Annotated in this window: 107 protein-coding genes, 3 tRNA genes, 1 other RNA gene and 1 pseudogene (2 of these 112 running past the window's edge); 65 read left to right on the forward strand and 47 right to left on the reverse strand. The window is 69.0% G+C overall.

The window, feature by feature from the left end; translation table 11 throughout:
- The 3 genes and pseudogenes from uppS to DMH01_RS25185 all read left to right on the forward strand — a co-directional run.
- Window positions 1-488, forward strand: a pseudogene (gene uppS, locus DMH01_RS25175) (polyprenyl diphosphate synthase); it begins 269 nt to the left of the window's first position.
- 72 nt (window positions 489-560) lie between these two features.
- Window positions 561-2,555: a DUF2339 domain-containing protein gene (locus DMH01_RS25180; RefSeq protein ID WP_125679668.1), complete on the forward strand. Its 1,995-nt coding sequence runs from the start codon at window positions 561-563 to the stop codon at window positions 2,553-2,555.
- Window positions 2,556-2,598: 43 nt separating this feature from the next.
- Window positions 2,599-3,000: a TIGR03667 family PPOX class F420-dependent oxidoreductase gene (locus DMH01_RS25185; protein WP_125679669.1), complete on the forward strand. Its 402-nt coding sequence runs from the start codon at window positions 2,599-2,601 to the stop codon at window positions 2,998-3,000.
- Here the strand turns inward: DMH01_RS25185 and DMH01_RS25190 are convergent.
- Window positions 2,997-3,548 (reverse strand): superoxide dismutase family protein, encoded by a 552-nt coding sequence (locus DMH01_RS25190; RefSeq protein WP_125679670.1) that lies wholly within the window; start codon window positions 3,546-3,548, stop codon window positions 2,997-2,999. The two genes, DMH01_RS25185 and DMH01_RS25190, sit on opposite strands and share 4 nt — an antisense overlap.
- A gap of 83 nt (window positions 3,549-3,631) precedes the next feature.
- Here DMH01_RS25190 and DMH01_RS25195 point away from each other — a divergent pair, with 83 nt between their 5' ends.
- Entirely contained in the window at window positions 3,632-4,594 is a 963-nt protein-coding gene (locus DMH01_RS25195) for a DMT family transporter (RefSeq protein WP_125679671.1), read from the forward strand.
- Entirely contained in the window at window positions 4,539-5,003 is a 465-nt protein-coding gene (locus DMH01_RS25200; protein WP_125679672.1) for a DUF6328 family protein, read from the forward strand. Before DMH01_RS25195 ends, DMH01_RS25200 begins: the two co-directional genes overlap by 56 nt.
- On the opposite strand, the gene DMH01_RS25205 is transcribed toward DMH01_RS25200, so the two are convergent.
- Window positions 5,004-5,531 (reverse strand): hypothetical protein, encoded by a 528-nt coding sequence (locus DMH01_RS25205; protein WP_125679673.1) that lies wholly within the window; start codon window positions 5,529-5,531, stop codon window positions 5,004-5,006.
- Between the two features lie 77 nt (window positions 5,532-5,608).
- On the opposite strand from DMH01_RS25205, the gene DMH01_RS25210 reads away from it, so the two are divergent.
- Complete coding sequence (locus DMH01_RS25210) at window positions 5,609-7,423, forward strand: LamG-like jellyroll fold domain-containing protein (RefSeq protein WP_125679674.1); 1,815 nt, start codon at window positions 5,609-5,611, stop codon at window positions 7,421-7,423.
- Window positions 7,424-7,597: 174 nt separating this feature from the next.
- The gene (gene helR, locus DMH01_RS25215; protein ID WP_305016647.1) at window positions 7,598-9,802 is read left to right on the forward strand and encodes an RNA polymerase recycling motor ATPase HelR; all 2,205 of its coding nucleotides are present in this window, start codon (window positions 7,598-7,600) and stop codon (window positions 9,800-9,802) included.
- A gap of 70 nt (window positions 9,803-9,872) precedes the next feature.
- Here helR and DMH01_RS25220 read toward each other — a convergent pair whose 3' ends face one another.
- From DMH01_RS25220 to DMH01_RS25240, 6 genes are all read right to left on the reverse strand, one after another.
- Entirely contained in the window at window positions 9,873-10,367 is a 495-nt protein-coding gene (locus tag DMH01_RS25220; protein ID WP_034314503.1) for an Lrp/AsnC family transcriptional regulator, read from the reverse strand.
- A 168-nt stretch (window positions 10,368-10,535) separates the two neighbouring features.
- Window positions 10,536-11,879: a diaminopimelate decarboxylase gene (gene lysA / locus DMH01_RS25225; RefSeq protein ID WP_125679676.1), complete on the reverse strand. Its 1,344-nt coding sequence runs from the start codon at window positions 11,877-11,879 to the stop codon at window positions 10,536-10,538.
- A 367-nt stretch (window positions 11,880-12,246) separates the two neighbouring features.
- Window positions 12,247-12,405 carry a DUF6307 family protein gene (locus tag DMH01_RS43075; protein WP_167373519.1) on the reverse strand — a complete coding sequence of 53 codons (159 nt, stop codon included), beginning with the start codon at window positions 12,403-12,405 and terminating at the stop codon, window positions 12,247-12,249.
- Between the two features lie 9 nt (window positions 12,406-12,414).
- The gene (locus DMH01_RS25230; protein WP_125679677.1) at window positions 12,415-12,594 is read right to left on the reverse strand and encodes an RGCVC family protein; all 180 of its coding nucleotides are present in this window, start codon (window positions 12,592-12,594) and stop codon (window positions 12,415-12,417) included.
- Window positions 12,591-13,616: an acyl-CoA desaturase gene (locus tag DMH01_RS25235; RefSeq protein ID WP_125679678.1), complete on the reverse strand. Its 1,026-nt coding sequence runs from the start codon at window positions 13,614-13,616 to the stop codon at window positions 12,591-12,593. The genes DMH01_RS25230 and DMH01_RS25235 overlap by 4 nt, the downstream gene beginning before the upstream one ends.
- A 434-nt stretch (window positions 13,617-14,050) precedes the next feature.
- Window positions 14,051-14,974 carry a dihydrodipicolinate synthase family protein gene (locus DMH01_RS25240; RefSeq protein ID WP_125679679.1) on the reverse strand — a complete coding sequence of 308 codons (924 nt, stop codon included), beginning with the start codon at window positions 14,972-14,974 and terminating at the stop codon, window positions 14,051-14,053.
- Window positions 14,975-15,126: 152 nt separating this feature from the next.
- On the opposite strand from DMH01_RS25240, the gene DMH01_RS25245 reads away from it, so the two are divergent.
- Window positions 15,127-15,480, forward strand: a complete 354-nt coding sequence (locus DMH01_RS25245; RefSeq protein ID WP_125679680.1) for a hypothetical protein — start codon at window positions 15,127-15,129, stop codon at window positions 15,478-15,480.
- 5 nt (window positions 15,481-15,485) lie between these two features.
- Here DMH01_RS25245 and DMH01_RS25250 read toward each other — a convergent pair whose 3' ends face one another.
- Both DMH01_RS25250 and DMH01_RS25255 read right to left on the reverse strand, forming a co-directional pair.
- Window positions 15,486-15,956, reverse strand: a complete 471-nt coding sequence (locus tag DMH01_RS25250; protein ID WP_125679681.1) for a heme-degrading domain-containing protein — start codon at window positions 15,954-15,956, stop codon at window positions 15,486-15,488.
- Between the two features lie 33 nt (window positions 15,957-15,989).
- Window positions 15,990-17,219, reverse strand: a complete 1,230-nt coding sequence (locus DMH01_RS25255) for a M20 family metallopeptidase (protein WP_125679682.1) — start codon at window positions 17,217-17,219, stop codon at window positions 15,990-15,992.
- Window positions 17,220-17,295: 76 nt separating this feature from the next.
- On the opposite strand from DMH01_RS25255, the gene DMH01_RS25260 reads away from it, so the two are divergent.
- The 3 genes from DMH01_RS25260 (at window position 17,296) to DMH01_RS25270 (ending at window position 18,547) form a co-directional block, all read left to right on the forward strand.
- Window positions 17,296-17,778, forward strand: coding sequence for a tRNA adenosine deaminase-associated protein (locus tag DMH01_RS25260; protein ID WP_199745611.1), 483 nt, complete (start codon window positions 17,296-17,298; stop codon window positions 17,776-17,778).
- Between the two features lie 23 nt (window positions 17,779-17,801).
- Entirely contained in the window at window positions 17,802-18,254 is a 453-nt protein-coding gene (locus DMH01_RS25265) for a nucleoside deaminase (RefSeq protein WP_125679868.1), read from the forward strand.
- Between the two features lie 86 nt (window positions 18,255-18,340).
- Window positions 18,341-18,547 carry a CsbD family protein gene (locus DMH01_RS25270; protein WP_007035155.1) on the forward strand — a complete coding sequence of 69 codons (207 nt, stop codon included), beginning with the start codon at window positions 18,341-18,343 and terminating at the stop codon, window positions 18,545-18,547.
- 47 nt (window positions 18,548-18,594) lie between these two features.
- Here DMH01_RS25270 and DMH01_RS25275 read toward each other — a convergent pair.
- Together DMH01_RS25275 and DMH01_RS25280 are read right to left on the reverse strand one after the other, a co-directional pair.
- Window positions 18,595-18,682 (reverse strand) — tRNA-Ser (locus DMH01_RS25275).
- Between the two features lie 42 nt (window positions 18,683-18,724).
- Complete coding sequence (locus DMH01_RS25280; protein WP_125679684.1) at window positions 18,725-19,270, reverse strand: DUF305 domain-containing protein; 546 nt, start codon at window positions 19,268-19,270, stop codon at window positions 18,725-18,727.
- Between the two features lie 95 nt (window positions 19,271-19,365).
- On the opposite strand from DMH01_RS25280, the gene DMH01_RS25285 reads away from it, so the two are divergent.
- On the forward strand, window positions 19,366-19,812 hold the full coding sequence (locus DMH01_RS25285) for a limonene-1,2-epoxide hydrolase family protein (protein ID WP_199745612.1): 447 nt from the start codon (window positions 19,366-19,368) through the stop codon (window positions 19,810-19,812).
- 170 nt (window positions 19,813-19,982) lie between these two features.
- Here the strand turns inward: DMH01_RS25285 and DMH01_RS43080 are convergent, their stop codons facing one another.
- Together DMH01_RS43080 and DMH01_RS25290 are read right to left on the reverse strand one after the other, a co-directional pair.
- Window positions 19,983-20,153 carry a hypothetical protein gene (locus tag DMH01_RS43080; RefSeq protein ID WP_199745613.1) on the reverse strand — a complete coding sequence of 57 codons (171 nt, stop codon included), beginning with the start codon at window positions 20,151-20,153 and terminating at the stop codon, window positions 19,983-19,985.
- A 127-nt stretch (window positions 20,154-20,280) separates the two neighbouring features.
- Window positions 20,281-21,609: a BNR-4 repeat-containing protein gene (locus DMH01_RS25290; RefSeq protein WP_125679685.1), complete on the reverse strand. Its 1,329-nt coding sequence runs from the start codon at window positions 21,607-21,609 to the stop codon at window positions 20,281-20,283.
- Between the two features lie 173 nt (window positions 21,610-21,782).
- On the opposite strand from DMH01_RS25290, the gene DMH01_RS25295 reads away from it, so the two are divergent.
- Entirely contained in the window at window positions 21,783-24,260 is a 2,478-nt protein-coding gene (locus tag DMH01_RS25295) for an endonuclease/exonuclease/phosphatase family protein (RefSeq protein ID WP_125679686.1), read from the forward strand.
- A 181-nt stretch (window positions 24,261-24,441) separates the two neighbouring features.
- Here the strand turns inward: DMH01_RS25295 and DMH01_RS25300 are convergent, their stop codons facing one another.
- The 6 genes from DMH01_RS25300 to DMH01_RS25325 form a co-directional block, all read right to left on the reverse strand.
- Entirely contained in the window at window positions 24,442-24,813 is a 372-nt protein-coding gene (locus tag DMH01_RS25300; RefSeq protein WP_125679687.1) for a hypothetical protein, read from the reverse strand.
- The gene (locus tag DMH01_RS25305; RefSeq protein WP_125679688.1) at window positions 24,806-27,547 is read right to left on the reverse strand and encodes an FtsK/SpoIIIE domain-containing protein; all 2,742 of its coding nucleotides are present in this window, start codon (window positions 27,545-27,547) and stop codon (window positions 24,806-24,808) included. Before DMH01_RS25305 ends, DMH01_RS25300 begins: the two co-directional genes overlap by 8 nt.
- Before the next feature lie 15 nt (window positions 27,548-27,562).
- Entirely contained in the window at window positions 27,563-27,808 is a 246-nt protein-coding gene (locus DMH01_RS25310) for a hypothetical protein (RefSeq protein WP_016337967.1), read from the reverse strand.
- 1 nt (window position 27,809) lies between these two features.
- Window positions 27,810-28,070 (reverse strand): hypothetical protein, encoded by a 261-nt coding sequence (locus tag DMH01_RS25315; protein ID WP_005167132.1) that lies wholly within the window; start codon window positions 28,068-28,070, stop codon window positions 27,810-27,812.
- A gap of 140 nt (window positions 28,071-28,210) precedes the next feature.
- Window positions 28,211-28,295: transfer RNA gene (locus DMH01_RS25320), tRNA-Ser, on the reverse strand.
- A 72-nt stretch (window positions 28,296-28,367) separates the two neighbouring features.
- Complete coding sequence (locus DMH01_RS25325) at window positions 28,368-29,114, reverse strand: PP2C family serine/threonine-protein phosphatase (protein ID WP_125679689.1); 747 nt, start codon at window positions 29,112-29,114, stop codon at window positions 28,368-28,370.
- A 77-nt stretch (window positions 29,115-29,191) separates the two neighbouring features.
- Between DMH01_RS25325 and DMH01_RS25330 the strand changes: the two genes are divergently transcribed.
- The 4 genes from DMH01_RS25330 (at window position 29,192) to DMH01_RS25345 (ending at window position 35,661) form a co-directional block, all read left to right on the forward strand.
- A complete protein-coding gene (locus tag DMH01_RS25330) occupies window positions 29,192-30,844 on the forward strand; it encodes an N-6 DNA methylase (RefSeq protein ID WP_125679690.1) in 1,653 nt (550 codons plus the stop codon).
- Window positions 30,845-31,729: a serine/threonine-protein kinase gene (locus tag DMH01_RS25335; protein WP_125679691.1), complete on the forward strand. Its 885-nt coding sequence runs from the start codon at window positions 30,845-30,847 to the stop codon at window positions 31,727-31,729.
- A gap of 93 nt (window positions 31,730-31,822) precedes the next feature.
- Complete coding sequence (locus DMH01_RS25340) at window positions 31,823-32,482, forward strand: L,D-transpeptidase (RefSeq protein ID WP_125679692.1); 660 nt, start codon at window positions 31,823-31,825, stop codon at window positions 32,480-32,482.
- A 356-nt stretch (window positions 32,483-32,838) separates the two neighbouring features.
- Entirely contained in the window at window positions 32,839-35,661 is a 2,823-nt protein-coding gene (locus DMH01_RS25345; protein WP_125679693.1) for a PQQ-dependent sugar dehydrogenase, read from the forward strand.
- A gap of 210 nt (window positions 35,662-35,871) precedes the next feature.
- Here the strand turns inward: DMH01_RS25345 and DMH01_RS25350 are convergent, their stop codons facing one another.
- Complete coding sequence (locus DMH01_RS25350) at window positions 35,872-37,395, reverse strand: 3-hydroxyacyl-CoA dehydrogenase (protein WP_125679694.1); 1,524 nt, start codon at window positions 37,393-37,395, stop codon at window positions 35,872-35,874.
- Window positions 37,396-37,563: 168 nt separating this feature from the next.
- Between DMH01_RS25350 and DMH01_RS25355 the strand changes: the two genes are divergently transcribed.
- A complete protein-coding gene (locus DMH01_RS25355; protein WP_125679695.1) occupies window positions 37,564-37,758 on the forward strand; it encodes a hypothetical protein in 195 nt (64 codons plus the stop codon).
- A 9-nt stretch (window positions 37,759-37,767) separates the two neighbouring features.
- Entirely contained in the window at window positions 37,768-38,391 is a 624-nt protein-coding gene (locus DMH01_RS25360; RefSeq protein WP_125679696.1) for a TetR/AcrR family transcriptional regulator, read from the forward strand.
- Here the strand turns inward: DMH01_RS25360 and DMH01_RS25365 are convergent.
- The gene (locus DMH01_RS25365; protein WP_199745614.1) at window positions 38,375-39,064 is read right to left on the reverse strand and encodes a TetR/AcrR family transcriptional regulator; all 690 of its coding nucleotides are present in this window, start codon (window positions 39,062-39,064) and stop codon (window positions 38,375-38,377) included. The two genes, DMH01_RS25360 and DMH01_RS25365, sit on opposite strands and share 17 nt — an antisense overlap.
- Window positions 39,065-39,183: 119 nt before the next feature.
- Between DMH01_RS25365 and DMH01_RS25370 the strand changes: the two genes are divergently transcribed.
- Window positions 39,184-39,642 (forward strand): nitroreductase family deazaflavin-dependent oxidoreductase, encoded by a 459-nt coding sequence (locus DMH01_RS25370; protein WP_125679698.1) that lies wholly within the window; start codon window positions 39,184-39,186, stop codon window positions 39,640-39,642.
- Between the two features lie 198 nt (window positions 39,643-39,840).
- On the opposite strand, the gene DMH01_RS25375 is transcribed toward DMH01_RS25370, so the two are convergent.
- From DMH01_RS25375 to DMH01_RS25385, 3 genes are all read right to left on the reverse strand, one after another.
- A complete protein-coding gene (locus DMH01_RS25375) occupies window positions 39,841-40,047 on the reverse strand; it encodes a hypothetical protein (protein WP_125679699.1) in 207 nt (68 codons plus the stop codon).
- Between the two features lie 67 nt (window positions 40,048-40,114).
- Window positions 40,115-40,771, reverse strand: a complete 657-nt coding sequence (locus tag DMH01_RS25380) for a response regulator transcription factor (protein WP_125679700.1) — start codon at window positions 40,769-40,771, stop codon at window positions 40,115-40,117.
- Complete coding sequence (locus DMH01_RS25385; RefSeq protein ID WP_125679701.1) at window positions 40,768-41,937, reverse strand: sensor histidine kinase; 1,170 nt, start codon at window positions 41,935-41,937, stop codon at window positions 40,768-40,770. The genes DMH01_RS25380 and DMH01_RS25385 overlap by 4 nt, the downstream gene beginning before the upstream one ends.
- Before the next feature lie 52 nt (window positions 41,938-41,989).
- Here DMH01_RS25385 and DMH01_RS25390 point away from each other — a divergent pair, with 52 nt between their 5' ends.
- Window positions 41,990-43,054 carry a hypothetical protein gene (locus DMH01_RS25390; protein ID WP_125679702.1) on the forward strand — a complete coding sequence of 355 codons (1,065 nt, stop codon included), beginning with the start codon at window positions 41,990-41,992 and terminating at the stop codon, window positions 43,052-43,054.
- Here the strand turns inward: DMH01_RS25390 and DMH01_RS25395 are convergent.
- Entirely contained in the window at window positions 43,048-43,605 is a 558-nt protein-coding gene (locus DMH01_RS25395) for a hypothetical protein (protein WP_125679703.1), read from the reverse strand. The genes DMH01_RS25390 and DMH01_RS25395 overlap by 7 nt on opposite strands.
- 170 nt (window positions 43,606-43,775) lie before the next feature.
- Between DMH01_RS25395 and DMH01_RS25400 the strand changes: the two genes are divergently transcribed.
- Window positions 43,776-44,525 (forward strand): response regulator transcription factor, encoded by a 750-nt coding sequence (locus tag DMH01_RS25400; protein WP_125679704.1) that lies wholly within the window; start codon window positions 43,776-43,778, stop codon window positions 44,523-44,525.
- Window positions 44,503-45,984: a cell wall metabolism sensor histidine kinase WalK gene (locus tag DMH01_RS25405; RefSeq protein ID WP_125679705.1), complete on the forward strand. Its 1,482-nt coding sequence runs from the start codon at window positions 44,503-44,505 to the stop codon at window positions 45,982-45,984. The genes DMH01_RS25400 and DMH01_RS25405 overlap by 23 nt, the downstream gene beginning before the upstream one ends.
- Here DMH01_RS25405 and DMH01_RS25410 read toward each other — a convergent pair.
- Window positions 45,962-46,852, reverse strand: coding sequence for a serine/threonine dehydratase (locus tag DMH01_RS25410; RefSeq protein WP_125679706.1), 891 nt, complete (start codon window positions 46,850-46,852; stop codon window positions 45,962-45,964). The genes DMH01_RS25405 and DMH01_RS25410 overlap by 23 nt on opposite strands.
- Window positions 46,853-46,898: 46 nt before the next feature.
- Between DMH01_RS25410 and ffs the strand changes: the two genes are divergently transcribed.
- Window positions 46,899-46,993: signal recognition particle sRNA small type (ffs, locus tag DMH01_RS25415), an RNA gene on the forward strand.
- A gap of 7 nt (window positions 46,994-47,000) precedes the next feature.
- Here ffs and DMH01_RS25420 read toward each other — a convergent pair.
- Window positions 47,001-47,834 carry a spermidine synthase gene (locus DMH01_RS25420; RefSeq protein WP_125679707.1) on the reverse strand — a complete coding sequence of 278 codons (834 nt, stop codon included), beginning with the start codon at window positions 47,832-47,834 and terminating at the stop codon, window positions 47,001-47,003.
- Between the two features lie 29 nt (window positions 47,835-47,863).
- Between DMH01_RS25420 and DMH01_RS25425 the strand changes: the two genes are divergently transcribed.
- Window positions 47,864-49,888: a DNA polymerase III subunit gamma and tau gene (locus tag DMH01_RS25425; RefSeq protein ID WP_125679708.1), complete on the forward strand. Its 2,025-nt coding sequence runs from the start codon at window positions 47,864-47,866 to the stop codon at window positions 49,886-49,888.
- 56 nt (window positions 49,889-49,944) lie between these two features.
- Here the strand turns inward: DMH01_RS25425 and DMH01_RS25430 are convergent, their stop codons facing one another.
- Window positions 49,945-50,925, reverse strand: a complete 981-nt coding sequence (locus tag DMH01_RS25430) for a helix-turn-helix transcriptional regulator (protein WP_125679709.1) — start codon at window positions 50,923-50,925, stop codon at window positions 49,945-49,947.
- A gap of 249 nt (window positions 50,926-51,174) precedes the next feature.
- Here DMH01_RS25430 and DMH01_RS25435 point away from each other — a divergent pair, with 249 nt between their 5' ends.
- Complete coding sequence (locus DMH01_RS25435; RefSeq protein ID WP_125679710.1) at window positions 51,175-52,734, forward strand: helix-turn-helix domain-containing protein; 1,560 nt, start codon at window positions 51,175-51,177, stop codon at window positions 52,732-52,734.
- Window positions 52,735-52,957: 223 nt separating this feature from the next.
- On the opposite strand, the gene DMH01_RS25440 is transcribed toward DMH01_RS25435, so the two are convergent.
- The gene (locus DMH01_RS25440) at window positions 52,958-53,821 is read right to left on the reverse strand and encodes an N-acetylmuramoyl-L-alanine amidase (RefSeq protein WP_370323552.1); all 864 of its coding nucleotides are present in this window, start codon (window positions 53,819-53,821) and stop codon (window positions 52,958-52,960) included.
- Window positions 53,822-53,889: 68 nt separating this feature from the next.
- On the opposite strand from DMH01_RS25440, the gene DMH01_RS25445 reads away from it, so the two are divergent.
- From DMH01_RS25445 to DMH01_RS25460, 4 genes are all read left to right on the forward strand, one after another.
- Window positions 53,890-54,246, forward strand: coding sequence for a YbaB/EbfC family nucleoid-associated protein (locus DMH01_RS25445; protein ID WP_007035126.1), 357 nt, complete (start codon window positions 53,890-53,892; stop codon window positions 54,244-54,246).
- 1 nt (window position 54,247) lies between these two features.
- Entirely contained in the window at window positions 54,248-54,844 is a 597-nt protein-coding gene (recR, locus tag DMH01_RS25450; RefSeq protein ID WP_005166260.1) for a recombination mediator RecR, read from the forward strand.
- Window positions 54,845-54,960: 116 nt separating this feature from the next.
- On the forward strand, window positions 54,961-55,881 hold the full coding sequence (locus tag DMH01_RS25455; protein WP_125679711.1) for a PIG-L family deacetylase: 921 nt from the start codon (window positions 54,961-54,963) through the stop codon (window positions 55,879-55,881).
- A 228-nt stretch (window positions 55,882-56,109) separates the two neighbouring features.
- Window positions 56,110-58,068, forward strand: coding sequence for a DUF6541 family protein (locus tag DMH01_RS25460; RefSeq protein ID WP_125679712.1), 1,959 nt, complete (start codon window positions 56,110-56,112; stop codon window positions 58,066-58,068).
- Window positions 58,069-58,113: 45 nt separating this feature from the next.
- Here DMH01_RS25460 and DMH01_RS25465 read toward each other — a convergent pair whose 3' ends face one another.
- Window positions 58,114-59,211 carry a UDP-N-acetylglucosamine 2-epimerase gene (locus DMH01_RS25465; protein WP_125679713.1) on the reverse strand — a complete coding sequence of 366 codons (1,098 nt, stop codon included), beginning with the start codon at window positions 59,209-59,211 and terminating at the stop codon, window positions 58,114-58,116.
- A gap of 86 nt (window positions 59,212-59,297) precedes the next feature.
- Between DMH01_RS25465 and DMH01_RS25470 the strand changes: the two genes are divergently transcribed.
- The 12 genes from DMH01_RS25470 to DMH01_RS25525 all read left to right on the forward strand — a co-directional run bounded on the left by DMH01_RS25470 (window position 59,298) and on the right by DMH01_RS25525 (window position 72,342).
- The gene (locus DMH01_RS25470) at window positions 59,298-60,317 is read left to right on the forward strand and encodes a glycosyltransferase family 2 protein (protein WP_125679714.1); all 1,020 of its coding nucleotides are present in this window, start codon (window positions 59,298-59,300) and stop codon (window positions 60,315-60,317) included.
- Window positions 60,314-61,618, forward strand: a complete 1,305-nt coding sequence (locus tag DMH01_RS25475; protein WP_125679715.1) for a lipopolysaccharide biosynthesis protein — start codon at window positions 60,314-60,316, stop codon at window positions 61,616-61,618. The genes DMH01_RS25470 and DMH01_RS25475 overlap by 4 nt, the downstream gene beginning before the upstream one ends.
- 80 nt (window positions 61,619-61,698) lie before the next feature.
- Window positions 61,699-63,666, forward strand: a complete 1,968-nt coding sequence (locus tag DMH01_RS25480; RefSeq protein ID WP_125679716.1) for a DUF6541 family protein — start codon at window positions 61,699-61,701, stop codon at window positions 63,664-63,666.
- A 17-nt stretch (window positions 63,667-63,683) separates the two neighbouring features.
- Complete coding sequence (locus tag DMH01_RS25485; protein WP_255432104.1) at window positions 63,684-64,427, forward strand: glycosyltransferase family 2 protein; 744 nt, start codon at window positions 63,684-63,686, stop codon at window positions 64,425-64,427.
- Window positions 64,428-64,437: 10 nt separating this feature from the next.
- Window positions 64,438-64,875 carry a DUF2304 domain-containing protein gene (locus tag DMH01_RS25490; RefSeq protein ID WP_034314607.1) on the forward strand — a complete coding sequence of 146 codons (438 nt, stop codon included), beginning with the start codon at window positions 64,438-64,440 and terminating at the stop codon, window positions 64,873-64,875.
- Window positions 64,872-65,420 carry a uridine kinase gene (locus tag DMH01_RS25495; RefSeq protein WP_125679717.1) on the forward strand — a complete coding sequence of 183 codons (549 nt, stop codon included), beginning with the start codon at window positions 64,872-64,874 and terminating at the stop codon, window positions 65,418-65,420. The genes DMH01_RS25490 and DMH01_RS25495 overlap by 4 nt, the downstream gene beginning before the upstream one ends.
- Before the next feature lie 470 nt (window positions 65,421-65,890).
- Entirely contained in the window at window positions 65,891-67,432 is a 1,542-nt protein-coding gene (locus DMH01_RS25500; RefSeq protein WP_125679872.1) for an ABC transporter substrate-binding protein, read from the forward strand.
- Window positions 67,433-67,518: 86 nt separating this feature from the next.
- Window positions 67,519-68,520, forward strand: a complete 1,002-nt coding sequence (locus tag DMH01_RS25505) for an ABC transporter permease (RefSeq protein ID WP_125679718.1) — start codon at window positions 67,519-67,521, stop codon at window positions 68,518-68,520.
- A complete protein-coding gene (locus DMH01_RS25510) occupies window positions 68,517-69,452 on the forward strand; it encodes an ABC transporter permease (RefSeq protein WP_125679719.1) in 936 nt (311 codons plus the stop codon). Before DMH01_RS25505 ends, DMH01_RS25510 begins: the two co-directional genes overlap by 4 nt.
- Window positions 69,453-69,458: 6 nt before the next feature.
- Complete coding sequence (locus tag DMH01_RS25515; protein ID WP_125679720.1) at window positions 69,459-70,454, forward strand: ABC transporter ATP-binding protein; 996 nt, start codon at window positions 69,459-69,461, stop codon at window positions 70,452-70,454.
- On the forward strand, window positions 70,451-71,569 hold the full coding sequence (locus DMH01_RS25520) for an ABC transporter ATP-binding protein (protein ID WP_125679721.1): 1,119 nt from the start codon (window positions 70,451-70,453) through the stop codon (window positions 71,567-71,569). Before DMH01_RS25515 ends, DMH01_RS25520 begins: the two co-directional genes overlap by 4 nt.
- 131 nt (window positions 71,570-71,700) lie before the next feature.
- Window positions 71,701-72,342 (forward strand): SDR family oxidoreductase, encoded by a 642-nt coding sequence (locus DMH01_RS25525; RefSeq protein ID WP_125679722.1) that lies wholly within the window; start codon window positions 71,701-71,703, stop codon window positions 72,340-72,342.
- On the opposite strand, the gene DMH01_RS25530 is transcribed toward DMH01_RS25525, so the two are convergent.
- Entirely contained in the window at window positions 72,335-72,898 is a 564-nt protein-coding gene (locus DMH01_RS25530) for a CGNR zinc finger domain-containing protein (RefSeq protein WP_125679723.1), read from the reverse strand. The genes DMH01_RS25525 and DMH01_RS25530 overlap by 8 nt on opposite strands.
- 86 nt (window positions 72,899-72,984) lie before the next feature.
- On the opposite strand from DMH01_RS25530, the gene DMH01_RS25535 reads away from it, so the two are divergent.
- Together DMH01_RS25535 and erm are read left to right on the forward strand one after the other, a co-directional pair.
- Complete coding sequence (locus tag DMH01_RS25535; protein WP_125679724.1) at window positions 72,985-73,683, forward strand: SDR family oxidoreductase; 699 nt, start codon at window positions 72,985-72,987, stop codon at window positions 73,681-73,683.
- Between the two features lie 182 nt (window positions 73,684-73,865).
- A complete protein-coding gene (gene erm / locus DMH01_RS25540) occupies window positions 73,866-74,600 on the forward strand; it encodes a 23S ribosomal RNA methyltransferase Erm (protein ID WP_125679725.1) in 735 nt (244 codons plus the stop codon).
- Here erm and DMH01_RS25545 read toward each other — a convergent pair.
- Entirely contained in the window at window positions 74,503-75,426 is a 924-nt protein-coding gene (locus DMH01_RS25545) for an EamA family transporter (protein WP_125679726.1), read from the reverse strand. The genes erm and DMH01_RS25545 overlap by 98 nt on opposite strands.
- A gap of 87 nt (window positions 75,427-75,513) precedes the next feature.
- Here DMH01_RS25545 and DMH01_RS25550 point away from each other — a divergent pair, with 87 nt between their 5' ends.
- Window positions 75,514-76,473 (forward strand): LysR family transcriptional regulator, encoded by a 960-nt coding sequence (locus DMH01_RS25550; protein WP_125679727.1) that lies wholly within the window; start codon window positions 75,514-75,516, stop codon window positions 76,471-76,473.
- Here DMH01_RS25550 and DMH01_RS25555 read toward each other — a convergent pair.
- Window positions 76,409-77,014, reverse strand: a complete 606-nt coding sequence (locus DMH01_RS25555) for a TetR/AcrR family transcriptional regulator (RefSeq protein WP_370323553.1) — start codon at window positions 77,012-77,014, stop codon at window positions 76,409-76,411. The two genes, DMH01_RS25550 and DMH01_RS25555, sit on opposite strands and share 65 nt — an antisense overlap.
- Window positions 77,015-77,071: 57 nt before the next feature.
- Here DMH01_RS25555 and DMH01_RS25560 point away from each other — a divergent pair, with 57 nt between their 5' ends.
- A complete protein-coding gene (locus tag DMH01_RS25560; protein WP_125679728.1) occupies window positions 77,072-77,698 on the forward strand; it encodes a peroxiredoxin-like family protein in 627 nt (208 codons plus the stop codon).
- A 62-nt stretch (window positions 77,699-77,760) separates the two neighbouring features.
- On the opposite strand, the gene leuA is transcribed toward DMH01_RS25560, so the two are convergent.
- The gene (gene leuA / locus DMH01_RS25565) at window positions 77,761-79,518 is read right to left on the reverse strand and encodes a 2-isopropylmalate synthase (RefSeq protein WP_199745615.1); all 1,758 of its coding nucleotides are present in this window, start codon (window positions 79,516-79,518) and stop codon (window positions 77,761-77,763) included.
- Window positions 79,519-79,762: 244 nt separating this feature from the next.
- Here leuA and DMH01_RS25570 point away from each other — a divergent pair, with 244 nt between their 5' ends.
- The 3 genes from DMH01_RS25570 to DMH01_RS25580 all read left to right on the forward strand — a co-directional run bounded on the left by DMH01_RS25570 (window position 79,763) and on the right by DMH01_RS25580 (window position 82,809).
- A complete protein-coding gene (locus tag DMH01_RS25570) occupies window positions 79,763-80,128 on the forward strand; it encodes a hypothetical protein (protein ID WP_125679729.1) in 366 nt (121 codons plus the stop codon).
- A gap of 228 nt (window positions 80,129-80,356) precedes the next feature.
- Window positions 80,357-80,962: a chemotaxis protein CheB gene (locus DMH01_RS25575; protein WP_125679730.1), complete on the forward strand. Its 606-nt coding sequence runs from the start codon at window positions 80,357-80,359 to the stop codon at window positions 80,960-80,962.
- A complete protein-coding gene (locus tag DMH01_RS25580) occupies window positions 80,959-82,809 on the forward strand; it encodes a CheR family methyltransferase (protein ID WP_125679731.1) in 1,851 nt (616 codons plus the stop codon). The genes DMH01_RS25575 and DMH01_RS25580 overlap by 4 nt, the downstream gene beginning before the upstream one ends.
- Window position 82,810: 1 nt before the next feature.
- Here DMH01_RS25580 and DMH01_RS25585 read toward each other — a convergent pair whose 3' ends face one another.
- Window positions 82,811-83,656 (reverse strand): ANTAR domain-containing protein, encoded by an 846-nt coding sequence (locus DMH01_RS25585; protein WP_233621658.1) that lies wholly within the window; start codon window positions 83,654-83,656, stop codon window positions 82,811-82,813.
- Between the two features lie 57 nt (window positions 83,657-83,713).
- Between DMH01_RS25585 and DMH01_RS25590 the strand changes: the two genes are divergently transcribed.
- Window positions 83,714-84,607: a GAF and ANTAR domain-containing protein gene (locus DMH01_RS25590; RefSeq protein WP_125679732.1), complete on the forward strand. Its 894-nt coding sequence runs from the start codon at window positions 83,714-83,716 to the stop codon at window positions 84,605-84,607.
- Here DMH01_RS25590 and DMH01_RS25595 read toward each other — a convergent pair.
- Both DMH01_RS25595 and DMH01_RS25600 read right to left on the reverse strand, forming a co-directional pair.
- The gene (locus DMH01_RS25595) at window positions 84,600-85,193 is read right to left on the reverse strand and encodes a hypothetical protein (protein ID WP_233621659.1); all 594 of its coding nucleotides are present in this window, start codon (window positions 85,191-85,193) and stop codon (window positions 84,600-84,602) included. The genes DMH01_RS25590 and DMH01_RS25595 overlap by 8 nt on opposite strands.
- 9 nt (window positions 85,194-85,202) lie before the next feature.
- Entirely contained in the window at window positions 85,203-86,042 is an 840-nt protein-coding gene (locus DMH01_RS25600; RefSeq protein ID WP_125679733.1) for a helix-turn-helix transcriptional regulator, read from the reverse strand.
- A gap of 103 nt (window positions 86,043-86,145) precedes the next feature.
- On the opposite strand from DMH01_RS25600, the gene DMH01_RS25605 reads away from it, so the two are divergent.
- Window positions 86,146-87,606: an MFS transporter gene (locus DMH01_RS25605; RefSeq protein ID WP_125679734.1), complete on the forward strand. Its 1,461-nt coding sequence runs from the start codon at window positions 86,146-86,148 to the stop codon at window positions 87,604-87,606.
- Here the strand turns inward: DMH01_RS25605 and DMH01_RS25610 are convergent.
- Window positions 87,567-88,163 (reverse strand): nitroreductase family protein, encoded by a 597-nt coding sequence (locus tag DMH01_RS25610; RefSeq protein WP_125679735.1) that lies wholly within the window; start codon window positions 88,161-88,163, stop codon window positions 87,567-87,569. The two genes, DMH01_RS25605 and DMH01_RS25610, sit on opposite strands and share 40 nt — an antisense overlap.
- Window positions 88,164-88,390: 227 nt before the next feature.
- Here DMH01_RS25610 and DMH01_RS25615 point away from each other — a divergent pair, with 227 nt between their 5' ends.
- The 4 genes from DMH01_RS25615 to DMH01_RS25630 all read left to right on the forward strand — a co-directional run bounded on the left by DMH01_RS25615 (window position 88,391) and on the right by DMH01_RS25630 (window position 92,457).
- The gene (locus tag DMH01_RS25615) at window positions 88,391-89,656 is read left to right on the forward strand and encodes an aspartate kinase (protein ID WP_125679736.1); all 1,266 of its coding nucleotides are present in this window, start codon (window positions 88,391-88,393) and stop codon (window positions 89,654-89,656) included.
- Window positions 89,656-90,696 carry an aspartate-semialdehyde dehydrogenase gene (locus DMH01_RS25620; protein WP_125679737.1) on the forward strand — a complete coding sequence of 347 codons (1,041 nt, stop codon included), beginning with the start codon at window positions 89,656-89,658 and terminating at the stop codon, window positions 90,694-90,696. The genes DMH01_RS25615 and DMH01_RS25620 overlap by 1 nt, the downstream gene beginning before the upstream one ends.
- A gap of 125 nt (window positions 90,697-90,821) precedes the next feature.
- The gene (locus DMH01_RS25625) at window positions 90,822-92,012 is read left to right on the forward strand and encodes an RtcB family protein (protein ID WP_125679738.1); all 1,191 of its coding nucleotides are present in this window, start codon (window positions 90,822-90,824) and stop codon (window positions 92,010-92,012) included.
- Window positions 92,013-92,085: 73 nt separating this feature from the next.
- Window positions 92,086-92,457: a hypothetical protein gene (locus DMH01_RS25630; RefSeq protein WP_125679739.1), complete on the forward strand. Its 372-nt coding sequence runs from the start codon at window positions 92,086-92,088 to the stop codon at window positions 92,455-92,457.
- A 72-nt stretch (window positions 92,458-92,529) separates the two neighbouring features.
- Here DMH01_RS25630 and DMH01_RS25635 read toward each other — a convergent pair whose 3' ends face one another.
- Window positions 92,530-93,672, reverse strand: a complete 1,143-nt coding sequence (locus tag DMH01_RS25635) for an MFS transporter (protein WP_125679877.1) — start codon at window positions 93,670-93,672, stop codon at window positions 92,530-92,532.
- A gap of 208 nt (window positions 93,673-93,880) precedes the next feature.
- Between DMH01_RS25635 and DMH01_RS25640 the strand changes: the two genes are divergently transcribed.
- Together DMH01_RS25640 and DMH01_RS25645 are read left to right on the forward strand one after the other, a co-directional pair.
- Window positions 93,881-95,323, forward strand: coding sequence for a catalase (locus DMH01_RS25640; protein WP_125679740.1), 1,443 nt, complete (start codon window positions 93,881-93,883; stop codon window positions 95,321-95,323).
- 432 nt (window positions 95,324-95,755) lie between these two features.
- Window positions 95,756-96,286, forward strand: a complete 531-nt coding sequence (locus tag DMH01_RS25645; RefSeq protein WP_125679741.1) for a hypothetical protein — start codon at window positions 95,756-95,758, stop codon at window positions 96,284-96,286.
- Between the two features lie 286 nt (window positions 96,287-96,572).
- On the opposite strand, the gene DMH01_RS25650 is transcribed toward DMH01_RS25645, so the two are convergent.
- Window positions 96,573-97,619, reverse strand: coding sequence for an alpha/beta hydrolase (locus DMH01_RS25650; protein WP_034314667.1), 1,047 nt, complete (start codon window positions 97,617-97,619; stop codon window positions 96,573-96,575).
- A 148-nt stretch (window positions 97,620-97,767) separates the two neighbouring features.
- On the opposite strand from DMH01_RS25650, the gene DMH01_RS25655 reads away from it, so the two are divergent.
- The 6 genes from DMH01_RS25655 (at window position 97,768) to DMH01_RS25680 (ending at window position 101,833) form a co-directional block, all read left to right on the forward strand.
- Window positions 97,768-98,343 (forward strand): NADPH-dependent FMN reductase, encoded by a 576-nt coding sequence (locus tag DMH01_RS25655; protein ID WP_199745616.1) that lies wholly within the window; start codon window positions 97,768-97,770, stop codon window positions 98,341-98,343.
- Window positions 98,344-98,481: 138 nt separating this feature from the next.
- On the forward strand, window positions 98,482-98,904 hold the full coding sequence (locus DMH01_RS25660) for an organic hydroperoxide resistance protein (protein WP_125679742.1): 423 nt from the start codon (window positions 98,482-98,484) through the stop codon (window positions 98,902-98,904).
- 57 nt (window positions 98,905-98,961) lie between these two features.
- Complete coding sequence (locus tag DMH01_RS25665) at window positions 98,962-99,438, forward strand: Dps family protein (RefSeq protein ID WP_125679743.1); 477 nt, start codon at window positions 98,962-98,964, stop codon at window positions 99,436-99,438.
- Window positions 99,439-99,574: 136 nt separating this feature from the next.
- The gene (locus DMH01_RS25670; RefSeq protein WP_125679744.1) at window positions 99,575-100,948 is read left to right on the forward strand and encodes a glutamate decarboxylase; all 1,374 of its coding nucleotides are present in this window, start codon (window positions 99,575-99,577) and stop codon (window positions 100,946-100,948) included.
- A gap of 62 nt (window positions 100,949-101,010) precedes the next feature.
- On the forward strand, window positions 101,011-101,637 hold the full coding sequence (locus DMH01_RS25675; protein WP_125679745.1) for a TIGR03085 family metal-binding protein: 627 nt from the start codon (window positions 101,011-101,013) through the stop codon (window positions 101,635-101,637).
- Window positions 101,638-101,647: 10 nt separating this feature from the next.
- Window positions 101,648-101,833: a 2-hydroxymuconate tautomerase gene (locus DMH01_RS25680; RefSeq protein ID WP_125679746.1), complete on the forward strand. Its 186-nt coding sequence runs from the start codon at window positions 101,648-101,650 to the stop codon at window positions 101,831-101,833.
- Window positions 101,834-101,848: 15 nt separating this feature from the next.
- On the opposite strand, the gene DMH01_RS25685 is transcribed toward DMH01_RS25680, so the two are convergent.
- Window positions 101,849-103,693 (reverse strand): prolyl oligopeptidase family serine peptidase, encoded by a 1,845-nt coding sequence (locus DMH01_RS25685; RefSeq protein ID WP_125679747.1) that lies wholly within the window; start codon window positions 103,691-103,693, stop codon window positions 101,849-101,851.
- A 39-nt stretch (window positions 103,694-103,732) separates the two neighbouring features.
- Here DMH01_RS25685 and DMH01_RS25690 point away from each other — a divergent pair, with 39 nt between their 5' ends.
- Window positions 103,733-104,425, forward strand: a complete 693-nt coding sequence (locus DMH01_RS25690; protein WP_125679748.1) for a class I SAM-dependent methyltransferase — start codon at window positions 103,733-103,735, stop codon at window positions 104,423-104,425.
- A 410-nt stretch (window positions 104,426-104,835) separates the two neighbouring features.
- On the opposite strand, the gene DMH01_RS25695 is transcribed toward DMH01_RS25690, so the two are convergent.
- The 3 genes from DMH01_RS25695 to DMH01_RS25705 form a co-directional block, all read right to left on the reverse strand.
- Window positions 104,836-104,909 (reverse strand) — tRNA-Pro (locus DMH01_RS25695).
- A 29-nt stretch (window positions 104,910-104,938) separates the two neighbouring features.
- A complete protein-coding gene (locus tag DMH01_RS25700) occupies window positions 104,939-105,865 on the reverse strand; it encodes a metallophosphoesterase (RefSeq protein ID WP_199745632.1) in 927 nt (308 codons plus the stop codon).
- Between the two features lie 285 nt (window positions 105,866-106,150).
- Window positions 106,151-108,322: a transglycosylase domain-containing protein gene (locus tag DMH01_RS25705; protein WP_125679750.1), complete on the reverse strand. Its 2,172-nt coding sequence runs from the start codon at window positions 108,320-108,322 to the stop codon at window positions 106,151-106,153.
- Window positions 108,323-108,672: 350 nt separating this feature from the next.
- On the opposite strand from DMH01_RS25705, the gene DMH01_RS25710 reads away from it, so the two are divergent.
- Complete coding sequence (locus DMH01_RS25710) at window positions 108,673-108,990, forward strand: WhiB family transcriptional regulator (protein WP_005166974.1); 318 nt, start codon at window positions 108,673-108,675, stop codon at window positions 108,988-108,990.
- Window positions 108,991-109,053: 63 nt separating this feature from the next.
- On the opposite strand, the gene DMH01_RS25715 is transcribed toward DMH01_RS25710, so the two are convergent.
- Complete coding sequence (locus tag DMH01_RS25715; RefSeq protein ID WP_125679751.1) at window positions 109,054-110,184, reverse strand: ArsA family ATPase; 1,131 nt, start codon at window positions 110,182-110,184, stop codon at window positions 109,054-109,056.
- On the reverse strand, window positions 110,184-110,969 hold the 3' portion of the coding sequence (locus DMH01_RS25720) for an ArsA-related P-loop ATPase (RefSeq protein WP_125679752.1). 219 nt of this gene lie beyond the right edge of the window; the window shows 786 of its 1,005 coding nt (coding positions 220-1,005); its start codon lies beyond the right edge, outside the window; its stop codon occupies window positions 110,184-110,186. Before DMH01_RS25720 ends, DMH01_RS25715 begins: the two co-directional genes overlap by 1 nt.

Genomic DNA, 110,969 nt, shown 5'->3' on the forward strand with positions numbered 1-110,969 from the left:
GATGGACTTCTTGATGCAGGTGATCGAGGACGTCGTCCGTGACCGGCTCATCGCACCGGGTGCGAACTGGCGTGTCGCCCGTGGGGCGTCTCGACATGTTGCCCTCGTCCACGGCCGAAGTGCTGAAGCGGGCCGAAGAGGACACTCGCGGTGCGACGGGTCCTGAGCTGACTCTCGCGATCGGGTACGGAAGCCGCGAGGAGATCGTCGACGCCGTACGCGATCTCGTGCTCGAAGGGGCCGCGGACGGCAAGTCCCTTGTGGAGATCGCGGAATCGGTTTCCGTGGACGCCCTGTCCGCACATCTGTACACAGTGGGCAGTCCCGATCCGGACCTGATCATCCGGACCAGTGGCGAGGTCCGGCTGTCCGGATTCCTGCTTTGGCAGGCCAAGGATTCCCAGCTGTACTTCTGCGACGCCAACTGGCCGGGCTTCCGGTACCTCGACCTTCTGCGAGCGCTCCGGGTGTGGGCCGGATCGCGATGATCTTGCAGGTCGCGACCACATCGTCATCACGATTGAGTAGTGCTACGGATCCATCGAGGGCTCTCAGGCCGCATGCTGATCGCCATGACCACCGATGGGGATGTGCTCCTCAGGCTCGCCGGGGAGATCGACGACCTTGGGGCCCGCCTCGCGCGGGTCGGCACGGAGCTGCGGACCGTCCGGTCCGCGGCGGAGCCGCAGCACGAAGAGGCACCTGAGCAGGAACCGCAGGCCGAACAGCCCGCGCAGCAGACGCCGCCTCAGGCCGAGCAGGCCTCGCAGCAGGCTCAGCAGCCGCAAGCCGAGCAGCCCCAGGCCCCGCAGCAGCCCGCACCCCAGGTGCCGCCCCAGGCCCAGCAGACCCCGCAGCCGCAGGTGCCGCAGCAGCCGTACCCCCACCCCCAGCACCCGCAGTACGCCCACTACCAGCAGCAATACCAGCAGGCCCAATACCAGCAGGCCCAGTACGCGCAGTGGCAACAGCAGCAGTACCGCCAGCAGTATCAGCAGCCCTACCGCCCGTACCAGCCCGCTCCGAAGGTGTCGCTCGCCGAGAAGCTGGGCAAGGAAGGCGCGGGCAGCAGGTTGCTGGCCTGGATCGGCGGCGCGGTCACGTTGCTCGGCATCGTGCTGTTCCTCGTGCTCGCGATCCAGCGTGGCTGGTTCGGCCCGTTGCCGCGGGTGATCGGCGGTGCCGTGCTCGGCGCGGCGCTGGTCGGGATCGGGCTTCGCCTGCACCGCACGCCGGCGGGCCGCACGGGCGCGTTCGCGCTCGCCGCCACCGGCATCGGCGCGCTGTACCTCGACGCCATCGCCGCGACGACGATGTACGAGTACCTCCCGGCCTACGCCGGTCTCGCGCTCGGGCTCCTGATCGCGGTCGGCGGGTTGCTGCTGGCCGTGCGGTGGAAGTCGTCGCTGCTCGCGACGGCCGTCGTGCTCGGCTGTGTGGTCTGCGCGCCGATCATCACGCAGGGTTTCACCCCGCAGCTGGTCGCGTTCCTGCTGGTGGTCCAGGTCGCTTCGACGCCGGTGCAGCTGCGCCAGTCGTGGCCGTCGGTCGCGGTCGCGGCCGGGATCCCGCCGCTGGTCGCGTCGGTCTTCAGCACGGCGTTCGCCGGTCTCGGTGGCAGCACGGCCAACACCGCCGCCGCGCTGGCCGTAGGAGGCTTGGGACTCGCGTTGGCCCTGATCGTCACCACCAAGCGGCCGGGGGACGCCGCCGCGCTCGTCCTGCTCGCCTTCGCCCCCGCGCCTTCGCTGCTCGCCGCGTTGTTCCTGCCGAAGACCCCGGCCGTGGTCGTCACGGCGTCGGTCGCGCTGGTGCTGCTCGCGGTGTGGGCGGCCGGGCAGTGGCTCGCCGGCTGGACGGGTGATCTCGCGGGCGCCGCCGGGCTGGTCGCGGCCCTCCAGACGACGATGACGCTGTTCGACGGCAGCGCCCGTTCGGCGATCCTCATCGGCGAAGGCGTGTTGCTGGCGCTGGTCGCGCTGTGGACGAAGAAGCACGTGGCGCTCTTCGGCGGGCTGGGCTTCACCGTCATCGGCGGCATGATCGCGCTGGTCTTCGACGTCCCGCCGACGCTCTTCTTCCTGATCCGGAACCGTCCGGACGCCGACCTCGCCGCCGCCTTCCTGGTGGCGCTGGCGATCCTGGCCGTCTCGATCACGCTTCCGTGGGTCGCGCACCGGCTCGGGCTGTTCAAGGGCGCGGCGGAGAACGTGGTGCCGTGGCTCTTCGCCGGGGTCTGCGGGCTCTACGGCGCGGGCGCGATGGTGCTGTGCGGCGCGATGCTGGTCGTTCCCGGCCGTTCGGGTTTCCTGGTCGGCCACGTGGTGATCACGGTGTCCTGGACGGTCGCCGCGCTGGTGCTGCTCGTCCGCGGCATCTCCGCGGTCAACCTGCGGGTGATCGGCTTCGTCCTGGTCGGCGCGGCGGTGCTGAAGCTGGTGCTGTTCGACCTCGCCGCGCTGGACGGCTTGGCCAGGGTCGCCGCCTTCCTCATCGCCGGCCTGGTGCTGCTCGGCGCCGGGTCGCGGTACGCGAAGCTCGTCGCGTCCCGCTGAGCGGACGAGGAAGAAATGCCGCCGGGTCGTGGTTGGTCGGTTCATGAGCTACCGACCCGACCCACGGCTCGCCGAGCGGGCGAAGGAGAACGTCGCCTGGCTGACCACGATCAGCCCGAAGGGACGCCCTTCGCCCCGCCCGGTGTGGTTCGTCCTCGACGGTGACGACATCATCGTCTTCAGTCAGCCGGACACGGCGAAGACCCGGCACATCGAGGCCAACCCGGAGGTCAGCCTCCACTTCAACAGCGACGAGCACGGCGGCTCGATCCTGGTGATCGGCGGCAAGGCCGAGATCCTGCCGGACGGTCTCGCGTCGGAGCAGCCGGGCTTCCTCGAAAAGTACGAGAAGCACTATCCGGCGATCGACTACGACGTCCCGAAATTCGACCGGGAGTACCACGTCCGGATCAGGATCCGGCCCGAGCGTACTTGGGGCTTCTAGAAACCGACGGTCACGCAGGCCAGCCGGGCCCCCGCGGTCCCGGCGTGGCCCGGGTGGGTGTGCGTATGCGTTTCGTGGATCACGATGGAGTTCGCGCGCCGGTCGGTGAACGTCCAGTCCACTTTGGACACAGCGGCGCCGCGGCCGGTGGCGTCGGTGGTGAGGTCGAGCCAGATCTCGTTGCGGGGGTTGGCGTAGGCCGGGTCCACCGACGGCTTCACCGGGTCTTCGACGTTCTGGTAGTGCGGTCCGGCGAGATCACCGGTGGCGCCGCACGGCTTCGTGTGGGCGTGGGCGCCGTATTCGCGGTTGGGCAGCAGGCCGGTCACGAGGACCGCGGTCGAGGTGCCGTGGGCCTTGGACGTCAACCCGAAGACGTGCGCGCGGGCGCCGGGCGGCACCAGTTCGGGTTTGTAGCTCGTGAGGCCGCTCTTGGCGGTGATCACGTGGACGCGGGAGCCGGGGACGGCGGTGGCCGGTCCGGCGCCGGCGGTCAGGGCCAGTGCGGCCGCGGACAGGACAAGCGAGAGTGCGGGGACGGGGCGCATGCCCCTTGCCTAGTCCGCACGAATCGGACACGCCAGGGTGGTCACTCGGTCGGGCGATCATTCTCAAACTATGGGCAGGACACGTGAGCAGTAACCCTCCGGATCGCACCTGGCTGGTCGCGGTCGCCGCCGCACTTTGGGGTACCGACGGGCTTTTGCGCCTTCCGCTCGCCGAGGCGCTTCCGGCGGCCACGGTGGTCTTCTGGGAGCACTTGCTGGTGGTGCTCGTGCTGAGCCCCTTGATCCCCGGCGCCATCCGGGCGCTGCGCCGGACCGGCCCGCGGGAATGGCTGGCCGTGCTCGCCATCGGCGGCGGGTCTTCCGCGCTCGCGACGGCGATGTTCACCGCGGCCTTCAAACTGGGCGACCCCGTGACGCCGTTGGTGCTGCAGAAGCTCCAGCCGGTGTTCGCCGTGCTGGCGGCGTATTTCGTGCTCAGTGAGCGGGTCCGCCCGGGGTACGCCTTCTTCGCGATCCCGGCGCTGCTCGGTGCCTGGCTTCTGGCCTTCAAAGATCCGCTGAACATCCAGGTCGCCGCGATGAAGGCGGCGCTGCTGGCGATCGGCGCGGCCGCGCTGTGGGCGGCGGGCACGGTGCTCGGGCGGCTGCTCTCCACCGAACTGGCGCCGAAGGAGGTCACCACGCTGCGCTTCACGGTCGGGCTCCCGGTCTCGGCGGGGATCGTGGCGTACCAGGGTGGCCAGTTCGCGGTCGGCTGGGACAACGCGCTCGGCCTCGCCCTGCTCGCGCTGGTCCCCGGCCTGCTGGCGCTGAGCCTCTACTACGTGGGCCTGCGGTCGACACCCGCGGCCAGGGCGACGTTGGCCGAGCTGGCGTTCCCCGTCACGGCCGCCGTCATCGGCGTATTGTGCTTGAACGCCGATTTGTCGGGTACTCAGTGGCTGGGCCTCGCCGTTGTGGTCGTGTCAGTGACGTCGCTCGGCTGGCACGAAAAGGTCAGGCGTCAACCGATGGTCCTGGAGCCGCTGAATGGTCGAGCACACCGGCGAGACGAAGAACGAACGCCTGACCCGCAACGTCAGTGAGCTCCTGCAGGAACTGCGGGTCGCGCAGGCCGGTGTCCAGATCCTCTTCGGTTTCCTGCTCACGGTGGTGTTCACCGACGAGTTCCACGGTGCGAGCGGGTTCGAGAAATCCGTCCACCTGACGGCGGTCCTGCTCACGGTCTGTTCGACGGTTCTGCTGACGGCGCCGGCGGCGTGGCACCGGCTGCTGTTCCGCACCGGCAACCGTGAGCGGATCCTCACCGTCGGCAACCGTTCCGTCCTGGTCGGGCTCGGCTGCCTGGCGGCCGCCATCACGACGACCGTCGCGCTCATCGCCAAGGTCGTCTTCGGCCCGATCGCGATGACGATCCTCGGCGTGGTGACGGCGGTGCTGTTCGTCGTCATGTGGTTCGTGGTGCCGAAGAAGATCGACCGCAACGGCGACTGATCAGCGGCCCGTGCGCACCGGGGTGCTTCCGGGCAGGCCGAACGCGGCGGCGGACACGGATTTCGGGTCGTCCGGGCTCGCGCCGCCGAGCACCCGGCGGGCGCCGACCCACGAGAACATCTCCTTGACCGAAGGCGAGTAGCCCGCCCCGTCCTTCGCGACCCGCCGGTCGAGCACGCGGAACCCGCCCGGGGTTCGTTCCACGCGGTAGACCATCGGCTGCCGCCGGAAACCGCCGTGCGTGACGAGACCGTCGCCCTCTTTCGCGACCTCGTCGCAGCTCGCTACCAGGCCGATCTTGACGAGGTCGCCGTCCGGCCTGGTCTCGATCACCTTCTGCGTGCACACCCAGCGGATTCCCGCGTCCCGGGAACCGGCGAACGCGCGCAGATGCTCGTCGATTCCGGGCAGCGCCTCCCTCGCGACGGCGTCGTCCACCGACGGCATCTCGTCCACGATCCACCAGCCTGCCGCGGCCACCACCACACCGACCCCGGCGAGCACGGGCCAGCGTTTGACGTTCCCCATGGGACGAAGCTACCGAGCGGGGCAAGTGTTCATCCGCGGTTCGGGACGCGTTGCCTCCGCGACCGTAGGTTGCGGCCGTGAACGACTCCTCCAGACGGACCTTCCTGCGCGGCGCGGGCCTGCTCGGCGCCGGTGCGGCGGTCTCCGCGTTACCCGCGCTCGGTGCTCCCGCCGCTTCGGCGACCTTCGGCCATCACGGCCCGGACTTCGAAGACGGCCGCTTCACCCTCGCGGTGCTGCCCGACACCCAGTACCTCTTCGACGCCGACCGCGGTGACCCCGCGCCGTTGGACGCCACCCTGCGGTACGTCACCGGCGGCGACGAGAACATCGTCTTCCTGGCGCATCTCGGCGACCTCACCGAGAACGGGCAGCCCGGCGAGTTCGAGCAGATCAGCCGCTCGTTCCAGCACCTGGACCGGCGCCGGTTCCCGTACAGCACGCTGGCGGGCAACCACGACATCAAGTCCTCGACCGACGACCAGCGCGGCCGCACGCCGTACTTGGACGCGTTCGGGCCGCACCGGCAGCGGGGTTCGCGGACCTTCCGCGGCGCGAGCCCGGACGGCTACAACAGCCACCACGTCTTCCGTGCGGGCGGACGCGAGTGGCTGCTGCTCGCGCTCGACTGGCGACCGTCGGCGGGCGGGCTGGAGTGGGCGCGGTCGGTGCTGGCGCGGAATCCGCGGCTTCCGGCCATCCTGACCATCCATGAATTGGTATGGGCCGACGAGACCGGACAGGCGCGGTTCTCGGAGTTCGGGCAGAAGGTCTGGGACGAGCTGATCGCCGGGAACGACCAGATCTTCCTCACGCTCAACGGGCACTTCTGGCCGCCGGGACGCGCGGTGAAGCAGAACCGCGCCGGCCACGACGTCCATCTGCACATCACGAACTACCAGGACCGCTACTACGGCGGCAGCGCGATGATCCGGCTCTACCGCTTCGACCTGGCGCGGAACGTGATCGACGTCCGCACCGTCTCGCCGTGGCTGGCGGACCAGGCGCCGCGGCTGAACGAGCTGCAACGGCAGGAGATCGAACGCACCGGTCCGGCCGACTACTTCAGCCTGGAGATCGACTTCGAGTCGAGGTTCGCCGGGTTCGCGCCGGTCCCGGTCCCGCCCGCGCGGCCCGCCGAACGGCAGCTGATCCGCGGGACCGTGGCCTACTGGCGGTTCGAAGGCCGGGACGGCGCGGCCGTGGACGGTGTCCGTGACCTTTCGGGCCGGGGCAACGACCTGGTCCGGGTGACCCTGCCCGGCAGCGCGCCCGAGGCGCTGCGGTTCTCCGGCGAGTTCTCCGGGCGGCAGCCGTCGAGGTCGAGCCTCCGGTTCGACGGCGGCAAGAAACCGGCTCGCGGCGGGTATCTGCGCACGGCGGACTCCGCGCCGATGAACGCGGAGACGTTCGCGCGCGGCTACACCGTCGAGGCGTTCGTCAAGCTGCCCGCGGATTTCAAGGACGGAAAGCACGCCTGGGCCGCGATCTTCGGCAGGCAGGGCTCCGGCGGCAAGGCTGGCAAGACCGGCGACGATCCCGGCGAGCCTTCGGCCACACTGTCCCTTTCGGACGGTGCGGCGTTCCAGTGGGCGGTGTTCCCGGTGAACCAGAACGGGATCTCCACCTGCTGGGGGCACGAACTGGCGCTGGAGGAGTGGATCCACGTCGCGGCGGTCAACGACGGCAGGCGGACGACGCTCTACGTCGACGGCTGCCCGGTGCTGCGGAATCCGAAGACGCCGGCCGCGGGGATCGCGAACCCCGGCGGCTCGTGGCTGATCGGCGCCTACGCCTACGACTCGATCGTCGAGCAGGCGTTCCACGGCTGGCTCGGCGACGTCCGGGTGGTGGCGCGAGCGCTGGAGCCCCGCGAGTTCATGCTCGGCTGAGGCGATCGTGCGCGGTAATGGCGGATGTTCGTCCCCATTATCGCGCACGATCGATTCCGGGGGAATACCGGGTCCCTCTTGACAAGCGGTGGACAATAAAAAATCGGCGCCCAAATCAGAATGACTGATCTGATGCGCCGAATGTGTTGTCAGTCTAACCGCTGTGAGGGGAACTTGTCAAATCAGGGGTACGACGAGGAATTGCGATCCGAACGGCAGTACGTCGCGTCGCTCTACCGGCGGCTGGACGCCGAGCGCGCGCGGGTGAAGGAGGCGTATGCCGGTGCGCTGCGGGGAGAAGGCTTCGCGCTTTCCGACCGCGAGGTCTCGGCCGGCACCAAGGCGCGCGAGATGGCGAGGCTGAAGATCGCCGACGAAGGTCTTTGTTTCGGCCGGTTGGACGCCCTTTCGGGAGAACGGTCGTACGTCGGCCGGATCGGTCTTTTCGACGAAGAGAACGACTACGAACCTTTGGTGCTCGATTGGCGGGCGCCGGCGTCGCGCGCGTTCTACTGCGCGACGGGCGCGTCCCCGGAAGGAATGGCGCGCCGCCGTCAATTCCGCACCCTCGGCCGTGACCTCCTCGACTTCACCGACGAGGTCTTCGGCCGTCCGGAATCGGCGGGGGAACGCGGTGACGCCGCGCTGCTCGCCGCGGTCAACGCGCCGCGCGGCGAGGGGATGCGGGACATCGTCGCGACGATCCAGGCCGAGCAGGACGAGATCATCCGGCTGGATCACCCGGGAGTCGTCGTCGTGGAAGGCGGCCCTGGCACGGGGAAGACGGCGGTGGCGCTGCATCGGGTGGCGTACCTGCTGTACACGAAACGGGAGCGCATGGAACGGCGCGGGGTGCTCGTGGTCGGGCCCAGCAGCGGTTTCCTCGACCACATCGGCCGTGTCCTGCCGTCGCTCGGCGAGACCAGCGCCGTCTTCGCGACGCCTGGCGACCTCGTCGCCGGTCTGCGCGCCGAACGCGAGGATCCGCCGCCGGTGCAGCGGCTGAAGGGCTCGCTGGCGATCCTGGACGTGCTCGCGGCGGCGGTGGCGGACCGGCAGGAACTCCCCGTCGAGGCGGAGCCGATCGAACTCGACGACGTCACCGTTCCGTTGGACGCCGAGGTCGCGGCCGCCGCCCGCGAGGCCGCCAGGGAAAGCGGCCTGCTGCACAACGAGGCGAAGGCCGTCTTCGAACGGGAGGTGGTCGCCGCGCTCGCCACGCGCGCGGTCGACCGGCTCGGGGCGGGCTGGCTGCCGTCCGACGACCAGCACACGCGGCCGGAGATGCTGAAGAACGCCAGGCGGGACCTGGAAGCCAGCGAGGAGCTCCGCGCGGTGCTCGATCGCCTCTGGCCGTCGTTGACGCCGCAGCGGCTGCTCGCCGACCTCTACGCCTCTCCGGAGCGGTTGCGGGCGGCAGGAGCCGATCCGGCGTTGTTCCGTGAGGACGCGGACGCGTGGACGGTGTCCGACGTGCCGTTGCTGGACGAAGCCGTCGAACTGCTCGGCGTCGACCGCACCGCCGAACGCCGGGCGGAGGAACGGCAGCGCCTGGCGCGGAAGGAGTACGCCGAGCGGGTGCTGGAAATCGTCGAGGTGGAAGAGGACCACGACGACTACGAGTTCGCGCTCCGGCCGACGGACGTGCTGATGGCGGAGGAACTGGCGGACCGGTTCGCCGAGCGCGACGAGCGGGATCTGGCCGAACGCGCCGCCGCCGACCGGGACTGGACGTACGGCCACGTCGTCGTCGACGAAGCGCAGGAACTGTCCGAAATGGACTGGCGGGTGCTGATGCGGCGGTGCCCCAGCCGGTCGTTCACCGTCGTCGGGGATCTCGCGCAACGGCGCTCGCCGTCGGGCGCGCGGTCGTGGGACTCGATGCTCTCCCGGTACGTCGCCGATCGCTGGGTGTACCGGAAGCTGACGGTCAACTACCGGACGCCCTCGGAGATCATGGCGGTGGCGGCTTCACTGCTGGCGAGTTTCGCGGGAGGCACCGTTCCGCCGGAGTCGGTGCGTTCGTGCGGCGTGCGCCCGTGGGCGCGCCGAGTGTCCGAAAGGGACATCGAAGACGCCGTCGCCGAGTTCACCCGCGCGGAATCGGGTCGCGAGGGGACGTCGGTCGTCATCGGGCCGCCGGGAGTGCCCGGTGCGATCGCGCCCTCCGCGACCAAAGGCCTGGAGTACGACGCGGTCCTGGTGGTGGAGCCGGAGCGGATCCTCGCGGAAGGCCCGAGCGGTGAGGCGGAACTGTACGTCGCGCTGACGCGGGCGACGCAGCGGCTCGGGGTCGTGTACAGCGGGACGCTGCCGAAAGTCCTCCGCGGTCTTGATTCCGGGCGGCGGACTCCCGACGCGTTCCTGCGCTGCGTCTAGCGGGTTTCGAAGTGTCGTGAGTGTTTTGGGGCGTTCGGACGACCCGAAACACTCACGACCGGACAAAGGTCTACCGCGTGAGGTTGCCCCAGGCGTAGGTCTGTTTCGCGAGTTTCAGGTAGACCAGTGTCTCCGTGCTGACGACACCCGGGATGGGCCGGATGTCGTCGTTCAGCACACTCAAGAGGTGTTCGTCGTCCCGGCAGGCGACCTCGGCGAGCAGGTCGTAGCCTCCCGCGGTCAGGACGACGTAGTGGACGTCCGGCAATCCGGAGAGCTGGTCGGAGACCGCCCGCGGATCGCCGTGGACCCTGATCCCGACCATCGCCTGACGGCCGAGCCCGACGTTCGCCGGATCGGTGACCGCGACGATCTGCATCGTCTCGTCCCGCAGCAGCCGCTGTACCCGCTGCCGCACGGCGCCCTCCGACAGCCCGACGGCCTTGGCCAAGGCCGTGAACGAGGCCCGCCCGTCGACTTGCAGTAGAGCGATCAGAGTGCGATCGGTATTGTCCAAACCTCTAGGTGTGCGCTGCTCCATCTGCGCGCGTGGTTCGTCACCCATGCCGTCCCTCCCTTTGTTTCGGCATGCGATTCTTGTCGCGCAGCGTATCGATCAATGTCCAGAATGCTACCGCCGTTAAGTTGTTTGTCGCGATTCTCTTTCTCTGCCCCTTCGGGCAAAGGATTCTGTCGCCCGACCGGCCGGGTGCCGAGGATTTCGGACGGCGCCTCAGCCGAGATCGCGTTTGAGCAGGTCTTCCTCGGTTTCGCGGCGGACGAGCAGCGTCGCCGTACCGCGGGAGACCCCGACCACCGGCGGCCTGCCGACGAGGTTGTAATTCGACGCGAGCGAGTGGTGGTACGCCCCGGTGCACGGGACGGCGAGCAGATCGCCGGGGTGGACGTCGTCGGGGAGCGTGAGCCCGTCCGCGAGGACGTCACCCGATTCGCAGTGCCGTCCGACCACCGTCATCGGCCGCCTGGCCGCACGGCTGCGCCTGCCGATCAGGCGCGCGGTGTACGCCGCCCCGTAGAGCGCGGGCCGCGCGTTGTCGCTCATCCCGCCGTCGACGGCGACGAAAGTGCGCGAACCGCGTTTCACCGCGCAGACCCAGTACACGGTGATCCCCGCCGGGCCGACGATCGCGCGGCCCGGTTCGATCGTCAGTTTCGGCAGGGGGAAGCCGTGCGAGGTGCATTCGTAGGCGAGCGCGACCCGCAGGCGGCGCACGTAGCCGTCGATGTCGAAACCCGCGTCGCCGGGCAGGTAACGCACGGCGTGCCCGCCGCCGAGATCCAGCTCGCGCAGGGTGACACCGTGCGTCTCGCGAAGCGCGACGAGCACCCCGATCATCTTGCGGGCGGCCAGTTCGTAGAAGTCCACGCGCGATACCTGCGAGCCGATGTGGCAGTGCAGCCCGGCCAGGCGGAGGCCGGGCTGCGCGAGCACGGCGGAGACCGCCCGGCCGAGGTTGTCGCGGACGCCCTCACGCAACGAGAAGCCGAACTTCTGCCCTTCGGTGCCGGTGGTGATCGCCGCGTGCGTGCCCGCCGCGACGTCGGGCGTCACGCGGATCAGCACCTGCTGCGCGCCGGTGGCCAGCGCGCCGAGCTGCTCGATCTCGTCGAGCGAATCCACCACGATCCGGCGTACGCCGTAGGACAACGCCGCCTTGAGGTCTTCGGGGGTCTTCGCGTTGCCGTGCAGCAGGATCCGCTCGGCGGGGAAGCCGACCGACCGCGCGACCGCGATCTCGCCCGCCGAGCAGGTGTCGAGGGAAAGGCCTTCTTCGGCGACCCAGCGCAGGACCGCGCGGGTGCACAGCGCCTTGCTCGCGTACGCCACCTCGGCGTCCGGCAGCGCCTTCCGGTACGCGCGGGCGTTCTGGCGGACTTCGTCCTCGTCGAGCAAGTACGCCGGTGTCCCGAACCTCGCGGCGAGGTGGGACACCGGCGCGCCGGCGAACAGCAGTTCCCCGCCGGGCCCGAGCCGGGTGCTCCGTGGCCAGACCCCGGATTCGAGGTGGTCGGCGGCCTCGCAGCCGAGGCTGGGCAGGAGCTCGGTGAGCGTCACGGTTACCTCCGCGTCGATCGGTCAGTGCCTCATCAGCACAACTCCGATCGACCCGGCACGGCCGTTCCGGCAACGTCTCCCTGACGCTTCGCGAGTCCTCGCTGACGCCTTGTTAACGCGTGAGTAACCCCGGTCACGTGCCTGTGAGCCATGTCGGCGGCTTTCGCGACACGCTCCGGCTGCACACGGCCACCGGCGGGACGCTACCGCCAACTGTCCACAAAGGACGTTTCTTGAGTGAAGGGGTCGTGAGTGATAGAGAGGGTTAGAACCATCCTTGCCGCTCACGGCCCCGCGTGAAAACCGCGCATTTACGCTTCAAACGGACATCCAGTCGGCAAGAAGCGTCCTTTGTGGAGGACGCCGCCTAGCGGACGGGCTCCGGCACGGTGTCGAGCGCCCGCACCATGTGCACGGCCAGCGCGAACGCCGCCTCGTTGCCGAGGTCGGTGTGTTCGGTGACGATCTTCTTCACGGTGTCGACCCGGATCTCGTACCGGGAGACGGGGACGGTGTCGGCGTTCATGGTGATCCTCTATTCGGTTGTTTCGGGTTTCGTGGCGCAGGTGCAGCCGCGGCTGAAGCCGCCGGCCGCGGTCGCGGTGCAGAACCGGCGGGCGATCGTGTCGTGCGCGGACAACGGATGCGGGCAGCTCGGGCACCGGTCGTCGGCGGCGGGCTCGGCGACGTCGCCGAGGGAGCGGGCGGAGGTCATCGCGCACCTGCCGGTTGAGCACGGAGGGGCGCCCCGACTTCGTGCAGATGCCGCAGTACGTAGCCGTACGACGCCGCCCAGCCGCACTGCGCGTAGTCGATGCCGTGCTTCGCGCAGAACTCCCGCACGATCACCTGCGCGTGCTTGAGGTTCGGCCGCGCCATGCTCGGGAAGAGGTGGTGCTCGATCTGGTAGTTGAGGCCGCCGAGCGCGAAATCCACGACCGGGCCGCCGCGCACGTTGCGCGAGGTGAGCACCTGCTTGCGAAGGAAGTCGAGCGTGTGTCCGGCCGACAGTGTCGGCATGCCCTTATGGTTCGGGGCGAACGAGCAGCCCATGTACACGCCCCAGAGGCACTGGTGCACGGCGATGAAGGCGAAGCCGACACCGGGCGACAGGACCACGAACACCGCGGTCAGGTACGCGGCGACGTGGGCCAGCATCAGCGCCGCTTCGAGCTTCCGCCGTTTGAAGCCGCGCTGGAAGATCGCCGTCACACTCGACGCGTGCAGGTTCAGGCCTTCCAGCAACAGCAGCGGGAAGAACAGGAACGCCTGGTATTTCGCCATCCAGCGCAGGAAACCACGACGTTCGGTGCCTTGCGCCTTGGTGAAGATGAGCGCGGCGAGGTTGACGTCCGGGTCCTCGTCTTCGTGGTTGGGGTTGGCGTGGTGGCGGGTGTGCGTGCCGATCCACCAGCCGTAGCTCAGCCCGGTCAGTCCACCGTGGACGAAACCGGTGACGTCGTTCGCCTTGCGGCCGTGGAAGATCTGCTTGTGTCCCGCGTCGTGGCCGATGAAGGAGAGCTGCGTGAACATCATCGCGAAGAACGCGGCGAGGAACAGCTGCCACCAAGAGTCCCCGAGATGCGCGAAGGCGACCCAGCCGCCCGCGAAAGCGAGCAGGTTCAACGAGATCTTCAGCGCGTAGTATTTTCGCCGCCGGTCGAGGAGGCCGGCGTCTTTGACCAATTTGGACAGTTCGGCGAAGTCGCTGCCCTGCCTCGTCTGGGTGGAGGTCATGGGGGATCACACCGTTCTGGTTCGTGAAAGTGGACAATCCAGCAACGGGTTCGCAAACACCGAAAGGGTCTGGTTCGGCCGAGAAAAGGCACTGGTACCACAACACGCCACGGTCGCTCCGTGGCCTGCCGCCAGTGTTCCACGGCGGCGGGGCGGAAGCAATTCACCAAAGCAGCACGATCTGGCGTACAGTCGAAGACATCGAGGGAAATTTCCCTTGGTTCCGTCCGGTCGCGAGCTTCGACCGGAGACAGGAGCACCGGCCAGACATCGTTCTTCGCGCTCATGGTCCCACCGGCCTCGCCGGTGAGCAGCCGCCCGCCGCGCTACAGCGCGCCCCGAGGCGCCCATTTGGGCCACGCCGCGATCGTCGATGGCCACGACCTCTGACCTGTCACCGTGTCCGCGCCCGCCCCCAGTGGGCGCGGACACGGTCAGAAAAGTCCCCAGCTCGCCAGCGCCGCGGAGACCAGTTCCCGTTCCCCGCCGGTCAGCGCGCGGCTCGGCGGGCGGACGTCGGCGCGGCACAAACCCAGCTGTGCCAAGGCTTCCTTCACGACGCTCACGTTGTTGGCGTTGCCGTCCGCGGCCCGTAACTCCTCGAACGGCCGGACAAGTTCCCAGAAGGCCATCGCGCCGCGGAAGTCGCCGTCGCGCAGCGCGCGGAACATCTCCAGCGAGAGCGACGGCGCGACGTTCACCAATCCCGACGTGAACCCGGTCGCGCCGACGGCGAAGTAACCCGGTGCCGACAGCTCCGCCAGTCCGGCGATCCACGTGAAGCGATCGATCCCCGCGTCCCGGGCCACCGCGGCGAACCGAGCCGGATCCGGCACCGCGTACTTCACCCCGATGACGTTCTCCGCGGCATCGGCGAGCCTCGACAGCCGCTCGCCGTCGATCCGCGCGTCGCGCACGTACGGCACGACACCCAGCTCCGGGACCGCCGCCGCGATCGCCCGGTGGTACTCGACCCAGCCCTCCGCCGAGACGTACGGATGCACCGGCTGATGGATCATGATCAGATCGGCGCCCACCTCACGGGCGTGGCGCGCCGCGCCGATCGCCGTCCGGACGTCGTGCCCGACGCCGGCGACCACGCTCGCCCGGCCCGCCGCGGCCTTGACCGTCAGTTCGAGGCAGTGCCGGGTCTCGGCCTCGTCCAGCGCGTAGAACTCGCCGGTGTTCCCGTTGGGTGTCACGACGCCGACCCCGCCGTCGATCAGCCGGTCCACCAGTTTCGCGTAGGCGCTCGTATCCACGGCGCCGTCGGCGTCGAACGGGGTCACCGGGATGGCGACGACCCCGGCCAGCCGCCGTTTCCGCTCGTCGAAGCGGGAAGAGGAGGTCACTGGCATGCCCTATCTGATATATGATGTGACAGCTCACGGTAGCACGTGAGAAACATCGGACGCTTGGCCCGAAAATCGGAACAAGCGTCCGATGCAACCGGGAGGGCCGGTCCGCGCGTACTTCCGGTATGCGAAGGCGGTGGCTCTGGGGGACCCCGGTGAAACTGGGGCTATTCGTTCTCGTGCTCGTGTTCCTGCACGCCTCGTGCGGCCCGCCGGCGGTCGGCGACGCGTTCACGTTCCGTCTCGGCGGCTGGACGGTGCTCCCGGACGAAGACCTGCGCCTCGCCTATCTGGCGGTGCTGGACGAGCGGTGCCCGCACGGGGAGACCTGTGCGTCGGCGGGGCGCGCGATCGTGACGATGTCCTACGCCCGGCCGTCGGCGGGCCCGGCGGTGTCGTTCACGATGGACGTGGTCAAGGCCGAAGGGGCCACTTTCGGCGGCTACCGGGTCGACTACGCGGATCTCTCGCCCGGTGCAGACTTTCTCACCCTGCGCCTCGGTCGCTAGTCCGCTCAGGACAGCGTGGCGAGGAAGACTTCCAGTTGCTCGACAACGAACGCGTGGTCTTCGGCCTGCGGCAGTCCCGAGACGCCGACGGTGCCGACCGGGCCCACGCCCTCGACGATCACCGGGAACACGCCGCCGTGCGCGGCGTAGAGGTCCGGATCGAGCCGGGAATCGGCTTCGAACGTCGTGCCCTTCGCGCGGAACTGTTCGCCGACGAGGAACGAGCTGTGCCCGTAACGGTCGACGACGCGGCTCTTGCGGTCGATCCACGCGTCGTTGTCGGCCGAGGTGCCCGGCAACGCCGCGTGGAACAGCCGCTGTGCGCCGCGGCGCACGGAGACCGTCACCGGGAGGGCGCGGTCCCGTGCCGCCGCGAGCAGGTGGGTGCCCAGCTTCAGCGCGGTCTCGTTGTCGAACCGGCGGAAGACCAGGCGCTCCTCCTGTGCGGCCAGGACGGCCAGGGTGTCATCGCTCATGCCACCCATTAAATCAACGCTGTTGTGTAATGGCTAGCGAAGGGCGTCCAGCGCGAACGCGGCGTACATCGCGACGCCGTTGGCCATCGCGTCCTCGTCGAAGACCACCCGGTTCGAGTGGTTCGCCTCGACCGTGGCCAGGTCGGCGTCAGGCGGGCAGGCGCCGAGGAACGCGAAGGCGCCCGGAACCCGCTGCAGGACATAGGAGAAGTCCTCCGCGCCCATCACCGGGTTCTCCATGACCTCGGAGTTGCGGGCGCCGAGGACCTCGGCCGCCAGATCCAGCACCCGCGTCGCCACCTGGGGGTCGTTCACCGTGACCGGGTAGCCGGGGAGGACTTCGGCGCTCACGCGGACGCCGTGCGCCGCGCCGACCGCCTCGCACACCTTCGGCAGCTCCTCGCGCACGTACGCCTGTGTCCGCTCGGACAGCGTGCGGATCGTGCCCTCCAGGAACGCCGTCTCGGGGATGATGTTCGTCGTCGTCCCGGCCTCGATCCGGGTGACCGAGACCACCGCGGGCTCGAACACGCTGACCTTGCGGGTCACCATCGTCTGCAGCGCGCTCACCATCGCGGCCGCCGCCGGCACCGGGTCGATCGCCTGGTGCGGCGCCGAGCCGTGCCCGCCACGGCCGGTGACCGTGACGTGGAAGCTGTTGGCCGACGCCATGATCGGCCCCGGCCGCGTCTGCACGATGCCCGACGCGACCTGGGTGAAGATGTGCAGGCCGAACGCCTTCTCGACGCGCTCGCCCGAGGCGTCGAGCACCCCTTCGTGAATCATGTGGCGCGCGCCGTGCTCGCCCTCCTCGCCGGGCTGGAACATGAACACCACCGACCCGGCCAGCTCGTCGACGTGCTCGCTGAGCAGCCGCGCCGCCGACGCCAGCATCGCGACGTGGGTGTCGTGCCCGCAGGCGTGCATCGCGCCGTCGTCCTCGGAGGCGAAGTCGAGGCCGGTGTCCTCGTGCAGCGGCAGCGCGTCCATGTCGCCGCGCAGCAGGATCGACGGGCCCGGCTTCGCGCCGCGGAGGACGGCGGTCAGCGAGGTGGTCGATTTGCCCTCGATGATCTCGAGCGGCAGGCCTTCGAGGGCCGCTTTGATCGAGGACTGGGTCTTCGGCAGGTGGAGCCCGATCTCCGGATTCCGGTGGATCTCCCGGCGGAGCTCTACGGTTTTCGTCTGGAGCGCGCGGGCCTCCTCCAGCAATCCGGCGAAGCGGGCGTCGGGGAGGGTGGGCAGGTCGGTGGGTCCGGTCATGTCTCGATAGTGGCGCATGCGGCGCTTCGGGCGCACCGTGCGTGCGTTCCGAATGCGGGCGGAATACGGTGTGCGCATGGCGGTGCAAGAGCCGATCACGGGGTTCGCGGTGGCCGTGGTGCGGGAGGACGGTCGGTGGCGGTGCAGCTCTCTTGATCCTGGGGCGCTCGCCGAACTCGACGCTGCGATCACCGAGCTGGGAAAACTGCGTTCCACCGGTGCCGCGTTCGGGCTGCTGGCGGTCGACGACGAGTTCTTCGTGATCGTCCGGCCGAGCCCGAGAGGTCCCTCGCTGCTGCTGTCCGACGCCGCCGCGGCGCTCGACTACGACATCGCGGCCGACGTCCTCGACGTGCTGAGAGTCGACCCCCCGGACGAGGACGACGACGCGGTCTGGCCGGAAGGCGACCTGGAGATCCTGTCCGACCTCGGACTCCCCGGGGCCGAACTGCAGGTGATCGTCGGCGAGGTCGACCTCTATCCGGACGAACAACTCCAGATGGTCGCGCAGCGGTGCGGATTCGCCGCCGAGTTCTCCAAGATCCTGGACGAGATCTGAGCCCCGCCGCCTCCGCAGCCGACATCGCCGCCGTCCGGGCGGCGATCGCGGCGGCGCGAGGTGCGGGCGACGACGTGCCGATCGGTGCCGTCGTCCTGTCGCCGGACGGGACGCCGCTCGCTTCCGCGCGCAACGCCCGCGAAGAACTCGGCGACCCGACGGCGCACGCGGAGATCCTCGCGCTGCGGGCCGCGTCCGAGCTCTACGGCGACGGCTGGCGGCTCGAAGGCTGCACGCTCGCGGTGACGCTGGAGCCGTGCACGATGTGCGCCGGCGCCCTCGTGATGGCCCGGGTCGCGAAGGTCGTCTTCGGCGCTTGGGAGCCCAAGACCGGGGCCGTGGGGTCGCTGTGGGACGTCGTCCGCGACCGGCGGCTCAGCCACCGAGCGGAGGTCGTCGGCGGCGTGCTGGAGGACGAATGCGCGGCCCTGCTCGAAGAGTTCTTCCACGGGCGACGGGGTAACCGCACCGGGTGACAGATGTGTCGGCTCCGCCCGCACGGGTAACCCTCCGGACAAGGCGGCCGCAAACGGCGGCCGCGGTCGAAGGAGGAACATCCGCCATGAGCGTTTTCGACAAGGCGAAGGACAAGGCCGAACAGGCCATCGGCGCCGCCAAGGAGAAGCTCGGCGAGAAGACCGACAACCAGGACCTCGCGAACTCCGGCCGGGCCGACCAGACCGAAGGCCAGGTCAAGGAGGCCGGGCACGACCTGCGCGACCGCGCGGAAGGCGGCGTGCAGGACCTGAAGGACAAGTTCAACAAGTAGTCCCGGACGCAGAAGAGCCGGTCTCCGTGGAGACCGGCTCTTCGCTGCGGTGGCGGTGGGATTTGAACCCACGGACGGGTATTAACCGTCACACGATTTCGAGTCGTGCTCCTTCGGCCGCTCGGACACGCCACCGCCGAGAACAATACCGGAGGGCGTTGGAGGGCCTTCAGGGGGTCAGGAAAGCTGCGCGGTGATCTCGTCGATGGCCGCCGTCTGGTTCTCCACGATCTCCTGCGCGAGCGCCTTGGTCTCGGCGTGCTCGCCCGACGACAGCACGGTCTTGGCCATCGCGACGCCGTTGCGCAGATGCTCGGCCATCAGCGGGAGCCACACCTTGTCGAACTCGGCGCCCGACAGGTTCTGCAACGAGGCAACCTGCCCTTCGGTGATCATCCCCGGCATCGCGTGCCCGGCGTGCCCCGCCGCGGGGAGGACGGCCGCGTTCCACGATTGCAGCCAGCCGGTCATCGTCTGCACCTCGGCGGACTCGGCCTTGACGATCTTGGCGGCGGTGGCCTTCACGTACTCCGAGGCCGACCGCTCCGAGGCCAGGTTCGCGACCTGGATCGACTGCTGATGGTGCGGGACCATCTGCTGGGAGAAGGTGATGTCGGCCTGGTTGGCGCCCGGTGCCGCCGGTGCCGCGCCCGTGGCCGTCGAGCAGCCCGCGAGCACCCAGACGACCAGCCCGAACAGGGCCATCGGCAGTCGCCGTCGCATCGATACCTCCGTAGTCAGAAGAAAAGCGGCCCCTCTCCTCCTGTGATACGGCTGTGACCTTCCGGCGGTTCAAAATCGGATTAGCCTTGGCAGGCATGACGGATCCGAAGACAGTGGTGACCGGTTTCCTTCAGGCACTCGAAGAGTTCGACATCGATCGGGCGCTCGGCTTCGTGGCGATCGACATCGTCTACCAGAACGTCCCGCTGCCGCCGGCCCGCGGCCTTTCGGCGGTGGAGAAGCAGTTGCGCGCCATGGCCCGCTACGGCAGCGGGTTCGAGGCGCGCACCCACCACATCGCCGCCGACGGGCCGATCGTGCTGACCGAGCGCACCGACGTCCTGCGGCGCGGTTCGTGGGAGGCCGAGTTCTGGGTGTGCGGCACGTTCGAAGTGCGCGACGGCCGGATCGTGCTGTGGCGCGACTACTTCGACTGGACGACGTTCCTGGCCGCGAGCGCGAAGGGCGCGGGCAAGGCGGCGGTCGCCGGTGCGAAGTCGCTCATCGGGAAGTACAAGGCGCGGCAGGAACTCGAACGCTGAGTTACGCCTCCAAACACGCGAGTTACGCCTCTGGTCACGCGAGTTACGCAGGTGACCACGCGAGTGCGGAAATGACGCACCGCCGGTGTACGGGCTCCGTCCTCCCCCGACGGGTCCCGTGCACCGGCGGTGCGCCCCCAGTTCCCCCTGCTCGCCCTCCCCGGCGAGCGTCAGAAGGTCGTGTGCCGGTCGGCCATGTCGGCCTCGCGCAGTACGGCGTCGAGCCGCGCTCCGCCGAAATGGGCCGCCTGCCGTCCGCCGCGTTTCCGGTCGCGCAGGTCGACGGCCAGCGCGATGCTCAGCAGCAGGACCAGTGCCGTACCGACGATGAGCCAGTTCATCGGACACCTCCTCCGGCGACGTGAGCCCGAGGATTTGTGTCCTCGCTCACGTCGCCAAAGGTAACTCCGGGAATGCCGGGTTGTACCCGGACTTGAGGTTCATTTAAGGCAGCGGAACACCAATGGGCTATTTCCGCGGGGTTCCCGCGACATAAATGTCACCGTCGGCCACGGAGACGTCACGGGCACTGGACGCGCCGGTCGCCAGAATGCGGGCCGGGTCCCGGAAACCGGTGATCACTTCGACGCGCTGGACCGGTTTCGGTGTGGTGATCAAGGTTTCCGGCCGCCAGAAGCGCCCGTTCTCGAGCAAGAACGTTTCGATGTTCGGCTTTCCGTCCCGGGTTCCGTAAACGCGCCAAGTGCTGCCGCTGAGCTGTTCGATCTCGCGCAATCGGAGTCCGTTCGCGACTTCGCGCACTTCCCAGTTCCGGCCGTTCCACGCGCCCGCGAAATCGCGCGGCGAGCCCGCGGCGTCGAACTGGAACCAGGTGACGAACGGTTTGCCGTCGCGCTGGGTGCCGACCTGCAGGATGTAGTCCGGCGACTTGAGCCCGCCGGGGAGTTCGAGCGGCGTTTCGGCGACCTTGAGATACCGCTCCTGTTCGGCGTCGTCGACCTGCGTGCCGAGGTCGTGGCCCGCCGCGGAGAAGAAGTGCAGGGTGCGGACGTCGAACGACAGGTGGTAGACGTTCCGGTGGTAGACGTCGTGCTTGTGCTGCGCGGGCCCGCCGCCCGCGAGCGTGTAGACGAACTGGATCCGTCCCTGCGACGGCACGTACCGCAGCTGCCCGACGTAGACCTCGTCCATGTGGTCGGCCCGGCCCAGCGACCCGAACGCCCACCGTTTCCCGGTCAGCTGCACCGAGTTCTTCCACGTCTTCCCATGGTCGCGGGAAACGAGGTACTTCATCGGGCGGAAGTCGGAGTCGGCCGCCGGATCCAGTTCCTTCGTGGTCTCGCGGTAGAACAGGAACAGCGTGCCGTCGACGGTCTTCACCGGCATCGGGTAGCTCGCCGCGTCCCCCTCGGGGACCTCGACGTCGGTCCAGGTGCCGTCGAGGGAATGGGCGAGTGGCGCGCGGCTGATCACGGTCCGCGTGTTGTGCATGCCGCGGAAGATCAGCAGATGCCCGTCGCCCGCCAGCAGCATCGTCGGGTAGTTGTGCGGATCGGACTCGCCATCGGCGATCTTCTTCGGCGCCGTCCAGACACCGGTCCGGTGGTCGTAGGCTTGGACGTAGGTGTCCGCGGCCTTGCCGGACCACGAGATGAAGGTCTTGCGCGCGACCGGGTCGAAGATCCCGCCCGCGTTCGGCCGCCGGTCGGTGCGCGACGCGACCGTGCTCGCCGGGGTCATCACTTCGAACGCGGTCTTCTCCGGTGGCTTGGCGGCCGCCGGGGGAACCGGGATCACGAGACCGGCCGCGATGAGCGCGCAAAGCAGTCTGCGCATGAAGACGCCTCCTGGTGCGTAACAGGCGGCGGAGGTCGATCTTCTCACGCGTGAACTCGGCACGACCAGGGTCCGAACGGGCTAGCGGTGACGAATCGTTGCCTTGTCGTCTTCCTCATTTCACTTGTTCGGGGGAGTATGCCTCGACCGATCTTGTGAAAAGGGGACTCAGCGTGACCATATCCCGACGTGCCGTCCGGAGACGGGCCCTGACCGTGGCCGTCGCCTCCGGCCTGGTCGTGAGCGGCGTCTCCGCTCCGGCCGCGCTCGCCGCGCCCAGCGCCGACGCCGTGATCGCCGAGGTCTACGGCGGTGGCGGCAACTCGGGCGCCACGCTGACCAACGACTTCGTCGAACTCGCCAATCGCGGCACGGCCGCCGTGAGCCTCGACGGCTTCAGCGTCCAGTACGCGCCCGCGTCGGGGAACAGCTGGCAGGTCACGCCGCTGGCCGGCAGTGTCGCGCCGGGCGCGCGGTACCTCATCGCGCAGGCGAAGGGCTCGGGCGGCACCGTCGCGCTGCCGACGCCGGACGCCACCGGCTCGCTGGCGTTGTCCGCGACCGCGGGTTCCCTCGCGCTCGTCCAGGGCACCACGGCGCTGACCTGCAAGACAGCCGCCGACTGCGCGGCCGACCCCAGGATCAAGGACCTCGTCGGCTTCGGCTCGACAGCCACCATCCGTGAGGGTTCCCCGGCGCCGGCGCCGTCCAACACCGCCTCCGTCGCCAGGGGGACGACGCTCGCGGACACCGACGACAACGCCGCCGACTTCACCTCCGGCGTGCCCACGCCGACCAACGGCAAGGGTGAGACGCCGGGCGAGACCGGCCCGCCGCCCGTCGACGCCAAGATCCACGACATCCAGGGCACCACCCGGATCTCGCCGCTCAAGGACCGGAAGGTCGCCGGGGTCACCGGCGTCGTGACCGCGATCCGGAGCTTCGGTTCGGCGCGCGGGTTCTGGATCACCGACACCGCGCCCGACGCGGACCCGAGCACCAGCGAAGGCCTGTTCGTCTTCACCGGCTCGACCACGCCCGCCGTGGCCGTCGGCGACGCGGTGACCGCCGCCGGTACCGTCCGCGAGTTCTACCCGGACGCTCCCGCGACCTCGCCGTACCAGTCGCTCACCGAGCTGACGAGTGCACAGTGGACGGTCCAGTCGAGCGGGAACGCGCTGCCCGCCCCGACCGTCGTCTCGCCGGACACGGTCCCGGACACCGTCGCCCCAGCGCCGGGCGGCAGCATCGAGCCGTTGCCGCTGGAGCCCGCGAAGTACTCGCTGGACTTCTGGGAGACGCACGAGAGCGAGATCGTCAGCGTCTCCGACGCGCGCGTCGTCGGCCCGACGTCGTCGTTCAACGAGCTTTACGTGACCACCAAACCGAAGCAGAACCCGAGCGTCCGCGGCGGCGCCGTGTACCTGGACTACGACCGGCTCAACACCGGCGTGCTCAAGGTCGCGTCGCTGATCCCGTTCGCCCAGCAGCCGTTCCCGAAGGTCAACACCGGCGACGTCCTCACCGGTGAGACCTCCGGCCCGGTCGAGTACAGCAACTTCGGCGGTTACACGCTGTTCGCGACGAAGCTGGGCGCCGCCAAGGACAACGGCTTGCAGCGCGAGAGCACCCGCGCCCAGCGCAGTGGTGAGCTTTCGGTGGCCACCTACAACGTCGAGAATCTGTCCGCTTTGGACAGTGCGGAGAAGTTCGGCGAGCTGGCCAAGGCCATCGTCGGCAACCTGGCGAAGCCGGACATCCTGAACCTGGAAGAGATCCAGGACAACAACGGGCCGACGAACGACGGCACCGTCGCCGCCGACCAGACGTTGCGGAAGTTCGTCGACGCGATCGTCGCCGCCGGTGGCCCGCGTTACGAGTGGCGTCAGATCGACCCGGAGAACGGCAAGGACGGCGGCCAGCCGGGCGGCAACATCCGCGTCGGCTTCCTGTTCAATCCGGCTCGGGTGTCCTTTGTGGACCGCAAGGGTGGCGACGCGACCACTCCGGTCGGCGTCGTCAAGGAACGGGGCAAGACCCATCTGACCGTCTCGCCCGGCCGGGTCGAGCCCGGGAACGAGGCGTGGGAATCCAGCCGCAAACCGCTGGCCGGCGAGTTCGTCTTCAAGGGCCGCACCGTGTTCGTCATCGCGAACCACTTCAACTCCAAGGGCGGCGACCAGCCGACCCACGGCCGCAATCAGCCGCCGGTCCGGAGTTCCGAGGTGCAGCGGGTCAAGCAGGCGACCGTGCTCCGCGGCTTCGTCGACAAGCTGCTCGCGTCGGACAAGAACGCGAACATCGTGGTCGCCGGTGACATCAACGACTACCCGTTCTCGCCCGCCGTGCAGACGCTGACCGCCGGTGGGGCGCTGAAGGACGTCATCGCTTCGCTGCCCGAGAACGAGCGGTACAGCTACGTCTTCGAGGGCCAGTCGCAGGTGCTGGACCACATCCTGGCGTCGAAGGCGTCGCGCGGGCTCGACTACGACGTCGTCCACCTGAACGCGGAGTTCGCGAAGCAGGCTAGCGACCACGACCCGCAGGTGCTGCGGTTCCGGCCGAGCGCCGGCAACCCCGTCCAGGACGCGTTCAACGACCTGGCGGACTACCTGGAGAGGGTGCTCGGCTCGCACCTGCCGAAGCCGTAACTTTCACGTGAGTTGCGCCCCCAATCACGCGAGTTACGCCCCCAATCACGTGTGTCGCCCGTCCAGTCACGAGTCCCCTCCATCGAGTACACGTGATTGAAGGCGTAACTCGCGTGATCAGGCGGCGCACACGCGTGATTGGGAGGCGAACTCGCGTGATTGAAGGGACGACACGCCTGGGTCAGGAGCGTTTGGCGCGCCACCCCAGGGAAAGCACCGCCTGCACGAGTTCTTGGTAGCTCGGCTTGACCTCTTCGAGGTACTTCTCCAGGTACCCGGGCCGCGCGGTCGGCACCGGCGTCGGGGCTTCGTCGTCGGGCAGCCACGAGAGTCCTTCGACGTTGTGCTGCGCCATCTTCCACCAGCGCGTGCACCGGTCGACGGCGCGCTGCTCGCGTTCGGCGGCGTCCGCGACGGCCTGGTGCGCCTCGGCGAGCCGGGCCTCGAGTTCGTCCGCGCGGCCGATCTCCCAGTCACGGAGGTTCTCCGCCGAAGCGCGCGCGAGGCCGACGATCTCCTTGTACCGCATGGCCGCGGTGATGCCGTCATCCATCGAGAAGCCCTTCCGGACGCTGGAACGGGATGATCACCTCAGGGGCGCCGTGGGTGGTGCGGTCGAAGAACAGGGCCCGGCCCGGTCGCGGTGACCAGTGCACGACCTGGCCGGCGGCGAACGGCGACAGTTCGTTGCCCTGGACGTCCAACGCCGCCCAGGTCCCGATGTCGTCCGTGCCCGCGAAACCGAGCGTGTCCTTCAGCCGGGCGATGCTGCGCCACCAGCCGATGGTGTGGACGCCGTGCGTCGGCCCCTGCTTCAGCAGCACCCGCAGCTGGTCCAAACCGCTCTTGAGCTGTCCGGGCGTCTTTGCCTCCAGCGCGGGGATCGATGCGTCGACGCCGTACAGCAGCAGTACCCGCGCTTTGTCCAAAGAGGACAGATTCTCCGCGATATCGATTACCCGGGCGGGCAAATCGTCGACAAGGGTGGCCTGGTGGCCCTCCGCGCGCAGCCGCTCGGCGAGTTCGGCCACCGCGGGGACGGACGCTTCGATCGGGCACGAGAGCACGAACTCCACCGACTCGCAGTGATACTGGCGGGCCAGCGACCGGGCGGCGGAGTCCATGATGGACAGTGCTTCCGCGGTGGCCGCGCCGAGGACGGCGACGTTGCGTCCCGGTGCCTTCGGCAGCTCGACCCCGCAGGCGGCCTCGTCGACGTCGATGGACTGGCCGAGCAATGCCCGCGGCCGGTCCGTCGGCTTCAGGTCGGCGAACGCCGGGAACTGTTCCAGCACGGGGGAATGCGCGCCGTCGAACAGTCGCGGCCGTTTGAACGACTCGGAGTACTGCTCCCAGAGCCGGTGCTGCAGCTTGTTGAAGACGTCCTTGGTGCTCGCGTCCGGCACGTGCGCGAGCTGGTTCCCGTGCGCCACCCCGGAATCGTGGTTGATCACCGCGTGCCACTTCGGCGCCGAGACCGCCGCGTTGTTGGTCTCGGCCAGCACGCGCCGCGCCTTCGGCATCGCGATCCGCAGTGTGCACTGCTCGAACACCGCCGGTTTGCCCCAGAAGGCCTCGATCCCGGCGACGTCCTGGCTCGCCAGCACCAGGTGGATGCCCTGAGACCGGCCTCGCCGCGCGATGTCCTCCAGCAGCTGGGTCGCGGTCGCCGTCACGCCGTCGCGCCCGGCGAACAGGTACTGGAATTCGTCGATCACCGCGACGATCCGCGGCCAGTGCCCGCCGGGGTCCTGTTCGCGCAGGTCCGAGAGGTTGGTGACCTCGTGCAGTTTCGCCGCGGCGGACCGGCGGCGCAGTTCGTCGGCGAGGAACCGCAGCAGCGCCAGGCCGAACTCGCGGTCGGTGTTGACGTTGACCCCGATGAGCTTGGCGTGCGGCAGCCAGCTGGCGTCCCGCCGTCCCGGCGCGAGCCCGGCGAACGACACGCCCTCCTTGAAGTCCAGCAGGTACAGCGCGAGTTCGTCCGGCGAGTACCGGGCCGCGAGGCTGCCGAGCAGCGAGTACAGGAAGTTCGTCTTCCCCGAACCGCTCGGCCCGCCGATGAGCACGTGCGGGCTGGCGTCGCCGATGACGACCTCCACCGGCTCGCCCTCGAAGAATCCGACCGGCGCCCGCAGCTCCCGCGCCGAGCTTTCCTTGCCCAGTTCGGTCGGCAGGAGGTCGGCGAACGCGCGGGGCCCGCCCTGCTTGGCGATCAGCGCCTCGGCGATCCGTCCGGCGGCGCGGATGACCTGCCCGGACGGCATGGGCGGGTCGAGGTCGACGATCAGGTCGGGGCCGGTCATGCTGCTCTTCGCGCGCCGCTCGTCGTGCAGGCTCAGCGATTCGACCGACGTCGACAGCATGGTCGGCACGTCGACCAGGATCAGGCAGATCCCGGCCGCGAGCGCCCCGGTGGCGACTCGCTTCAGTTCGCGGGCGCGCTCCGGTTCGAGGGTTTCGCCGTTGCCGTAGAGCACCGCGACGCGGAACGGTTCGACGCGCTGGCCGCTCGCCCGCCGGATCTCCCGCAGCGACGTGTGCCCCGCCTGCATCCCGGTCGCGTGGATGCGGCGGATGTGGCCCGCCAGTTCGTCGAGGAGGTCTTCGAGCCGTCCCGGGTCGTACAGCGTGAGCGCGCTCGTGCGGCTCAGCGGGTACAGGTCGGGCAGGATCGCGGTCAGCTGCCCGACGTCCCACAGGTGGACGCGGACCGCGCCGGGTTCGAACGTGCTCAGGATCCGCATCAACAGGTTCTGCACGATCCCGTCGACCGCGGCCCTGGTCTTGGGCGCCGACGTGATGGACAGATGCGACTCGTCGAGCAGGGGCACCGCGACGTCGAACGTGCGCGGGACGTCCTTGCCCGAAACGGTCGCCGAGCCGACGCGCCACAGCCCCGGCGCGGTGATGCCGGGATTCCCGCCGACGCGGCCGAGCCAGTTGCCCGGCGGCTGGCTCGCGGGCCCCGGCGCGTTGTGCGCGACGAGTTCGCGCAACGCGTTCGGGCCCGCTTCCCAGTCCGCGTAGAACTGGCCGCGCACGCTGCCGAGCAGGCCGAACACCTCGTTCGCGGCGGGATGCCGCGACCATTCGGCGTACTGCTCCGAGGTGGAGTTGTTCATCCCCACCCGGACTATGTGCTGTTCCAGTTCCAGTTTGGCCAGTTCCGCCTCGGCGGACTGGCGGGCGCCGGCGGCGGCGCCGAGGACGAGCCCGATCTGGTGCCGGACCCGCTCCAGCGCCGTAACGACGCGATTGCGCTGTTCACTCGCTTTGCTGCCCATACCGGCTCGCCGATCTCAGAGGCGGGATTGGTAGCCGCTGACCAGGTCGTCAGCGGCGGAAAGGCGCGTCAGGAGATTTTCCATTCCCTCGTCGGCCTGCGCCAGCTGCGGCGGCACCCATGGCACGGCTTGGGCCTGGGGTTCCACAATGGCACGCCTGGACTCCTCGAGCAGGCTTCGAGCCCGCTCGGCGTGGGCGCGTCCGTCGGCGAGGCCGGTTTGGACGGCCGTCAGCAGCTGGTGCAGCTCCTCGAGGTACATGTCAGAGACGGGTCGAGTACGACTCGGCCGACGAGATGCCGGCCTGGATGGTGCTCTGCATCCCGGTGATGCCCTGCAGGGCCTCGGCGAGGAGCCCGTGCGCCTGGCTCACCTCGTGCTGGGTGCTGCCCTGGGTGGCCTGGGAAAGCGAAAGCTGGGCTTCTTCGAGAGACTGCGCTGCCTGCTGGAGTGCGGCGATGCTCGCGGATGCCTTCTCGTTCGCGAGCGCGATACCAGCGCGGATCTCTTCGACTCCGGCCATTTTGGCGGACTCCTTGGGACGTCGGGGGCTGGAACGACCACCATTAAACTTAGCGTGATCAACTGACTCTGTTAAGTGAAGGTCCTGCTAAGTAATCAACAAGGCCCCGGACGTCGGAACGTCCGGGGCCTTGCTGACGGCGGAGGATACAGGATTCGAACCTGCGAGGGCGTGAACCCAACACGCTTTCCAAGCGTGCGCCTTAGGCCGCTCGGCCAATCCTCCGTGGGGAACTTTACCGGATGCCCTTTCGCCCCCGCGAAGGCGGGTCTGACCTGCGTTTGCGGCTTCGCGGGCTCAGGCGGGTGCCGGTGCGAGAACGTCGGCCACGACGCAGGTGATGTTGTCCGGCCCGCCGCCTTCGTTGGCCAGGTCGATCAGCCTCGGGACGGTGTCCGCGGGATCTTGGAAGGCGCCGAGGACGTCCTTGATAACGGTTTCGACAACCGTTGCCGTTAACCCGTCCGAGCACAGCAGGAGACGGTCTCCGGGCGCGGCCTCGAAGGTCCAGATGTCCGCTTCGCCGCTGCCGGTGCTCAGAAGCGCCTTCATCAGCAGCGAGCCGCGAGGGTGCCCCTCGACCTCCGACGGGTCGATGCGCCCGTCGTCCGCGAGGGCCTGCGCGAGCGTGTGGTCGCGGGTGAAGCGCTGAAGCGTGCCGCCGCGGAGGAGGTAGCCCTTCGAGTCGCCGATGTGGGCGGCCGTGAAGTGGGAGCCGTCGAACAGCACGGTCGTGAGGGTGGTGCCCATGCCCCGCGTCTCGGGCTCCTGCTCGGCCGTCGCGGCGAGCCGGTCGTCGATGGCGCGGAGGCCGCCGGAGAGCACCTCGACCAGGTCGACGTCCGCGAGGTCGAAGCCGTGCAGGTCCTTGTCGAGCCGGGACAGGACGCCCACCGCCTCGGCGCTGGCCACCTCGCCGTGCGGCTGGCCGCCGATACCGTCGGCGACGGCCAGCATCCTGGTGCTGGCGTAGACCGAGTCCTGGTTGACCTGGCGGCGCCGCCCGACGTCCGAGCCGGCGGCGTACCGAAGGGTGTACCTCATGAACCCCAGTAAAGCAGCTGTGTACTGAGTTCACAAACAAAGGGTTGGAATAGTCCGCTGTCGGTTACGATGCGGCGATGGAGGAGCAAGCCACCGTCACCGCGGCGGACATCGCGCGGATCGCCGGCGTCGGCCGCGCCGCCGTCAGCAACTGGCGTCGACGTTACGGCGATTTTCCGCCGCCCGTCGGCGGGACGGCGTCGAGCCCCTTCTTTTCCCTGGACGCCGTCGAAAAGTGGCTGCGTGAGCGGGGGAAGCCGGTCGAGATCTCGCTCGGGGACCGGATCTGGCAGCGGCTGCGGAACCTCGGCGACGATCTGGCGCTGGGCGACCGGGTCGGCCGGGTGGGGTCGTACCTGTCACGGCGGCATGCGTGGTCCTTCTCGCCGCGGTACGACGACGCCGAGCTGCTCGAACTGCTGGACCGGTTCGCCGACGAGCGGGGCGCGCGCGAGGCCTACGAGTTCCTGTGCGAACGCTACGTCGAGGCGCACTCCCGTCAGCTGTCCGTCACCGCGGGGCCGGTGGCCGAGTTGATGTCCCGGCTCGTCGGACCCACGCCCGGCGTGGTGCTCGACCCCGCGTGCGGACTCGGGACACTGCTGCTCGCCTCCGGCGGGACCCGGCTGCTCGGCCAGGTCGACGATCCGGCGACCTCGTGCATCGCGGCGCACCGGCTGCTGCTCGCGGGCGCGGACATGGAGATGTACGGGGCGGACGCCCTGTCGATGGACTCCTACGAAGGAGTTCTCGCGGACACGGTCGTCTGCGATCCACCGTTCAACGAACGGGAATGGGGCTACGACGAACTCGTCGGCGACCCGCGCTGGGTGTACGGCCAGCCGCCGCGCGGCGAGCCGGAACTGGCCTGGGTGCAGCACTGCCTCGCGCATGTGAAACCCGGCGGGCTGGTCGCGATCCGCATGCCGCCCGCCGCCGCCGGCCGCCGCACCGGGCGGCGGATCCGCGGGAACCTGTTGCGGGCCGGGGCGTTGCGTGCCGTGGTCACGGTCGGCGGCGCGGATCTCTGGCTGCTGCGGCGGCCGGAGCCCGGCGAGCAGCCGCCGTCCAGGGTGCTCCTGCTGGCCGATCCGTCCACTGTGGAGGAACAGTGGCGGGATCACCTGCGCGGCGCCGAGGTGCCGGGCGCGGTCCGGATCATCGATCTGCTCGACGAGGAGATCGACCTTTCCCCCGTGCGGTACCAGGATCGAGACGAACACGCGGGCGAGGCCTTTCTCGAAGTCCGAAGGTATTTCGAGGGAATCCGGCCGGAACTGCCGTCGCTGGCGGTGTCCGACGAGAAGCCGTCGTTCGTCACGATCGGTGAGCTGGTGAAGTCCGGCGTGCTCACCGTGCCGGAATCGGTGGAAGAGGGCGATGTCGTCGCGTCGCCCTCCGTGCCCGCTTACGTCCACAGTGGAGAGACGATCGCGGTCGAGCCGACGATGTCGAAGTACCGCACCGATCCCGAACGGCTGGACGCCGCGTTCCTCGCCGGATGCCTGCGCGCGGCGGGGCAGCTCGCCCCGGCCTCCTCGACCAGGATCGACCTCAGGCGCACCCGGATCCCGCGTCTGCCGATCGAGACGCAGCGTGCCCACGGGGAGGCGTTCACCCGGCTCGCCGCCTTCGAGGCCGCCCTGCGCGAGGCGGCGGAATCGGGCCTGGAGCTGGTGAGGCTAGGCTTGGCCGGACTGACGGAGGGGCAACTGAGGCCGGGGAACTAGGTGCTGATCGCGGACCGCTACGAACTCGACGAGCTGCCGCTCGGCCGGGGTGGGATGGGCGCGGTCTACGCGGGCCACGACCGGCATCTCGGCCGCCGCGTGGCGGTGAAGTTCCTCGGGCTTCCCGGCGGTCCCGACGCCGAACTCGAACAGCGGTTCATCCGCGAGGCGCGGATCCTCGCGACCTTGGAGCACTCCGGCGCGCCGACGCTCTACGACTTCGGCACCTACGACGAGCGGCTGTACCAGGTCATGCAGTTCATCGAAGGCGTGACCGTCGCCGATCTCGCCGCCGAACACGGTCCGCTTCCGGTGCCGTGGGCGGCCGCGATCGCCGCGCAGGCCTGCGCCGTGCTGTCCGCCGCGCACGCGCTGTCCATCTGCCACCGCGATCTCAAACCCACCAACCTGATGCTGTGCCCCGACGGCAGCGTGAAGGTGCTCGACTTCGGGCTCGCGATGCTGCGCGAGACCGACGTCGCCCAGTTCACCCGCGCCGGGCAGATCCTGGGCACCCCGGCGTACATGGCGCCCGAGCAGATCCAGCGCGGGATCGCCGGACCGCGCAGCGACCTGTACGCGCTGGGCTGCGTCCTGCACGAGATGCTGACCGGCAGGCAGCTGTTCACCGGGCCGACGGCGTACGCGGTGTTCGAGAAACAGGTCAAGGAGAGTCCGGCCGAAGTGGACGGTGTCCCGCGTGGACTGAACGACCTGCTCGCGGACCTGCTGGAGAAGGACCCGGAACGGCGCCCCGCCGACGCGAACGAACTGTTCGGCAGGCTGGCCGGGTTCGCGCGGGACCTGCCGCCGCTGCCCGGATACCTGGACGAAGGCGCCAATCCGGGCCGGATGTACGCGCGGGTCGTCGGCCGCGTGCCCTGAGACGCGATCGTGACCTTCCGATCAACAACCCCGGACGGGTGAGCTCCGTCTTTACCCATGTCAGACGGACTACGGGCAACGGGGGTACGGGTCGTGAAGAAGTTCCTGGTGGGGGTGACCGCACTGGCCACCGCGCTGGTGCTGACCGCGTGTTCCGGCAACTCGGGCGGCGGCGCGCCCGGCGGCGGGGCCGTCGCTCAGGGTGACCCGGCCGGCGGGACCACGACCACGTCCGCGCCTGCCACGTCTTCGCCGACGCCGACGCCGACGCCGAGCCCGAGCAGCTCCAGTTCCACGCCGAAGCCGACGTCCTCGAAGCCGAAGCCCACGCCGAAGCCCACGCCGAAACCCACGCCGAAGCCGACGCCCAAGCCCGCCCCGAACGCCGCCGACGTTCCCTGCAAGGCCGCGCTGGCCTCGCCGGGCGTGAGCGCCTGCGTGGACCTTTCCGCGCTGAAGACGTGGCTGCTGCAGGACGGCAAGGTCGTCTACGGCCCGGTCAAGCAGCTCCCTGGCAAGAAGGGGTACGCCACGCCGACCGGTGTCTTCCACGTTTCGGCCAAGGTCAAGAACTACCACTCGAAGCAGTTCGACGCGCCGATGCCGAACTCCGTGTTCTTCCTGCCGGGTATCGCTTTCCACACGGGCAGCCTCTCGGTGTACTCGCACGGCTGCATCCACCTTTCCGCGGCGGCTTCGCAGAAGTACTTCACGATGCTGCAGAAGGGCGGCGTCGTACAGGTCGTGGCCTGATCGCTCCACCGCGTGACGATCATTGCGGTTCGCTTGCTTTGAGATCAACGAAAGCCCCTGGCGGCAATGACTTCCCCGGCTCCGGCGACCTACCATGACACGCCGGAAATGGGGAAGTGCGGATGAACCCGAGCCTCGATCTACTGGACGTCGGCCACCGGCTCGCACGCCGGACGAGTTCGGCATCCACATCGGACGGCAGAACAGCTTCCAGGGCGGCTACGTCACCTGGAGCCGGACCACGGGGCAGGTGATCGACCGATGGTGGCGATCACGGTTCTATCAAGTCACTCGAAAGTGTGAAATGCCCAGCTAGGCCCCGTCGATGAGACGTTCGATTGGGAAGGGGCCTTCGCATGCCTTCGAGATTCCGCGCGCTCTGTCACGCCGTCGTGGCGTTGCTGACAGCGACCCTGCTGGTGCCGTTGACGTCCACTCCGGCGTCCGCGGCGGCCACCTTGCCGCCCGGCTTCGTCCTGCGTGACCAGCAGAGCGGGCAGGCTCCGTACGACCTGACCGACTTCGCCTACCTGCCCGACGGCTCGATGCTGACCACCGGCAAGGCGGGAAAGATCGCCTGGGTCTCCACCACCGGGCAGATCCGGGAGATCGCGAACCTGACCGACGTCCGCACCTCCGGTGACCTCGGCCTGACCGGTATCGCGATCGCGCCCGACTTCGCCACTTCCCGCAAGATCTACACCGCTCGCGCGGTGAGCCAGGCCGGCGGCGGCTTCCTGCTGAGGGCGTCGCGCTGGACGGTGTCCGGCACCACGGAACCGACCGGTCTGTCCGGGGAGAAGGTCCTGATCGAAAGCCCCGGCAACACCGATGTCCACGGCATCACCGGTGTCGTGGCCGCCCCCGACGGCACGGTGTGGGTCTCGATCGGCGACAGCGCCCGGTTCCAGGGCGCGGCGGACCCGTTCGCGCTCGTCGCGTACGACCTCGACAAGATCTTCGGCAAGATCCTCCACATCACCACCGACGGCGCCGGTGTGCCGGACAACCCGTACTACACCGCCGCGAACCCGGACTCGGTGCGCTCCAAGGTGTTCGCGAGTGGTTTCCGCAGCCCGTTCCGGTTCAGCCTCGACGCCGCCACCGGCCTTCCGGTGGCAGGCGACGTCGGCTGGGGAACCTGGGAAGAGGTCAACTTCGTCCAGAAGGGCTCGAACCACGGCTGGCCGTGCTTCGAGGGAAACCAGCCGACCGACGGGTACTCGGCGATGCCGCAGTGCGCTTCGGCCGTGAACACCCCGCCGATGCTGGCGGTCCAGCACGGCCAGGGCCCCGACAACGGAAACAGCGTCACCGGCGGGATTGTCTACAATGGAGAGTCGTACCCGGAGGAATACCGGGGTGCGTACTTCTTCGGCGACTACGCCACCCAGAAGCTGTGGACGGCCAAGTACGACACGCAGGGCCGCGTCGTCCGCGCGCAGGAGACGCCGCCGAAGTTCACCGGTATCGGGGGTCCGGTCAAGTTCCTCGCCGCGGCCAACGGCGACATCGTCTACGCCGACATCTACACCGGTCTGTTGCGGCGGCTCAGCTACACCACCGGGAACAAGGCGCCGGTCGCGGTCGCCACTTCCGAGACGAACCCCGGAACCCGCACGGTGTCCTTCGACGGCAGCGGTTCGTACGACTTCGACGGTGACGACCTGACCTACGCGTGGGACTTCGGCGACGGCACCACCGGCACCGGGGCGAAGGTCAGCCACACCTACGCGGCCGGGACCGAGAAGTTCACCGCCAAACTGACAGTGAAGGACGGTTTGCAGGCGTTCGGGAGCACGGACATCGCTGTGGCACCCGGGAACCATTCGCCGAAGCTGACCATGACCGACCCCGGCGGCAGCCTGTTCGCGGTCGGCGAGGAGGTCGAGGTCGGCGCGACCGTCACCGACACCGAGGACGGCGCACTCCCGGTCACCTGGACCACCCTGGTCCGGCACTGCCCGGAGAACGCGGTCTGCCACGCGCATCCGGCCGAAAGCGGCACCGGCCCCGAGTTCGCCATGCCGTTCACCGACCACACGGACTCCAACCTGGAGTTCACCGCGTCGGCGACCGACCGCGCCGGGGTCACGGTCTCGAAGACCTACGTCGCGAAGCCGCGCGAACACCGCCTGACCCTGACCGGCAACGTCGCCGCGGCGCTCGGCATCACGCCGGAAGGCGGGGCCGCTTCGGCGATGGTGGTCGAAGGCGCGACGGTGGAGATCCAGGCGGCCGAGGTCGCCGCGGACGGCGCGTCGACCTTCACCGGCTGGTCCACCGGCGCCACCGGGCGGCTGACCAGCATCACCATGGGCGCCGCCGACCAGACGCTCACGGCGAACTACATCACCCCGATCGACAAGCGCTACCGCGACGAACCCGCGCTGGCGCAACGACTCGGCGCGCCGGTCGCGTCCGAGGCCGTCGACGGCACGGTCCGCTTCCGCGCCTACGAGCGCGGGCGGCTGTACTGGTCGAAGGGCACGGGCGTGCAGCAGATCGAGGGCGAGATCCTCAAGAAGTACCTCGCGCTGGGCGGGCACGCGAAGTTCGGCCCGCCCGCGACCGACGAACTGTCCACTCCGGACGGTGCCGGCCGGTACAACCACTTCCCCGTCTGGCCCGGCGTCATCCAGGCGTCGATCTACTACACCGTCGGAACCGGCGCGAACGCGATCTACGGCAGGATCCGGCAGAAGTGGGCCGCGCTCGACTGGGAGCGCAGTCCGCTGGGCTACCCGAGCACCGACGAGATGGGCACGCCGGACGGTGTCGCGCGCTACAACCACTTCAGCAAGAAGGCGTCGATCTATTGGACGGCGCAGACCGACGCCAAGGCGATCTGGGGCCGCATCCGCGCGAAGTGGGAGCAACTCGACTGGGAGCGGAGTCCCCTCGGATACCCGTCGACCGACGAGTCCGCGACTCCGGACGGGATCGGCCGGTACAACCACTTCACCAAGGGCGGATCGGTCTACTGGACGATGCAGACCGACGCGCACGCCGTCTACGGCGCCATCAGGCAGCGCTGGCAAGCGCTCGGCTGGGAGAGGTCCTACCTGAGGTATCCGACGACGGACGAGTTCTCCGTCTCCGGTGGGCGGCAGAACAACTTCCAGGGCGGGTACGTGTTCTGGAACGGCAGCACCGGCGCGGTGACCGACCGCCGGTGATCTCGCGTGCTTCTCGGCCGGTAGGCGTGTCGTCCCGACGCCGCAATTCGTCGTCCTACTTGCGATGGTCGCGGTGCCTATGTACATGAAGGCCCCCTTCCTGTACATAGGCGCAAGGAAGGGGGCCTTCATGTACTTGCGTGGGTCAACGGCGCGTATGTGTGAAGGCGGAACTCGTGTGATTGCGGGCGCAACTCGCGTGTAGGGGTCTCAGCGGAGAAGGTCGCCCGGTGAGGTGCCTGTCGAGGTGAGGGGCAGGCCGAGCGCGACGCGTTCGGTGAGCCAGGCGCTCGGCCGGTAGCGCTGGTCGCCGGTGCTCGCGACGAGCCCGCGCAGCACCCGCAGCACGAGCTCCGCGCCTGCTTCGTCGCCCCAGGTCAGCGGTCCGCGCGGGTAGCCGAGGCCGAGCCGGACGGCGGTGTCGATGTCCTCCGGTGTCGCGAGCCGCTGTCCGGCGATGAAGCAGGCGGTGTTGACGATCGACGCCAGCAGCCGCTGCGCGATCGGTGCGGGACCGTCGCGGACCACGGTCACCGGCAGGCCGGTCGCGGCGAGCGCGCCCCACGCGGTGCGGCCGGCGGCCGGGTCGAGCGCGGGGTGGACCGACAGCGTCAGGCGTTTCCCGTAGCCGCCGAGCGGGTCGACGCCGACGACCCGCTCCGCCGGAAGGCCCGCCGCGCGTGCGGCGTCCACAGTGGACGAACCGATCGGGCTGACGATCAGGACCGTGTCCGGGTACGCGGAGTGCACGACCTGGATGCCCGCCGACGAGAGCAGCGTGCCGAGCCGTTCGTCGTCGACCCACACCGGCGTGGCCGGGGCTTCCGGCGCGGCCGGTTCCGGCTCGACCTGCTGCTGTCCGTCTACATAGGAGTAGAAGCCTTCGCCGTTCTTGCGCCCGAACAGCCCGGCGGCGACGCGCGGACGCGTCAGCCACGACGGCCGCAGCCGCGGTTCGCCGTGGAAACCGCTCCAGATGCTTTCGAGCACGGCGTGCGAGACGTCGAGACCGGTGAGGTCGAGGAGTTCGAACGGGCCGAGTTTCAGGCCGAGCACGTCACGGGCGACGCGGTCCACCTCGGCCGGGCTCGCGATCCCTTCGGCGAGGATCTGCAGCGCCTCGGTGCCCAGCCCGCGGCCGGCGTGGTTGACCAGGAAACCCGGCGCGTCGCGGGCGAGGACGGGTTCGTGTCCCCAGCCGCGGACGAGTTCGGTCACGGCCGGCGGCAGCCAGGCGGCGGTCCGCGCGCCGGGTACGACCTCGACCAGCCGCATCAGCGGGACCGGGTTGAAGAAGTGGAGGCCGAGCAACCGGCCGGGATCGGTCAGCGCGGCCCCGATTTCGGTCACCGACAGCGAGCTGGTGTTGGTGGCGAACACGGTGTCCGGCCCGCAGACGCGTTCCAGTTCGGCGAACAGCGTGCGTTTGATCTCCAGGTCCTCGCGCACCGCCTCGATGACGAGGTCGACGCCGTCGGCGGGGGCCAGCGGGCCCTCGGCCGCGATCAGCCTGCCCTTCGCCGACTCGGCGGCTTCTTCGGTGATCTTGCCCTTCGAGGCGAGCTTGCCGAGCATCGCGCCGACCTGCTCGATGGCCTCGCCGACCGCGTCGGGCCGGGCGTCGGCGAGCTCGACCTCGAGTCCCGCCGTCACGGCGAGCTGGACGATGCCCCGGCCCATCACCCCGGTTCCGATGACCCGGATCCTGCCGACCTGCTCCGCCCACTTCTCCACCGCGAGCCGCCTTTCCCTCGATGTCGTCCCCGGCGTGACGCTAGCCGCCACGCCGATATCTCGCCCGGACGGGTGATCCGTGCCCCACTTGGCGTAAGGCCACCGACCCGGCGCGGTCCCATCCGCGAAACCGAGTGTTCCGCGCCCCACCCCGAAGGGAAAGCTCCCATGGCCACCGTCCCCGCCGCCACAGCCGTCCGGACCACCCCCTTGCTCCTCGTCGCCGTCCTCTTCGGCGCCGTCGCCGCGTTCCTGGCGAGCCAGGCGTTGTGGTCGCTCACCGCAGTGGCCGTCGTGGTCGCCGTCGCCGTCCTCGCGGGCGGGGTGTGGCTGACCGGCCGGAAGGCGAACACCGAACTCTAAGATCGCCGTGTGACGGCTAAACGCTTGACGCGGGAAGAAAGCCGCGAGCAGACCAGGCAGCGCCTGCTCACGGCGGCCGCCGAGCTGTTCTCCGAACGAGGGGTCAACGGCACGTCCGTCGAGCAGATCGCCGAACGGGCCGGATTCACCCGAGGCGCCTTCTACGGCAACTTCGACGGCAAGCACGAGCTGGTCGTCGAATTGCTGCGCCGCCGGACCCAGCGCGAGGCCGAGGAGGTCGTCGCGCTGAGGGAGGGCGTCAGCTCCTTCGCCGAGATGATGGACCGGCTGCGCGCGTGGAACGTCGAGCGCGCCGAGCACCTCGCCGGCTGGCTGACCCTGCGCACCGAGCTGGCCCTTTACGCGCTGCGGAATCCCGACGCGCGCCCGCTGGTCGGCGAAGGCGAGAAGTCGACAAGGGCGCTGCTGGAGACGTCGGTGCGGACCGAACTCGCCGCGCGGGGCGTCGAACCGCCCGCCGACCCGGCCTTTCTCGCGCTGATCCTGCACGCGCTCGAGGACGGCCTCCTGTTGCAGCGCTTCCTCAGCCCCGAGGGGACCGGAGACGAGGACGTGGTGGACGCCGTCCAGCTGCTGATGCGGTCGTGGACCGCGCTCAGCCGGTCATCCTGATCCCGGTGAACTCGGCCATCTGACGGACCCCGTGCGCGAAGAAGTCGTCCGCCGGATCCACCGAGCCGACGTACTGGCCGAACAGCTCGAAATTGATCATCCCGAACAGCTGGGTCCAGGCCATGATCAGCCGGGAGGCCGTCTCGGGGCCCAGGTTGATCTTGAGGATCCCGGCGAGGGTGTCGAGCTGGCGCAGTAGCGCGGCGGGCATCTCGCCGACCTCGGTCTCGACGCGGAGGTTCGCGTCGCGCAGGACGGCGACCAGCGCGAACGCCACCCGGCCGGCGGGGGCGACGGTGTCCTGCGGGGCCTGATAGCCGGGGATCGGCGAGCCGTAGATCAGCGCGTACTCGTGCGGGTGCGCCTTCGCCCAGGCGCGGACCGCGTGCCAGATCGACTCCCATCGCTCCAGCGCGGTCTTCTTCGGGTCGTCGGCTGCCTCCGCGGCTTCGCCGACCGCGTTGTAGGCGTCCACGATCAGCGCGGTCAGCAGTTCCTCGCGGCTGGAGAAGTACCGGTAGAGCGCCGACGAGACCATGCCCAGCTCTCGTGCCACCGCTCGAAGTGAGAGCCCGAGCGCGCCGACTTCGGCGAGCTGGCGGCGGGCTTCGTCCTTGATCTCGCGGGTGAGCTCGGCGCGGGCGCGTTCCCGTGCGGTCTGAGTGGCGGCCATGCTCTCACCATAGAGCATCGCACCTAAACGAGAGCACTGCTCTTGACATGATGCACTGCTCTGGTGTTCACTGCTCTTAACGGAGAGCACTGCTCTCGCCCAGACTTCGAGGAGACGAGATGACCACCACCGCTTCCGCCGCCACGACCCGCTACCTCAAGCCCGCCAAGGCGACCAGCGCGTTCAACGAATTCGTGCTCAAGCTGACGAGGCTCGGCGTCAGCGTCCTGGGTAGCCGGGTGCTTTCGGTCCGCGGCCGCAAGAGTGGCGAACTGCGCTCGGTCCCGGTCAACTTGCTGAAGCTGGACGGCGAGCGCTACCTGGTCGCGCCGCGCGGTGTCACGCAGTGGGTGCGGAACCTGCGCGTGGCCGGGGAAGGTCAGCTCACCGTCGGGCGCCGCACCGAGACGTTCACCTACACCGAACTCGCCGACGCCGAGAAGCCCGAGATCCTGCGCGCGTACCTCAAGCGCTGGAAGTTCGAGGTCGGTGTGTTCTTCGACGGCGTCGACGCGAAGGCGTCCGACGAGAAGCTGCTGGAGATCGCGCCCGGCTACCCGACCTTCAAGCTCGCCTGACCACGCGAGTCACGTCCCCAATCACGCGAGTTGCGCCCCCAATCACGCGAGTTCGCCGCCCAATCACGTGAGTCCGCCCGTCGAGCACGCGAGTTCGCCGCTCGATCACGTGAGTTACGGCTCCAAGCACGCGTGTTGCGCCTTCAATCACGTGAGTTACGCCCTCAATCACGCGTGTCGCGGCCGCGAACGCCCGGGCTAGTCGTCAGTGGGCGCCCGGCGCGTCCGACGAGCCGTGGCGGCAACCAGCACCACCCCGATCAGGAACGCGACCAGCCCGATCAGGAACCACAGTTTCTGCCCGGTCATGAAGCTGCCGGTCAGCACGCCGGCGCCCTGGAGCACCCAGACGCCGCCGACCAGCAGGAAGACCAGCCCGACCGTGAGCGTGACCCAGCGTTTCATCCACAGCTCCCCGCCTCGACGTGCCCTGCGGCGATTCTGGCACCGGGAGCCCCGCCGGGCGAACCGATCACCGTCCGCCGACGAGACCGTTCCGGTAGGCGTAGACGACGGCGTGCACTCGATCCCGTAGCCCGAGCTTCGCCAGGATCCGGGAGACGTGGGTCTTCACCGTCTCCTCGCCCACGTGCAGATGCGCGGCGATCTCCGCGTTGCTGGATGCGTCGGCGACGAGGAGGAGGACTTCGCGTTCGCGTGAAGTGAGCCGTTCCAGTTCCGCCGGTTCGGCGGCCGCGGGTTCGATGCTGGTGGCGAAGGTCGAGACCAGCCGCCGGGTCACCGTCGGGTCGATCAGCGCGTCGCCGCGCGCGGCCACTCGCATGGCCGAGACGAGTTCTTCGGGGGCGAGGCTCTTCAGCAGAAACCCGCTCGCACCGGCCCGAAGCGCGCGGTAGACGTACTCGTCCGAGTCGTAGGTCGTCAGCACGAGGACGCGGGTGTCGTTCCCCGGCGCGGACATGATCGCCTCGGTCGCGGCCAGACCGTCCAATTTGGGCATCCGGACGTCGAGCACGGCGACGTCCGGGCGCAGCGCGGCCGCCTGTGCGACGGCCTCGCGTCCGTCGGCCGCCTCGCCGACGCATTCGAAGTCCGCCTGGGTGTCCAGCACCGCGCGCATACCGGACCGGAACATCGCGTGGTCGTCGGCGAGCAGAACCCGGATCACTGTGCCTCCAAAGGAAAACCGACGCGGACCCGCCAATTCGTGCCGTCGTCGAGCGGTCCGCATTCCGCCTGTCCGCCGAACAACGCGACCCGCTGCCGGATCCCGGCGAGGCCGCGTTTCGTCGACTCGGCCGCCGCGTTCGCGGGGCCGATCTCGTTCGTGATCGTGAGGACCACCTCCGTCTGCCGGTAGGCGAGATCGATCTCGACGATCCCGCCGGAACCGTGCCGGAGCGCGTTCGTCAGCGCCTCCTGCGCGATGCGGTACAACGCGATGTCCACCGAAGCCGGGAGTTCCCGCGGCCCGCCGTGGCTCGTCAGCCGCGCGGGCAGCCCGGCGGTGCGGAGGTTGTCGAGCAGCTCGTCGAGGTTGTCCAGCCCCGGTTGCCGCTGCGCGTCGCCGTTCTCCTTGCCGTGCAACAGATCCAGCAGACGACGCAGATCGGCCATCGCGGCCCGGCTCGACGATTCGACCGCCGAGAGCGAACGTCGTACAGCTGGTTCGCCCTCCGGCAGCCCGAGCCGCGCGGCGCCCGCGTGCACGCCGATCGCGCTGACGTGGTGGGAGATCACGTCGTGCAGGTCGCGGGCGATCGTCGTGCGTTCTTCGGCGACGGCACGGCGGACCGCTTCGGCCTCGTGCTGTCGCCGTTGTTCCTCCGCGCGCTGGAGATCGGCGATGTACGCGCGCCGCGCGGTCGTGTAGCGGCCGACCATCCAAGGCAGCAGGCCGCTCACGCCGACTTCGATGAGCAGGAGCCGCCAGTCCCGGTCGTCCCGGTCGGCCGGGATGAGGTTGCAGGCGACGAGCCCGGCGAGCATCACCGCCAGCGCGGCCAGCGCCGGTTTGGTCGAAAGCCAAGCGCCCGCGCGGTAACCGGCGATCAGCACACCCGCGTTGGTGGCCTGAAGGTAATGGTCGTACGGGTACAGCAGGAGCGGCGCGGCGGTGAGCAGCACGCCGTGCGCGGCCGAAACCCAGCCGGAATACCGCGAAGGCCCGGCGAGCGCGACGTTCGCGAGGATTCCGCCCAGCAGCACCACCCACGCCTGCCAGCCGAGCGAAAGCGGTGGTCCGGCGATGAGGAACAGCCCGGCGTCGGCGACCAGGCAGACGGCCGCGACCGCCCAGGCCTGCCTCGCCAGCGAACCACTGATGTCCCGCACGCGCCCAACTCTGCCCTATTTCGCTGGACAGGGGTTCCTAAGATCGAAAGCCATGGGGACCGCGAAGACGCCCGTGCTCTGGACGACCGGCGCGCCGGGTGCAGGGAAATCCACCACCGCCTGGGGTTTGTACCGCCGCATCGTGGAAGCCGGCGGCAACGTCGCGTACGTCGACATCGACCAGCTCGGCCTCATCGGCCCGCCGCCCGGCGGCGGGGACGCCGCGCACGCGATCAAGGCGGCCAACCTGCTGCGGGTACTGGAAATCCTGCGTGCGCGGGGTGTCGCTCAGCTCGTCGTGTCCGGTGTGGTGGACCCGGCGAAGCCGTACATCGAGAGCGGCGACTTCGACCTCACACTCGTCCGCCTGACGTGTGATCGCGGCGAGCTCGAGAGCCGGTTTCTCGGCCGTGGGTCACCCGCCGCGGCCTTGCCCGACCTCTTCGCGGTGGCGGACGCCTACGACCGCGCCGGTTTCGGCGAGGAACTGGACACGACCGGGCAGCGGCCCGAGGACACGGTGGAAGCGCTGTTCCACCGCTGTGCCGTGGACGCCGGAAGTGTTCGGCCGCCGGACCCCGGCCGGCCGCAGCCAGGGCCGGTGACCGTGGTGACCGGCCCGACGGCGGTCGGCAAGTCGACGGCCGCGTTCAGCGCGCTGCGGGACCTGTGGGAGCGGGACCTGCCCGTCGCGTACGTCGATCTCGCACAATTCGGGTTCGCGCACCCCGGTCCGGATCCGGCGCTGGAGGCGGCACATCTGTCCGCCGTCTGGCGCGGCTATCGCGACGCCGGGGCGAAGCGGCTGATCGTCGTGGCCCGGGAATTCCGCCCGGAACATCGCCGGGTCTTCGACGCGGTCACCGTCGTCCACCTCGACGCGGACGAACCGGCGCTCACCGAGCGGGTCCGGCGCCGGGCCGAAGGCGAGTCCGCGTTGCTGGCAGGCGACGAGCTACGCGGCGCGCCACCCGGCGTGCGGGACCGGGTGGCCGCGCGCGCGGTCGCCGAGGCGGCCCGGATGCGGCGTTCCGGCGGCGATCGCGTCGTCCTCGACACCTCCGGACACGAACCCGCCGATACGGCCGCCGCGTTGCTCGCCGTCGTGGCTCAGTAACGCCGCTGGCCGTCCGGCGGCCCGCCGCGCTGGTTCTGCGCGGGCTTGCCGATGCTCAGCACCGTCGCGGTGTCGCCGGTGACCTTCGCGTTCACCGTCACCGTCTCGCCGGTCTTGGGATCACCGGTCTTCTTCGTCGACGCGTCGATCGTGTAGACCTGCTTGTAGCCGTCCTTGCTGGTCAGGCTGACGGACGTCGCGCTGATCTCGGTGATCTCGCCGGTCTGCATCCGTTCGGTGCTGTAGCCGCCCTTGCCGTCCGAGACGACGAAGTCGCCGTGCAGCGCGTCGCGCGGCATGCCGCCGCCAGGGCCCATGAGCACCCGGCCGCCGCCTGGGCCGCCCATCATCCCGCCCTGTACGGCGCCGTTCGCGGCGGTTCCGGCCCAGATCGCGGCCCCGCCGCCCGCGGCGATCACCACCGCCACCACGGCCGCGATCGCGGTCTTGCGACCCGACCAGGTCTTCTTCGGTTCACCCGCCGGTGCGGGCGCGCCCCAGGTGGCGGGCTCGGCCGCCGGGGGGGCGGCGGGTTTGGTCGGTTCGGTCATCTGGTCGCCTCCGTGTGGTCGGTTGCGGCCATGGTCGGCGCCGTCGCTGTGCGGAAGCTGTGCCGCCGGTGGGCACGCGCTGTGTTTCGCTCCCCGGCAGGGTGATCGTTCACAGGAAACGCACAGGCGGGACACAGAGAAGCCTCATCGGGGCCGCGCAGGATGGCAGCATGACCAGTGTGAACGTCCCTTCGTCCGGTTCCGCGAAGGCCGGCCTGCGCCGTGCCGACGGCAGCCCCGTGCGGGTGCTGGTCGTCGACGACGAGGCGACCTTGTCCGAACTCGTGTCGATGGCGCTGCGCATGGAGGGCTGGGACATCCGCACCGCCGCCGACGGCACCGAAGCCGTCCGCGTCGCGCGGGAATTCCGGCCGGACGCGGTGGTGCTGGACGTCATGCTGCCGGATATGAGCGGCCTGGAAGTGTTGCGGCGCCTGCGTTCCGAGGTCCCGAACCTGCCGGTGCTGTTCCTGACCGCGAAGGACGCGGTGGAGGACCGGATCGCCGGGCTCACCGCGGGCGGCGACGACTACGTCACCAAACCGTTCAGCCTGGAGGAGGTCGCGCTGCGGCTGCGCGCGCTGCTGCGGCGCGCGGGCGGGGTCGCCGGGCCGAGCGGATCGATGCTCGTCGTCGGGGACCTGACCCTGGACGAGGACAGCCGCGAAGTGCACCGCGGCGGCGATCTGGTGCCACTGACCGCGACCGAGTTCGAACTGCTGCGTTATCTCATGCGCAATCCCAAACGTGTGCTGTCCAAGGCGCAGATCCTCGACCGCGTCTGGAGCTACGACTTCGGCGGCCAGGCCAATATCGTCGAGCTGTACATTTCCTATCTCCGCAAGAAGATCGACGCCGACAGGGAACCGATGATCCACACGATGCGCGGCGCCGGGTATGTCCTCAAACCCGCGGGGTAGGCGGCCTTGGTCCCTGCGACGGCGGCTGATCGCGCAGGTCGCGGGGCTGCTCGCGCTCGTCTGCCTGGTGGTGGGCGTGGTGACCGAACTGGCGCTGCGGGACTTCCTGATCGACCAGCTCGACGCGCGGATCGCCGAGACCAGCGAACGCGCCAGCCGTCCGCCGCCGCCGGGGCGCCCCGGCGGGGAACGGGTGCCGGAAGGCCTGCGCGCGTACGGCCAGAGCACCGGTTCGTTGTTCGTGAACATCCTCCCGGACGGACGGGTGGTCGCGGCGGTGCTGCGGTCCAGCTACGACGCGAAGGTCGCCGACCCGTTCCCGCACGACCCGATCGGCCCGGCCCAGCTCTCGGCCCTGTTGCGGTCGACACCGACCGACAAGCCCACCGACGTGGACCTCGGATCGCTCGGGGAGTACCGCGTGGTGGCCAAACAGGCGTCCAACGGCGGTATCGCGATCACCGGACTGCCCACAAAGGACGTCACGGACACCTTGTGGAACCTGGGTTTCATCTTCGGCGGGGTCGCCATCGGCGGCATCCTGCTGGCGGGCGCGCTCGGCGCGGTGACGGTGCGGCGCACCATGAAACCCCTCGATCGCCTGGCCGCCACCGCGACCAGGGTCGCCGAACTCCCGCTCGACCGCGGCGAGGTCGCCCTGTCCGAGCGAGTGTCCGAAGTGGACACCGATCCGCGGACCGAGGTCGGGAAGGTCGGGTTCGCGCTCAATCGCATGCTCGGCCACATCTCGAACGCGCTTTCCGCCCGGCAGGCCAGCGAAAGCCGGGTGCGCCGGTTCGTCGCGGACGCCAGCCACGAACTCCGGACGCCGCTCGCGGCCATCCGCGGCTACGCGGAACTCACCCGGCGTTCCGGCTCCGAGGTGCCGCCGGACATCGCGTTCGCGATGGGCCGGGTCGAATCGGAATCGACCAGGATGACCGGTCTGGTCGAGGATCTGCTGCTGCTCGCCAGGCTCGACTCGGGCCGCCCGGTGGTGCACCAGCCGGTGGATCTCTCCCGGCTGGTCGCGGACGCCGTCGCCGACGCCCACGTCGCCGGGCCGGAGCACAAATGGCTGCTGGACGTCCCGCCGGAGCCGATCACCGTCCTCGGCGACGCGGATCAGCTGCACCAGGTCGTGATCAACCTGCTCGGCAACGCGCGCACGCACACCCCGGCGGGGACCGAGGTCAACACCTCATTGTCCATAGTGGACTCGACGGTGACACTGTCCATTGTCGACAGTGGGCCGGGTATCCCGCCGGAGATCCTCCCGGAGGTCTTCGAACGGTTCGCCCGCGGCGACGACTCGCGTTCGCGGGCCGCGGGCAGTACCGGACTGGGCCTGGCCATCGTCGCGGCCGTCGTCGCCGCGCACGGCGGGCGGGTCGGGGTCGCCAGCCGTCCGGGGCGGACGGAGTTCCGGGTCGAGCTCAGGGCGTCCAGTCACTGTTAGCGCCGCACAGGATGACGCAGGGCAGCTCGCCCTCGGTCCGCCCGGCCAGCCACGCGGCGAACGGGACCGCGGCCGCCGGTTCGACGGCGAGACGGAACTCGTCCCAGAGCCGGTCCCGCGCGGCGAGCAGTTCCGCGTCGCTGACCAGCACGGACGTCACCCGATCGCGGAGCACGGCGAACGGGACACTCCCGATCCTGGTCGCACCCAGCGCGGACGCGGCCACCGAGTCGATCTCCACATCCACGGGCTCGCCCGCCTCCAGCGCCGCGTCGAGCGCGCGGCACCGCTCCGGTTCGACGGCGAACGTCGGCAACCCGGCCAGCGACGTCCCCGCGACCAGCCCGCCACCGCCGACCGCGACCAAGAACGCGTCGACGTCCGGCGCGTCCTGGACCACTTCGGCCGCGACGGTGCCCTGACCGGCGACGACGTCGGGATCGTCGTACGCGTGCAGGTACCGCGTACCCGGCTCGGAGGCGGCTTCGAGCGCCTTCGCGGCGGCCTCGGCGTACGTCGCTCCGTGGCGGATGAGCTTCGCGCCCGCCGCCTCGATCCGAGCCGTCTTCGCCTGCGGAGCCGACTCCGGCACGTACACCGTCGCGGGCAGATTCAGCAGCGAAGCCGCCGTCGCCACGCCCAGCCCGTGGTTACCGCCGGACGCCGTCAGCACCCGCTCCGGCAACGGGCCGCTCACCAGCGCGTTCACCGCGCCCCGCAGTTTGAACGATCCGCTCCGCTGCAGATGCTCCAGCTTGAGAACCAGCGGCCGCCCGTCGACCTCGGCGCGCAGCAGCGGCGTGTGTCGCACGAACGGGTGGACGGCCTCGGCGGCCTTGAGGACATCTGCCCAGGTCGGAGTACTCATACCCCCCACTGTCCTCCATGCCGGGACGGGAGTGACTACACTGGTCCTCGGATCCCGCGCGGCGTCCATCTTGTGAACCTCCCCAGGGCCGGAAGGCAGCAAGGATAAGCAAGCTCTGACGGGTGCGCGGGATCCCCTTTTTTTGGGGCTAGAAGATCCCGAAGACATCCTTCGGCGGCACAGGCGACGGCAGGGCTTCCGCGTCGGCGATGGGTTTCGCTTTGCCCTGGAGCTGCGATAGGTCCTCTCCCGCGACGCAGCGCGCCGGGTAGGCGGATGAGGCGGCCCGGCGGGTCATCTCGGTCACCGGCAGTTCGACGCGGGAAGCGGCGACGACGATGTTCCCGAAGCGGCGGCCCCGGAGAACGCCCGGCTCGGCCAAGATCGCCAGGTGGGGGAACGAACTCGCCACTGTCGCCAGGAACCGGCGGAGGAACGGCAGGTTCGGCCCGTCGGAGACGTTGGCGACGTAGGTCCCGGCCGGGCGGAGGACGCGCGCGATCTCGTTCGTGAACTCGACGGTCGCGAGCCCGCCGGCCAGGATTCCGCGTTCGAAAGCGTCCACGATGACCAGGTCGGCTGAAGCGTCGTACCTGGCGGAGACCCCTTCGCGGCCGTCGCCGACGCGGACCTTCAACCCTTTCAGGCCCAGCTGCTCCCGGACGAGCGCCACGAGTTCGCCGTCGGCGTCGAAGACCAGCTGCCGTGAGCGCGGCCGGGCCGCGGCGATGTAGCGCGGGAGCGTGCAGGCCGCCCCGCCGACGTGAAGCACGTCGAGCGGGCCTTCGCCGAGGCAGTCGACGACGTCGGCGATCCGGCGGATGTAGTCGAACTCGAGATCCTGGGGGTCGTCGAGGTTGACGTGCGACTGGGCGACGCCGTCGACCGAGATCATCCAGGCGTTGGGGCGGTCGGCGTCCCGGAGTAGTTCGGCGGTGCCGAAGCGGACCGGATACCTGCCGGGGGTCGGTGCCGGTCTCACCTGTCGTGCCCTCCCGGTAGTCTCGCCGCGTGGCTCTAGCTCTATACCGAAAGTACCGTCCGGCTACCTTCGCCGAGGTCGTCGGGCAGGAGCATGTGACCGATCCGCTGCGTACGGCGCTCGCCGCCGGGCGCATCAACCACGCCTACCTCTTCTCCGGCCCGCGCGGCTGCGGCAAGACGTCCAGCGCCCGCATCATGGCGCGGTCGCTGAACTGCGCGAAGGGCCCGACGCCGGATCCATGCGGCGAGTGCAATTCGTGCCGCAACCTCGCGCCCGAAGGCCCCGGCAGCGTCGACGTCACCGAACTCGACGCCGCCAGCCACGGTGGCGTCGACGACGCCCGCGAGCTGCGGGACAGGGCCTTCTACGCCCCGGCCGACTCGCGCTATCGCGTCTTCATCATCGACGAGGCGCACATGGTCACCACGCAGGGCTTCAACGCCCTGCTGAAGATCGTGGAAGAGCCGCCGGAGCACCTGATCTTCATCTTCGCGACCACAGAGCCGGACAAGGTGCTCCCCACCATCCGGTCGCGGACGCACCACTACCCCTTCCGGCTGATCCCGCCCAGCTCCATGCGCGAGCTGCTGGAACGCAACGTCGCCGCCGAGGGCGCGACGGTCGAGCCCGCGGTGTATCCGCTGGTCATCCGCGCGGGCGGCGGTTCGGCGCGGGACACGCAGTCGGTGCTGGACCAGCTGCTGGCGGGAGCCGGGCCGGACGGCGTCGACTACTCGCGCGCGGTGTCGCTGCTGGGTGTCACCGACGTCGCGCTCATCGACGGCATGGTCGACGCGCTGGCCGCGGACGACGCGGCCGCCGTGTTCGGCACCGTCGAGCGGCTCGCCGAGGCCGGGCACGACCCGCGCCGGTTCGCCACCGACCTGCTCGACCGTCTGCGCGACCTGGTGATGCTGCGTTCGGTGCCGGACGCGGGTGAACGCGGCCTGGTCGCCGCGCCGGACGACGAGCTGAAGAAGATGAAGGAGCAGGCGGGCAAACTGGAGCCCGCCACGCTCTCGCGTTACGCCGACATCGTCCACAATGGACTTCTGGAGATGCGGGGCGCGACCTCGCCGAGGCTGGTACTGGAACTGCTCACGGCGCGGATGCTGCTGCCGTCGGTCGCCGAGGGCACCGACGCGCTGCTCGCCCGGCTCGAACGGCTCGAACGCCGTGCCGCTTCGGCTCCGGCCGCCGCCGCTCCGGCTCCGGCCGCTCAAGCCGCGCAGGCGGCCCCGGTGGCACAGTCCGCGCCTGCCCCTGTCGCTCCGGCGGGTGAGCCCGTCCGCGAGTTCCAGCGGCCGTCGCAACGGGCCGCCGCGCCCGCCCAGCAGGCCGCACCGGCTCCCCAAGCCGCCCCGCAGGCCGCTCCCCAGCCCGCCGCGCGGCCCGAGCCAGCTCCGCAACGCCCGTCCGCGCCCACCCCGCCTCCGGCCGAGCCCGCCGCCGCTTCGGGTGGATCGACGGACGTGGACGGGATCCGCGGCCGCTGGCCGCAGGTGCTCGCCGCGATCCGCAAGGTCCCGGGCGGCCGCAGTACCGAAGCGATGCTCACCCAGGCGAGCGTGGTGAGTGTCGAGGGCAACGCCGTCACGCTCACGCACAGCGCCGAGCCCCTGGCCCGGCGGCTTTCCGAGCCGCACAACGCCGAGCGCGTCGCGACCGCGTTCAAAGAGGTCTTCGGCGGCGACTGGCAGGTCCGCTGCGTCCACGGCGCCGCGCAGGCCCGGCAGGCCGCGGCTCCCAAGGCCGCGCCGCAACCGCCGGCGCCGGAACGGTCCTTCACCCGCCGGTCCGCCGAAGCGCCCGCCGCCCCTCCCGCGCCGCCCGCGCCGAAGCCGGAGCCCCAGCGGCCGAAGGTGACGACCTCCGAGCCGGACATCCCACTCCCGCCCGAGCCGGTCGAGGAGGACGAGGACCTCTACAACGAGGACGCGAGCCCCGCCCCGCCGCCTCCGCCGCTCCCGCCCGAGCAGGACCCGGAAGAGATCGCCCGGAAGCTGCTCGCCGACCACCTCAACGCCCGCCCCCTGGACGAGCGCAAGTAGTCCTCTGGATGCGGTGGTTCGTACCGACGACTACCGCGTTCAGAGGACGAAACGCGTCAGGGAGCGGCCCCTTCGTGGAGTTCCCCGGTGAGCAGTGCCGTGCCGAGCCGGGTGAGGTGGTGCAGGATCGCGCTGCCCTGCCGGGCACTGGTGACGAGCCCGGCCTCGCGCAGCACGGCGGCCTGTTTGCTGGCCGTGCCGATCGACGTGCCGAGGCAGGCGGCCAGCTTGCTGGTCGTGCGCGGGACACGCAGCGCGCCGAGGCTTTCGGCACGGGTCCGGCCGAGAAGCGCCACCAGTTCGGGGGACACGTCCGCCGGGTGGGCGCCGGTCACCCTTGCCGGGTAGAGCAGTACGGGCGGCAACGCCGGATCGATGAACGTCACCGGCGTGTTCGCGCAGAACCGGCTCGGGATCAAGGTCAGCCCCCGGCCGTCGAGATGGACGGTCCGTTCCCGGGGATACGCGATCTCCAGCACCTCGCCGTCCCAGCCGCGGACGCCGGGGATACCGCGCATCATCGCCCCCGCGCCTTCGGTGGCCAGCGTGCGGACCCGGCGCGCGCGGTCGGCGGCGACGGTCTCGCGCATGCTGTGCCAGAACGGCTCGACCACCAGGCCGTACGCGTCCCGCAGCGCGCCGACGACCCCGCTGACCTCCTCGCGATCACCGTCGGCGAGCCGTTTCACCCAGCTCGGCGCCGCGCCGGTGAACACGGTCCGGAGGTCGGCGCACAGCCGCCCGCGAGGCGTGCACGCCACCGCTTCGAGCCCGCTTTCGAAGGAACCCGCCGAGGTGGGCGGGGTCAGGAAGTCGGGAAAGTTCCCCTTCGGCGGGACCAGTGTGAACAGCGTCTTCAGCGATCGGGCCGCTTCTTCGTTCTGGCGCAGGTTCAGCCGGACCTGCTGACGCCAGGCCGACGGGCGGTCCTCTCTCAGCTGATGTGAACCGAGGACCAGCTCCCACAGCGGGTCGGGTGCTTCGGCTATCCGGATCCCCTGGAGATCCTTGCGATCGAAGATCATCCGCAGAGTCATGCCTCGTCCCCCTCAAGACGGCATTTTGTTCTCCGCCGGTAACTCAAACGTGCCGGACGTGCCGAGACAAGCCATTCGGCCCACTCCGGGAGGCTGGGACGGAAACCCGGCACCGACCTGCGGAGACACCGGCGCGTGAGACGTCATCGGGAGGTCCCGCGCCGCTGATGTTTTCGCTGGGACGAAAAGGGGTGTGCCGTCGCGGGGTCCGTCGGTGACGCTTGGTAGGCAACACGCGGGGAGGGATCCATGGCAGGGGGAGGACACGGCCGGGCCTTGGCGGAACTGCTCGAAGGGCTGAAACGGCGTAGCGGCCACAGCTACGAACGGATCGGCGCCAAGGCGCATCTGAGCCGTTCGACCGTTCACCGCTACTGCAGCGGTGCCAGTGTCCCGGCCGCGTTCGGGCCACTGGAACGGATCGCGACGGCCTGCGACGCGGGGCGCGACGAACTGGCGGCGCTCTTCCGGTTGTGGGAACGCGCGGACGCGGCACGGGGAGATGTCGCGTCCGCGCCTCCCGCGCCCGCTCCGGTGACGGCGCCCAAGACCCGCCATCCGATCGGATGGTGGCCGCTGGTGGCCTCGCTCGTCATGGTCACCCTGGTCGGGGCGAGCGCCGTGCCGGCGGCGGAGCCGGTCGCGCGGACGTTCCACGCCCCGATGTGGACGGATCTTCCGGCCCCGGTGGGCAAGGAGTTCTTCGGGGTGACCGCGAACAGCGAGACCGGGCTGATGCCGTCGTTCGGGGTCGGCGCCGTCCGGCTCTGGGATTCGGGGACCCGCTGGCAGAACCTGGAACCGGAGCGCGGCAGGCCGCGATGGTCCACTTTGGACAGACTGGTCGACGGCGCGGGCCGGGCGGGGCTCCCGGTGCTGTTCGTCTTCGGCGGCACACCCGGCTGGGCGGCACCCGGCGGACCGCCGTCGGCCTACCCGGACGGCTCCCGCGCGGCGCCGCCCGACGACCTCGCGGACTGGGACACGTTCGTCCGGAAGGTGGTCGAGCGGTACCGCGGCCGGATCGAGTCCTACGAACTGTGGGACATGGCCAACCACCCCAAGTACTTCACCGGTCCGGTCGAACGGCTGGTGGAGATGGTCCGGCGGGCGAGCCGGATCATCAGGGCGGGTGATCCCGGCGCAGTCGTGGTCTGCCCGTCGATGGGGCAGCTCGGCGATCCCACGGCCCGGCTGGTCCTGGAGCGGTTCGGCGAACTCCGCGGCTACGAAAGCTGCGACGCCGCCGCCGTCAAACTGCACCCGGGCCGGATGGCGGATCCGCCCGAGACCATGCTCGCCCTCGCGGACGAGGTCGAGCGGAGTTTCCACCGCACCAACGGGCACGCGAACCTGTGGAGCACCGGCACCGATTTCGACGTCCCGCTGCAACCGCCGGTCGATCCCGCGGTCGCCGCGGACTACGCCGCCCGTTTCTTCCTGACCGGGCTCTACGCGCGGTTCAAGCGGATGTACTTCTACAACTGGGGAAGCGACCGCGTGCCGATCGTGCTGCAACCGGCGGGCGGGCCGCCGACCCGCGCCGCCGCCCACGTCGGACGGCTCGGCCGTTGGCTCGACGGCGCGAAGGTCCGCTCCTGCGGCGCGGGCACGCGGGCCGGGTTGCCGGAGAACCTGTGGCAATGCCGGTTCGAGCGGGACGGCGAGGAGTTCCGGATCGCGTGGGCGCCCGTCGGCGCCGCGCGGCTGTCCGCCCCGGGCACCGTGGAACTCCTGGACGGGACGCGGCCGGAAACCGGGTCGGGCTCCGTCGGGATCACCGGCAGTCCGGCGCTGCTCAAGCCCTAACCGGAATCGCCACACTCTCTAGGTGTTCGGTGGGCTCGGTATCGGAGCGCCGGTGCCCGCCAGAAGTACATGAAGGCCCCCTTCCTTGCGCCTGGCGCAAGGAAGGGGGCCTTCATGTACTGGGCAAGGTGTCCTTCACGCGCGGGCGCTGTGCCTGTTGTGGTCACTGGTGTACCTGGGACGAGAGCGGCGACTCTCACGGACCTGCGGCCACTGCTGCCACTCACGACCCGGCGAGGTAGTCCTCGATGGCCTTCGCGATGACGGCGGCGTACTGCTGACGTCCTTCTTCGCTCGCCATCGCCGCCGCTTCGGCGGCGTTGCGCATGTTCCCGCACTCCACGAGCGCGGCGGGCCGCGTCGAGAGGTTGAGCCCGCCGAGGTCGGCGCGCGGGGCGAGCCCGTTCGACCCGAGGTACGTCGACGTCGGGAAGCCGCCCGCGCGGAGACCGTCCCGCAACGCCGTCGCGAGTTTCACCGACGGCTCGCCCTGCTGGGCGTTCAGCGGCGGGGCCGAGTAGGCGACGTGGAAACCGTGCGCCCCGGCGGAATTCGAGCCGTCCGCGTGGATCGACACGACCGCGTCCGCCTGCGCGTCGTTCCCGATCGCGGCGCGTTCGTTGACGCACGGCCCGACGCCGGTATCGCTCTGCCGGGTGAGGACGACGCGGATTCCCTTGGCCGCCAACGCCTGCGAGATCCGCTGCGAGACGTCCCAGGTGAACGCGTGCTCGGAATAGCCGGAATTCGTCGAAGTTCCGGTGGTGTTGCACGGTTTTGTCTTCCCGCGCCCCGCCGGGACCTGCCGGTTGATCTCGCCCGGCTTGCCGGAGTTCCCGCCGTTGTGCCCGGGATCCAGCACGACGACCTTGCCCGTCTTCGGCTGCCGCGTGCTCGTAGGCGGCGGCGCGCTCGAAGGCGGCGCGCTCGTCGTGGGACTCGGCTGCGGAAGCGTGGTGAGGACCGTCGTGGTGCCGGGCGGGGCCGGACTCGACGGTGATGACGCGGGGGTGTCCACCCCGCACGCCGTGAACAGCGTCAATCCGATCGCCACCACAAGGCCCAGCCGTCGTCGCACGGCGCCCACGGTGCCACACGCGTGACGGCTAGGCTGGTAGGCGGCACGGGATTTTCCAGGAGAGGACCGATCGGATCATGGTGCAACCCGGTGGCGGCTTCGACCTGTCGCAGATCATGCAACAGGCCCAGCAGATGCAGCAGAAGCTGGTCGAGGCCCAGGAAGAGCTGGCCAACACGGAGGTGACCGGTACTTCCGGCGGCGGCCTGGTCACCGCGACCGTGTCCGGCGACAGCCAGCTCAAGTCGCTGTCCATCGACCCCAAGGTGGTCGACCCCGACGACGTCGAGACCCTGTCCGACCTGGTCGTCGCGGCCGTGCGGGACGCTTCGGCCAACGCGCAGAAGCTGACCGAGCAGAAGCTCGGCCCGCTCGCCGGCGGCCTCGGCGGCGGGATGCCGGATCTCGGCGGCTTCCCCGGGCTCGGCGGCTAGCTTGTACGAGGGTGTCGTCCAGGATCTGATCGACGAACTCGGGCGGTTGCCCGGCGTCGGTCCCAAGAGCGCGCAGCGGATCGCCTTCCACCTGCTGGCGGCCGATCCCGCGGATATCGCGCGCCTGCAGGAAGTGCTCGGCAAGGTCAAGGAAGGCGTGCAGTTCTGCGAGGTCTGCGGCAACGTCTCGGAGCAGGAGACCTGCCGGATCTGCCGCGACACCCGCCGCGATCTCACCGTCATCTGCGTGGTCGAGGAGCCGAAGGACGTGCTCGCCGTCGAGCGGACGCGCGAGTTCAAGGGCCGCTACCACGTGCTCGGCGGCGCGCTGGACCCGTTGTCCGGCATCGGGCCGGAGCAGCTGCGCATGCGGGAGCTGCTCGCGCGGATCGGCGGCGCGGAGATCAGCGAGATCATCATCGCGACTGACCCGAACACCGAAGGCGAGGCGACCGCGACGTACCTCGTGCGGATGCTTCGCGACTTCCCCGGCCTGACCGTGACGCGGCTGGCGTCCGGTCTGCCGATGGGCGGTGACCTGGAGTTCGCGGACGAGCTGACGCTGGGCCGGGCGCTTTCGGGCCGGCGGGCGCTTTAGCTTTTAGCGCGTGAAGGCCCCCTTCCCTCGGCTCAGCCGAGGGAAGGGGGCCTTCACGCGCGTCAGCCATCTGCCCCGGACGGGCCGATGACCATTGAACCGAGAGGAAAGACGTCATGAGAGCACGAAGAGCGCGGTCCGCGGTCACGGCGGCACTGATCGCGGCGACACTCGTCGCGACGCACAGCCCGGCCGCGGTCGCCGACGACATCACGACGACGTTGAGTTTCGCGGCGCACCAGGACGACGACCTGCTTTTCATGAACCCCGACATCGCGTCGGACATCCAGGCGGGCTACAACGTCTGGGTCACCTACCTCACCGCGGGTGAGCTGCCCTGCGAAAGCCACCACCCCTGCGGTATGGACTACGCGGACACGCGGATCCAAGGTGTGCGCGCCGCTTACGCCGAGGCGGCCCGGGTGCCGAACGCGTGGACCTACGAGGAAATGCGGTTCGGTGGTCACCCCGTCGCCGTCAATCACCTCAACGGGACGAACGTGCACCTCGTCTTCACCTACATCCACGCGGCCGCCGGGCCGGAGGACAATTGCGGGGACCTTTACCGGATGGTGCGGGACGACTCCTATGTGGCCCGGCCGATCGATCACCGCCCCGCGTACACCAAGGCCACTTTCGTCGGCATGGTGAGGTCGATCATCGACCACGTCGGGCCCGACTACATGCGGACGCAGAGCACCATCGGTCACCGGGAACGCCGGCGTGACGGGGTGGCGGACAACGTCGACCATGTCGCCGGTGCGATCCTCGTCGCCGACGCGAACGTCGACGGTGCCGGCAACACGGTGGTCCGCAGGGACGAATACCAGGGTTACATAATCACCGATTTCCCCGACAATGTGGGCGGCTACTGGCGGGACCGCAAGCACCAGATCTGGAATCGCTACAAGCCTTTCGACCACCAGATGGGCCCCACCAGCTGGGACAACGTGATGGGTAAGCAATACCGGCCACAGGGCCGGATCTTCTGGCCGGGTACGCCCTGGGTTCCGCCGGGCGACTTCGGAAACTGCTAGCGGTATTCGCGGAGGACACGGACCGGCGGGCTCGGCAGGCAACGGCGCTCCGGCCAGGCGGGTCCGCCAGGTCGTACTCGGGTCGCCACGCTGCGTGAAAGGCAAGATCCCGGTAAACCCGTGCCTGCCGCCGTGTGTAAAAATCTGCGTCGGCCTGCCGATCGGACGGCGACAGTTCGCCGTGTATCCGGATGCGTGCGTCAGGGCCGATAAGCGAGGAATTCCGCCATGGATTGGCTTGCCGCGATACCTGCCGTGTTGCTGTGCGCGTCGCTGTTGGTACTGCCGGGTCTGCCGATCACGTACCTGCTCGGCCTGCGCCGTCTGACGGCCGTCGCACTCGCGCCGGTCGTCGTGGTGGCCGTGGTCGTGCTGACGGCGATGGCCGCGTCGAAACTCGGCATAGCCTGGTCTCCGTTGCCGGTGCTCGGCGTCTTCGCCGGCTTGACGGTGGTGGTCGCCTGTGTGGTCGTCCCGCTCCGCAAGCGGCTGCCGCGGCCGGCGGCGGGCGACGGCTGGCCGGTCGTCGGCGCTTCGGTTCTCGGCCTCGCCGGAGCCGCCCTCCTGGGCGCGCTCACCGTGCGCCTGTCGATCCGCGGCCCCGAAGAACTGATCCAAACCGAGGACTCCGCGTTCCACTACAACGCGATCGCGAACATCCTCAATACCGGCGACGCGTCCACGCTCATGATCGATACCCTTGGCGTGCCGGGCCGGGCCCACGGGTTCTACCCGGCGGCCTGGCACGACCTGGCTTCGCTGTTCGTCATGATCACCGGGGGGTCGGTGCCGGCGGCCGCGAACATCCTGTCGATCTCGATCGCGCTGGTCATCTGGCCGCTGGGCTGTGTCCTGCTGATGCGGCAGCTCGCCGGGCCGTCGCGGACGGCGCTGGGGCTCGCCGGTCTGATGAGCATCGCCTTCGGCGCGTTCCCGTGGGAAATGCTCGGCTGGGGGATCCTCTGGCCCAACCTGCTGGGCCTTTCTCTCGTGCCCGCCGCGTTGGCCGCCCTCTTGTCCGTCGCGAAGCTCGCCACGGAGGACGCCATCGGCCGCGGCCGGGCGTGGCTGCTCGTACCGATGTTCGGCGTGGCCGTGACGATCGCCCACCCGAACGCGGTGATCAGCCTGGCGGCGGTCGCGGTGCCGGTGGTGTTCGTCGGGTTCGCCAGGGCGTCGATCCGGCGGTACCGGGCCGGTCGTCGTGGTACCGCCGCCCTGATGGCGGCTCCGATCGTGCTGGCCGCTCCGGGCTACTGGCTGGTGGTCGTCAAATCCGGGCTGTTCTCGGGCACCATGAACGCGGAATCGCCGCCGTTCGAGTCACCTTCGCACGCGCTGGGTGAGGCACTGACCGGGGCGACGAACGGCCGAGGCGCGGGCTGGATACTGGCCGTCCTCGTGATCATCGGCGCGGTCTCGTGCTTCAGGCAGCGGTTCCGGCGGTGGCTGGTGGCCTCGCACGCCATCTCGGTCGGCCTCTACGTGCTGGCCGCGGGAGTGCCGGGCGCGGGGCGCCGGGTGTTCACCGGCTTCTGGTACACCGACTCCCACCGGCTCGCGGCGATGATCCCGATCACCGGAGTCCCGCTCGCGGTGATCGGGACCATCGCGGTGGTGGCCGCGGTCCGGTCGTGGCTCTCGTCGGTGAGCTTCCTGGAGCACCGGCGGGTCATGGCCGCACGGGCCTCCGCCGCCGCGCTCCCCGTGGTCGTCGTCCTGGCGCTGGTGGCGACCGGCGGACTGAATCTCATCGATCACCGCAACCGGGTGCTGAGCGCGTATCCCAAGGTCGATCCGCTCGTCAACCAGGAGGAACACGCGCTGTTCGAGCGGATCGGCGAACGAACCGAACCCGGCACGATCGTGGCCCAGATGCCGTACAACGGCAGCCCCGTGGTGATGGCGCTGAGCGGTCGCCAGGTGCTGTTCCCCCAGCTCAACATCGGCAGGCTCACCGCGGACCAGATCTACCTTGCCCGCAATCTCAGCAAGGCGGCGACCGATCCGCGGGTCTGCGAAATCGCCGACAGGCTCAACGTCCGCTACCTGCTGACCAACGACATCCCGCGAGGGAACCTGTGGGACGGGCTGACCTACCCGACCGGCGAGGGCTTCCGCCAGATCGACCAGGGCGGCACGTTCAAGCTGTACCGGATCACGGCCTGCGACGCGTCGGCCGACTGAGGCGGGCGGAACCGGCCACGCGCCTGGAGCGCGTGGCCGGAGGGCTCAGCAGTAGCCGAGCTGAGCCAGCGTGTTCACGACGATTTCGGACGGGTGGTACTTGTCCATCCAGTTGTCGCCGCGACGCGAGGTGTAGGTGTCGAGGAAGTCGCGCAGCTTGTCGCCGCTCATCTCGGTGAGCTCGATGTTGGCGCCGATGCCGACGTGCCGCTCGGTGCGGTTGCGGTGCACCGCGCACGGCAGGCCGAGGTAGCCGCATTCCTCCTGGAGGCCGCCGGAGTCGGTCACGACGTACTCGGCGCGCGCGACCAGCGGCAGGAACTTCAGGTACCGCAACTTCGGCCGGATGATGAAGCGGTCGTCGAAAAGGTGCTCCAGTTTGAGTGCGCGCAGCTTCTCCCGCTCCGGCGCGCCCGCCATGTACAGCACCGGCATCTTGCGGCTTTCCTCACGCAGGATCTCCAGCACCTCGCGGTACTTGTCCGGCCGGGACAGCAGCTCGAAACGGTGCAGGGTGGCGAGGCCGAACTTCTCCGGCAGGTCCTCGACCACCAGCGGCTGGCCGATGGCCAGGCGCATCGAGTCGATCGCGGTGTTCGCCTCGGTGTCGATCACGACGCCGCGGGTGTTCCGCAGGTTGTTCACCTCACGGGAGGTCGGCGCGAAGTGGATGTCCACGACCTTCGCCGCGATCTTGCGGTTGAGCTCCTCGGGCAGCGGCGACAGGATGCTGCCCGATCGCGCGCCCGCCTCGATGTGCCCGACCCGCGACTTGAGGATCCGCTTCCCGATCAGCGCGCCGTAGGGCGTGGTGAACGTGTCGCCGTGCACGAGGACCAGCGGCGGACGGCCGTCCGCGGTCAGCTCGGCACGCAGTTCTTCCCGGCGGCTCCACGCGGTGCGCAGCACCTGGGCGGCCCACCCCGGCACCTGCGCGGGCGACTCGAGATTGTGGGCCTTGTCCCGCGGCACCATCCAGAGATCGGGTTCCGGGAGGTTCAGGTCGGCCACGACGTCGGCCACCTCGTCGACGTGCTGCGCGGTGAACCAGATCTTCGGCCGCATACCGCGCTCGACGATCCCGTGATAGACGGGCGCGATCTTGATCAGTTCCGCGGTGGTGCCGAGGATGAAGGAAATCACCGTGAGTGCCCATTCTCGAGTCGGGTGCGGAGGGCCCAAGGATACTGACCGACCCACCGCCGGGGCTGCCGGGTAGCCTCGGCACCGTGAGTGCGAATACGCTCGTCCCCTCGCTCAGTGTCGTGATCCCTGTCTACAACGAACAGGACTGGATCGAACGCAGTGTCGGCGCGCTGCTCGCTTCGGCCGAGGCGGCGGACTGGCCGATCGAGGTCGTCGTCGTGGACGACGGCAGCACCGACGCCACCCCGGTGAAGCTCGAAGAGCTGCGCGAACGGCACGGCATCACCGTGCTCAGCCAGGCCAATTCAGGCCGTTTCGAAGCGCGCGGCGCGGGCATCGCGAAGTCGTCCGGCGAGTGGATCGCGCTGCTCGACAGCCGCGTCATCATCGGCCCGGGCAGCCTCACCTTCCTGCGCGAACAGCTCTCGGACCACCCCGAGCGCGCGGTTTGGAACGGTCACATCGACGTCGCCTCCGAGAACAATCCGTACGCCGGTTTCATGGCGGGACTCGTGAAGGTTCCCTGGCGCGCGTATTTCGCGAATCCGCGGTTGACGTCCTACGGCATCGAGGAATTCGATGTTTATCCCAAGGGGACGACATTCTTCTGCGCGCGGCGTGAACTTCTCGAAGGTTCGATCACCGCATTCGTCTCCCTCTTCGACGACATTCGCTTCGCGAGTGACGACACCCGCATGCTGCGCTGGATCGCCGAACGCGAGCGGATCTGGCTGGCCCCCGAATTCAACGCGGTCTACAACGGGCGCGACTCGTTCAAGAAGTTCGCCCAGCAGGCCTACTTCCGCGGCACGACCTATGTGGACTCCTACATCGGTTCGCCCGGCCCGGCCCGCAACGCACTGTTCGGCGCGCTGGCCGTCGGAGTGGCCGGTCTCGCCTTCGCGAAGAAGAAGCCGAAGACGACGTTGGCCGCCGGAGTGTTCGGCGCCGTCGCGGCGGGTGAAGTCGTGAAGAAGTGCGGCGCGACCGGCCCGGAGGCCAAGGCGGTCACCAAGCTGCTGCCGGTGTTCGCCGGTGGTTTCGGTGCCGGTGTCCTGCGTGGCCTGGCCATGGCCGTCCGGGCCAGGCTCCGGCGCCGATGAGTTCCGCGGGCGTGGAGGAAGCGGGCGCGAAGGCCGGTGCGCGGAGCGGCCGGACGACGGCGGGCAGCCTCGGCGGCTCGCTGCTCGTGTCGATCGGTCTCGGCTACGTCCTGACCGTCGCCTGCCAGCGCCTGCTGCCCCCGCAGGAGTACGCGGTCTTCGTCACCTTCTGGGGTCTGCTGATGGGGCTCGGCAGCACACTTTCGCCGCTGGAACAGGAGCTGTCCCGCCAGTCGGCGGTCGCGGCGCTGGACGGGGGCAGGGCAGGCCGCCCCGCGCTGCGAGCGGTCGCCGTCGGCGCGGTCGTCGCGGCGGTCTTCTCACTGGCCTTGCTGATCCCGCCGATCAACGACCGGTTGTTCCGCGGTGACTGGACGCTGGGGCTGATCGTGCTGGTCGGCGGTGTCGCCTTCGCCTTCCAGTTCGGCACCCGAGGGCTCCTGATCGGACAGCACAAGGTCAAGCCCTTCTCGCTGCTCGTGATCGCCGAACCGGCGGTACGGGCGCTCGTCCTCGGCGTGCTGTTCGTGGCCGTCGCCTACAACGTCGTCACGCTGGCCATCGCGGTCGCCGCCGGCTCGTTCGCCTGGCTGCTGTTCGCCCGCCCGGCCCGCCGTCTGATCGACCCGCAAGCGGAGGGCGACGGCTGGGGTGTCACCTCCCGCCGGATGGGCATGCTGCTGGTCGGCGCCGCGCTGACGTCCGCGGTCATCACCGGCTACCCCGCGCTGGTCGGTCTGCTGGCCCCCGGTGACGACGGTGCCAGGGTCGGCGCGCTGTTCGCCGCGCTGGTCATCGCCCGGCTGCCGCTGACCCTGATCGGACCGGTGCAGTCACTGGTCGTGCCGTTCGTCGTCCGGCTGTCGACCACCGACGAGGGCCGGAACCGCCTGCAACGCGTGCTCGCCCTCGGCGTCGTGGCCTCGTTGGCGCTCGCCGCGCTCGGCGCGCTGGTCGGCTTGTGGCTCGGTCCGTGGGCGGTGCGGTTCGTCAGTGGCCCCGGCTACGACGTCGACGGCTGGTCGGTCGCGGGGCTGGTCTGGTCTTCGGTGGTGCTGGTGCCGATGCAGCTGCTCACGGCCGTGCTCGTGGCCAGGACGCAGGCACGTCTCGTGCTGATCACCTGGACCGTGGTCACCGGAACGGCCTCTCTGTTCCTGCTGTTCCTGCCCGGTGACACCGTGTTCCGCGCGGTCGTCGCACTGGCCGTGGCGCCGACGCTCGGTCTCGCGGTCGTGGTCGCGTTCGTGCTCCGCAAGGCCCCGGGGACAACCCCGGGCGCCGCTGAAACGTCTTCATAGCGGCCCAGTAAGGTGCGACCCACCGGGCCGAATCGGACAGGACGGTGCCGGGCGCCGGTGAGATTGGGACAGCGAATTCGATGAACGTGCTCCTCGTTATGCTCGCGTTCTGGCTGCCGGGCCTGCTGTTCGGCGCCGCGATCCGGCTTCGAGGCTGGACACTCGCGGGTGCCGCGCCCCTGCTCACCTTCGGCGTCGTCGCGATCGGTGTCCCGGTGCTCGGCACCCTCGGTATCCGCTGGACCATGCTGAACGTGGCGCTCTGGACGCTGGTGGTGTCCGCCGTCGGCTTCGGGCTGGCTTACGCCGTGGCCAGGTACACGCGGCGGCGCCATCCCGACTGGGAAGAGGACGAGCGGCCGGCGCGCTCTGTCCGCGACCAGCTGCTCATCGGCGGCGGGGTGCTGGCCGGTCTCGTCGTCGGCGCGGTGACGTTCCTGCGCGGCAACCGGGACCTGAACAACATCCAGCAGGACTGGGACGCGCCGTTCCACGCCAACCTGGTGCGCTGGATCGCCGAGCACGGCGACGCCCGGCCCTCGACCGTGGGCACCATCGCGAACCTGCCGAACCAGACCGACTACTTCTACCCGGACACCTACCACGCGCTGCTCGCACTGGTCTTCGGCAAGAGCGGCCTGACGATCATGCCGACGCTGAACCTGGCGGCGCTCATGGTCGTGCTGACCTTGCCGTTCGGTGTCGCGGCGATGTGCCGCGCGTGGGGGGTGCCGGTCCTCGCGACCGCCGCCGCGGCGGCGGTGTCCACCTGGTTCACCGCTTTCCCGTACGACTCGCTGTGGCGTGGCCCGCTGTGGCCGTACGTCGCCGGCGTGGCGCTCGTGCCCGCGATGCTCGCCTTGACCCGCCTGCTGATCAAACCCAAGGGGATCGCCGGGCCGGTCGCGATCGGTATCGGCGTCGCCGGGCTGGCCGGGCTGCACACCAGCCTGATCTTCGTGATCCTGGTCTACTTCGTCCTGATCCTCCTGGCGGTGCTGTTCCGTCTCGAGGCGATCGACTGGCGCCGCAGCGCGCCCTCGCTGGTGGCGACGATCATGCTCGCGGCCGTGTTCGGCCTGCCGATGGTGCTGCCGGCGCTGTACAACGCGAGCGGGGTGACCGCCGCCTCCTGGGCGTCGGAGACCACCGTGTCCGGCGCCGTCGGGCAGACCATCACGTTCTCGCCGATGGCCGCGTTCCCCCAGTGGTGGATCGGTGTCCCGGCGATCATCGGTGTGGTCCTGCTCGCCCGCCGTCGCCAGATGGTGTGGCTGGTAGGGGCCTACGTCGTCCTCGGCGGCTTGTTCGCGGCGACCGTTTCGCTCGAAACCCCGCTGATCCACACCCTGACCGGGCCGTTTTACAACGACCACTGGCGGCTCGGCGCGCTTGTCCCGCTGGCGGGTGCCGTCGGGTTCGGTGTGTTCGTGCACGCTGTGGCCGCCAAGGCCGCCGAGAAGATCGGGCAGCGGAAGCCGGGCCTCAACCCGGTCACGCTGACCGTCCTCGGGGTGATCCTGATCGGGCTGGTGGTGAGCGTGCTGAGCAGGGGCGGGTACATCGGCCGGAACTCCGCCCGCGTGGCGATGCACTACGGCGACGGTCCTTCGGTCAGCAAGGGCGAGGTGGAGGCCTACAACTGGCTCGGCGCGCACACCGTGCCCGGCGAGCGCGTCATGAACAACAAGATCGACGGATCGGTGTGGCTCTACGCCCTCACCGGGGTCCAGCCGGTCGAATGGTCCAACTACGGGGCCGCCTTCTCCACGAAGGCCGGCTACCTGAGCGTGTTCTTGAACGACATCGACAAAGAGCCACGTGTCCGGCAGACCCTCACCGATCTGAAGGTGCGGTACGTGCTCGTCGGCAACGGCAAGGTTTCCCCCAAACTGCAGACCCCGGTCGGTTTCGAGCGCATCGAAACTACTCCGGGTTTCAAGCGTGTCTTCGGTAACGCGGACGCCTCGGTTTACGAAATCGAAGGTCAGCAAGGTGTGGTCGATTCCGGCGCGACCACCGGGGCCGACACCGCTCACGGCCAGTAAGAGGATAGAGTGATCCAGTGTCCAGTACGTCCGTGACCACGCGTCGCGTACTCATCGTGATGCCTGCTCTTAATGAGGAGGCCAGTGTCAGCGCGGTCATTTCCCAGGTCAAGAAGTCATTGCCGGGGATGGACGTGCTGGTGGTCGACGACGGTTCCGTCGACAACACGGCGAACCTCGCCCGCGCCGCGGGCGCCGAGGTCGCGCGCCTGTCGGTCAACCTCGGCGTCGGCGGGGCGATGCGCACCGGTTTCCGGTACGCCGCCGCCCGCGGTTACGACGTCGTGGTCCAGGTGGACGCGGACGGCCAGCACGACCCCGATGAGGTCGCGGCCCTGCTTGACGGGCTGAACGACGCGGACATCGTGATCGGTTCGCGGTTCGCGGGCAAGGGCTCCTACAAGGCGAGCGGCCCGCGGAAGTACGCGATGGTCGCGCTGTCCTTGGTGTTCTCCCGGCTCGGCAAGACCCGGCTCACCGATGTCACGTCCGGTTTCAAGGCGATGGGCCCCCGCGCGATCAGGCTGTTCGCCGCGTATTACCCCGCCGAGTACCTCGGGGACACGGTCGAATCGCTGGTGATGGCGATCCGCGCCGAACTGAAGATCAAGGAAATCCCCGTGATCATGCGGGAGCGGGCGGGTGGCACTCCGAGCCATTCGCCGGTGAAATCGGCCGTTTATCTCGGTCGGGCCGGGCTCGCTCTGCTGCTGGCGCTCATGCGCCGTCGACCGGCTGTCGACTCGTCGGATTCGGCGTAAAGGAGCTTTCATGGCTGGCTGGCGCATTCTCAGTATCGTCATCGCCTGTTTGGTGCTGTTCGTCGTCCTCGAGATGATGCGTCGGCGGAAGCTGCGTGAGAAGTACGCGGGTGTCTGGCTGTTCCTCGCCGTGGGCGTGGTGGTGCTCGCGCTCGTTCCGCAGGCCGCAGACTTCCTCGCCGACGTCACCGGTATGCAGACGCCGTCGAACTTCGTGTTCCTGATGGCCGGTGTGGTGCTGGCCTTGGTCGCGTTGCATCTGTCGACCGAGGTCGGGCATCTCGAAGAAGAGGTCCGGACCTCCGTCGAGGAGATCGCGCTGCTTCGCTGCGAACTCGCCGACGCCCAGCGTGAGCTGGAAGAACGCGTCGCGGCACTCGAAGCCAAGACAGCGGCTCCCGACAACGTCAACGGGCTCCCCGAAGTGAGCCCCGCACGCGCACGCTGATCGACACCCTGCTCGCGGTCCCGCCGAGGCTGGGCGCCGTCCGCGTGCTCGCCGTCGACGGCCCGTCCGGCTCCGGGAAGTCCACGCTGGCCGGGAAGATCGTGGCCGAACTGGCCGGTCGAGGCGTCCGGGTCGCGCTGGTGAGCACCGACGAGTTCGCCACCTGGGACGAACCCGTTTCGTGGTGGCCGCGGCTGGAAACCGGGGCCCTGGAACCGCTGCGCGCCGGCCGGACCGGCCGGTACCGGCGGGTGGACTGGTCCAGTGGCGTCCCACTGCCGGGTGAAGAGGTCGAGATCCCGGTCCCCGAAGTGCTGGTGCTGGAAGGCGTTTCCAGTGGCCGCGCGCGGATGCGGCCGTCGTTGTCCCTGCTGACCTGGCTGGACGGCGGGAGCGAGGCCGAACGTCTGGACCGCGGCGTCGAACGTGACGGCGAGGGCTCCCGTGCGGAACTGCGGCGCTGGCAGTTGTTCGAGCGCGGGTGGTTCGCCGTCGACGGGACCCGGGCCGCGGCGGATCGCGTGGTCACCTCTCGTGAGTGGTAAGGACGGTTAGAACCGTCCTTACCACTCACGAGACCCGCCCAATGTCCTGCCGGTGTCTTGTTTCGCCCGGCACCCATTGGTTGTAGCGGTAAGCACCCATTTGAGTCAGTGACCCGGCACTCTGCGCGTTAGTGGTCGGGAATTGATTACACTCCGTCCAGAATTGCGGACACTTTGCGGTCGTATTGGCCGTCGTGTAGCGCGATCGTAACCTCGCGTGCTTAAGTGCGGGCTGAGTTCCCGCTAGTGTCGGCGGGCACACCGATCGTCCGTGGAGCTCGACTTTCCGACCGACCGGACGGTGCCTAAACACCGAAAATCTCCTCAAGGGGTGCCAGATGCAGCAACTGCGGGTGACCCGAGCACGCCGTGTGGCCCTGATCGGGCTTGCCGGCGCACTCGCGGTCTCCATTTCCGCCTGTGCCGAATCGAAGCGTGAAGAAGGCGCAGGGGGTGGCTCGGGAGGCACCATGGTCTTCGGTGCCGCCGGTAACCCGAAGACGTTCGACCCGCTCTTCAACGACGACGGTGAGACCTTCCGCATCATCCGCCAGATGATGGACACGCTGATCATGAACAAGCCGGGGACCGCGGACCTCGAGCCTGGTCTGGCGGAGAAGTGGGAAGGCAGCAACGAAGGCAAGACCTGGACCTTCTCCCTGAAGAAGGGGGTCAAGTTCCACGACGGCACCCCGTTCAACGCGGAAGCGGTCTGCTTCAACTTCAACCGCATGTTCAACATGAAGGGCGCCGCCGCCCAGAGCCAGATGATCTACTACGGCGACGTCTTCGAGGGCTTCGCCAAGAACGAGGGTGACGCCTCCGGCGCCCCGGTGTTCAAGGACTGCCAGGTCAAGGACGAGGCGACCGCCGTCCTCAACCTGAACAAGGCCAAGGGCGCCTTCCCGGCGGCCTTCACGCTGCCGTCGTTCTCGATCCAGAGCCCGGACGCGCTGAAGAAGTACAACGCCGACGCCGTCACCCAGAGCGGTGACTCGTTCTCCTACCCGGAGTACGCGCTGAAGCACCCGACCGGCACCGGCCCGTTCAAGTTCGAGAGCTGGGACCAGGCCAAGGGTGAGATCACGCTGGTCAAGGCCACCGACGCGCCGACCCAGACGGCCAAGCTCGACAAGCTGGTCTTCAAGGTCATCCCGGACGAGAACGCCCGCAAGCAGGCGCTCAAGGCCGGCGACATCCAGGGCTACGACTACCCGTCGCCCGCGGACTACGGCCTCCTGCGCAATGACGGCGAGCAGGTGCTCATCCGCCCGTCGTTCAACATCCTGTACCTGGGCATCAACCAGAAGAACAACCCGAAGCTGAAGGACCCCAACGTCCGCAAGGCGCTGGCCTACGGCCTCAACCGGGCGCAGTTCGTGAAGTCGAAGCTCCCCGAGGGTGCCGAGACCGCGACGCAGTTCGTGCCGAAGGCGATCGACGGCTACAACGAGAACGTCACCAAGTACGACTACGACCTTCAGAAGGCGAAAGACCTGCTGAAGGCGGCCGGCGCCGAGGGCATGACGCTGAAGTTCTACTACCCGACCGAGGTCACCCGGCCGTACATGCCGAACCCGGCCGACATCTTCACCTCGCTGTCCGAGGACATGAAGGCCATGGGCATCAAGGTCGAGCCGGTCGCCAAGCCGTGGAACGGTGGCTACAAGGACGACGTCCAGAAGGCGGGCAAGCACGACGTGCACCTGCTCGGCTGGACCGGTGACTACAACGACGCCGGTAACTTCGTCGGTACCTTCTTCGGTCGCGAGAAGCCGGAGTTCGGCTTCGAAAACGCGGAGCTGTTCTCGGCCATCTCGGCCGCGGACGCCGCGCCCGCCGGTGAGGCGCACACCAAGGCGTACCAGGAAGTGAACCAGAAGATCATGGAGTACCTGCCCGCCATCCCGATCTCCTACGGCCCCCCGGCGATCGTCGTCGGCCCGAAGGTGAAGGGCCTGGTGGCCAGCCCGCTGACCGACGAGCGCTTCTACACCGTCACGGTCAACTGATCCACCACCACTGAGCCACCAGGGGGTGGGCGCTACCGCGCCCGCCCCCTGTGGCCCATTCCCGGGCTGGCAACAAAGGAACGCACGTGCTCCGTTTTCTCGTGCGTCGGCTGCTACAAGCGATACCGACGCTCTTGATCCTGTCCATTTTGATCTTCGCCTGGCTCCGGTCCTTGCCCGGTGGCCCCGCCGGCGCCCTCCTGGGTGACAAGGCGACCCCGGAGAAGATCGCCGACCTGAACAAGCTTCTCGGCCTCGACGATCCGATTTTCGTCCAATACTTCAAGTTCCTCGGCCGGGCGATCACCGGCGACTTCGGCAACTCGCTGGTCTCCGCCCAGCCGGTCATGTCGGAGATCGGGAACTTCCTTCCCGCCACGATCGAGCTCGGCTTCTGCGCGATGCTCATCGCGGTGGGCCTCGGCATCCCGTTCGGCTACCTGTCCGCCCGCTTCCGCGGCGGGCCCGTCGACAACGTCATCATCGTGCTCAGCCTGGTCGGCGTCGCCGTCCCGGTGTTCTTCCTCGGCTACATGATGCAGGACCTGCTGGCCGCCCCGCTGGGACTTCCCTCGCAGGGCCGTCAGATGGCGGGTCTCGACGCCACCACCGTCACCGGGTTCGCGGTCCTCGACGGCATCATCACCCAGGAATGGGACGCCGCCTGGGACGCGATCACCCACCTGGTCCTCCCGGCGTTCGCGCTGGCCACGATCCCGCTCGCGGTCATCGTCCGGATCACCCGGGCCTCGGTGCTGGACGTGCTGAACGAGGACTTCATCCGCACGGCCAACTCGAAGGGCCTGACCCAGCCGATCGTGCGGCGCCGTCACGTGCTCCGCAACGGTCTCCTGCCGGTGGTCACCGTCATCGGTCTCCAGACCGGTGCGCTCCTCGGTGGCGCCGTGCTGACCGAGCGGGTATTCAACTTCCGCGGCCTCGGCTTCCTGCTCGCCGAAGGCATCGAGCGGCGTGACTACCCACGTCTGCAGGCGCTGCTGCTGTTCGGCGCGCTGGTCTACGTGCTGGTGAACATGCTGGTCGATGTCTCGTACGGGCTCATCGACCCGAGGGTGCGTGTCCGATGAACACTTTGCTGAACAAGAAGAAGGAGCCGATCGACAAGCTCGCGGCTTCGTCGGCGAAGGGGCACAGCCTCGGTGGCGAGGCGCTGCGCCGGATGATGCGGAGCCCGGTGGCCATCACCGGCGCCGTGATCACCGGCCTGTTCCTGCTGGTGGCGATCTTCGCGCCGCTCCTGGCGCCGAAGGATCCCTACGAGCGGTATCTGCAGAGCCAGGTCATCCTCGGCCAGGGCATCATCCCGGGCGCTCAGCCCGGATTCCCGCTCGGCGTGGACGACTTCGGCCGCGACTACCTTTCGCGGCTGCTGGTCGGCGCGCAGAACACGCTGCTGGTCGGTGTGCTCGCGACGATCATCGGCGTCGTGGTCGGCATGATCATCGGTGGCCTCGCCGGTGCGTTCGGCGGCTGGGTCGACACCGTGCTGATGCGGCTCGTCGACGTCATGCTGTCCGTGCCGTCGCTGCTGCTGGCGATCTCGGTCGCCGCGCTGTTCCAGAAGCCGAGCCAGTGGACGGTGATCGTCGCGGTGTCGATGGTCAGCGTGCCGATCTTCGCGCGGTTGCTGCGCGGTTCGATGCTCGCGCAGAGAAACAGCGACCACGTGCTCGCGGCGACGTCGCTCGGCGTCAAACGCGGGGCGATCGTGGTGCGGCACATGCTGCCCAACTCGCTCGGCCCGGTCATCGTGCAGGCCACGCTGACCCTGGCGACCGCGATCCTCGAGGCGGCGGCGCTGTCGTTCCTCGGTCTCGGCGACCCGGACCCGAACCGGGCGGAATGGGGAATCATGCTGAGCCGCAGCGCTCGGCAGTTCCTCGACATCCGCCCCGAGCTGGCGTACTACCCGGCGATCGCGATCATCATCGTCGCGCTCGGGTTCACACTGCTCGGCGAGTCCTTGCGGGAAGCCCTCGATCCGAAGAACAGGCGGTGATTTTTGATGGCACTCCTCGAAGTACGCGACCTCAAGGTCGTTTTCCAGCGACGCGGCGAGAAGCCGTTCACCGCGGTGAACGAGGTCAGTTTCGACGTCGAACCCGGCCAGACGGTCGGTCTCGTCGGTGAATCCGGGTGCGGCAAGTCCGTGACCTCGCTGGCGATCATGCGGCTGCTCGCGAAACGCGGCAACCACGTCAGCGGTTCGGTGTCGTTCGAAGGCACCGACCTGCTTCGCCTGTCGGACAAGGAAATGCGGGACCGCCGCGGCCGTGACCTCGGCATGGTGTTCCAGGACCCGCTGTCCTCGCTGAACCCGGTCATCCCGATCGGCCTTCAGATCACGGAGGTGCTGGAGCGGCACCGCGGGATGTCGCGCAAGGCGGCGTCGGTGGAGGCGGCGGAACTGCTGGACAAGGTCGGCATTCCCGACCCGACACGGCGGCTTTCCGAGTACCCGCACCAGCTTTCCGGCGGAATGCGGCAGCGCGCGCTGATCGCGATCGCGCTGGCCTGCCGTCCCCGGCTGCTCATCGCCGACGAGCCGACCACCGCGCTCGACGTGACGATCCAGGCGCAGATCCTCGCGCTGCTGCGGGAACTGGTGCAGGACACCGGGACCGCGCTGATCATGATCACGCACGACCTCGGTGTCGTCGCCGGACTCTGCGACGAGGTCAACGTGCTCTACGGCGGCAAGATCGTCGAGCGGGCGGAGCGGCACGCGCTGTTCGCCGAGCCTCGGCACCCGTACACGCACGGCCTGCTCGCCTCGATCCCGCGGCTCGACGCGGGCCGCGGCGAGAAACTGATCCCCATCAAGGGATCCGTCTCCGACAACATCCCGTGGGACGGTGGTTGCGCCTTCGCGCCCCGCTGCCCGAACGCTCTCGGCGTGTGCCGGGAGGTTTCACCGCAGCTGACCCCCGATCGCGGTGGACTGCTGCGCTGCCACAACCCGGTGATCCCGGCCGTGGCCGCACGAGGAGGGGCCCGATGACGCACGCGGTACCGGAGCAGGAAGTGCTGCTCGAGGTCAACGACCTCAAGGTGCACTTCCCGATCAAACGCGGCATCGTGATCGACCGGACGGTCGGGTACGTGTACGCCGTGGACGGCGTCGATCTGGCCATCCGCAAGGGCGAAACCTACGGTCTGGTCGGGGAATCCGGCTGCGGGAAGTCCACTTTGGGCAGGGCGATCCTCCGGCTGACCGAGCTGACGAACGGCAACGTCGTCTTCGACGGCACCGACGTCGCGGGCCTCAAGGGCGAGGACCTGCGCAAGGCCCGCCGCCGGATGCAGATGGTCTTCCAGGACCCGATGTCCTCTTTGGACCCTCGGCAGTCGGTGGAATCCATTCTGACCGAAGGAATGAAGGCGCACGGCCTCGCCGACGACAAGGAGACGACGGCCAAGCGGCTGCGCGAACTCCTTGCCGCGGTCGGTCTTCCGGAGTCCTCGCTGCGGAAGTACCCGCACGAGTTCTCGGGCGGCCAGCGTCAGCGCATCGGCATCGCGCGGGCGCTCGCGGTCGAGCCGGACCTGATCGTCGCCGACGAACCGGTGTCCGCGCTGGACGTCTCGGTGCAGGCGCAGGTGGTCAACCTCCTGGAGGATCTGCAGGAGAAGCTCGGGCTCACGTACCTGGTGATCGCGCACGACCTCGCGGTGGTGCGGCACATCTCCGACCGGATCGGCGTGATGTACCTCGGCTCACTGGTCGAAGAGGCCGACGCCGACACGCTGTACGAGAACCCGCTGCACCCGTACACGCGGGCGTTGCTTTCGGCGATCCCCGTGCCGGACCCGACGGTGGAGGACAACCGGGAGCAGATCCTGCTCGCCGGCGACCTGCCCTCGCCGGCGCGGCCGCCGTCCGGCTGCCGGTTCCACACGCGATGCCCGTGGAAGCAGCAGAGCCTGTGCGACACCGACCGCCCGCAGCTGCGGGAGATCGGCGCCGGGCACCGGGTCGCCTGCCACTACGCGGAGGACATCCGCGACGGGCGGATCAAACCGCACGAGGTCAAGGCGGAACTCGTCGGTGCCGGGGAGCTGAACCCCGACGTCGGCGGGCTGCCGGACGTCGGCTCGGCGGCGGAGATCCTCTAACCCCAGCGAAGTACATGAAGGCCCCCTTCCTTGCGCCTGCGTACAGGAAGGGGGCCTTCATGTACTTCCGCAGTTAGTCGACTAACTGCGGCGGCAGGCACGGGAGGCCGCCTTCGGGCAGACTCGGTGTCATGCGGGTCACAGTGCTGGGAGCGTCGGGGCGGACGGGGATCCACGTGGTCCGGCTTCTGCGGGGGCGGGGCCATCAGGTGCGGGCGGGGCTGCGCAGCCGTCGCCGCGCGGAGGAGGTCGCCGGTCTCGGCGCCGAAACCGTGGTCGCGGACGTCACCGCCGACGCGGAAGACCTCGTCGAGGCCCTCGCCGGTTCCGAAGTGGTGATCAACGCGATCGGCGCGCCCGATCCCGATCAGGCCTCGGTCGACCTCGTCGACCGCGACGGCGTGATCACCGCGATCCGCGCCGCCGAGAAGGCGGGTGTGTCGCGGTTCGTGCAGCTTTCCGCGCAGTTCGCGGATTCGCCGGACCAGGGGGATCGCCTGGTGCGGTCGATCCTGATGGCGAAGCAGATCTCCGACAGTGTTCTCCGCCGTTCGAGCCTGAACTGGACGATCGTCCGCCCCGGCACGCTCACCGACGACCAGGCCACCGGCCACGTCAAGATCGCCGGTCACCTCGAACCGGGCCGCGTCTCCCGCGCGGACGTCGCCGCCGTCCTGGTCGCCACGCTGGAGGAGCCGCTCACCGAGAACCAGGGATTCGACGTCATCGGCGGCGAGATCCCGATCCCGTCGGCGCTGGCCTCGTTCAGCTGAGCGCCTTCTTCCGCTCCCGCGCCGCCCGCAGGTTCGCGACGTTCCCGCAGGTGCGCACGTCGTGCCAGACGCCGCTGTTGTTGCGCGAGACGTCGTAGAACGCCGAACGGCAGCCGTCGAGACGGCACAGTTTCAGCCGCGGCCAGATCCCGGCCTGCTGCGCGAGCAGCGTCTCCGTCCACAGCGCCGACGTGAGCCACTGCCGCCCGGTGCCGGACGGGAACAGCCGGACGACGCCGTCGCGCAGGGCCAGGTCCGCCTTGATCGGCTTTTCCACAACGACGTCGTCGCCGTCCACGAGCGAAACGAACGTCTCTCGCAGTTCGCGAAGCGCGCGAAGGTCACCCGGGCCCAGCGTGATTTCGGGCACCTCGGCGTCCCGGGCCCGCGACCATTCCGCCAGCGCCTCGGCGGCCCAAGGCCGAGCCAGGTCGGCGTCGCTCAGCAGGTCGAGGCCGTACGTCTTGATCGCCTTCGTGTTGAGGAAGTCCTGAACGAGCGCCAGCCCCGAGGGGGCGGTGCGTAACCGATAGCGGTCCGTCGCGGTCCATGACATAGGTCAAGCGTACTTGACTCTGTCGCGCCGCGTCTCCATGCTGACGACAGAGGCAAACTAAGAACACTTCTGTCAAGGAGCCACTCATGACCTCCATCGAAGGTGCCGTCGTCCTGGTCACCGGCGGACAGCGCGGACTCGGCAAGGCGTTCGTCACCGAACTGCTCGACCGCGGCGCCGCCAAGGTCTACGCGACCGCCAGGGCGCCGCGCGAGGAGACCGACCCGCGGATCGTCCCGCTCCCGCTCGACGTCACCGACCCCGAATCCGTCCGCGCGCTGGCGGAGAAGGCGGGCGACGCCACGATCGTCTTCAACAACGCCGGTGTCCTCGGCCTCGGTTCGCTGCTCACCGAACCCGTCGACGCGCACCGCCCGGTTTTCGAGACGAACGTCTTCGGGGCGCTACGGATCGCGCAAGCGTTTGCGCCGCAGCTCAAGGACGGTGGAGCGCTGGTCAACGTGCACTCGATCCTGTCGTGGGCGGCGGGCTCGGGTTCCTACGGCGCGTCGAAGGCGGCCTTCTGGTCGCTCACCAATTCGCTGCGCATCGAGTTCGCCGAGCAGGGCACCCACGTCGTCGGCGTCCACCTCGCCTACACCGACACCGACATGACCCAGGGCCTCGATATCCCCAAGAACGACCCGCGCGACGTCGCCCGCCAGGTCGTCGACGGGCTGGAGAAGGGCGAGACCGAGGTGCTCACCGACGACCTCACCCGCCACGTCAAGGCCGCGCTGTCCGGCCCGGTCGAGCAGCTCGGCACGAGCCGGATCGGCGCGTAGAAAACGGTTGGCGTGCGGCCTCGCGCCCGAGGTAGTTTCGCGCCATGTGTGCTTCCGCGTTCATCAGGACCCGCCGCGCCTAGCGGCGGATCCCGCGCGTCCAGCAAGGAACCGCCGCCCGAGCGAGCCATCGCCGGGCCTGCCTCGTGCTGCCCGGCTCACCTCGAAGCCGCGGAGATCCCTTGCGCACACAGCGACCTGGCCGCCACGAACTCGGCCAGAACTTCCTCATCGACCGGAACACCATCGAAACCGTCGTGAAGCTCGTCGCCGCGACCGGCGGGCCGATCATCGAATTCGGCACGGGCGACGGCGCGCTGACGTGGGCGCTGGAACGGCTCGGCAGGCCGCTGACCGGCATCGAGATCGATGCCCGCCATGCCGCCCGGCTGGCGCGCCGCGTCCGGGCGTCCACGGAGATCATCACCGCGGACTACCTGCGCTTTCCCCTGCCGAAGACGCCACACGTACTGGTCGGCAATCTGCCGTTCCACCTGACCACCGCGACGCTGCGCCACGTCCTCGCCGCTCCCGGCTGGACGGACGCCGTCCTGCTCGTGCAGTGGGAGGTGGCGCGCCGCCGGGCCGGGGTCGGTGGCGCGACCATGATGACCGCGCAGTGGTGGCCGTGGTTCGACTTCCGGCTGGCGGGCCGGGTGCCCGCGACGGCGTTCCGCCCGAAACCCGGTGTCGATGGCGGCCTGCTCACCATGACGCGCCGCGAGCGTCCGCTCGTCGAAGCCGCGGATCTTCAGCGCTACCAGGACTTCGTACGGCGGGTGTTCACCCGTCCCGGCAAGGAAGTCGTGCCCAAACGCCTCACCGCACACCAGTGGGCTGAGGCGTTTCGGCTTCGGCGAGGAAATCCGGTTCGCGCACGCGGCGTTTCGTCGAACCGAACAGGACGCCGCCGATGACCACGGCCGCGGCGAGGATCTCCACCGGTGAGGGGCGTTCGTCGAGGACCAGGAACGCCATCGACAGCCCGACCACCGGAACCAGCAGGGAGAACGGCGCGACCACGCCCGCCGGGTTGCGGCGCATCAGCGACGTCCAGATCCCGGAGCCGACGATCGTGCCGAACAGCACGACGTAGGCGAGGCCGCCGAGGCCGATCAGCCCGGTGCTGGTGCCCAGCGTGCTCAGCGAGTGCCCGATCTCGGCGGGACCTTCCATGGCCAGCGACAGCGCGAACATCGGCAGCGGCGGCACCACCGACATCCAGAGGACGAAGTTCAGCGGGTTGTCCGGTGCCGCCTGCCGGGTGCTCAGGTTGCCGAACGCCCAGCTCAGCGCGCCGAGCAGGGTCAGGATCACCGGCAGCAGGGCGGCGTTCCCCGCCTGCTGCCAGGCGATCGTCGCCATCCCGGCGACGGCGAGCAGGATGCCGGTGAGCTGCCGTCCGGACACGCGTTCGCGCAGGAAGACGGCGCCGAGCAGGACGGTGAACGGGGCCGACGCCTGCAGCACCAGCGACGCGAGACCGGTCGGCATGCCGGTGTCCATCGCGATGAAGAGGAACACGAACTGCCCGGTGCCGAAGCCCAGCCCGTAGCCGAGCAGGTGGCGGATCTTCACCTTCGGCCACGGCACGAACAGGATCGTCGGGATCGCGATGACCGCGAAGCGCAGCCCGCCGGCGAAGACGGGCGGGAACTGGCCGAGGGTGGCGTGGATGGCGAGGAAGTTGCAGCCCCAGAGGACGGCGACGAGCAGGGCGAGCAGACGATCGCGGGCGGGCATGTCCTCACTCTTACGGGGAATGACCCTTTAGGACCAGCGAGAATATTTGCAGCGATCGTTCAGTTCGGCTTCACATATGCTGGCGGTATGGACATCGGCCGGTTGCGGACCCTGCGGGAGTTCGCCGATCGCGGCAGCGTGACGGCGGCCGCGAAGGCGTTGCACTGCACGCCGTCCGCGGTTTCCCAGCAGCTGCGCGCGTTGCAGAGTGACGTCGGTCTCGCGCTGACCGAACCCGCCGGACGTGGCCTGCGGCTGACCGACGCGGGCCGCGCGCTGGTCGCCCGCGCGGACGACGTGCTCGCCGCCCTCGAACGCGCGGAGTCCGAATTGGACACTTACCGCAGCGCCCCGCGCGGCCGGGTCCGGGTGGCGATCTTCCAGTCGGCCGGGCTGATGCTGCTGCCGGGGCTGTTGCACCGGACGGCGGAGTTCGACGGGCTGGACGTCATCGTGCGCGACGTCGACATGACCCCGCCGGAGGTCCCCGGGCTCGTCGCGGATTACGACATCGTGGTGGCGCACCGGGACGAGCACGCGCCGTCGCTCGGCTCGGACCGGCTGGAGACGCGGCATCTGCTGCGTGAACCGCTCGACGTCGCGCTCCCCGCCGGGCACCGGCTCGCGAAGCGGCGCCGCATCGAGCTGGCCGAGCTTGCCGACGAACGCTGGATCAGCGTCAACGCCGGGTTCCCGGTGGACGACATCCTGCAGTCTCTGATCATCCGCACCGGGGTGCGCCCGCAGGTCGTCCAGCGCATCAACGATTTCCGCATCACCGAACGGCTCGTCGCCGCCGGGCACGGGATCGCGCTGCTGCCCCGGTACACAATGGACACTCGGCGCGGCAGCGGCCTCGTTTGCCGCCCGCTCGCCGGGATCAAGGCGGCGCGGCACGTCGAGGCGGTCTACCGGCTCGGGGCGTCTTCCCGGCCGGCGGTGGCGAAGGTGCTCGACGCGCTCGCCGACGAGGTCGGCTCGCTCACGGGCGAGCGTGACTCTTCAAGTGGGCCAACGCGATCTGGAGCGCGTCGGCGATCGGCGTGACGTCATGGCGCAGGTGGGCCATCAGCAGGCCGCCCTGGACACAGCTCATCGCGGCTTGCGCGAGCCTGGCCGGGTCGGCGTCCGCGGCGAGCTTTCCCTGTTCCCGCAACGATTCCAGTCCACGCTGGAGATGTGACTCCCATTCGCGGTAGGCCTTGTCCAGCAGCGGTGCCATCTTCGGGTCGTCGCCGAGTTCGCCGGTGAGGTTGCCCAGCGGGCAGGCGATCGGTCCCTTGGGCGTGGCCTGGATGGCCAGGATCTCCCGGGCCCACTGGTCGAAATCGGCCCAGTCGTGCAGCTCGAAGATGGTCGGCTGATTGCCGAGGATGTTCTCGAGGAAGCGGACGATGACCGCCTCGACGAGCTGATCCTTGTTCTTGAAGTAGTGGTACATCTGCGATTTCCCGGCCCCGCTCGCCGCGAGCACCTTGTCGACGCTCGTCCCGGCGACGCCGTTGACGTACATCAGCTCCGCCGCCGCGTCGACGATCGCGTCCCTCGTCATCCGCCCCTGCGGGGTCTTCGCCGGTTGACCACTCATGTACCGAATAGTACAGTCGGCTCCACTGTACCGATCAGTACAATCGAAGGAGCCGACATGGGGGATCTCAACACTGACCTCGCCGAGCTGCGGGAATCCGTCGCGAGCCACGTCCCGGCCGAGGTCGCCGAAGTGCTCAAGGCCGACCGCGCGGCGTTCGTCGGGGTGGTCGCCGAGGCGGCCGCGAAGCCGGGAACGGCGATGCCGGATCTCACGCTGCCGGACGCCGGCGGCGGGCGGGTCCGGGTCTCGGACGGGCCCGCGGTCGTGGTGTTCTACCGCGGCGCGTGGTGTCCGTACTGCAATCTGGCTCTGCGCACGTATCAGCAGGAATTGCTGCCGGAGCTGGAAAACCTGGACGTGAAACTGGTCGCGGTCAGCCCGCAGCTGCCGGACGGCTCGCTGTCCACCAAGGATCTCGAGTTCACCGTGCTGTCCGATGTGGACAACGAGCTCGGCCGCGCGCTCGGCATCACGTTCCGGCTGGCTCCGGAGACGAAGCCGGCTTTCGACACGCTCATCGGTGACGTCGAGAAGATCAACGGGGCGGCGGAATGGGAGCTGCCCTATCCGACCGTCCTGGTCGTGGACGGCGAAGGCGTCATCCGGTACATCGACGTGCACCCGGACTACACGACGCGCACCGATCCGGCCGACGTCCTGGCCGCCGTGAAGGCCCTATAGCGTGAAGGCCCCCTTCCCTCGGCTCAGCCGAGGGAAGGGGGCCTTCACGCGCGAAGCGAAAACTACCGGTTGGCCCGGTTCACGGCCGAGACGACGGCCCGCAGCGAAGCGGTCACGATCGACGGGTCGATCCCGATGCCCCAGTACACCCGGTCCGAGATCGCGCACTCGATGTACGACGCGGCCCGCGCGTCGTCGCCCGGCGAGAGCGTGTGCTCGCTGTAGTCCAGCAGCCGCAGGTCGAACCCGACGGTCGACAGCGCGTCGAAGAACGCCGCGATCGGGCCGTTGCCGCGGCCGGTGACCTCGTGCTCGTCACCTTCGACCCGCACGGTGGCGGTGATGTCGTACTCGCCGTCGCCGTTGTCCCTGACGTGCTGGCGCACCAGCTCCAGCGGCGTCTTCAGCTCCAGGTACTCGGCCGAGAACGCGTTCCACATCGTGGTCGGGTCGACCTCGCCGCCCTCGGTGTCGGTGTGGCGCTGGACGACCTTCGAGAACTCGATCTGCAGGCGCCGCGGCAGGTCGAGCTGGTGCTCGGCCTTCATGATGTAGGCGACGCCGCCCTTGCCGGACTGCGAGTTCACCCGGATGACGGCCTCGTAGTTGCGGCCGATGTCCTTGGGGTCGATCGGCAGGTACGGGACCTCCCACGGGTGCTCGTCGACCGGCGTGCCCGCCTTGTCGGCGGCGGCCTTCATCGCGTCGAGACCCTTGTTGATCGCGTCCTGGTGGCTGCCGGAGAACGCGGTGAACACCAGGTCACCGGCCCACGGGCTGCGTTCGTGCACCGGCAGCTGGTTGCAGTATTCGACGGTCCGCTTGATCTCGTCCATGTCGGAGAAGTCGATCTGCGGGTCGACGCCCTGGCTGTACAGGTTCATGCCCAGCGCGACCAGGTCGACGTTGCCGGTGCGCTCGCCGTTGCCGAACAGGCAGCCTTCGATCCGGTCCGCGCCGGCCTGGAAGCCCAGCTCGGCGGCGGCGATGCCGGTGCCGCGGTCGTTGTGCGGGTGCAGCGACAGGATCACCGAATCGCGGCGCTCCAGGTTGCGGTGCATCCACTCGATCGAGTCGGCGTAGACGTTCGGCGACGCCATCTCGACGGTCGCGGGCAGGTTCAGGATCACCGGCTTCTCCGGCGTCGGCTGCCAGATCTCGGTGATGGTGTTGCAGACCTCGAGCGCGTACGACAGCTCGGTGCCGGTGTAGGACTCCGGCGAGTACTGGAACCGGAAGTCGGTGTCCGGCTGCTTCGCCGCGTAGTCGACGACCAGCTCAGCGGCCTGCGAAGCGATCTTCGTGATGCCGATGCGCTCCTCGCGGAACACGACGCGGCGCTGCAGGATCGAGGTCGAGTTGTAGATGTGGACGATCGCGCGCGGCGCGCCTTCGAGCGCCTTGAAGGTGCGCTCGATCAGCTCCGGACGGCACTGGGTCAGCACCTGGATGCTGACGTCGTCCGGGATGGCGCCCTCGTCGATGATCTCGCGGACGAAGTCGAAGTCCGTCTGCGACGCCGCCGGGAAGCCGACCTCGATCTCCTTGTAGCCCATGCGGACCAGCAGGTCGAAGAACTTGCGCTTGCGCGCGGGCGACATCGGGTCGATCAGGGCCTGGTTGCCGTCACGCAGGTCGACGGCGCACCACAGCGGCGCGGTGTCGATGCGCTTGTCCGGCCAGGTGCGGTCGGGCAGCGAGATGTCCTCGACCAGGTCGTACCAGGGGCGATAGCGGTGTACGGGCATCGAAGTGCCGCGCTGGGTGTTCCACGAAGCCTGCTCGGAAGGGGTAGGACGGGTGGGCTTGCGGATGCTCATGAGGGGTCGGTTCTCCTGAAGAATCGGGTGCGACGACCGGCACCACGAAGCCCCGCGACGGGGAGCCGGTCCGATCAGGCCCCGTCGCGGCAGCGAAGCAGGAGAGCTCGAGCCACGACGCCACCTTAACCGCGAGATCTCTCGAAAGGAAACCCGGGCCGCGATCGAACCGTGACCACCGTGGCGCCCATTCGGGTTACTCACGGGTAGCAATCGGACCAGGCGGCGTGCCACACTGCCCGGCATGGGCGAGCACGCTGAAGAGAAGGAAACCGCTGATCAGCCGACCAGACGCAAGGTCGACTGGCGTGCGGGCGGTGGTCGCGCGGCCGGGGTGCTGGCGAGCGTGGTCCGCTGGGTCGGGTTGATCTTCGCGGCCATCCTCGTGCTGCACGTCGTCTTCGTGATCGGCGAGGCGAACCCCGACAACGGCATCGTGTCGTTCGTCCGTGGCTGGGCCGACGGGCTGCTGCTCGGCTTCAAGGACCTCTTCATGCCCGAAGACGCCAAGCTCCGCGTGCTGATCAACTACGGCATCGCCGCGGTCTTCTGGATGGTGGTCACCGGGATCCTGGCCAAGATCATCCGTCGCGTCGGCGGTTCGGCCTAGGCGGTGTCCTGGATGTCCGCTGGGTCGTGACTGGCAAGGATGGTTCTAACCCTCTTTATCACTCACGACCCTCCGCAAAACTACCCAAATCGGCCTAATCGGGCGCGTCGCGAAAGCCACTTTCGCGACGCCTGATGTCCCGAAAGTGGCTTTCGCGACACCTGGGTGCGGAGACCGCCAACAGGACTTGCGGGACACCTCCTAGCTCCGGAGCACTACGCTCGGAAGATGCCCGGCCTCAGCCGCCCACGGGCGTCGCCTTACGAGATCGTCGCCATCGGATCTTCGGCGGGCGGAGTCAAGGCACTGCTCGCGGTGCTCGGTGCCCTGCCCGCCGATTTTCCCGTGCCCTTGGCCATCGTCCAGCACCTCGACCCGCGTCACGACACGATTCTCGCCGACATCCTCGACCGTCAGTCGCGGTTGCGGATCAAGCTGGCCGAGGCCGGGGAACTTCTCGAACCCGGCGTCGTCCACGTGGCACCGCCGGACCGTCATCTCCTGGTGGAACCCGGCGGGAAGCTCGGCCTGTCGACGGTGGACCGGGTCAAATTCGTCCGGCCGTCGGCCGACCTGCTCTTCGAATCCGTCGCCGCCGTTTACGGCCCGGCGGCGCTCATCTGCGTCCTGACCGGGACGGGCTCCGATGGCGCGGCGGGGGCGGCAGTGGTGAAGTCGCGGGGCGGTACCGTGGTCTCCGAGGATCCGGACACCGCCGAATTCAGTGGTATGCCCCAGGCCGTGACGAAATCCGTATCGGTCGATCTGGTGCTCCCGCTGGAAGACATCGCCGCGGCGCTCGTCGGCCTGGTCGAGGGAACGAGGACGTCATGAGCACGCCCGAAGGCGAAATCGATCACGCCGAGGAACTCGAGGACCTGCTGACCTTCATCCGGGATTCCCGCGGTTTCGATTTCACCGGCTACAAACGGACTTCGCTGGCCCGCCGGATCCAAAAGCGGATGCAAGCCGTGAAAATCGACGGGTACACCGAATACCGTGACTTCCTGGAGATCAACTCCGAAGAGTTCCCCCAGCTCTTCAACACCATTCTGATCAACGTCACCAGCTTCTTCCGGGATCCCGAAGCCTGGTCGTTCCTGCAGAAGACCGTCGTGCCCGAACTCGTCGCGAAGGTGGCCGATCACGAAGAGATCAGGATCTGGAGCGCCGGCTGTTCGAGCGGCGAGGAGGCCTACTCGCTCGCGATGATCTTCGCGGAGCATCTCGGCACCGAGGAGGCCACCCGGCGAGTGAAGATCTACGGCACGGACGTCGACGAAGAAGCCTTGCGCGAAGCGAGGACAGGACTGTATCCGGCGAAGTCGCTGGAGCGGTTGCCCGAGGAGATGAAGAAGAAGTACTTCGAACCGAGCGGGAATCTGTTCGCGTTCCGGCGCGACCTTCGCCGCCGGGTGATCTTCGGCAGGCACGACATCACGCGCGACGCTCCCATCTCCCGGGTCGATCTGCTCGCCTGCCGCAACACCCTGATGTACTTCAACGTCGAGGCGCAGGCGAAGATCATCGAACGGTTCCATTTCGCGCTGAACGAAGGCGGCCACCTGTTCCTCGGAAAGGCCGAGATGCTGCTTTCCGACGGTGTCCGGTTCGACGTCGCCAACATCCGGAACCGGGTGTTCAAACTGCGCATGGGCGGTACCACCGTGCGGCCCGCGCGGTTCGACGTCCGGGCGGGGGCGGGGGTGCGGGACGCCAACCGAAGGCGTCACGTCAGCGAACTCGCCTTGGCGTCCTCGCCCGATTCGGTGCTGGGCATCGACCGCGACGGCACGGTCGCCCTGATCAACGGCTCGGCGCGGCTGCAGTTCGGCCTTTCCGCGCACGACGTGGGCAGGCCGTTCCACGACCTGGAGATCTCCTACCGGCCGATCGAACTCCGGTCCGTGGTCGACCAGGCGCACAGCGAGCGCCGCAGTATCCGGGTCGATGCCGTACGGCGGCAGAAGACCACCGAGGAGGCGCAGTACTTCGACATCGTCGTCCGGCCCTTGCTCACCCTCGACGGCGAGGACATCGGTGCCGCGATCACGTTCATCGACACCACCGAGGCCACCAGGCTCCAGCATGAGGTGAAACGAGTGCAGGAAGACCTGGCGACGGCTTACGCGGATCTCCAATCGACGAACGCCGAACTCGAAACGGTCAACGAGGAACTCCAGTCGAGCATCGAAGAACTCGAGACGACGAACGAGGAACTCCAGTCCACGAACGAGGAACTCGAGACCACGAACGAGGAACTCCAGTCGGGCAACGAGGAACTCGAGACGATGAACGAGGAGATGCGCATCCGCACCGCGGAGCTGGACGAGACGCGCATGTTCTTCGAAGGAGTCCTGTCCAGCGTCGAAGCCGGGGTGGTCGTACTGGACGGCGATCTCCGGGTGCGCAGCTGGAATCGCGGCGCGGAGGAACTCTGGGGCCTGCGGGCCCCGGAGGTCTACTTGGAGGAGTTCTTCACCCTCGACTTCGGCCTGCCGACCGGCGGCCTTCGCGACATCGTCGAACTCTGCAACGAAACCGGGCAGCGGGCCAGCCAGGTCGAGATCGAAGCGGTGGACCGGAAAGGCAGGCAGCTCGTCGCCGTGGTCAGTTGCTCGCCGTTGAGCGGACCGGGCGGTGGAGTCGTGGTGCTGACGGAGAAGCGGCTGCGCGACTGACTCAGCGTCCGCGCTCGGTGTGCTTCAAGCGTTTGGGAATCGAGCCGACCAGATCGGACGCCGTCATGCCGCGGTTGACCAGCAGCTCGCACAACTCGCTGAGCCGGCGGTTGTGTGCGCGCGCGTAGTGGCGCAACACGCGGAACGCGTCGGAGGGGCCGATCTCCAGGCGCGCGGAGACCAGGCCTTTCGCCTGCTCGATGATCACCCGGCTGTCCAGCGCCCCTTGAAGCTGCTCGGAGGTCCTGGCCAGGCCGGTGATCGCGCGGTGGTTGAGCATGCCGATCGTCGCCGCGTCGGCGAGCGCGACCGCGATCCGCAGGTCGGCGACCGGCAAGGGGGCGGATTCCGCGGTCAGGATCGTGACTTCGCCGAGTACGTCTTCGCGGCGGCTGAACGGGAAAGCGTGGGCGGAACGGTAGCCGAGGGAAAGTGCGGCCGGGGCCAGGTGCCGCCAGCGTTTTCCCGCCTCGTCGAGGAGCACGTTGACGACCGGTTCGTCGTGGACGTGGCAGTCGATGCCGGGCCCCTCCTCGGGGAGGATACCGCCGAGCGGCGGCTTTTCGAGCCGATCGTCGGTATGCACCACGATCGGCCGGTCGGCGTGATCGGTCCCCGCCCTCAATCGGATCGAGGACGATTCGACCAATTCCGCGTAGCGATTCGCGACGCAGAGCCAATAATTCTTCGGATCGAGCGCGGGTGCCAAAATGTCGGCCAGCTCCACCAACGTGTCGGCAACCCATCTTTCGCGGTTCTGCATCAGAATCCGGCCTTCCTGCGGACTTTTGTCCGATGGGCGCTGGGCAATCAACGCTAGCGCTCCAAGGGGCGGTGAGGAACCCATAAGGGCTCAGCCGTTCGGGTCACTTCGACGGACACGGTGCGGGCGTACGCTCACCCCATGTGGGACGGCATCGGCGGTCGTTACGACCCACCCGCCTTGCGCAGGCTGGTCGTGATCGCGCGCGGGCGGGCGGATCGCGCGGCAGCCGTGGCCCTGCGGCACGAAAGCCTGATGGAGACGGCCGCCGCGTCGATGCGTCCCTTCCATCGGCGAATGGCGGATCTGCACCGCGCCACCGAGCGCAAGCACCGGGTGGCGGCGGAACTGCACGCGAGCTACCTCGACGCCGTCGGACATTGGGCGGACCGGCCGGAGCAATCGCCCGGCCTGCCCCCGGCGTTCATGACGGCGGTCGCCGAAACGACCGGCATCCGGAGCCTGGCCGTGGCCCTGTTCACCACCGGCGGGAGCGAGGCCTCGGTCGTGGTGTCGGATCCCCTCGCCGCCAAAGCGCATGACCTCGAAGACATCCTCGGCGAAGGGCCGTCCCGGGACGAGCCCCTGAAACCGGGGGTCTGCTTCGAGCCGGAACTCGTGAGCCGATGGCCCCGGTTCGGCCTCGCCGCGCGGGAACTCGGGGTACGGGCGGTGGTTTCGGCTCGCCTGGGCGTGGCGGGAAGACCGATGGGCACCCTCACCGCGTACCGGCCCGAGCCCGAACCGAGCGCCGAGCTCGCCCGTTCCCTCGAAAGCCTGGCCGAGGCGCTGACCACCACCGCGCTGAACCCGGAGGTGCGGCTCGACGGTGAAGACGGGCTGCCCGTGCATCCGCTGTTCGGCGACATCGATCTCCGGGTCGTGGTGCACCAGGCCACGGGGGTGGTGATGGCGGGCCGCGACTGCACGGCCTCGGACGCGCTGGCCATGATCCGCGCGCATGCCTTCGCACAGGACGTGAGCGTCACCGAGCTGGCCAAGGCCATCGTGGCGAGGACGTACCGGCTCAGCTGACGCCGAGCCGTTCGTAGGCCTCGACGGCGGCTTTCGGGTCGTCCGCCTGGAATTTCACGACGCGGACCGTCTCGGTCTTGCCGAGCGGCCGGGTCACCGTGATCGGCTCGCGCAGTTCCACGATCAGGTTGGTTTCGTAGAAATTGTCGTGGCTGAGCCAGGTTTCGTCACGAAAGGCCCTCGTCTTGGGCGGATCGTGGCTTTCCTTCACCTGCCGCAGGGCGGCGATGTTCTCCCGAGGTATCCGCACGTCGTAGAAAGAGCTGTAGCGCACCCGCACCTCGCGCGAGGAGATCACGTGCGGCCGGACGACGGTGCCGGTGTAGACCCCGAACACCAGCAACGCCGAGTACACCCCCAGGACGAGCAGCAGAAGGTCGACGACGAGGCCGAAGTCGAGCAGCCAGAACAATCCCGCTTCGACGGCGCTGACCACGGCGAGCACGACGAAGATCGACTTGCCGTTCGCGCCATAAGGCACCGCGACGGCGTCGCCGTCGATTCCGTCCTTCCGGCGCCTGAAATACAGCCAGAGCCCGGCCATCGTGCGGGATTCGTTGCGAAGAACGCTGCGAAAAGCCCCCATGACCCCAGGTTAGCGATCGAACTGGGTCAGGATCTTCAGCGCGTCGGCGGATCCCGGGTCCTTCGGCGTGTAGATCTCCAGCCGGTGGTCGGGGCTGTCGGGCTGGAGCCACACCTGGTAGTCGACGTTCACCGCGCCGACCGTGGGATGCCTCAGGTGCAGGGGCCCGACGGTGCAGTCGGCGACGTCGCCGGTCGCCCACAGGGTCGCGAACTCGTCGCTGCGCATCGAAAGTTCGCCGATGAGTCCGGCAAGGCGGGCGTCGGTGGGATAGCGGCCCGCGGTCAGCCGCAGGTAGGCGACGTGGATCGGGGCGAGTTCGGCCCGGTTCCGGTGCAGTTCGCGGGTCAGCGGGTCGAGGAAGAACATGCGCGGCAGCGAAGGCCGCCGTTCGGGATCCTTCGGCGCGTCGAAATCGAGGTGTTCGGCCATGAGCGTGTGCCCGGCGTGGTTCCACGCGAGCACGTCGCCGCGGCGGCCGAAGACCAGCGCGGGCACGGCCTCGCCGAGGTTCTCCAGCAGCGCGAGGACCCGCGGGTGCGGGTCTTCCGGGCCGGGATCGGACAGCTTCGGGAGCGAGGTATGCCGGGCGAGGTTGTACAGATGGCCGGTCTCGACGTCGTCGAGCCGGAGCGCGCGGGCGAGCGCGTCGAGCACCTGGCGTGAAGCGGTTTCGGCCAGTCCTTGCTCCAGTCGCGTGTAGTACCCGGCGCTCACCCCGGCGAGCTGGGCGAGTTCCTCGCGGCGCAGACCGGGCACGCGGCGCGAGGTGCCGTAGGTGCGCAGGCCGATCTCGGCGGGCGTCACCCGGTCACGACGGCTCTTGAGGTACACGCCGAGGCTTTCCATGGTTCCGAGCCTAAATTCTCCACTCGCCGCGTGGGTGTACCTGCCGGGTGTACCCACAGCGCGGGGATGGTTGCTTTCCCGGAGCCGGTACAGCGTCGGGGACATGACACGACAGCACACCCGGGCCTGGTTCGGCCTGCTGGTGATCCTCTGCCCGGTGTTCCTGGTCTCCATGGACGGGTCGATCCTGTTCCTCGCGATGCCCGGGATCAGCCAGGCGCTCACCCCGACGGCCGATCAGGCGTTGTGGATCCTCGACGTCTACGGCTTCGCGGTCGGCTCGCTGCTGATCGCGTTCGGCGCCATCGGCGACCGGTACGGACGGCTGAAGCTGCTGATGATCGGCGCCGCGGTGTTCGGCATCGGTTCGGCGGGTGCGGCGTTCGCCCCGACCCCGGAGCTGCTCATCGCGTTCCGTGCCCTGATGGGGCTGGCGGGAGCGACGCTGCTGCCGTCCTCGCTGGCAGTGCTGAGCGAGCTCTTCCCCGACGCGCGACGCCGGGCGCGGGCCATCGGGATCTTCGCGGCCGCGTTCGCCGCCGGTTTCGCGATCGGCCCGGTCGTCGGCGGTGTCCTGCTGGAACGCTTCCCGTGGGGCTCGGTCTTCCTGGTCAACCTGCCGGTGATCGCGGTGTTCCTGGCGCTCGCGCCGGTGCTGCTGCGGGAGGTGCGGGCCACCGGGAAGGGGCGCGTCGACATGCTGAGCGTCGTGCTCTCCGCCGCCGGGCTCCTGCTCGCGATCTACGGGATCAAGCACGCGGCCGCCGGCGGCCTGTCCGTCACCGCGGTCTCCGCCACGATCGCCGGGGCCGGGCTGCTGGTGTGGTTCGCCCGGCGCCAGCGGGGCCTGGAGTATCCGCTGATCGAGTTCTCCCTGTTCCGCGACCGCGTCTTCGCGATCGCGATCGTGACCGGGCTGCTGCCGCTGGCGGCGTGGTCGGCGGCCGCGTACCTGTCGGGGATCCACCTGCAGTCCGTGCTCGGCCTGCCCGTCCTGCACGCGGCGTTGCTGGCGCTGCCGGGCGCGGCGGTGCTCACGATCATGTGCGTCGTCACGCCCGCACTGGTCGACCGGATCGGCGCCTGCGCGGCGCTGATCACCTGCCACTTCTCCATCGCCGCCGGGCTCGCGCTGCTGCTCCTGACCGGGGTCACGGGCGGGGCGGGCTGGTACGTCGCGTCGACGGTGGTCGCCGGTGTCGGCTACGGCATCTCGTTCAGCCTGGTGGCGGACACGGCCGTCGCCGCGGTGCCCGCCGAACGGGCCGGAGCGGCGGGCGCGATCGCCGAAACGAGCAACGAGATCGGCAACGCGCTGGGGATCGCGCTCATGGGCTCGCTCGCCGCGCTGGTGTTCCGCCTGACCGGGCCGGACCTCGCGCAGACACTCGGCGAAACCCTCGAGATCGCGCCCACGGCCGTTCTTGACGCGAAGGAGGCCTTCGTCGCGGGCCTCCACATCGCCGTCGCCGTGCTCAGCCTGCTGCACGTCGGGCTCGGGATCCTCGCCTTGCGCTGGCTCCCTCAGCCGTCGAAGGCGCTCGTGCCCCACGCATCGGCGTAGGCGAATTCAGCCAGCGGGACTCGCTCGCGGGGTGCCTTCTCGCGCTCGATGCGCCAGTCCTCTTCGAGCACCGAGGGGTCCGCGGGCGAGCCGACGGCGATGGCGACCTTGGGGACGACGTCGTCGGGGAGGCCGAAGAAGTCCTTCGCCGCTTCGGCGGAGAAGCCCGCCATCTGATGCGCGATCAGGCCGAGGTCGACCGCCTGGAGCACGAGGTTCTCGCTCGCCAGCCCCAGCCCGTACTCGGCGTACGGGACTTCGCCCTTGTCGTTCGTGGTCACCATCACGCCGATCAGCAGCAGCCCGGCGCGATGGGCCCACGCGCGGTTGCCCGAGTTGAGCGTCGCGAGGATACGGTCGAACGACGGCGTGCCCCGCAGGCCGACCAGGTAGCGGGCGGGCTGGGTGTTGCCGAACGACGGCGCCCAGCGTGCCGCTTCGAGCAGCGCGCGGAGCTGGTCTTCGGTGACCATCGCTGACTCGTCGTAGGCGCGCGGGCTCCAGCGGTGGGCCAGGATCGACGCGATCGGGGTACTCGTGTCGGCGGGTTTGTGCATTCGCGGACCCTAACAAGGCGTGCTCTCCGTCACTAAAGTGAAAGCCCTCCGACTATTTCGTTGGTGTTAAGGAAGATTTACTTCCAGGAGTCCTCGAAGTGGTGGTCAGGACCACTTACGAGGGTGGCGAGCGCGCGTCACCCCGGTAGGCTTTCGCCCAAATAAGGGACGCGGGGGCTCCTCGGTGCCCACCAGGAGCACGCCCGGCCCGTCGAGGAGGTTCGGGCGTGGCCCTCGTGGTCCAGAAGTACGGCGGTTCGTCGCTGGAAAGTGCCGACCGGATCAAACGCGTCGCGGAACGCATCGTCGCCACCAAGAAGGCGGGCAACGACGTGGTCGTCGTCTGCTCCGCCATGGGCGACACGACCGACGAGCTGCTCGACCTGGCTCAGCAGGTCAATCCGGCGCCGCCGGAACGCGAGATGGACATGCTGCTCACCGCGGGTGAGCGCATCTCCAACTCCCTGGTGGCGATGGCGATTTCGGCGCAGGGCGCGGAGGCTTGGTCCTTCACCGGCTCGCAGGCCGGCGTGGTGACGACGTCGGTGCACGGCAACGCGCGGATCATCGACGTCAGCCCCAGCCGGGTGACGGAAGCCCTCGACCAGGGCTACATCGCGCTGGTGGCGGGTTTCCAGGGCGTGTCGCAGGACACCAAGGACATCACCACCCTCGGCCGCGGGGGTTCGGACACCACCGCCGTCGCGCTGGCCGCCGCGCTGAACGCCGACGTCTGCGAGATCTATTCCGATGTGGACGGTGTGTACACCGCCGATCCCCGGGTCGTGTCCGACGCCCGCAAGCTCGACACCATCGCCTACGAGGAGATGCTGGAGCTGGCGGCGAGCGGGTCGAAGATCCTGCACCTGCGCTCGGTGGAGTACGCGCGCCGCTACGGCGTCCCGATCCGAGTCCGTTCTTCCTACAGTGACAAGCCGGGCACCACGGTGACCGGTTCTATCGAGGAGATCCCCGTGGAACAAGCGTTGATCACCGGTGTGGCGCACGACCGCTCCGAAGCCAAGATCACGGTGACCGGAGTGCCGGACCACGCCGGCGCCGCCGCCAGGATCTTCCGGGTGATCGCCGACGACGAGATCGACATCGACATGGTGCTGCAGAACGTGTCCAGCACCGTCTCGGGCCGCACCGACATCACCTTCACCCTGTCGAAGGCCAACGGGGCCAAGGCCGTGCAGTCGCTGGAGAAGATCAAGGACGAGATCGGCTTCGAGTCGGTCCTCTACGACGACCACGTCGGCAAGGTTTCGCTCGTCGGCGCGGGGATGCGTTCGCACCCCGGTGTCACGGCGACGTTCTGCGAAGCGCTCGCGCAGTCGGGCGTCAACATCGAAATCATCAACACCTCGGAGATCCGGATCTCGGTGCTCATCCGGGACGCGCAGCTCGACGACGCGGTGCGCGCGATCCACGAGGCGTTCGAACTCGGCGGCGACGAAGAAGCCGTCGTCTACGCGGGGAGTGGTCGCTGATGTCGGAAGGTTTGCGGGTAGGCGTGGTCGGGGCGACCGGCCAGGTCGGCGGCGTCATGCGCCGTCTGCTGGCCGAACGGGGTTTCCCGGTCGCCGAAATGCGGTACTTCGCCTCGGCGCGGTCCGCCGGTTCGAAGCTTCCTTGGGGTGACGGGGAAATCGTCATCGAGGACGCGACGACCGCGGATCCGTCCGGTTTGGACATCGCGCTGTTCTCGGCCGGTGGCGCGACCTCCAAGGCGCAGGCGGAACGGTTCGCCGCGGCCGGTGCCACGGTGATCGACAACTCGTCGGCGTGGCGGATGGACCCGGACGTCCCGCTGATCGTCAGCGAGGTCAACCCGGAGGCGGTCAAGGAGGCGCGCAAGGGGATCATCGCGAACCCCAACTGCACCACCATGGCCGCGATGCCGGTGCTCAAGCCGCTGCACGCCGAAGCGGGTCTGGTGCGGCTGGTCGCCAGCACCTACCAGGCCGTGTCCGGCAGCGGGCTCGCCGGCGTGGAGGAGCTGGAAGGTCAGCTCGCCGCCGCGGCGGCGAACGCGGGCGCGCTGACCCACGACGGCTCGGCGGTGGCCTTCCCCGAGCCGAAGAAGTACGCGCGGCCCATCGCGCACAACGTCCTCCCGCTCGCCGGGTCCATTGTGGACGATGGTGAGTTCGAGACGGACGAGGAGAAGAAGTTCCGCAACGAGAGCCGCAAGATCCTGAGCATCCCGGAGCTGCGGGTCTCGTGCACCTGTGTGCGCGTGCCGGTGTTCTCGGGGCACTCGATCTCGATCAACGCCGAGTTCTCGCAGCCGCTTTCCGTCGCCCGCGCCACCGAACTGCTGACCGGTGCTCCCGGCGTGGAGCTGTCGGACATCCCGACGCCGCTGCAGGCCGCCGGCCAGGACCCGTCGTACGTCGGGCGCCTGCGGACGGACCCGGGCGTCGACGGCGGTCGCGGTCTGGTGCTGTTCCTGTCGAACGACAACCTGCGCAAGGGCGCGGCGCTCAACGCCGTGCAGATCGCGGAACTGGTCGCCGCGAACTCCTGACGCCACAACGCGATTGGTCACCTGCTTGCGTTCGTCCGAAGGCGAGTAGGTGACTAATTGCGTTGTCGGGGGGCTTTGACCAGTGCATGCTCTGTGGCGACAAACGTTTCCACGAAGGGAAGATCATGTACACGGCGGTCGAAGGCTCGCGGGTTCCGATCCGGATGTGGGCGGACCCCGCATCGGTCGAGGACCAGGCCATGCGACAGCTGCACAACGTCGCCAACCTGCCGTGGGTGCACGGCGTCGCGGTCATGCCCGACGTCCACTACGGCAAGGGCGCGACCGTCGGCAGCGTGATCGCGATGCGCGACGCGGTGTCCCCGGCCGCCGTCGGCGTGGACATCGGCTGCGGGATGAGCGCGGTACGGACCTCGCTCACCGCCGCCGACCTGCCCGACGACCTGCTGAAGCTCCGCCGCCGGATCGAATCGGCCGTCCCGGTCGGGTTCGGCCTGCACAAGACCCCGGTGAACCCGGCGAAGGTGCACGGTGTCGGTGGCTGGGACGCGTTCTGGAAGTCCTTCGGCGAGTTGCATCCCGGCGTCCAGGAGCTGCACGACCGCGCGTCGCGCCAGATCGGGAGCCTCGGTGGCGGCAACCACTTCATCGAGGTCTGCCTCGAACAGGGCGGCGAGGACGAAGGCCGCGTGTGGCTGATGCTGCACTCCGGTTCGCGCAACATCGGCAAGGAACTCGCGGAACGGCATATGGCCGTCGCGCGGAAGCTGCCGCACAACGCGGACCTGCCGGACCCGGATCTCGCGGTGTTCGTCGCGGGCACGCCCGAGATGCAGGCGTACCGGCGCGACCTGTTCTGGGCGCAGGACTACGCGGCGCGCAACCGCGCCACCATGGTCGCGCTCGTGAAGCAGGCGCTGAAGGACGTCGTGCCGCAGACGACGTTCGACGACGCGATCAGCTGCCACCACAACTACGTCGCGGAAGAGACCTACGACGGCGTCGACCTTCTGGTGACCCGCAAGGGGGCGATCCGCGCGGGTTCGGGCGACCTCGGGATCATCCCGGGCAGCATGGGCACCGGCTCGTACATCGTGCGCGGTCTCGGGAACGCGTCGTCCTTCCAGTCCGCGTCGCACGGCGCGGGCCGCCGGATGTCGCGGAACAAGGCGAAGAAGCTGTACACCGCAGAGGACCTCGCCGCGCAGACCGCCGGCGTGGAATGCCGCAAGGATTCCGGTGTGGTGGACGAGATCCCGGCCGCGTACAAGGACATCGAAACGGTGATCAAGGCGCAGACGGATCTCGTCGAGATGGTCGCGCATCTCAAGCAGGTCGTCTGTGTGAAGGGCTGAATGACCGGGCGATTCGTGGGTGGTGGCCGGGGGAACCCGACATACCACCCACGAAATCGCTACTGTGGTCCGTATGAAGAGGTTGGGAATCGCGGCGCTCCTGGCGGCCGCCGGACTCGCGCTGGCGGGCTGCAGCGAGGTCACGAACGCGGTCGATCAGACGAACAAGGCCGCGACGAAGGTCGGCGCGTGCGCCGAGGCGCTCAGCCTCGTGGACCTCAATCCGGACCCGGCGACGATCAAGGAGCGGGCCGCGGACAAGGAAAAGCGCCTGCGTGAGCTGGCGACCAGCGTCGGCGAGCAGAACGTGGCCGGCGCGCTCACCGGCATGGCCGACTCGTACCTGCAGGTCCAGAAGGAGAACATCCAGGACGCGGGCAAGGTCGCGGACTGGACCAAGCGCAACCTCGAGCGGGTCGACGCCCTCCGCCAGGTCTGCGCCTAGCCGGCATCATCCCCTAGCGCGTGAAGGCCCCCTTCCCTCGGCTCAGCCGAGGGAAGGGGGCCTTCACGCGCATCAGGAGGAAGTGAGCGCGGGCACCTGGGCCGGGGTGCGGGAGCGACGCCAGAACAGGCCGACCGCGGCGATCGCCAGCGCGCCCAGCGCCGAGGCCGCGAAGCCCCAGCCGGGGCTGGAGTGGTCGATCACGAACCCGATGATCGGGCTCCCGATCGCCAGCCCGATCCTGCTGGCCGCGTCCAGCAGGCCCATCGCCTCGCCGCGCACGCGGGCAGGCGCCGCGGCGCTGACCGTCTCCGTGCTCGCCGCGAGCGTCGGCGCGCACAGCACGTTGCTCGGGAACAGCACGATCGCCAGCAGCCACCACGGCTCGGCGATCAGCCCGACCGGCAGGGTCAGCACCGCGAGCAGCACCATCAGCGTGCCCTGCGAAAGCGACCGCCGGACCGCGCCGTGGATCGCCCCGCCGAGCACCGACGCGACGCACATCAGCGTGATCAGCAGCCCGGACCAGGCGATGTCACCGCTCGTGCGCAGCGTCGCCAGCGCGGCGAGCTCCATGCCGACCAGGCAGAACAGCGCACCCGCGGCGATGAACATCGCCATCACGAGCCGTCCGGTGAGCCAGCTCCGCACGGGCGGCCGCTCCCCGGTGAACACCTCGGCGTCGGCCTCGGCGCGGATCGGCGGGTTCTGCCGGTAGATCAGCGTCGCCGAAAGCGCGAAGCAGACCCCGATCCCGGTGAGCGCGTAGACCGCGGGCAGCTGCGTGATCGCCATGATCCCGGCCGACGGCCCGATCATGAACGACGCCTCCACCAGGATCGTGTCCAGCGAGTAGGCCGCCCGCCGTTGTTCCAGCGGCACGAGCGCGGTGAGCACCAGCCGCGCGAGCGTGCCGGCGGGCACCGACAGCACACCGGCGGGGAGCGCGACCACGAGCAGCACCTGATACGGCAGATGCGGCGCGCTGATCCAGAACGTCGACGAGGCGAGCCCGCAGATCGCGACCACCGGCCGCAGCCCGTAGCGGTCGACGTACCGGCCGACGAGCGGTGCCCCGATCGCGCTGCCGAGCGTGGTGGCGGCGCCGACCAGCCCGGCCGCGCCGTAGCCGCGGCCAAGGTCGTTGACCACGTACAGCGTCATCGTCACGCCCATGGCCGTCATCGGGAGCCGGGCCAGGAACATCAGCAGCATCGAGCTGGGAACTCCGGGCACGGCTAACACACGACGATACGGAGCGAGGGCCATACGTCCGATGAGAACGTAACTTGGTACGCGCGTGCAAGTTTTTTTCGCGGAGCCCGGGTCACCCGGTCCGGGGGGTTTTCTTGACTGATTCCAGATTGAGCGAGAGGGTGGAGGAGGACTGACCGCTCACCACCACGAACCAGGAGGCATCGGCGTGACCCTGCCGACCACGAACAACGTGGGCATCCCCGTCGCGAGCGACAACGATTCCCTGACCGTAGGCGCCAACGGCCCGATCCTGCTCCAGGACCACTACCTGATCGAGAAGAACGCCCAGTTCAACCGTGAGCGGGTGCCGGAACGCGTCGTCCACGCCAAGGGCGGCGGCGCGCACGGCTTCCTCGAGGTCACGGAGGACGTCAGTCAGTTCACGAAGGCCGCGCTGTTCCAGCCGGGCGTGCGCACCGAGAGCCTCGTCCGGTTCTCCTCGGTCGCCGGGGAGAACGGCTCGCCCGACACTTGGCGCGACCCGCGCGGCTTCGCGGTGAAGTTCTACACCTCCGAGGGCAACTACGACCTCGTCGGCAACAACACCCCGGTGTTCTTCATCCGCGACCCGATCAAGTTCCCCGACTTCATCCACTCGCAGAAGCGCCGCGCCGACAACCACCTGCGCGACCACGACATCCAGTGGGACTTCTGGACGCTGCGGCCCGAGTCCGCGCACCAGGTCACCTGGCTGATGGGCGACCGCGGCATCCCGTCGAACTGGCGCGAGATGGACGGCTTCGGCTCGCACACCTATCTGTGGGAGAACGCGGGCGGCGAGAAGTTCTGGGTCAAGTACCACTTCAAGACCGACCAGGGCATCGGCTACCTCACGCAGGCCGACGCGGACCGGATCGCCGGCGAGGACTCGGACTACTACATCCGCGACCTGTTCAAGAACATCAAGCAGGGCAATCACCCCAGCTGGACGCTGTACGTCCAGGTGATGCCCTACGCCGAGGCCGCGGACTACCGCTTCAACCCGTTCGACCTGACCAAGGTGTGGCCGAAGGGCGACTACCCGCTGATCAAGGTCGGCCGCTGGGTGCTCGACCGCAATCCGGCGAACTACTTCGCGGAGATCGAGCAGGCCGCGTTCGAGCCGTCCAACCTGGTGCCGGGCATCGGCCCGTCGCCGGACAAGATGCTGCAGGGCCGCCTGTTCGCGTACCCGGACGCCCACCGCTACCGGATCGGCGCGAACTACACGCAGCTGCCGGTCAACGCGCCGAAGTCCCCGGTGAACAGCTACTCGCGCGACGGCGCGATGCGCTACAACAACCCGGGCGACCCGGTGTACGCGCCGAACTCCTACGGCGGTCCGCACGCGAACGCGGAGATCGCTTCCGAGACCGCTTCGGGCTACGGCGTCGAGGACGAGGTCATCCGGTCGGCGTACAAGCTCCACGCCGAGGACGACGACTTCGGCCAGCCGGGCACGCTCGTCCGCGACGTGATGGACGACGCGCAGCGTGAGCGGCTCGCGAGCAACATCATCGGCCACGCCTCGAACGACGTCTCGCGCCCGGTGCTCGAGCGGGTCTTCGAGTACTGGCGGAACGTCGACAAGGACCTCGGCGACAAGGTCGCGGACGCTTTCCGCGAATAAGGACCTCTCCCCAGAGGCTGCTCCCACCACGGAACGCCCCCGGTGCGCGCACCGGGGGCGTTCCCATGTCCCCACTCGCATGTGAAACCAGAAGAGGGCGTGGCGTACGTGGGGGACAACCCGAGTGGAGCAGCGCGACACGCCTGTCCGACGGAGTGATCAAGCGAAACGATCACCGTTTACACCGCTGTGGGTGAACGAGCCGCACCACCGTGTCGATCGGTCACAGCTGGTCATAAAACGGCGGGAAAAGGATGATCTTCAGGGGGAGGCGCAAGATTTCGCCGTTAATCAATTGCGGGGGTCTTCCCCTGGATTGAATCCGGCACGTAAGGGTTAGAAAAGTGTTCCAACCGGTGATCGGGTGGTGTTCGGCCGATACGGCGGGTATCGATTTACCTCGTCAGGTCCCAGAGGCCAGGAGGTAAGGGAATGAAAGGCAACATTGCCCGGACGATTGCCGCGGTCGCCGCAGGCAGTCTGTTGGCGGTGGCCTCAGCCGGCGCCGCAACGGCTGGCACCGATGGTGGGAAGGGCTCGTCGAACACACAGGCGCTCGCCGCGCAGGTGCTGCAGATGCGAGACGGCCTCACCAAGGTGGCCTACGCCGGCGACGTCGCCAAGACGCGGGCGGACTTGGACAAGCTCAGCCCCGTCCTCGGTGACATCGCCGCGGGCAAGCGCTACCAGATCCAGACCGAAACGCAGAAGCTCGGCGACCTGGCCCAGGGCCGTTCCGTCGAGTCCAGCAGGCTGCTGGCCGACCCGACGGCGAAGGCGCGTCAACTGCCGCCGCTGCCGGTGCCGATCCCCTCGCTGCCGGACCTTCCTGGACCGCTGAAGATCGTCAGTGACCTGGTGAAAGCCCTGCTCACGGCCGTGACCGGCATTCTCGCCGGGCTGCTCGGCGGACTCCCTGTCCCGCCGCTGCCGACCCCGCCCGTACCGCTTCCCACGCCCTAGTGTTGCCGCGCGCTGACGGAAACCTTTCGCAGGGCGCGGGATCGCGACCAGCTCACGTTGGCAGGTAGGGGCGCCCTACAAAAGGTTTCCGTGGCCTTCGGCCGAAAGACGCGCGCGGGGTGAAGTCTCTCGTCGCGCTGGCGCGCTTCCGAGAGACAGCCGTTGGGTCGGCAAAGAGTTGTCAAGTTGGTCGATAGTCGTCAGGGTTCGCCGTGCAGGGCGGCGGGCCACGATATGGGGGCCGGAGCCCGAGTGGGGACATTTCTCCTCACTCGGGCTCTGGCTTTCACTTCGGCGCCAGGCCCAGCCGCAGGGCTCCCGCCGCTTCGGCCGTCGCCTCGCGGAACCGCCGTCCGACGCCGAGGAAGTTGATGTACCCGTGGATCAGGTCCGGCTGGCGGCTGAGCGCCACCGGGACCCCGGCCTTCCGCAATTTCTCCGCGTAGGCCTCGCCCTCGTCGCGCAGCGGATCGAAACCGGCCGTCGCGATATACGCGGGCGGCAGTCCGGAAACGTCGCCGTGCAGTGGCGACAGTTTCGGGTTGTACAGATCAGTGCCCTTCGGCACGTAATGTCCTTCGAACCAGGTCATATCCGAATCGGTGAGGAACAGGTCCTCCGCGAACAATTCCCGCGAGCGGCGGCGCACGGTGAAATCGGTCGCCGGATAGAACAACAGCTGGAACGCCGGGACCCCGCCGCCGCGTTTCACCGCCTGCTGCGCGGTCACCGCGGCGAGGTTCCCGCCCGCGCTGTCACCGCCGACGGCGATGCGCGCCGGGTCGGCGCCCAGGTCCCGTGCTTTCGCGAAGGCGTACTCGAACGCCGCGATCGCGTCTTCGGTGGCACCGGGGAACCGCGTCTCCGGCGCGAGCCGGTACTCCACCGAAAGAACCCGCACGCCCGCCTGTTTCGCCAGGTAGCGGACGGTGTTGTCGTGCGAGACGCGGCTGCCGACCACCCAGCCGCCGCCGTGGAAGAACACCAGCAGCCCGGACGGATCCGGCAGCCCGGCCGGCGTGTAGAGCGTGGCGGGCACGTCGCCGTCACCCGTGGGGATGAGCAGTTCCCTGGTGGCGACCGGTTCGATCGTCGGCCCGCTGACCAGGTGCCTGCTCGCCAGGAGCATGGTGCGGGACTCTTCGACGGTTCCCCGCACCAGCGACGCTTTCGCCAGCTTCTGCAGGCGGAGCAGGAGCTGGGCGTCCAGCGCGAGTTCCTGTCCGTCCAGGCGGAGGGGCGGTCCGGCGATGGCTCGTCTGACCGGCTTCGGGAGCCAGAACGCCAGCTGTGAAAACGCGGCCTCGGCACGGATCTGGAGCGGTATCGCCATGCTTCCTCCTGGGGGCTTCCCGTCAGGTTACTTTCGAGTAGGTATGCCGTCCAGCGGGGAACGGGGCGGTTGGGGCGAACGGGTGTGACGCAGGCCTCCGTTCCAGATCCTGGTCCTCCACTTAAGTAGAGGGGCTAGCCTCGAAAGCGTGACTTCGACGAACGCGGTGCATGTGCTCGGGATCGGCGGCTCTCTGCGGGAGGGCTCGCAATCCGAGCGCGCGCTGCGTATCGCCCTCGGCGCCGCTGCCGAAGCCGGAGTCACCACCGAGCTGATCTCCGGGCCCGAGCTGGTGTTGCCGTTCTACGACACCGCGTTGGACGAGCGGCACGAGCGGGCCACCCGGCTGGTCGAAGCGATCCGCAACGCCGACGGGATCGTCGTCGTGTCGCCCGGCTACCACGGCGCGCTGTCCGGACTGGTCAAGAACGCCCTGGACTACGTCGAAGACCTTCGTGACGACGCCCGTCCGTACCTCGACGGCCGCGCGGTCGGTCTCGCCGCCGTCGCGTACGGCTGGCAGGCCGCGGTCACCACGCTGGAGCAGCTGCGCACGATCACGCACGCGCTGCGCGGCTGGGCCACCCCTTTGGGTGGTTCGATCAACACCGCGGAGACCAAGTTCGACGAAGCCGGCGGCGCCTCGGACGAGAAGAGCGTCCGCACGCTTCGCCTGATCGGCACCCAGGTCGCCGAGTTCGCGCTGAGTCGCGCCGGTCACTAGTCGTTTGCTCCGGTCTTCGTCCGGGTAGTTCCCGGACGTGATGCCTGCCATGGGGTGGCAAGGTTTCGCGGTTGCGGGACGTTGACACCGAAGAGACGCTCAACGGGGCGTGTCTTGAGACCAGGAGGTAGGCGAAGAATGGCTGAGGCTCTGTACACCGCTGTGGCCACCGCTCGCGGCGACGGCCGCAACGGTGAGGTCACGTCCTCTGACGGCGTCATCGACGAGTCGCTGGCGATCCCGAAGGAGATGGGCGGGCCTGGCGGGGACAAGACCAACCCCGAGCAGCTCTTCGCCGCCGGGTATTCCGCCTGTTTCCACTCCGCGTTGCAGCTCGTCGCGCGCCAGGCGAAGGTGACGCTGAACGGCTCCACCGTGACCGCCGAGGTCAGCGTGCTCAAGCAGGGCGAGGGCTTCGGTCTCGGCGTGGCGCTCAACGTTTCGCTGCCCGGCCTGGAGCAGGCGCAGGCCGATCAGCTCGTCGAGCAGGCGCACCAGGTGTGCCCCTACTCGAACGCGACCCGCGGCAACATCGAGGTCGCGCTGTCCGCGACGGTCTGATCCCGTCCGTGGCAGGTCCATTCCCGAACCGACCAGTTTCCGAAAGGAAGACCGAATATGGGCAAGTCTCCGATCAAGAGTCCGCTGAGCGAAGCCGACAAGGAGATCACCGGTAACGCCTTGCAGGCCACGCTGGTCGATCTGGTGGATCTGTCGCTGATCGCGAAGCAGGCGCACTGGAACGTCGTCGGCGCGAACTTCCGCAGCGCGCACCTCCAGCTCGACGAATTGGTCGCCACCGCGCGCCAGTACGTCGACGAGGTCGCCGAGCGTGCCAACGCCATCGGCATCTCGCCGAACGGCCAGGCGAAGGCCGTCGTGGAGAGCTCCGGCCTGCCGGACTACCCCGACAACTGGCAGTCCGTCGAGTCCACGGTCGCCGCGATCGTCGACATCCTGGCGGCGTTGATCGAGCGGCTGCGCAAGCGCATCGACGAGACCGACAAGAGCGACCTGGTCACCCAGGACCTGCTCATCGAGATCACCCAGGAGCTCGAAAAGGCGCACTGGATGTGGCAGGCGCAGCAGGCCTGACCCGCCCTCTCACGCCGCTCTTGCGTGCAATGAAGGGGCCTTTCATAGCAAATTTTGCTATGAAAGGCCCCTTCATTGCGCTTGGCGGAGGGTGAGTCCGAGTGCCGGTTTCACGCTGTCGGGCTACGTTCGATCCATGGTGCTGCACAAGGGAACCGCGTCCGATCCGGACCGCAAGGGCGGGGCCAACCCGCTGCACGCCGGCGCGTATCCGGCGCTCGCCGCGAACATCCGCCTCCCGCACGACAGCCTCGCCGAAGACCCGCTCCCGCCCGACACCGCGCTCCAGCTGGTGCGCGACGAGCTGATGCTCGACGGGAACGCCCGGCTCAATCTCGCCACGTTCGTCACCACGTGGATGGAGCCGCAGGCCCGCGAGCTGATGGCCGAATGCGTCGACAAGAACATGATCGACAAGGACGAGTACCCGCAGACCGCGGAACTCGAGCGGCGCTGCGTGAACATCCTCGCCGATCTGTGGCACGCGCCCGATCCCACCGCGATCATGGGCTGCTCCACCACCGGTTCGTCGGAAGCCTGCATGCTCGCCGGCATGGCGTTGAAGCGCCGCTGGTCGAAATCGGGCCGCACCGGGAAGCCGAATCTGGTGATGGGCGCGAACGTCCAGGTCTGCTGGGAGAAGTTCTGCGAGTACTGGGAGGTCGAGCCGCGGCTGGTGCCGATGGACGGTGACCGTTTCCACCTCACCGCCGACGAGGCGATCGCCCGCTGCGACGAGAACACGATCGGCGTAGTCGCGATCCTCGGGTCCACTTTCGACGGCAGCTATGAGCCGGTCGCCGAGATCGCCGCCGCGCTCGACGGCCTGGCGGAACGCTCCGGCTGGGACATCCCGGTGCACGTCGACGGTGCCTCGGGCGCGATGATCGCGCCCTTCCTCGATCCCGAGCTGAGCTGGGACTTCCGCCTGCCGAGGGTGGCGTCGATCAACACCTCCGGGCACAAGTACGGGCTGGTCTACCCCGGCGTCGGCTGGGTGCTTTGGCGTGACAAGGAGGCGTTGCCGGAGGAGCTCGTCTTCACCGTCAACTACCTCGGTGGCGACATGCCGACTTTCGCGCTGAACTTCTCGCGCCCCGGCGCCGAGGTGGCCGCGCAGTACTACACGTTCGTCCGGCTCGGCCGCGAAGGTTTCCGTGCCGTGCAACAGGCTTCGCGTGACGTGGCGACCCAGCTGGCGGACGGGATCGCCGCGCTGGGCCCGTTCGAACTGCTGACCCGAGGCGATCAACTGCCCGTGTTCGCCTTCACGACGAAGGCGGACGTCGAGAGCTTCGACGTCTTCGACGTGTCACGGCGGCTTCGTGAGCGTGGCTGGCTTGTCCCGGCGTACACGTTCCCGGAGAACCGGACCGATCTGGCGGTGCTGAGGATCGTGGTGCGCAACGGTTTCACCCACGACCTCGCCGATCTGCTGCTCGCCGACCTCCGGCGCCTGTTCCCCGAGCTCGATCACGGCCCGCGATCGCGGACCGCGTTCCATCACTGAGCCGGGTGCCCTGCGTCACGCCCGATTTCCCCGCGCCCTACCGGCGCGTAACGTCGTGGGGTATGGGAGTCGCCGGAGACGAACGTCGTGCGTTGAGCGAGCTTTTCGAAGAGGTCGGCCCGGACGCGCCGACCCTGTGCGCGGGCTGGAAGACGCGGGATCTCGCGGCGCATCTGCTGGTCCGCGAGCGGCGGCCCGACGCGGCGCCCGGCATCCTGGTCCCGGCGCTGGCGTCGTACACGCAGCGGGTGCAGGACTCCTACGCCGCGCAACCCTGGTCCGAGGTCGTCGGCAAGGTCCGGTCCGGCCCCGCCTGGTACTGGCCGACGACGATCGGCCCGCTCGACGAGGTCGTGAACGGCCCGGAATTCCTGGTGCACCACGAGGACGTCCGCCGAGGCAGGCCCGGCTGGGAACCGCGTCCGGCCGAACCCGCGCGGGACGCGGCGGCGTGGAAGTCGGCGAAGCAGGCCTCGAAGCTCAACCTGCGGAAATCACCGGTCGGCGTGATCCTGAAGACCCCCGAAGGCCGCGAAGCGCGCGTGAAGGAAGGCCCGGACACGGTGACCGTGATCGGCGCGCCGATCGAACTGCTGCTGTTCGTCTTCGGCCGCGACGCCGTCCGCCTCACCTTCGAGGGTGACGCTTACGCGGTGGACAGGCTCCGGAAGCACGACCGCGGCCTTTAGAGTTCCGGCCATGCCGATGATCAGTGTTTCGATGTTCCCCGGCCGCACGGCCGAACAGAAGCAGGCCCTCGTGCGCGAGGTGACCGACGCCTTCGTCCGCACCTGCGGCGGCAAACCCGAAGGCGTCTGGGTGACGATCAACGAGATTCCCGCCGAACACTGGGCGTCCGGCGGGACTCTCTTCTCCGAGCGCTGACCTCGCTCGCCGGGGTCAGCGAAGCCCGACCGCCCGCAGCGCGAAGAACACCTCGATGGCGGTCTGCTTGATCGTCTCGGCGATCACCAGCGATCCGTGGCCCGCGTCGAACCGGTAGAACTCGAACGGGATCTCCCGCTTCGCGAGCCTGTCGAGGTAGTTCTCGACCTGCCGGATCGGGCAGCGCGGGTCGTTGTCCCCGGCGAGTACCAGCACCGGCGCCGTCACGGCTTCGACGTAGGTGATCGGCGAGCATTCCCGGTACACCGCCGGCACCGTCTCCGGCGAACCGCCGAACAGCGCCCTGTCGAACGAGCGGAGCTGCTCCATCTCGTCCTCGTACGCGGCGACGTAGTCCGCGACAGGCACTCCGGCGATCCCCGCCGCCCAGCGCGACGGCTGGGTGCCCAGCGCCAGCAGGCTCAGGTACCCGCCCCACGAAGCGCCGTTCACCACGCATTTGGCCGGATCCGAGAGTCCACTTTGGACTGCCCAGTCGTGCACGGCGGCGACGTCTTCGAGTTCGGTCAGGCCGGGACGGCCTTCGATGGCGTCACGCCACGCCGAGCCGTAGCCGGTCGAACCGCGGTAGTTGACCTCGACGACGGCGAATCCCGCGTCGAGCCACACGGCGCGGTACGCGGAGAAGCGGTCCTCGTCGGCCGAATGCGGCCCGCCGTGCAAGGAGAAGACCGTGGGGAGCGGACCTTCCGGCGCGTCGGCCGGACGCGAGACCAGCGCGTGGATCTGCCCGCCGATCCCGTCGACGAACGCGTCGGTGACCGGTGCCGACCCCGGGGCGCGCTCGCCCGGCGGTTCGAGGAGCACCGAGTCTTCGCCGTCCGCCGTCCGCGCGCGCACGGCCGTCGGCTGCGCGGCACTGGACCACGAGTACTCGACGGTGCCGTCGGGCCGCACGCCCGCGCCGCCGATCCTGCCGGGCGGAGTGTCCAAAGAGGACAATTCGCCGCTGGCGAGGTCGTAGCGGTGCAGGGAACTGCGGCCTTGGTGGAAGTGGACGACCAGCAGCGCCCGCGCGTCCTGATACCAGCCGGCGACCACCTCGCCGGGCAGATCCAGCTCGATCTCCTGCTCGGTGTCCGCGGCGGTGTCCCAGATCAGGAGTTCTTCGCGGCCGCGCCGCTCGTGCAGCACCAGCAACCGCTGATCGCCCGCGACCGGGGAGAACTCCAGCGCGCCGAGCCCCTTGCCCTCGCCGTCCCACTTGTCGGCGACCGGCGTGAAGCCGTCGGTCGACAGGACGCGCAGCGCGGGGTGTCGTGAATCACCGTGCTCGGAGTGGGAGATCACGAGCAGCGACTCGTCGCGGGACAGCGAGGCGATCCCGGCGTCGTCCTCGTGCTTGTAGAAGGACGTGGTTTCGCCGTCGATATGGGCGAAGAGTTCGCTGCCGTCGTCGGTCGAGACGCCGACGGCGACCACCTTGGTGCCGATCTCGAGCCCGGCGGGGTAGCCGTCGTGGACGTCCGGCACCGCGCGCTCGGCGGCGGCCCCCGGCGCGAACGGTTCGCGGACCCAGGAACCGAATTCGTCGCCGTCGGTGTCGTCGAACCACCAGATCCAGCGGCCGTCGGGGGACGGGGTCGCGTGCATGGTGCCGTTGGGCCGGTCGGTGACGCGGCGATGCTCACCGGTCGACCGGTCCCAGGAATAGACCTCCCATACGCCGCTGGCGTTGGAGACGTAGACGTTGGCGTCCGGGGCGTCGATGGCCCATTCGGGCACCGAGATGCGCGGCGCGCGGAAGCGGGCCCGCCACCTGGCCTCGGCTTCGGCGTCGTCGAACAGGCGGTCCGGGACCACCGCGGACGGATATTCATTGCCTGGCTGCGTGCTCACCCCTCGATCCTGCCACTCCGGAGCCGTACTGTGTGCGGGGTGCTGGAGGGAAACGCGCCGCGCGCCGCGGTGTCCGCGCGGTTCGCGCGTCAGGCGGTCGAGCGGGCCGTGTTCGCGCAACCGCTGTTCGGACCGGGGATGGGGTGCGTCGACGTCGGCTGCGGGCCGGGTTCGATCACCCTCGGTATCGACAACGGGCACAGAAAGTCCACAGTGGACTTCTTGGTGGCGGAGGCGTGCGCGCTGCCGTTCGCCGAGGCTTCGGTGGACGTGGTCTTCGCGCACGCCGTCTTCGAGCACCTGAGGGAGCCGGGCGCCGCGCTGGCGGAACTCCGGCGGATCCTCAAACCGGGCGGCACGCTCGCACTGTCCACATCGGACTGGAGCCGGGCGCGGCTGCGGCCGAAGACGGCGAACGTCGACGCCGCCCTGCGCGGGCACTATCTGCTGTGGCGCCGCGCGGGCGGTGATCCGTTCGCCGGACGCTCGCTGCCCGCCGCGGTCACGGCCGCCGGTTTCACCGACGTGCGAACGAAAGTCCGCTACCGCACGGATACGACATACCGGGCGCTGGCGACGTCCGTGGAGGCGCGTCTGGTGACGGCGCTGGAAACCGCGACGACCCCGGACCGCGACCAGCTCGCTTCGGCGGCCCGCTCGGCGTGGTCGTGGGCGCGCTCGGGCGATGGGGATTTCGCCCAATGCTGGACCGAACTCCTCGCCACCCGCTGAGGCCTTTTCGGCGTCTCCCTCTCCGGTGTCCCCAATGTGGCACTGGGGACGTTGAGTGTCCCCAATGCCACATTGGGGACACTGAGCGTCTCAAATGAGGCATTGGGAACCCTTGGGCCTCGGCGCGCCCCTCGGTTGTCCACACCCGCTCACCGTTGTGGACAACCAGCCCCGCCGCCCCCTCTTTCGGCCGGCCCCGACGCCCCTCGCCGATAGACTGGCCTCGGGGTCGCCCCCCTGGGAGTGGCGGGGGCTGGCCGGTGGTCGGCGCCTGTCGCGCGGGCCTTCTGGTGCGCCGGGGATGCGTGATCCTCAAAGGGGGCCTTCAGGGCATGCGCGGCAAACGACAAAGTCCCGCAACGCGAAAGAGCCTTGCTCGCCAAAGCGAGCAAGGCTCTTTCGATCCAACGTCGGGGTGGCGGGATTCGAACCCACGACCTCCTCGACCCGAACGAGGCACGCTACCAAGCTGCGCCACACCCCGGGGTACTGCTTAACGGGTCGTGGAGAAGTCTAGCGGACGGTGTTCCGGGCTTTGCGGGGGGCCGCGTTCCGGCGATTGCCGCTGGTCGTACCCCGTGGGACGAGGGTCAGCAGGCTCGCCTCGGGAGGGCACGCGAAGCGCGCGGGAGCGTACGGCGAAGTGCCAAGCCCGGCGGAGACGTGAAGCCACATCTGGGCGCCCCAGCGGGACGCGCCGCGGGCGCGGGTGCGGTCGAGTTCGCAGTTGGTGACGAGCGCGCCGTAGCCCGGCACGCGGAGCTGCCCGCCGTGGGTGTGCCCCGCGAGGACGAGGTCGTAGCCGTCGCCCGCGAACTCGTCGAGGACGCGGGGCTCCGGCGAGTGCGTGACGCCGATGCGGACGGCGGCCGCCGTGTCCACCGGACCGGCGATGTCGGCGTAGCGGTCGCGGCGGAGGTGGGCGTCGTCGACGCCGGCGGTGAACACGTACTGGTCGGCGACCTCGATGGTGCGCCGGACGTGCGTGAGGTCGTGCCAGCCGTGTTCGACGAAGGCCGCGCGGAGGTCGCGCCACGGCAGGTGCTCGCCGTGGATGCGCTTCTTCTTGCCCTTCGGCATGAGGTAGCGCGCGGGGTTCTTCGGTTTCGGCGCGTAGTAGTCGTTGCTGCCGAAGATGAACACGCCGGGCCGGTCGAGCAGGGGGCCGAGTGCGCGCAGCACGGACGGGACGGCCTGCCGATGTGACAGGTTGTCACCGGTGTTGACGACGAGGTCCGGTTCGAGTGCGTCGAGCGCCGCTACCCAGCGTTGCTTGCTCACGTGACCGGGCAGCATGTGCAGGTCCGAGATGTGGAGGATCGTGAAGGGCTTCGCCCCTGCCGCGAGGACCGGGAGCTCCGCGGTGCGAAGCGTCCACCGGCGCCTTTCGATACCGACCGCGTAACCGAGGGTCGCGGCTCCCAGGGCGACGGTTCCCACGGCCAAGCGCCGTACCGTCGCCCCCGAAGTGCTTTCGTTACTGAGCGTGCTCACAATGTCCAGTTTACGTGCTCTTCGGTGGTGATCGTTCGCCCCCATTCCGGCGATCTCGGTAAATCGCTGGAATGGCCTCTTTTCTTCACCTTCCGTGGTCGGCGCGGGGTGTCGCGATCAATCGACATGATCCCGTCGATCGCAGTTCCCCGTTAGGCCGCCAGGCGCTCACTTAAAGTTAGAATGGTGTGACTCATCGTGATTTGCGCTGGTGAACATGGCCCTTGCCGGTCAGCGTCCGCCGCCCATGTACTTCGGGTCCGGCGGCGGCAGCGGCAGCGCTTCCTGGCCTTCGAGGATCTTCGACATCGCCCCGAACCAGGTCTGCGCCGGCGTCTTCCCGCCGAACATGTTCGGGTTGCAGCCTCCTGTGCGTACATTGCCGGGCCCGAAGTAGCAGAGGCCACCGTTTCCGCCCTTCGGACGGAACACCATCGCCGCGCCCGCGAGCTGCGGGGTGGCTCCCAGGTAGGTTCCCGAGCCGTTGTTCTGCGTGGTCCCGGTCTTGCCCATCACCGGCCGGTTCCAGCCGGCTCCGCTCGCGGCGACGGCCGACGTGCCACCGGGCGCGCTGTCCCGGCTCATGCCGACCGCGAGAGTGTTGGCGAGGCCTTCGGGCACGACCTGCTCACAGGCGGCTTCCTTGACGGGCACCGGTTTTCCGTCCCGGTCGGTGACGCCTGCCAGCGGGGTCGGCGGGCACCAGACGCCGCCGCTCATGATCGTGGCGCCGACATTCGCCAGCTCCAGACCGCTCAGCGGGGCGGGGCCAAGGGTGAACGAAGCGTTTCCTGCCCAGCCGGGCCTCGGGCCGAAGGCCTGGAGCTGACTGGTGTTGGCACCGGGATTGTCGGACTTCGGGTCGACGGCGCCACCACCGAGGTTACTGGCCATGGTGTCGCGCATGCCGAGTTTGCGCGCCATCTCCACGATCGGGCCGGTACTCCCGACCTTCTCTTCGAGGGCCACGAACGCCGTGTTCGGCGAGGTCGCCAGCGCCTGCTGCAACGACATGGCCCCGCCCGCCGGGTTGTAGTCACCCGCGTTGCCGAGGCAGTACCAGCGGGAGCGCAACGGCGGCCCGGTCGGGGCGCACTTGGGACCACCACCGGCGAACACGTGGGAGGTGTAGAAGTCCGACACCGGCAGGGGCGAGTTGATCCCCGCCACGCCCGCTTCCAACGCCGCGGCGGCGGTGAAGACCTTGTACGCCGACCCGGCGCCACCGGTGTTGTAGACGCCGGAAGGCAGGGCGAACGTCGTCTGTCCCTGGTCTTCGTGGAGCCCGTAGTCACGGTTCGCCGCCAGCGCCACGACTTCGTGCCGTTGCTTGCCCGGCTTCACCAGGGAAAGCGTGTTCGCGACGTTGTCCTGGGTCTTCTTGACCTGGGCTTCGGCCGACATCTTGGCTTCGTGGTTCGCCCGTTCGTCCAAAGTGGTCTTGATCTGGTAGCCGCCGGTGTAGAGATCGTCCTTCGTCATGCCGTTCTTGAGGAGATAGTCCTCGACGTACTGGCAGAAGAAACCGTTCTCCGGGCCGGCGCCGGTGCAGTTCGACGCGGGCTTCTGCGGGCCGCCTTCGACGACGCCGAGCGGCTCGGCCTTGAAGCGTTCCGCGTCCACCTTCGCGAGCTTCTGGTTGTCGACCATGCGGTCCAGCACCAGATTGCGGCGCTCGGTCGCCTTCGCCGGGTTCTTCCACGGGTCGTTGACGATCGGGTTGTTCACCAGACCGGCCAGCAGCGCCGCCTGCGGCACCGTGAGCTTCTCGACGGGCGTGTTGAAGTACGCGTTCGCGGCCGCGCCGACGCCGTAGATCTCGCGCGAGAACTCGACGACGTTCAGGTAGCCGGTCAGGATCTGCATCTTGTTCAGCTTGGTTTCCAGCTGGATCGCGATCCGGGCTTCCTTCAGCTTCCGGGCGACCGACTGCTCCTGTGCGCGCTTCTGGCCCGGCTTGTCGTCCCGGTAGACGACGTTGATCAGGTAGTTCTTGACGTACTGCTGGGTCAGCGTCGACGCGCCCTGCGTGTCGCCGCCGGTGCTGTTGCTGACCGCGGCGCGCAGCGTGCCCTTCCAGTCCACCCCGTTGTGCTCGTAGAAGCGCTTGTCCTCGACCGAGATCAGCGCCCACTTCATGGCGTCGTTGATCTGGGTCTCGCTCGTCGGGATGCGGAACTGCTTGTACAGCGTCGCGATCTGCTTGCCGGTGTTGTCGGTGATCGTCGTCACCAACGGCGGCGGTATGTCCGCAAGGTCCGAAGATGTCTTGTCGACGGTCTCGCTCGCCTGGTTCGACAGCACCCCCGCGGCGCCCGCCACCGGGAACAACATCCCCGCGACCAGCACCCCCGCGAGCACACACAGGCCAATGAGCTTCAGCAGACCGTCCGTTTTGCGCACGCGGACCAGGGTACGCGGATCCCGTTAGCCCACCGTGACGTCACCTCGCTGTCAGTGGGGATTCGGTCACGAAATCGACCCCATGAGGTGACGTTAGGTAGCGGCAGGCATTCTAGGGCTTGGCGGGGGGAACCGAGGGCCCCTACAGTCCGTCAACGTCTCACGTATGAAAAAGCCGACAGACGGGTGAGTGCGAGCGGCAGTCGCATTCGACCGAACGGAGGCACCGGCACCGGGGAGGTGTCGGCTCAACCGACGTGAGCACACAGGGAGACACGCTCATGGGGGCAGGAGCGCAGGCTTTTCGTCCCCCCGTGGTGTGTCGAACACCAGGGTAGGGAGCTGGGGGTATGGAAACCAACCAGTCGAGCTGGCGAGTCAATGCGTCGTGCCGCGACACCGATCCGGACGGTTTGTTCGTCCGGGGGGCGGAACAGAACCGGGCCAAGGCGGTCTGCCTCGGTTGCCCGGTCAGGACGGAGTGCCTCGCCGAAGCGCTCGATGGCCGGATCAACTTCGGCATCTGGGGAGGTATGACCGAACGGGAACGGCGGGCGCTGCTGCGGCGGCGGCCGGACGTTTCCAGCTGGGCGGACCTGCTTGAAGCGGCGAAGCGCAGTTTCACCGGGATCGACGAAGAGGAAGACGTCCGCGTCCGAGTCTCGTGATCATGGTTTCGTGAGAGGCCCCTTCCCTGAGTCCAAGGTAGGGAAGGGGTCCTTCACGGAGATTCAGGACTGGGTGGCGAGCCTGGTCCCGATGTCGCGCAGGCCTTCGAGATCGTGCACGTCACTGGGGAGCGCGGGCACCCGCACCAGCGGGACCTCGGGATGCGCCCGCGTGAACCTGGCGAGCAGCCGCGTCTCTCGATCGGCCAGCGCGACCCGGTCCGCGTGCAGGCGAAGGACGGCTTCGGCCAGCGGAGCGCTGGCCTCGCCCTTCGCGAGTTGCTCGGCGGCCGCGATGGCTTCGGCGCTGGACAACGGCGCCAGCACCGGGTGCGTCCGGTTCGCGACCAGCCCGGCCAGCGGCATGCTCTCCTCCGAGAGCCGCTCCACGAAGTAGGACGCCTCGCGCAGCGCGTCCGGCTCCGGCGCGGCCACCACGAGGAACGACGTGCCGCCGGATCGCAGCAGCTCGGAGGTCTTGCGCGCGCGTTCGCGGAAGCCGCCGAACATGCTGTCGAAGGCCTGCATGAACGCCGAAGCGTCCGTCAGCAGCTGGCCGCCGATGATCGTCGAGACGGCCTTCGCGAACATCGAGAACCCGGCGTTGACGACCTTGCGCAGGCCCCAGCCGCCCGCTTTGGCCGGGCCGGTGAGCAACCGGATCATCCGGCCGTCGAGCGCGCTGGAAAGCCGCGTCGGCGCGTCGAGGAAGTCCAGCGCCGATCGGCTCGGCGGCGTGTCGACGATGATCAGATCCCACTCGTCGGTGGCCGCGAGCTGCCCCAGCTTCTCCATCGCCATGTACTCCTGCGTTCCGGAGAACGACGTGGAAATGGTCTGGTAGAAGGGGTTCTGCAGCAGCTGCTCGGCGCGTTCCGGGCCGGCGTGCACGCGCACCATGTCGTCGAAGGTGCGCCGCATGTCGAGCATCATCGCCCAGAGCTCACCCTTGGGCTCGAAGCCTTCGACCTGCACCTGCTTCGGGTGGTTGCCGAGTTCCCGCAGGCCGAGCGCCTGCGCCAGCCGCCGGGCCGGGTCGATGGTGAGCACCACCGTCTGCCGCCCGCGCTCGGCCGCGCGCAACGCCAGCGCGGCCGCGGTGGTCGTCTTGCCGACCCCGCCGGATCCGCAGCACACGATGACCCGGCTTTCCGGATCGTCGATCAGCCGGTCGACCTCCAGGATGTCCGACATCAGCGCACCCCCTGCTCGGTCAGCGCTTCGGCGAGGTCGTAGAGCGCCGCGACGTCGACCCCGTCGGTCAGGTCCGGCAGTTCGAGGCCCGGCAAGTCCGCTTCGGACAGTTGCTCGCGGGCGCGCTGCTCGGCCGCGACCCGCACGGCGTGTTCGACGGTCTCCTCGACCAGCGCGTCGAGGGTGCTGTCGGGCAGGTTCAGCCCGGCCGACGCGAGCCCGGCGCGGACGCGCGAGGCGTCGACACGGCCGTCCGCGGCGGCGGTCACCGAACGGGCGGGCAGCCGCGGCGGGCGGACCCGGTTGACCAGTACGGCGCCGGGGCGCAGGTCGGCTCCGTCGAGTTCGGCGACCGCTTCGACGGTCTCCCGCACCGGCATCTCTTCCAGCAGCGTCACCAGGTGGACCGCGGTCTCACCGGAGTGCAGCAGGCGCACGACCCCGTCGGCCTGGCCGCGGATCGGGCCGGTCTTGGCGAGATCGGTCAGCGCCTTGGTGACGTCGAGGAACTTCACGACCCGGCCGGTGGGCGGCGAGTCGACGACGACGGCGTCGTAGGTGTGGCGGCCGTCCGATTCGGTCCGGCCGACGCATTCCTTGATCTTCCCGGTGAGCAGGACGTCGCGCAGACCCGGCGCGAGCGTGGTCGCGAACTCGATCGCGCCCATCCGCCGCAGCGTCCGCCCCGCGAAGCCCAGGTTGTAGAACATCTCGAAGTATTCGAGGAGCGCGGCCTCGACGTCGATGTGCAGGGCGCGCAGTTCGCCGCCGCCGGGAACCGCCGC

The sequence above is a fragment of the Amycolatopsis sp. WAC 04182 genome (genome assembly GCF_003947465.1).
In the GTDB taxonomy this organism is placed as follows: Bacteria; Actinomycetota; Actinomycetes; order Mycobacteriales; family Pseudonocardiaceae; genus Amycolatopsis.

Excerpts from the sequence above, each read along its gene's own strand:
- DMH01_RS25180 (WP_125679668.1), top strand. The coding sequence starts at position 561 with ATGCTGATCGCCATGACCACCGATGGGGATGTGCTCCTCAGGCTCGCC.
- DMH01_RS25185 (WP_125679669.1), top strand. The coding sequence starts at position 2,599 with ATGAGCTACCGACCCGACCCACGGCTCGCCGAGCGGGCGAAGGAGAAC.
- DMH01_RS25190 (WP_125679670.1), bottom strand. The coding sequence starts at position 3,548 with ATGCGCCCCGTCCCCGCACTCTCGCTTGTCCTGTCCGCGGCCGCACTG.
- DMH01_RS25200 (WP_125679672.1), top strand. The coding sequence starts at position 4,539 with ATGGTCGAGCACACCGGCGAGACGAAGAACGAACGCCTGACCCGCAAC.
- DMH01_RS25205 (WP_125679673.1), bottom strand. The coding sequence starts at position 5,531 with ATGGGGAACGTCAAACGCTGGCCCGTGCTCGCCGGGGTCGGTGTGGTG.
- DMH01_RS25220 (WP_034314503.1), bottom strand. The coding sequence starts at position 10,367 with ATGGGTGACGAACCACGCGCGCAGATGGAGCAGCGCACACCTAGAGGT.
- DMH01_RS43075 (WP_167373519.1), bottom strand. The coding sequence starts at position 12,405 with ATGAACGCCGACACCGTCCCCGTCTCCCGGTACGAGATCCGGGTCGAC.
- DMH01_RS25230 (WP_125679677.1), bottom strand. The coding sequence starts at position 12,594 with ATGACCTCCGCCCGCTCCCTCGGCGACGTCGCCGAGCCCGCCGCCGAC.
- DMH01_RS25235 (WP_125679678.1), bottom strand. The coding sequence starts at position 13,616 with ATGACCTCCACCCAGACGAGGCAGGGCAGCGACTTCGCCGAACTGTCC.
- DMH01_RS25240 (WP_125679679.1), bottom strand. The coding sequence starts at position 14,974 with ATGCCAGTGACCTCCTCTTCCCGCTTCGACGAGCGGAAACGGCGGCTG.
- DMH01_RS25250 (WP_125679681.1), bottom strand. The coding sequence starts at position 15,956 with ATGAGCGATGACACCCTGGCCGTCCTGGCCGCACAGGAGGAGCGCCTG.
- DMH01_RS25255 (WP_125679682.1), bottom strand. The coding sequence starts at position 17,219 with ATGACCGGACCCACCGACCTGCCCACCCTCCCCGACGCCCGCTTCGCC.
- DMH01_RS25260 (WP_199745611.1), top strand. The coding sequence starts at position 17,296 with ATGGCGGTGCAAGAGCCGATCACGGGGTTCGCGGTGGCCGTGGTGCGG.
- DMH01_RS25270 (WP_007035155.1), top strand. The coding sequence starts at position 18,341 with ATGAGCGTTTTCGACAAGGCGAAGGACAAGGCCGAACAGGCCATCGGC.
- DMH01_RS25280 (WP_125679684.1), bottom strand. The coding sequence starts at position 19,270 with ATGCGACGGCGACTGCCGATGGCCCTGTTCGGGCTGGTCGTCTGGGTG.
- DMH01_RS25285 (WP_199745612.1), top strand. The coding sequence starts at position 19,366 with ATGACGGATCCGAAGACAGTGGTGACCGGTTTCCTTCAGGCACTCGAA.
- DMH01_RS43080 (WP_199745613.1), bottom strand. The coding sequence starts at position 20,153 with ATGAACTGGCTCATCGTCGGTACGGCACTGGTCCTGCTGCTGAGCATC.
- DMH01_RS25290 (WP_125679685.1), bottom strand. The coding sequence starts at position 21,609 with ATGCGCAGACTGCTTTGCGCGCTCATCGCGGCCGGTCTCGTGATCCCG.
- DMH01_RS25300 (WP_125679687.1), bottom strand. The coding sequence starts at position 24,813 with ATGGATGACGGCATCACCGCGGCCATGCGGTACAAGGAGATCGTCGGC.
- DMH01_RS25305 (WP_125679688.1), bottom strand. The coding sequence starts at position 27,547 with ATGGGCAGCAAAGCGAGTGAACAGCGCAATCGCGTCGTTACGGCGCTG.
- DMH01_RS25310 (WP_016337967.1), bottom strand. The coding sequence starts at position 27,808 with ATGTACCTCGAGGAGCTGCACCAGCTGCTGACGGCCGTCCAAACCGGC.
- DMH01_RS25315 (WP_005167132.1), bottom strand. The coding sequence starts at position 28,070 with ATGGCCGGAGTCGAAGAGATCCGCGCTGGTATCGCGCTCGCGAACGAG.
- DMH01_RS25325 (WP_125679689.1), bottom strand. The coding sequence starts at position 29,114 with ATGAGGTACACCCTTCGGTACGCCGCCGGCTCGGACGTCGGGCGGCGC.
- DMH01_RS25330 (WP_125679690.1), top strand. The coding sequence starts at position 29,192 with ATGGAGGAGCAAGCCACCGTCACCGCGGCGGACATCGCGCGGATCGCC.
- DMH01_RS25345 (WP_125679693.1), top strand. The coding sequence starts at position 32,839 with ATGCCTTCGAGATTCCGCGCGCTCTGTCACGCCGTCGTGGCGTTGCTG.
- DMH01_RS25355 (WP_125679695.1), top strand. The coding sequence starts at position 37,564 with ATGGCCACCGTCCCCGCCGCCACAGCCGTCCGGACCACCCCCTTGCTC.
- DMH01_RS25365 (WP_199745614.1), bottom strand. The coding sequence starts at position 39,064 with ATGGCCGCCACTCAGACCGCACGGGAACGCGCCCGCGCCGAGCTCACC.
- DMH01_RS25370 (WP_125679698.1), top strand. The coding sequence starts at position 39,184 with ATGACCACCACCGCTTCCGCCGCCACGACCCGCTACCTCAAGCCCGCC.
- DMH01_RS25375 (WP_125679699.1), bottom strand. The coding sequence starts at position 40,047 with ATGAAACGCTGGGTCACGCTCACGGTCGGGCTGGTCTTCCTGCTGGTC.
- DMH01_RS25390 (WP_125679702.1), top strand. The coding sequence starts at position 41,990 with ATGGGGACCGCGAAGACGCCCGTGCTCTGGACGACCGGCGCGCCGGGT.
- DMH01_RS25395 (WP_125679703.1), bottom strand. The coding sequence starts at position 43,605 with ATGACCGAACCGACCAAACCCGCCGCCCCCCCGGCGGCCGAGCCCGCC.
- DMH01_RS25400 (WP_125679704.1), top strand. The coding sequence starts at position 43,776 with ATGACCAGTGTGAACGTCCCTTCGTCCGGTTCCGCGAAGGCCGGCCTG.
- DMH01_RS25405 (WP_125679705.1), top strand. The coding sequence starts at position 44,503 with ATGTCCTCAAACCCGCGGGGTAGGCGGCCTTGGTCCCTGCGACGGCGG.
- DMH01_RS25410 (WP_125679706.1), bottom strand. The coding sequence starts at position 46,852 with ATGAGTACTCCGACCTGGGCAGATGTCCTCAAGGCCGCCGAGGCCGTC.
- DMH01_RS25430 (WP_125679709.1), bottom strand. The coding sequence starts at position 50,925 with ATGACTCTGCGGATGATCTTCGATCGCAAGGATCTCCAGGGGATCCGG.
- DMH01_RS25435 (WP_125679710.1), top strand. The coding sequence starts at position 51,175 with ATGGCAGGGGGAGGACACGGCCGGGCCTTGGCGGAACTGCTCGAAGGG.
- DMH01_RS25445 (WP_007035126.1), top strand. The coding sequence starts at position 53,890 with ATGGTGCAACCCGGTGGCGGCTTCGACCTGTCGCAGATCATGCAACAG.
- DMH01_RS25455 (WP_125679711.1), top strand. The coding sequence starts at position 54,961 with ATGAGAGCACGAAGAGCGCGGTCCGCGGTCACGGCGGCACTGATCGCG.
- DMH01_RS25460 (WP_125679712.1), top strand. The coding sequence starts at position 56,110 with ATGGATTGGCTTGCCGCGATACCTGCCGTGTTGCTGTGCGCGTCGCTG.
- DMH01_RS25475 (WP_125679715.1), top strand. The coding sequence starts at position 60,314 with ATGAGTTCCGCGGGCGTGGAGGAAGCGGGCGCGAAGGCCGGTGCGCGG.
- DMH01_RS25480 (WP_125679716.1), top strand. The coding sequence starts at position 61,699 with ATGAACGTGCTCCTCGTTATGCTCGCGTTCTGGCTGCCGGGCCTGCTG.
- DMH01_RS25490 (WP_034314607.1), top strand. The coding sequence starts at position 64,438 with ATGGCTGGCTGGCGCATTCTCAGTATCGTCATCGCCTGTTTGGTGCTG.
- DMH01_RS25500 (WP_125679872.1), top strand. The coding sequence starts at position 65,891 with ATGGTCTTCGGTGCCGCCGGTAACCCGAAGACGTTCGACCCGCTCTTC.
- DMH01_RS25510 (WP_125679719.1), top strand. The coding sequence starts at position 68,517 with ATGAACACTTTGCTGAACAAGAAGAAGGAGCCGATCGACAAGCTCGCG.
- DMH01_RS25515 (WP_125679720.1), top strand. The coding sequence starts at position 69,459 with ATGGCACTCCTCGAAGTACGCGACCTCAAGGTCGTTTTCCAGCGACGC.
- DMH01_RS25520 (WP_125679721.1), top strand. The coding sequence starts at position 70,451 with ATGACGCACGCGGTACCGGAGCAGGAAGTGCTGCTCGAGGTCAACGAC.
- DMH01_RS25525 (WP_125679722.1), top strand. The coding sequence starts at position 71,701 with ATGCGGGTCACAGTGCTGGGAGCGTCGGGGCGGACGGGGATCCACGTG.
- DMH01_RS25530 (WP_125679723.1), bottom strand. The coding sequence starts at position 72,898 with ATGTCATGGACCGCGACGGACCGCTATCGGTTACGCACCGCCCCCTCG.
- DMH01_RS25535 (WP_125679724.1), top strand. The coding sequence starts at position 72,985 with ATGACCTCCATCGAAGGTGCCGTCGTCCTGGTCACCGGCGGACAGCGC.
- DMH01_RS25545 (WP_125679726.1), bottom strand. The coding sequence starts at position 75,426 with ATGCCCGCCCGCGATCGTCTGCTCGCCCTGCTCGTCGCCGTCCTCTGG.
- DMH01_RS25550 (WP_125679727.1), top strand. The coding sequence starts at position 75,514 with ATGGACATCGGCCGGTTGCGGACCCTGCGGGAGTTCGCCGATCGCGGC.
- DMH01_RS25555 (WP_370323553.1), bottom strand. The coding sequence starts at position 77,014 with ATGAGTGGTCAACCGGCGAAGACCCCGCAGGGGCGGATGACGAGGGAC.
- DMH01_RS25560 (WP_125679728.1), top strand. The coding sequence starts at position 77,072 with ATGGGGGATCTCAACACTGACCTCGCCGAGCTGCGGGAATCCGTCGCG.
- leuA (WP_199745615.1), bottom strand. The coding sequence starts at position 79,518 with ATGAGCATCCGCAAGCCCACCCGTCCTACCCCTTCCGAGCAGGCTTCG.
- DMH01_RS25570 (WP_125679729.1), top strand. The coding sequence starts at position 79,763 with ATGGGCGAGCACGCTGAAGAGAAGGAAACCGCTGATCAGCCGACCAGA.
- DMH01_RS25575 (WP_125679730.1), top strand. The coding sequence starts at position 80,357 with ATGCCCGGCCTCAGCCGCCCACGGGCGTCGCCTTACGAGATCGTCGCC.
- DMH01_RS25580 (WP_125679731.1), top strand. The coding sequence starts at position 80,959 with ATGAGCACGCCCGAAGGCGAAATCGATCACGCCGAGGAACTCGAGGAC.
- DMH01_RS25585 (WP_233621658.1), bottom strand. The coding sequence starts at position 83,656 with ATGGGTTCCTCACCGCCCCTTGGAGCGCTAGCGTTGATTGCCCAGCGC.
- DMH01_RS25590 (WP_125679732.1), top strand. The coding sequence starts at position 83,714 with ATGTGGGACGGCATCGGCGGTCGTTACGACCCACCCGCCTTGCGCAGG.
- DMH01_RS25595 (WP_233621659.1), bottom strand. The coding sequence starts at position 85,193 with ATGGGGGCTTTTCGCAGCGTTCTTCGCAACGAATCCCGCACGATGGCC.
- DMH01_RS25600 (WP_125679733.1), bottom strand. The coding sequence starts at position 86,042 with ATGGAAAGCCTCGGCGTGTACCTCAAGAGCCGTCGTGACCGGGTGACG.
- DMH01_RS25605 (WP_125679734.1), top strand. The coding sequence starts at position 86,146 with ATGACACGACAGCACACCCGGGCCTGGTTCGGCCTGCTGGTGATCCTC.
- DMH01_RS25610 (WP_125679735.1), bottom strand. The coding sequence starts at position 88,163 with ATGCACAAACCCGCCGACACGAGTACCCCGATCGCGTCGATCCTGGCC.
- DMH01_RS25620 (WP_125679737.1), top strand. The coding sequence starts at position 89,656 with ATGTCGGAAGGTTTGCGGGTAGGCGTGGTCGGGGCGACCGGCCAGGTC.
- DMH01_RS25625 (WP_125679738.1), top strand. The coding sequence starts at position 90,822 with ATGTACACGGCGGTCGAAGGCTCGCGGGTTCCGATCCGGATGTGGGCG.
- DMH01_RS25630 (WP_125679739.1), top strand. The coding sequence starts at position 92,086 with ATGAAGAGGTTGGGAATCGCGGCGCTCCTGGCGGCCGCCGGACTCGCG.
- DMH01_RS25635 (WP_125679877.1), bottom strand. The coding sequence starts at position 93,672 with ATGCTGCTGATGTTCCTGGCCCGGCTCCCGATGACGGCCATGGGCGTG.
- DMH01_RS25645 (WP_125679741.1), top strand. The coding sequence starts at position 95,756 with ATGAAAGGCAACATTGCCCGGACGATTGCCGCGGTCGCCGCAGGCAGT.
- DMH01_RS25650 (WP_034314667.1), bottom strand. The coding sequence starts at position 97,619 with ATGGCGATACCGCTCCAGATCCGTGCCGAGGCCGCGTTTTCACAGCTG.
- DMH01_RS25660 (WP_125679742.1), top strand. The coding sequence starts at position 98,482 with ATGGCTGAGGCTCTGTACACCGCTGTGGCCACCGCTCGCGGCGACGGC.
- DMH01_RS25665 (WP_125679743.1), top strand. The coding sequence starts at position 98,962 with ATGGGCAAGTCTCCGATCAAGAGTCCGCTGAGCGAAGCCGACAAGGAG.
- DMH01_RS25670 (WP_125679744.1), top strand. The coding sequence starts at position 99,575 with ATGGTGCTGCACAAGGGAACCGCGTCCGATCCGGACCGCAAGGGCGGG.
- DMH01_RS25675 (WP_125679745.1), top strand. The coding sequence starts at position 101,011 with ATGGGAGTCGCCGGAGACGAACGTCGTGCGTTGAGCGAGCTTTTCGAA.
- DMH01_RS25680 (WP_125679746.1), top strand. The coding sequence starts at position 101,648 with ATGCCGATGATCAGTGTTTCGATGTTCCCCGGCCGCACGGCCGAACAG.
- DMH01_RS25710 (WP_005166974.1), top strand. The coding sequence starts at position 108,673 with ATGGAAACCAACCAGTCGAGCTGGCGAGTCAATGCGTCGTGCCGCGAC.
- DMH01_RS25715 (WP_125679751.1), bottom strand. The coding sequence starts at position 110,184 with ATGTCGGACATCCTGGAGGTCGACCGGCTGATCGACGATCCGGAAAGC.